102 protein-coding genes are annotated in these 106972 nt (G+C 62.6%); 36 read left to right on the top strand and 66 right to left on the bottom strand.

Features of this window, described 5'->3' with window-relative positions; all coding sequences use genetic code 11:
* A partial coding sequence (locus PG883_RS04290; RefSeq protein ID WP_201872345.1) for a transposase occupies nucleotides 1–107 on the top strand: 107 nt, incomplete at its 5' end.
* Here PG883_RS04290 and PG883_RS04295 read toward each other — a convergent pair.
* The 4 genes from PG883_RS04295 to PG883_RS04310 form a co-directional block, all read right to left on the bottom strand.
* On the bottom strand, nucleotides 76–903 hold the full coding sequence (locus PG883_RS04295) for a LysR substrate-binding domain-containing protein (protein WP_270806984.1): 828 nt from the start codon (nucleotides 901–903) through the stop codon (nucleotides 76–78). The two genes, PG883_RS04290 and PG883_RS04295, sit on opposite strands and share 32 nt — an antisense overlap.
* The gene (gene pdxH, locus PG883_RS04300; RefSeq protein ID WP_010673959.1) at nucleotides 903–1541 is read right to left on the bottom strand and encodes a pyridoxamine 5'-phosphate oxidase; all 639 of its coding nucleotides are present in this window, start codon (nucleotides 1539–1541) and stop codon (nucleotides 903–905) included. The genes PG883_RS04295 and pdxH overlap by 1 nt, the downstream gene beginning before the upstream one ends.
* 157 nt (nucleotides 1542–1698) lie before the next feature.
* The gene (locus PG883_RS04305) at nucleotides 1699–2022 is read right to left on the bottom strand and encodes a hypothetical protein (RefSeq protein ID WP_113979099.1); all 324 of its coding nucleotides are present in this window, start codon (nucleotides 2020–2022) and stop codon (nucleotides 1699–1701) included.
* On the bottom strand, nucleotides 2019–3986 hold the full coding sequence (locus PG883_RS04310; RefSeq protein ID WP_113979101.1) for a reprolysin-like metallopeptidase: 1968 nt from the start codon (nucleotides 3984–3986) through the stop codon (nucleotides 2019–2021). The genes PG883_RS04305 and PG883_RS04310 overlap by 4 nt, the downstream gene beginning before the upstream one ends.
* Nucleotides 3987–4197: 211 nt before the next feature.
* Here PG883_RS04310 and PG883_RS04315 point away from each other — a divergent pair, with 211 nt between their 5' ends.
* Nucleotides 4198–5409, top strand: coding sequence for an RsmB/NOP family class I SAM-dependent RNA methyltransferase (locus PG883_RS04315; protein ID WP_010673956.1), 1212 nt, complete (start codon nucleotides 4198–4200; stop codon nucleotides 5407–5409).
* 72 nt (nucleotides 5410–5481) lie between these two features.
* On the opposite strand, the gene PG883_RS04320 is transcribed toward PG883_RS04315, so the two are convergent.
* A complete protein-coding gene (locus PG883_RS04320; RefSeq protein ID WP_010673955.1) occupies nucleotides 5482–5826 on the bottom strand; it encodes a Grx4 family monothiol glutaredoxin in 345 nt (114 codons plus the stop codon).
* Nucleotides 5827–6113: 287 nt separating this feature from the next.
* Here PG883_RS04320 and sodB point away from each other — a divergent pair, with 287 nt between their 5' ends.
* Nucleotides 6114–6698 carry a superoxide dismutase [Fe] gene (sodB, locus tag PG883_RS04325; RefSeq protein WP_010673954.1) on the top strand — a complete coding sequence of 195 codons (585 nt, stop codon included), beginning with the start codon at nucleotides 6114–6116 and terminating at the stop codon, nucleotides 6696–6698.
* Nucleotides 6699–6808: 110 nt separating this feature from the next.
* Here sodB and PG883_RS04330 read toward each other — a convergent pair whose 3' ends face one another.
* The 45 genes from PG883_RS04330 to PG883_RS04550 form a co-directional block, all read right to left on the bottom strand.
* Nucleotides 6809–7621 (bottom strand): MlaA family lipoprotein, encoded by an 813-nt coding sequence (locus PG883_RS04330; protein ID WP_029314176.1) that lies wholly within the window; start codon nucleotides 7619–7621, stop codon nucleotides 6809–6811.
* Nucleotides 7622–7699: 78 nt separating this feature from the next.
* Nucleotides 7700–8962 (bottom strand): c-type cytochrome biogenesis protein CcmI, encoded by a 1263-nt coding sequence (gene ccmI, locus PG883_RS04335; protein WP_052815848.1) that lies wholly within the window; start codon nucleotides 8960–8962, stop codon nucleotides 7700–7702.
* Entirely contained in the window at nucleotides 8959–9441 is a 483-nt protein-coding gene (locus PG883_RS04340) for a cytochrome c-type biogenesis protein (protein WP_113979059.1), read from the bottom strand. Before PG883_RS04340 ends, ccmI begins: the two co-directional genes overlap by 4 nt.
* Before the next feature lie 10 nt (nucleotides 9442–9451).
* Complete coding sequence (locus PG883_RS04345; RefSeq protein WP_041215578.1) at nucleotides 9452–9982, bottom strand: DsbE family thiol:disulfide interchange protein; 531 nt, start codon at nucleotides 9980–9982, stop codon at nucleotides 9452–9454.
* Nucleotides 9979–11934: a heme lyase CcmF/NrfE family subunit gene (locus PG883_RS04350; RefSeq protein WP_113979058.1), complete on the bottom strand. Its 1956-nt coding sequence runs from the start codon at nucleotides 11932–11934 to the stop codon at nucleotides 9979–9981. Before PG883_RS04350 ends, PG883_RS04345 begins: the two co-directional genes overlap by 4 nt.
* Nucleotides 11935–12013: 79 nt before the next feature.
* Nucleotides 12014–12505: a cytochrome c maturation protein CcmE gene (gene ccmE, locus PG883_RS04355; RefSeq protein ID WP_052815847.1), complete on the bottom strand. Its 492-nt coding sequence runs from the start codon at nucleotides 12503–12505 to the stop codon at nucleotides 12014–12016.
* Nucleotides 12502–12708: a heme exporter protein CcmD gene (ccmD, locus tag PG883_RS04360; RefSeq protein ID WP_039039901.1), complete on the bottom strand. Its 207-nt coding sequence runs from the start codon at nucleotides 12706–12708 to the stop codon at nucleotides 12502–12504. Before ccmD ends, ccmE begins: the two co-directional genes overlap by 4 nt.
* 2 nt (nucleotides 12709–12710) lie before the next feature.
* Nucleotides 12711–13451, bottom strand: a complete 741-nt coding sequence (locus tag PG883_RS04365; RefSeq protein WP_010673946.1) for a heme ABC transporter permease — start codon at nucleotides 13449–13451, stop codon at nucleotides 12711–12713.
* A gap of 166 nt (nucleotides 13452–13617) precedes the next feature.
* Nucleotides 13618–14286 (bottom strand): heme exporter protein CcmB, encoded by a 669-nt coding sequence (gene ccmB, locus PG883_RS04370; protein ID WP_010673945.1) that lies wholly within the window; start codon nucleotides 14284–14286, stop codon nucleotides 13618–13620.
* Between the two features lie 3 nt (nucleotides 14287–14289).
* Nucleotides 14290–14925, bottom strand: a complete 636-nt coding sequence (gene ccmA, locus PG883_RS04375) for a cytochrome c biogenesis heme-transporting ATPase CcmA (protein ID WP_039039903.1) — start codon at nucleotides 14923–14925, stop codon at nucleotides 14290–14292.
* A 219-nt stretch (nucleotides 14926–15144) separates the two neighbouring features.
* The gene (locus PG883_RS04380; protein WP_010673943.1) at nucleotides 15145–15531 is read right to left on the bottom strand and encodes a DUF2802 domain-containing protein; all 387 of its coding nucleotides are present in this window, start codon (nucleotides 15529–15531) and stop codon (nucleotides 15145–15147) included.
* Nucleotides 15532–15602: 71 nt separating this feature from the next.
* Nucleotides 15603–16091 (bottom strand): chemotaxis protein CheW, encoded by a 489-nt coding sequence (locus PG883_RS04385; RefSeq protein WP_010673942.1) that lies wholly within the window; start codon nucleotides 16089–16091, stop codon nucleotides 15603–15605.
* A 69-nt stretch (nucleotides 16092–16160) separates the two neighbouring features.
* The gene (locus PG883_RS04390; protein ID WP_113979056.1) at nucleotides 16161–17027 is read right to left on the bottom strand and encodes a chemotaxis protein CheW; all 867 of its coding nucleotides are present in this window, start codon (nucleotides 17025–17027) and stop codon (nucleotides 16161–16163) included.
* Nucleotides 17024–17818, bottom strand: a complete 795-nt coding sequence (locus PG883_RS04395) for a ParA family protein (RefSeq protein WP_010673940.1) — start codon at nucleotides 17816–17818, stop codon at nucleotides 17024–17026. Before PG883_RS04395 ends, PG883_RS04390 begins: the two co-directional genes overlap by 4 nt.
* Nucleotides 17819–17822: 4 nt before the next feature.
* Entirely contained in the window at nucleotides 17823–18731 is a 909-nt protein-coding gene (locus PG883_RS04400; protein WP_043154490.1) for an OmpA family protein, read from the bottom strand.
* A 2-nt stretch (nucleotides 18732–18733) separates the two neighbouring features.
* On the bottom strand, nucleotides 18734–19471 hold the full coding sequence (locus PG883_RS04405; protein WP_042016381.1) for a flagellar motor protein: 738 nt from the start codon (nucleotides 19469–19471) through the stop codon (nucleotides 18734–18736).
* 2 nt (nucleotides 19472–19473) lie between these two features.
* Nucleotides 19474–20589, bottom strand: a complete 1116-nt coding sequence (locus PG883_RS04410) for a protein-glutamate methylesterase/protein-glutamine glutaminase (protein ID WP_202015493.1) — start codon at nucleotides 20587–20589, stop codon at nucleotides 19474–19476.
* Nucleotides 20590–20620: 31 nt separating this feature from the next.
* Nucleotides 20621–22777: a chemotaxis protein CheA gene (locus PG883_RS04415; protein ID WP_045525211.1), complete on the bottom strand. Its 2157-nt coding sequence runs from the start codon at nucleotides 22775–22777 to the stop codon at nucleotides 20621–20623.
* Nucleotides 22778–22788: 11 nt separating this feature from the next.
* Nucleotides 22789–23529, bottom strand: a complete 741-nt coding sequence (locus tag PG883_RS04420; RefSeq protein WP_041212633.1) for a protein phosphatase CheZ — start codon at nucleotides 23527–23529, stop codon at nucleotides 22789–22791.
* 12 nt (nucleotides 23530–23541) lie between these two features.
* Complete coding sequence (gene cheY, locus PG883_RS04425) at nucleotides 23542–23913, bottom strand: chemotaxis response regulator CheY (protein ID WP_425278782.1); 372 nt, start codon at nucleotides 23911–23913, stop codon at nucleotides 23542–23544.
* A gap of 122 nt (nucleotides 23914–24035) precedes the next feature.
* Nucleotides 24036–24755, bottom strand: a complete 720-nt coding sequence (locus tag PG883_RS04430) for an RNA polymerase sigma factor FliA (RefSeq protein ID WP_041212632.1) — start codon at nucleotides 24753–24755, stop codon at nucleotides 24036–24038.
* The gene (locus PG883_RS04435; protein ID WP_041212631.1) at nucleotides 24748–25623 is read right to left on the bottom strand and encodes a MinD/ParA family protein; all 876 of its coding nucleotides are present in this window, start codon (nucleotides 25621–25623) and stop codon (nucleotides 24748–24750) included. The genes PG883_RS04430 and PG883_RS04435 overlap by 8 nt, the downstream gene beginning before the upstream one ends.
* 1 nt (nucleotide 25624) lies before the next feature.
* The gene (gene flhF / locus PG883_RS04440; protein WP_270806985.1) at nucleotides 25625–27121 is read right to left on the bottom strand and encodes a flagellar biosynthesis protein FlhF; all 1497 of its coding nucleotides are present in this window, start codon (nucleotides 27119–27121) and stop codon (nucleotides 25625–25627) included.
* 16 nt (nucleotides 27122–27137) lie between these two features.
* Nucleotides 27138–29240 (bottom strand): flagellar biosynthesis protein FlhA, encoded by a 2103-nt coding sequence (flhA, locus tag PG883_RS04445; protein WP_200164652.1) that lies wholly within the window; start codon nucleotides 29238–29240, stop codon nucleotides 27138–27140.
* 328 nt (nucleotides 29241–29568) lie between these two features.
* On the bottom strand, nucleotides 29569–30699 hold the full coding sequence (flhB, locus tag PG883_RS04450) for a flagellar biosynthesis protein FlhB (RefSeq protein WP_041212629.1): 1131 nt from the start codon (nucleotides 30697–30699) through the stop codon (nucleotides 29569–29571).
* Between the two features lie 74 nt (nucleotides 30700–30773).
* The gene (gene fliR / locus PG883_RS04455; protein ID WP_010673928.1) at nucleotides 30774–31571 is read right to left on the bottom strand and encodes a flagellar biosynthetic protein FliR; all 798 of its coding nucleotides are present in this window, start codon (nucleotides 31569–31571) and stop codon (nucleotides 30774–30776) included.
* Between the two features lie 91 nt (nucleotides 31572–31662).
* Nucleotides 31663–31932: a flagellar biosynthesis protein FliQ gene (gene fliQ, locus PG883_RS04460; protein ID WP_010673927.1), complete on the bottom strand. Its 270-nt coding sequence runs from the start codon at nucleotides 31930–31932 to the stop codon at nucleotides 31663–31665.
* A 126-nt stretch (nucleotides 31933–32058) separates the two neighbouring features.
* Entirely contained in the window at nucleotides 32059–32817 is a 759-nt protein-coding gene (gene fliP / locus PG883_RS04465; RefSeq protein ID WP_010673926.1) for a flagellar type III secretion system pore protein FliP, read from the bottom strand.
* Nucleotides 32804–33187, bottom strand: a complete 384-nt coding sequence (fliO, locus tag PG883_RS04470; RefSeq protein WP_010673925.1) for a flagellar biosynthetic protein FliO — start codon at nucleotides 33185–33187, stop codon at nucleotides 32804–32806. Before fliO ends, fliP begins: the two co-directional genes overlap by 14 nt.
* Nucleotides 33184–33579 (bottom strand): flagellar motor switch protein FliN, encoded by a 396-nt coding sequence (fliN, locus tag PG883_RS04475; RefSeq protein ID WP_010673924.1) that lies wholly within the window; start codon nucleotides 33577–33579, stop codon nucleotides 33184–33186. The genes fliO and fliN overlap by 4 nt, the downstream gene beginning before the upstream one ends.
* A 41-nt stretch (nucleotides 33580–33620) precedes the next feature.
* Complete coding sequence (gene fliM, locus PG883_RS04480) at nucleotides 33621–34694, bottom strand: flagellar motor switch protein FliM (RefSeq protein WP_041212627.1); 1074 nt, start codon at nucleotides 34692–34694, stop codon at nucleotides 33621–33623.
* Nucleotides 34695–34704: 10 nt separating this feature from the next.
* The gene (gene fliL / locus PG883_RS04485; RefSeq protein ID WP_010673922.1) at nucleotides 34705–35211 is read right to left on the bottom strand and encodes a flagellar basal body-associated protein FliL; all 507 of its coding nucleotides are present in this window, start codon (nucleotides 35209–35211) and stop codon (nucleotides 34705–34707) included.
* Between the two features lie 57 nt (nucleotides 35212–35268).
* Nucleotides 35269–37188 (bottom strand): flagellar hook-length control protein FliK, encoded by a 1920-nt coding sequence (locus PG883_RS04490; RefSeq protein WP_270806986.1) that lies wholly within the window; start codon nucleotides 37186–37188, stop codon nucleotides 35269–35271.
* An 87-nt stretch (nucleotides 37189–37275) separates the two neighbouring features.
* Entirely contained in the window at nucleotides 37276–37716 is a 441-nt protein-coding gene (fliJ, locus tag PG883_RS04495; protein ID WP_039039911.1) for a flagellar export protein FliJ, read from the bottom strand.
* 16 nt (nucleotides 37717–37732) lie between these two features.
* Nucleotides 37733–39064, bottom strand: coding sequence for a flagellar protein export ATPase FliI (gene fliI / locus PG883_RS04500; RefSeq protein WP_029314163.1), 1332 nt, complete (start codon nucleotides 39062–39064; stop codon nucleotides 37733–37735).
* Between the two features lie 74 nt (nucleotides 39065–39138).
* A complete protein-coding gene (gene fliH, locus PG883_RS04505; RefSeq protein WP_270806987.1) occupies nucleotides 39139–39942 on the bottom strand; it encodes a flagellar assembly protein FliH in 804 nt (267 codons plus the stop codon).
* Nucleotides 39943–40012: 70 nt separating this feature from the next.
* Nucleotides 40013–41074, bottom strand: coding sequence for a flagellar motor switch protein FliG (fliG, locus tag PG883_RS04510; protein ID WP_010673917.1), 1062 nt, complete (start codon nucleotides 41072–41074; stop codon nucleotides 40013–40015).
* Nucleotides 41067–42767, bottom strand: a complete 1701-nt coding sequence (gene fliF / locus PG883_RS04515) for a flagellar basal-body MS-ring/collar protein FliF (protein ID WP_041212623.1) — start codon at nucleotides 42765–42767, stop codon at nucleotides 41067–41069. The genes fliG and fliF overlap by 8 nt, the downstream gene beginning before the upstream one ends.
* Nucleotides 42768–42822: 55 nt before the next feature.
* The gene (fliE, locus tag PG883_RS04520) at nucleotides 42823–43140 is read right to left on the bottom strand and encodes a flagellar hook-basal body complex protein FliE (protein WP_029314161.1); all 318 of its coding nucleotides are present in this window, start codon (nucleotides 43138–43140) and stop codon (nucleotides 42823–42825) included.
* 129 nt (nucleotides 43141–43269) lie between these two features.
* Nucleotides 43270–43656, bottom strand: a complete 387-nt coding sequence (locus PG883_RS04525; RefSeq protein WP_270806988.1) for a hypothetical protein — start codon at nucleotides 43654–43656, stop codon at nucleotides 43270–43272.
* Between the two features lie 139 nt (nucleotides 43657–43795).
* Nucleotides 43796–44572 (bottom strand): beta cell expansion factor BefA, encoded by a 777-nt coding sequence (gene befA, locus PG883_RS04530; RefSeq protein WP_109112489.1) that lies wholly within the window; start codon nucleotides 44570–44572, stop codon nucleotides 43796–43798.
* 103 nt (nucleotides 44573–44675) lie between these two features.
* Entirely contained in the window at nucleotides 44676–45101 is a 426-nt protein-coding gene (arsC, locus tag PG883_RS04535) for a glutaredoxin-dependent arsenate reductase (protein ID WP_089503660.1), read from the bottom strand.
* A gap of 51 nt (nucleotides 45102–45152) precedes the next feature.
* Nucleotides 45153–46217, bottom strand: coding sequence for an ACR3 family arsenite efflux transporter (gene arsB / locus PG883_RS04540; RefSeq protein ID WP_109112490.1), 1065 nt, complete (start codon nucleotides 46215–46217; stop codon nucleotides 45153–45155).
* Nucleotides 46218–46305: 88 nt separating this feature from the next.
* Nucleotides 46306–46674 carry an ArsR/SmtB family transcription factor gene (locus PG883_RS04545; RefSeq protein ID WP_039039917.1) on the bottom strand — a complete coding sequence of 123 codons (369 nt, stop codon included), beginning with the start codon at nucleotides 46672–46674 and terminating at the stop codon, nucleotides 46306–46308.
* A 398-nt stretch (nucleotides 46675–47072) separates the two neighbouring features.
* Entirely contained in the window at nucleotides 47073–48164 is a 1092-nt protein-coding gene (locus tag PG883_RS04550; RefSeq protein ID WP_109113209.1) for an HD-GYP domain-containing protein, read from the bottom strand.
* Nucleotides 48165–48430: 266 nt separating this feature from the next.
* Here PG883_RS04550 and rimO point away from each other — a divergent pair, with 266 nt between their 5' ends.
* The 11 genes from rimO (at nucleotide 48431) to PG883_RS04605 (ending at nucleotide 62923) form a co-directional block, all read left to right on the top strand.
* Nucleotides 48431–49759, top strand: a complete 1329-nt coding sequence (rimO, locus tag PG883_RS04555; RefSeq protein ID WP_041215595.1) for a 30S ribosomal protein S12 methylthiotransferase RimO — start codon at nucleotides 48431–48433, stop codon at nucleotides 49757–49759.
* Nucleotides 49760–50304: 545 nt separating this feature from the next.
* The gene (locus PG883_RS04560) at nucleotides 50305–51987 is read left to right on the top strand and encodes an ABC transporter substrate-binding protein (protein WP_270806989.1); all 1683 of its coding nucleotides are present in this window, start codon (nucleotides 50305–50307) and stop codon (nucleotides 51985–51987) included.
* A 117-nt stretch (nucleotides 51988–52104) separates the two neighbouring features.
* Nucleotides 52105–53088: an ABC transporter permease gene (locus PG883_RS04565; RefSeq protein WP_010673905.1), complete on the top strand. Its 984-nt coding sequence runs from the start codon at nucleotides 52105–52107 to the stop codon at nucleotides 53086–53088.
* A gap of 1 nt (nucleotide 53089) precedes the next feature.
* On the top strand, nucleotides 53090–53995 hold the full coding sequence (locus PG883_RS04570) for an ABC transporter permease (protein WP_202015442.1): 906 nt from the start codon (nucleotides 53090–53092) through the stop codon (nucleotides 53993–53995).
* The gene (locus PG883_RS04575) at nucleotides 53992–55014 is read left to right on the top strand and encodes an ABC transporter ATP-binding protein (RefSeq protein ID WP_270806990.1); all 1023 of its coding nucleotides are present in this window, start codon (nucleotides 53992–53994) and stop codon (nucleotides 55012–55014) included. The genes PG883_RS04570 and PG883_RS04575 overlap by 4 nt, the downstream gene beginning before the upstream one ends.
* A gap of 11 nt (nucleotides 55015–55025) precedes the next feature.
* Nucleotides 55026–56024 carry an ABC transporter ATP-binding protein gene (locus PG883_RS04580; RefSeq protein WP_039040529.1) on the top strand — a complete coding sequence of 333 codons (999 nt, stop codon included), beginning with the start codon at nucleotides 55026–55028 and terminating at the stop codon, nucleotides 56022–56024.
* A gap of 107 nt (nucleotides 56025–56131) precedes the next feature.
* The gene (locus tag PG883_RS04585) at nucleotides 56132–57859 is read left to right on the top strand and encodes a glycoside hydrolase family 9 protein (RefSeq protein ID WP_270806991.1); all 1728 of its coding nucleotides are present in this window, start codon (nucleotides 56132–56134) and stop codon (nucleotides 57857–57859) included.
* Nucleotides 57860–57963: 104 nt separating this feature from the next.
* Nucleotides 57964–58836: a BadF/BadG/BcrA/BcrD ATPase family protein gene (locus tag PG883_RS04590; protein WP_161653611.1), complete on the top strand. Its 873-nt coding sequence runs from the start codon at nucleotides 57964–57966 to the stop codon at nucleotides 58834–58836.
* Nucleotides 58837–58903: 67 nt separating this feature from the next.
* Nucleotides 58904–60760: a beta-N-acetylhexosaminidase gene (locus tag PG883_RS04595; RefSeq protein WP_203762722.1), complete on the top strand. Its 1857-nt coding sequence runs from the start codon at nucleotides 58904–58906 to the stop codon at nucleotides 60758–60760.
* A 192-nt stretch (nucleotides 60761–60952) separates the two neighbouring features.
* Nucleotides 60953–62506 (top strand): methyl-accepting chemotaxis protein, encoded by a 1554-nt coding sequence (locus tag PG883_RS04600; protein ID WP_041212609.1) that lies wholly within the window; start codon nucleotides 60953–60955, stop codon nucleotides 62504–62506.
* Nucleotides 62507–62572: 66 nt separating this feature from the next.
* The gene (locus PG883_RS04605; RefSeq protein ID WP_039040524.1) at nucleotides 62573–62923 is read left to right on the top strand and encodes an MGMT family protein; all 351 of its coding nucleotides are present in this window, start codon (nucleotides 62573–62575) and stop codon (nucleotides 62921–62923) included.
* Between the two features lie 82 nt (nucleotides 62924–63005).
* On the opposite strand, the gene PG883_RS04610 is transcribed toward PG883_RS04605, so the two are convergent.
* Both PG883_RS04610 and topA read right to left on the bottom strand, forming a co-directional pair.
* Nucleotides 63006–63176, bottom strand: coding sequence for a hypothetical protein (locus tag PG883_RS04610; protein ID WP_164882955.1), 171 nt, complete (start codon nucleotides 63174–63176; stop codon nucleotides 63006–63008).
* Nucleotides 63177–63291: 115 nt separating this feature from the next.
* Nucleotides 63292–65913 (bottom strand): type I DNA topoisomerase, encoded by a 2622-nt coding sequence (topA, locus tag PG883_RS04615; protein ID WP_010673895.1) that lies wholly within the window; start codon nucleotides 65911–65913, stop codon nucleotides 63292–63294.
* A gap of 360 nt (nucleotides 65914–66273) precedes the next feature.
* Here topA and astB point away from each other — a divergent pair, with 360 nt between their 5' ends.
* Nucleotides 66274–67611: an N-succinylarginine dihydrolase gene (gene astB, locus PG883_RS04620; protein ID WP_270806992.1), complete on the top strand. Its 1338-nt coding sequence runs from the start codon at nucleotides 66274–66276 to the stop codon at nucleotides 67609–67611.
* Nucleotides 67612–67841: 230 nt separating this feature from the next.
* Here astB and sohB read toward each other — a convergent pair whose 3' ends face one another.
* Nucleotides 67842–68849, bottom strand: a complete 1008-nt coding sequence (gene sohB / locus PG883_RS04625; protein ID WP_042880316.1) for a protease SohB — start codon at nucleotides 68847–68849, stop codon at nucleotides 67842–67844.
* A gap of 224 nt (nucleotides 68850–69073) precedes the next feature.
* Between sohB and PG883_RS04630 the strand changes: the two genes are divergently transcribed.
* Nucleotides 69074–69829 (top strand): YciK family oxidoreductase, encoded by a 756-nt coding sequence (locus PG883_RS04630; protein WP_270806993.1) that lies wholly within the window; start codon nucleotides 69074–69076, stop codon nucleotides 69827–69829.
* An 89-nt stretch (nucleotides 69830–69918) separates the two neighbouring features.
* The gene (locus PG883_RS04635; RefSeq protein WP_042015608.1) at nucleotides 69919–70803 is read left to right on the top strand and encodes a LysR family transcriptional regulator; all 885 of its coding nucleotides are present in this window, start codon (nucleotides 69919–69921) and stop codon (nucleotides 70801–70803) included.
* A 71-nt stretch (nucleotides 70804–70874) separates the two neighbouring features.
* Here PG883_RS04635 and PG883_RS04640 read toward each other — a convergent pair whose 3' ends face one another.
* Nucleotides 70875–72047: an MFS transporter gene (locus PG883_RS04640; RefSeq protein WP_069652864.1), complete on the bottom strand. Its 1173-nt coding sequence runs from the start codon at nucleotides 72045–72047 to the stop codon at nucleotides 70875–70877.
* A gap of 164 nt (nucleotides 72048–72211) precedes the next feature.
* Here PG883_RS04640 and PG883_RS04645 point away from each other — a divergent pair, with 164 nt between their 5' ends.
* Complete coding sequence (locus PG883_RS04645) at nucleotides 72212–73351, top strand: MalY/PatB family protein (protein WP_010673889.1); 1140 nt, start codon at nucleotides 72212–72214, stop codon at nucleotides 73349–73351.
* Nucleotides 73352–73499: 148 nt separating this feature from the next.
* Nucleotides 73500–74855, top strand: coding sequence for a TAXI family TRAP transporter solute-binding subunit (locus tag PG883_RS04650; protein WP_104452508.1), 1356 nt, complete (start codon nucleotides 73500–73502; stop codon nucleotides 74853–74855).
* Between the two features lie 63 nt (nucleotides 74856–74918).
* On the opposite strand, the gene PG883_RS04655 is transcribed toward PG883_RS04650, so the two are convergent.
* Nucleotides 74919–75821: a LysR family transcriptional regulator gene (locus PG883_RS04655; RefSeq protein ID WP_041212603.1), complete on the bottom strand. Its 903-nt coding sequence runs from the start codon at nucleotides 75819–75821 to the stop codon at nucleotides 74919–74921.
* A gap of 190 nt (nucleotides 75822–76011) precedes the next feature.
* On the opposite strand from PG883_RS04655, the gene PG883_RS04660 reads away from it, so the two are divergent.
* The 3 genes from PG883_RS04660 to PG883_RS04670 all read left to right on the top strand — a co-directional run bounded on the left by PG883_RS04660 (nucleotide 76012) and on the right by PG883_RS04670 (nucleotide 78794).
* A complete protein-coding gene (locus tag PG883_RS04660; RefSeq protein ID WP_010673886.1) occupies nucleotides 76012–77268 on the top strand; it encodes an adenylosuccinate synthetase in 1257 nt (418 codons plus the stop codon).
* Nucleotides 77269–77445: 177 nt separating this feature from the next.
* The gene (locus PG883_RS04665) at nucleotides 77446–77979 is read left to right on the top strand and encodes a YbhB/YbcL family Raf kinase inhibitor-like protein (RefSeq protein WP_104452507.1); all 534 of its coding nucleotides are present in this window, start codon (nucleotides 77446–77448) and stop codon (nucleotides 77977–77979) included.
* 11 nt (nucleotides 77980–77990) lie between these two features.
* Entirely contained in the window at nucleotides 77991–78794 is an 804-nt protein-coding gene (locus PG883_RS04670) for a helix-turn-helix transcriptional regulator (protein WP_270806994.1), read from the top strand.
* Between the two features lie 103 nt (nucleotides 78795–78897).
* On the opposite strand, the gene tyrS is transcribed toward PG883_RS04670, so the two are convergent.
* Nucleotides 78898–80097, bottom strand: a complete 1200-nt coding sequence (gene tyrS / locus PG883_RS04675; protein WP_045525179.1) for a tyrosine--tRNA ligase — start codon at nucleotides 80095–80097, stop codon at nucleotides 78898–78900.
* A gap of 114 nt (nucleotides 80098–80211) precedes the next feature.
* On the opposite strand from tyrS, the gene PG883_RS04680 reads away from it, so the two are divergent.
* Both PG883_RS04680 and PG883_RS04685 read left to right on the top strand, forming a co-directional pair.
* The gene (locus tag PG883_RS04680; protein WP_041212599.1) at nucleotides 80212–81522 is read left to right on the top strand and encodes a peptidoglycan DD-metalloendopeptidase family protein; all 1311 of its coding nucleotides are present in this window, start codon (nucleotides 80212–80214) and stop codon (nucleotides 81520–81522) included.
* 64 nt (nucleotides 81523–81586) lie between these two features.
* A complete protein-coding gene (locus PG883_RS04685; protein WP_270806995.1) occupies nucleotides 81587–82711 on the top strand; it encodes an anhydro-N-acetylmuramic acid kinase in 1125 nt (374 codons plus the stop codon).
* Between the two features lie 113 nt (nucleotides 82712–82824).
* Here the strand turns inward: PG883_RS04685 and PG883_RS04690 are convergent, their stop codons facing one another.
* Together PG883_RS04690 and PG883_RS04695 are read right to left on the bottom strand one after the other, a co-directional pair.
* On the bottom strand, nucleotides 82825–83226 hold the full coding sequence (locus tag PG883_RS04690; RefSeq protein WP_270806996.1) for a hypothetical protein: 402 nt from the start codon (nucleotides 83224–83226) through the stop codon (nucleotides 82825–82827).
* A 378-nt stretch (nucleotides 83227–83604) separates the two neighbouring features.
* Nucleotides 83605–84477, bottom strand: coding sequence for a hypothetical protein (locus tag PG883_RS04695; protein WP_270806997.1), 873 nt, complete (start codon nucleotides 84475–84477; stop codon nucleotides 83605–83607).
* A gap of 1070 nt (nucleotides 84478–85547) precedes the next feature.
* Here PG883_RS04695 and PG883_RS04700 point away from each other — a divergent pair.
* Entirely contained in the window at nucleotides 85548–86813 is a 1266-nt protein-coding gene (locus PG883_RS04700) for a RidA family protein (protein WP_270806998.1), read from the top strand.
* A 234-nt stretch (nucleotides 86814–87047) separates the two neighbouring features.
* Nucleotides 87048–88037, top strand: coding sequence for a DUF4062 domain-containing protein (locus PG883_RS04705; RefSeq protein WP_270806999.1), 990 nt, complete (start codon nucleotides 87048–87050; stop codon nucleotides 88035–88037).
* Between the two features lie 113 nt (nucleotides 88038–88150).
* Here the strand turns inward: PG883_RS04705 and tkt are convergent, their stop codons facing one another.
* Nucleotides 88151–90142, bottom strand: a complete 1992-nt coding sequence (tkt, locus tag PG883_RS04710; RefSeq protein ID WP_151027453.1) for a transketolase — start codon at nucleotides 90140–90142, stop codon at nucleotides 88151–88153.
* A 340-nt stretch (nucleotides 90143–90482) separates the two neighbouring features.
* Between tkt and metK the strand changes: the two genes are divergently transcribed.
* The 7 genes from metK to ruvX all read left to right on the top strand — a co-directional run bounded on the left by metK (nucleotide 90483) and on the right by ruvX (nucleotide 96184).
* Nucleotides 90483–91634 (top strand): methionine adenosyltransferase, encoded by a 1152-nt coding sequence (gene metK, locus PG883_RS04715; protein ID WP_010673869.1) that lies wholly within the window; start codon nucleotides 90483–90485, stop codon nucleotides 91632–91634.
* Between the two features lie 67 nt (nucleotides 91635–91701).
* Entirely contained in the window at nucleotides 91702–92241 is a 540-nt protein-coding gene (locus PG883_RS04720) for a SprT family zinc-dependent metalloprotease (RefSeq protein ID WP_041212594.1), read from the top strand.
* A 73-nt stretch (nucleotides 92242–92314) separates the two neighbouring features.
* Nucleotides 92315–93007 carry an endonuclease gene (locus PG883_RS04725; RefSeq protein WP_270807000.1) on the top strand — a complete coding sequence of 231 codons (693 nt, stop codon included), beginning with the start codon at nucleotides 92315–92317 and terminating at the stop codon, nucleotides 93005–93007.
* 129 nt (nucleotides 93008–93136) lie between these two features.
* Nucleotides 93137–93868 carry a 16S rRNA (uracil(1498)-N(3))-methyltransferase gene (gene rsmE, locus PG883_RS04730; protein WP_270807001.1) on the top strand — a complete coding sequence of 244 codons (732 nt, stop codon included), beginning with the start codon at nucleotides 93137–93139 and terminating at the stop codon, nucleotides 93866–93868.
* Nucleotides 93869–93990: 122 nt separating this feature from the next.
* The gene (gshB, locus tag PG883_RS04735) at nucleotides 93991–94941 is read left to right on the top strand and encodes a glutathione synthase (RefSeq protein ID WP_069651516.1); all 951 of its coding nucleotides are present in this window, start codon (nucleotides 93991–93993) and stop codon (nucleotides 94939–94941) included.
* A gap of 154 nt (nucleotides 94942–95095) precedes the next feature.
* Complete coding sequence (locus tag PG883_RS04740; protein ID WP_010673864.1) at nucleotides 95096–95650, top strand: YqgE/AlgH family protein; 555 nt, start codon at nucleotides 95096–95098, stop codon at nucleotides 95648–95650.
* A 111-nt stretch (nucleotides 95651–95761) separates the two neighbouring features.
* Nucleotides 95762–96184, top strand: coding sequence for a Holliday junction resolvase RuvX (ruvX, locus tag PG883_RS04745; RefSeq protein WP_010673863.1), 423 nt, complete (start codon nucleotides 95762–95764; stop codon nucleotides 96182–96184).
* Here ruvX and yidZ read toward each other — a convergent pair.
* The 4 genes from yidZ to PG883_RS04765 form a co-directional block, all read right to left on the bottom strand.
* Complete coding sequence (gene yidZ / locus PG883_RS04750) at nucleotides 96181–97221, bottom strand: HTH-type transcriptional regulator YidZ (protein WP_042015587.1); 1041 nt, start codon at nucleotides 97219–97221, stop codon at nucleotides 96181–96183. The genes ruvX and yidZ overlap by 4 nt on opposite strands.
* Nucleotides 97222–97231: 10 nt before the next feature.
* Nucleotides 97232–98398 carry an MdtL family multidrug efflux MFS transporter gene (locus PG883_RS04755; protein WP_270807002.1) on the bottom strand — a complete coding sequence of 389 codons (1167 nt, stop codon included), beginning with the start codon at nucleotides 98396–98398 and terminating at the stop codon, nucleotides 97232–97234.
* 292 nt (nucleotides 98399–98690) lie between these two features.
* Complete coding sequence (locus PG883_RS04760) at nucleotides 98691–99839, bottom strand: CMY-1/MOX family class C beta-lactamase MOX-3 (RefSeq protein WP_063860846.1); 1149 nt, start codon at nucleotides 99837–99839, stop codon at nucleotides 98691–98693.
* 179 nt (nucleotides 99840–100018) lie between these two features.
* Nucleotides 100019–101449, bottom strand: coding sequence for an alanine/glycine:cation symporter family protein (locus PG883_RS04765; RefSeq protein WP_010673860.1), 1431 nt, complete (start codon nucleotides 101447–101449; stop codon nucleotides 100019–100021).
* Between the two features lie 725 nt (nucleotides 101450–102174).
* Between PG883_RS04765 and tal the strand changes: the two genes are divergently transcribed.
* Both tal and PG883_RS04775 read left to right on the top strand, forming a co-directional pair.
* Nucleotides 102175–103125: a transaldolase gene (tal, locus tag PG883_RS04770; protein ID WP_039040155.1), complete on the top strand. Its 951-nt coding sequence runs from the start codon at nucleotides 102175–102177 to the stop codon at nucleotides 103123–103125.
* A gap of 180 nt (nucleotides 103126–103305) precedes the next feature.
* The gene (locus PG883_RS04775) at nucleotides 103306–103485 is read left to right on the top strand and encodes a DUF3545 family protein (protein WP_010673858.1); all 180 of its coding nucleotides are present in this window, start codon (nucleotides 103306–103308) and stop codon (nucleotides 103483–103485) included.
* 96 nt (nucleotides 103486–103581) lie between these two features.
* Here the strand turns inward: PG883_RS04775 and PG883_RS04780 are convergent, their stop codons facing one another.
* Complete coding sequence (locus PG883_RS04780; protein ID WP_041212588.1) at nucleotides 103582–104127, bottom strand: hemerythrin domain-containing protein; 546 nt, start codon at nucleotides 104125–104127, stop codon at nucleotides 103582–103584.
* 160 nt (nucleotides 104128–104287) lie between these two features.
* Nucleotides 104288–104968 carry a uracil-DNA glycosylase gene (gene ung / locus PG883_RS04785; RefSeq protein ID WP_167825169.1) on the bottom strand — a complete coding sequence of 227 codons (681 nt, stop codon included), beginning with the start codon at nucleotides 104966–104968 and terminating at the stop codon, nucleotides 104288–104290.
* Nucleotides 104969–105576: 608 nt separating this feature from the next.
* On the opposite strand from ung, the gene grcA reads away from it, so the two are divergent.
* Entirely contained in the window at nucleotides 105577–105957 is a 381-nt protein-coding gene (gene grcA / locus PG883_RS04790) for an autonomous glycyl radical cofactor GrcA (protein WP_010673855.1), read from the top strand.
* A 79-nt stretch (nucleotides 105958–106036) separates the two neighbouring features.
* Here the strand turns inward: grcA and PG883_RS04795 are convergent.
* A partial coding sequence (locus tag PG883_RS04795; protein ID WP_270807003.1) for a cation:dicarboxylate symporter family transporter occupies nucleotides 106037–106972 on the bottom strand: 936 nt, incomplete at its 5' end.

Here is a 106972-nt window from a genome sequence, read left to right on the forward strand (position 1 = left end):
GGGTGAACAACAAGATCAAAGTGATAAAGCGCATGGCATATGGATTTAGGGACTCAGAATACTTTTTTCTGAAAATCAAGGCGGCCTTCCCCGGAAAGCCGCGATGAACCTCATATGATCGATGTTGAGGCAGACCAGGCTCTCCCTGTCCCCTTCGTCGAACGCCGAGGTGGCGATCACCCCGACTCCCATCCCCAGGCGCACATAGTGCTTGATGATGTCGCTGTCGGTGGCCGTCAGCACGATGCGGGGGCTGAGGCCATGGCGTCCGAACGCCTTGTCCATCTTGGAGCGGCCGGTGAAACCGAACACATAGGTGATGAGGGGATACCGGGCCAGATCCGCCATGGCCAGCGGCTGGCAGTCCAGCAGCGGATGGCCGTGGGGCACCACCACTCTGCGCCCCCAGCGATAGCAGGGCACGGTCGCCAGCTCGTCGAACAGGTGCATGGACTCGGTGGCGATGGCCATCTCCACATCCCCGTTTTGCGCCATCTGCGCCAGTTGGGCAGGGGCTCCCTGATGCAGCTGGATGCTCACCTCGGGGTAGCGGCGGGAGAATTCGGTAATGACCGCCGGCAGCTTGTAGCGGGTCATGGTGTGGGTGGTGGCGATGCGCAGCACCCCGCTGGTGGCCAGCTGATCCCCGAGGGAAAGCTGACCAATCTGCTCCACCTGGGCCACCACTCCCCTGGCCAGCTCCATCACCTGCTCCCCCATGGGGGTCAGGCCCGCCAGGTTCTTGCCCTTGCGGGTAAACAGCGCCAGCCCCAGCTCCTCTTCCAGCATCTTCATCTGCTTGCTGAGGGTCGGCTGGGAGGTATAGAGCTTCTCCGCCGTCGCCGAGATGTTGAAGTTGTTCTTCACTATCTCGGTGAAGTTCTTGAGCCGGGCGATGTTCATCAGGGCGCCAGGCGCTCGATGTGCCAGCCGTCCCCCTCGCGGGTGTAATAGAAGCGATCGTGCAGACGATGCTCCCCGCCCTGCCAGAACTCGACGGTGTCGATGCGTACCCGGAAACCACCCCAGAAGCTCGGCAGCGGCACCTCGCCATTGGCAAACTTCTGCTTGAGTTCGAGGAACTTGGCCTCCAGCACGCCACGGGCCGAGATGCGGGTCGACTGTTTGGAGACCCAGGCGGCGATCTGGCTATCCTTGGGACGGCTGTGGAAATACTTCATCACCTCGAAGGTGCTCATCTTCTCCACCCGACCGGTCACGTGTACCTGTCTGTCCAGGGTGTGCCAGGGGAAGAGCAGGCTGATGCGGGGGTTGCCCTCCAGCTGATGCGCCTTGCGGCTGCCCATGTTGGTGTAGAACACCATGCCTTCGGCATCGTAGTGCTTGAGCAGCACGGTGCGCTGCCAGGGCTGGCCATCGGCATCCACGGTGCCCACCACCATGGCGGTGGGATCGGTCAGTTTGGCCTCGCACGCCTGGGCCAGCCACTTCTCGAACAGGGCGAGGGGCTCGGCCGGCAGATCGGCCCGGTGCAGTCCACCCCTGGTGTATTCGCGACGCAGATCAGCCACATCCATCATCTTGATTTTCCTTCTCTCTTTCTCTGCCGCCCGTGCGGCGATCGGTGCAGGCATTGTGCGACGAGCGCGCCATGGGTACAAGCCTCGGGGCGGCCAAATGGCGGAGCAAAAAAAGAGGGAGGCTCATGCCTCCCTCTTTATGCCGATGACCGTCAGCCTACTGCTTGCCGTCAACCGGCGGGCAATGGGCCAGCATGCGCCGGTTGTAGTCCGCCGCATAGGCGCTCAGCCTGGCGTGGGCCTCCTTCTGATCCGGCTTGATGACATCCCCGAATCCATCGAGATAGCGCACGCCGCAGCGCGCCTTGGCCGCCGCCTGCTGATCCGCCGCGATCCCGGGCGCCACCTCGCCGCGCCCTGCCCGCACGATCAGCCGGTAATCCTGCCTGGCGAGGCTGGCGCTGACCGCCTGCTCCAGGGTGTCTGCATCGACCTGACAACCGCCGAGCAGGGTGAGCAGCAGCACCCCGGCCAGTCTCATGCCCGCCTCCGCTGCCAGCCCAGCAACGCCAGGGCCAGGGTCCAGAAGCCGAGGGCACCGCCGCCACCGCTTCCCCCCTCTTCACCGCGCTGGGTGACCGAGAGCTTGAGGGGACTGATGGCGAAGAAGATGTTGTCGCTGCACGCCACCTTCAAGCGGGCAGTGCCATCCTGGCCCGCCGGGATGGTGACGCTCGCCGAGCCCGAGTTGGGTTTGCCGCTGGCAAGGGGAGTCCAGTTTGCCCCCTCGTCCCGGGTCATGAAGAGATCCACCTTGCTGCAGTTGATGGGGGCGGCATTGGTGCCGGCCACTTCCCAACTGATGGTCTGCGTCTTGCCCGCCCCCAGGGGGGTCACCACCGGGCTGGTCAGGGCGAAGGCCTTGCCGGTGTTGACCACCTGGATCTTCATGTCATCGCTGGCGACACCGCCCTTGCCGTCCCGCGCCGTGAGGCGGAAGTTCAGGTCCCGGTTGGTGGCAGGCCAGGCCTCCCCTATCGCCAGGGTGTTGGTGAGCAGGGAGGTGAGACTCGGCAGGGTGCGCTCCGGCACGCTGGTCGGCGCCACGAAACGGAACAGCGGGCGGCTGCCGTCGTCCACCATGGTGGCCGGGCTGCTCGACTCCGTCCCCAGATCGATCTGCTCCCAGGTGTAATTCAGCGGATCGCTGTCAAGATCGGCCCCCGCCCCCTTGAGCACGAAGGGGGTGTTGGCAGGGATGACGTAGTCATTGCCTGCCGCCACCTGGGGCGCATTGTTGACCAGCGCCAACGGGGTGCCGCAATTTGGCTCCGTGGCCATGTGGGCCCGCATCTGCTCGATGGACTTGCTGTGGAAATAGGGCTCGCTGTGGGGCTGCAGATCTTCGTCTCCGCAGATCCCCGCATAGGCCATGATGGAGCTGCCGCTGCCCGGCTCCCAGGCTTGGCTTGCCTCCCGGTTGCCGCCGCCACAACTGCCTGTGGTGCCGTTGAAGGTGTGGTCTGCCCCGAACTGGTGACCAATCTCGTGGGCCACGTAGTCGATGAAGAAGGCATCCCCCACCGGCTCGGAGGAGCCCGTCATCCCCGCCGATTTGTCAGGGGTGCAGAGTACGCCCAGTCCCGCCAGGCCGCCGCCACCGGTGTTGACCACATGGCCGATGTCGAAGGCCCCCAGACCCTTGGTCAGGGCATCGGCCTGCACCTGCATGTTGGCATCGACATCGCCGTCATCATTGTTGAAGGGATCGTTCGCCACGTCGGTGAAGATGATGGTGTCGTTGCCGCTGGCCAGCTGGAATTCGGCCGCCACGTCACGCTGGTAGACCTCGTTGACCCGGTTGAGCAGGGTGGTGATGGCGCCAAGACCCGCCTCCACGGTACCGCCGTGATACTGGGTATACTCCCCCGCCGCCGAGATGGCGATGACATAACGCTTGCGCTCGTTGCCATCCACCAGCACCTGGCGGGCCAGCTTTTTGGCCTCGCCCCCAATCACCTTGTCCGCCTCTTCTTCCAGCCGGCTGTGGGCATCCTGCTGGTAATAGACGGCATAGCCTTCCCCGTTGCGAAGGGGATCGACGAACACCATCTTCCCTTCATGGCTGAACATGGCGTGGAATCCCTGGGGACCGAGATCGAAGCGCCCGGTCTCGCCCGGCGCCGCTTCGTTGTACCCCTTGAAGGCCAGGATATCGGGATATTTGGCGGCCAGATCCGCCGGCAGCAGATCATAGGGTTGCAGGCTGAAGGTCACCTCCTTGCCATCCGGCAGGGGCAGAGTCAGGCGGCGCTCGCCCCCCTTCAGGGCAGCCAGGTAATCGGTGGAGACGGTGACGATACGATACTGGCTGGCCCTCACCTCGTACCCATCGGCGGCGGTGGCCCGCGCCGTGACCGTATGCCACTCGCCGGCCATCAGATTGCCGGACGTCATCAGACCCGCCACCAGCACCGCCAGCGGAGAATATTTCATCAACTGCATCTTTTTAATTCCTTTTTAAACGGATTCACCTGAACTGCCACGGCATCATTTGCCCGCTGGTCCGATTAGTCCAGCAACATCCTCTGTACATTCCCCGAATGGGGAAGGTTGCACCAATGCAGACTAGCCCCTATCATGGCGCGGATTTGTCCGTTCCAGAACCCCTCTTCGACGGGGCCGGTTCACTCTTTCTTTGGCCAAGGTTAATCTCATGCTCAAGTCCCCACTGTTGCCCCGTTTCGGGGATCTGGTCGTTGCCATCGTTGACGATGTGCTGGGTCAGGGTCTTACCCTCGACCGCGCCTATGCACGTCACTTCTCCGGCATCGAACTCAAACCGCAAGAACAGGCAAGGATTGCCCTGGTCACCGGCGATCTGCTGCGCCGCCTCAGCCTCTACTGCTTCCTCACCGGCATCCAGGTCCGTCAGGCGGAGAAGAATGTCTGGCCGCTGCTGCACAGCTGGCACGCCTTCCACAAGATAGATCAGCCCAACCACCCGACCCTGGATCGCTTCAACGAGGAGGCGTTCCGCCGCCGCCTGACCGAGGCCAAGAAGAACCCCGTGCTGATGGACGGCTGCCCTGCCTGGCTGGAAAAACTCGGCAGCGAGCAACTGGGCGACGCCTGGCCGGCCGAGCGTGCCGCCCTGGCCTGGATGCCCAAGCGTTACCTGCGGGTCAACACCCTCAAGTGCACCCGGGACGAGCTGCAAGCCATGCTGGCCAAAGAGCATGTCACCACAGTGCCCGTCGACGGAGTGGAGACCGCCCTGCAAGTGACCTCGGACGCCGCCCTGTTCCGTACCCAGGCCTTTGCCGACGGCTGCTTCGAGCAGCAGGATGCCGGCTCCCAGCTGGTGGCCGCGGCCCTCGACGTCAAGCCCGGCATGCGGGTCATCGACGCCTGTGCCGGTGCCGGCGGCAAGACCCTGCACCTGGCCGCCATGATGCAGGGCAAGGGCCGTCTGCTGGCCATGGACGTGGAAGAGTGGAAACTGGAGAACCTCAAGCAGCGCGCCCGCCGCGCCGGTGCCCACAACGTGGAGACCCGGGTCATCACCAGCAGCAAGACCGTCAAGCGCCTTAAAGAAAGCGCCGATCGCGTGCTGCTGGACGTCCCCTGCTCCGGCCTTGGCGTGCTCAAGCGCAACCCGGATGCCAAGTGGCGCGACACCGCCGAGCGCCTGCCGGTGCTGGTCGCCCTGCAAGAGGAGATCCTGCAGCGCTACAGCCAGATGGTGAAGGTGGGCGGCCTGCTGGTCTACGCCACCTGCTCCATCCTGCCCGAGGAGAACCGCCAGCAGGTGGACAAGTTCCTCGCTGCCAACGAGCACTTCCGCCTGATCGGCGATCACAACGTCAGCCCGGCCGAGACCGGCTTCGACGGCTTCTACATGGCGCGCCTCGAACGCATCGCCTGATGTCTGTCGTGGGCACAAAGAAAAGGGGAGCCAGTGGCTCCCCTTTTTGCATTGCATGGTATGGATGCGGCGTTACTCGGCAGCAGCGTCATCCTGCTTGTGCTTGGCGGCAGTTTCCTTGATCAGGGTCTGCAGCTCGCCGGCCTGGAACATCTCGATCATGATGTCGCAACCACCGACCAGCTCGCCCTCGACCCACAGTTGCGGGAAGGTGGGCCAGTTGGCGAATTTCGGCAGCTCGGCGCGGATGTCCGGGTTCTGCAGGATGTCGACATAGGCGAAAGGCTCGCCGCAGGACATCAGGGCCTGGGAGGCCTGGGCAGAGAAACCGCAGCTGGGCAGCTTGGGGGATCCCTTCATGTAGAGGATGATGGGATTCTCAGCCAACTGCTGTTTGATCTTTTCAATAGTTTCCATAAATGCCTCACTGGAGCGATTTCGGCGGCCATTCTACTGCAATCCGGGCAGACCACAAACTGGCAAACCGTTGCGAATGAAAGAAGTCATGCATCAATACGCCGCAGCTTGATCCGGATCATGGCAAGAATCAAGGGTTGTTCGCTCATCTTTGATACTGCTACAATCGACGGGCTTTGGGCCGTCTGGCCCCCTCATTTCAAGAACAATTCTTTTCAAGATAGAAAAGAGTACGCAATGTCTTGCAACCGTCGCCTTCGCACGGACCAGCCAATGGAGAGTAGAAAATGGCTTTCGAACTTCCCGCTCTGCCCTATGCAATCAATGCTCTGGAACCGCACATCTCCCAGGAAACCCTGGAATACCACCATGGCAAGCACCACAACACCTACGTGGTCAACCTGAACAACCTGGTGCCGGGTACCGAGTTTGAAGGCAAGTCTCTGGAAGAGATCATCAAGACCTCCACTGGTGGCGTCTTCAACAACGCTGCCCAGATCTGGAACCACACCTTCTACTGGCACTGCCTCTCCCCGAACGGCGGTGGCGAGCCCACTGGCGCCCTGGCCGATGCCATCACCAAGGCCTTCGGCTCCTTCGCCGAGTTCAAGGATGCGTTCACCAAGTCTGCCATCGGCAACTTCGGCTCCAGCTGGACCTGGCTGGTGAAAAAGGCTGACGGCTCCCTGGCCATCGTCAACACCTCCAACGCCGGTTGCCCGCTGACCGAAGCCGGTACCACCCCGCTGCTGACCGTCGACCTGTGGGAACACGCCTACTACATCGATTTCCGCAACCTGCGTCCGAAGTACATGGAAACCTTCTGGGCCCTGGTCAACTGGGAATTTGTGGCCAAGAACCTGGCTGCCTGATAAGCCTTTCTTGCCAAAACGCCCCGCACTTGCGGGGCGTTTTTTTATGGTCGAATACCTGCCATCGACAACAAAGGCGCCCGCAGGCGCCTTGTGGAAGATGACCGTGCTTACTGGTCTATCTCGTCCATGTAATCGTCGAGGTTGCCATCATCCGCCGCCTCTGGCTTCTGCTCCTGGAGCTCGGGTTTACGGCCCGTCACCTTGCCATCGTTGTACTGCAAGTAGAAGTCCTTGGTCAGGGCGTAAGGATCCAGTGCGTTGTCGATGATGCGCTCCTGATCGATCAGCTTGGAGCGGGTACCGAGGCCATCCAGCGCCCAGTGCACCACCTTCAGCGGGAAGGTCAGCAGGGCATAGGGGAAGTAGATGGTATCGATGGTATCCCCCACCAGTTGCCGGGTGGTAGTGGGACCGTAGACCGGCACCATCAGATAGGCGCCATCCCCGATGTCGGCCTTGCCGAGCACGGTGTCCATCTCCAGCGTGTTGCGAGCCAGGCCCGCATGCTTGGCCACGTCGAACAGACCGAGCAGGCCCACAGTGGTGTTGAGGGTGAAGCGGCCCAGGTTGGTACCGGCCCCTTTCAGATCACCCACCAGCAGGTGGTTTACCATGCTGCTCGGCTCGTCGAAGTTGTCCACGAAATTCTCGATGCTGTCCCTCACTCCTTGCGGGACATAGCGGGCATAGCCGTGTACCACGGGGCGCGCCACATAGGGCTCCAGCACGTCATAGTTGACGGCCCACATGGCACGGTTGGGCCCCTGGAAGGGGTCGCGAGGATCGCTGGCCGTGCTGGATGCCCCGGGGCGGCTCGGGGTCTCGCCGAGATCCAGGCTCTCCGGGCCCGGCTTGGGAGGGCCGCCCGCACAGCCCGCGAGCAGCAATGCCACCGCCAATGCTCCTGAACGCAGATACATATGAAAGTCCTAAGATTTTTTTGGGTATTGATATGAATTATACAGGGGGCCCACCCCAAGGGGTGGGCCAAAAGCGTATTAGAGGGCGTGATCGATGCGGATGTCAATCGGCGCTGTGGGGATGGTGCTGGTCGGCACGGTGACAGAAACCCCTTCAAAGGCGCCTTCCTTGTTCATGACGTTGCCGCCCCGGGAGAGTCGCGCCTTGAACTGTAGCTCGGCATGGGCCGCCAGCTTGCTCCCCTCCATCATGGCATCCCCGTCCCCCAGGGAGAGGGTGAGCGGGAGATGCGGGCCAGCAATGCGCTTGACCGCGATGGGCATGGGCGGACCGTTGGGGATCACCGCAAAGACGAACAGATGGGCATCTTCCGGCATCTTTATACCCGGCGCCAGGGTGATGTGCAGGGGGAACTCCCCCTCTTTCACCGCCAGCACCTCGGCTTGTGCCTGGCCTTCGGCAGACGGGGTGGTCACGGCGATGCCACGCTGGCCAAGCTGCTGCCTGGCGTACTCCATGGAGCGCTCCACCATGGTGTAGCGGGCCGAGCCCGGCTCCAGCAGCGGCAACATCCCCTGCCAGCGGTCGAGGGCGGTCTGGAAATCCTCTTTTTGCAGGGCCATGAAGGCGTGGACGGAGCGGGCCTCGATGTTGGCCGGGTCCTCGGCAATGACCGCCTGCAACAGCTGATCCGCACGGGCTTCCTCCCCCGTCATCATCAGGGCCTGGGCATAGGGCACCGCCACCATGGCCTTCTGGGGCGCGAGGGCGTAAGCACGCTCCAGCGCCTCGCGGGCCATCTCGGGATCATTGCCATCCAGGGTCAGGCGCCCCAGCAGCAGCCAGCCGCGATAGTCGTTCGGTTCTTCTTTCAGCCGGGTTCGCAGGGCCAGGGTGAAGTCCAGCAGATCCTGCTCGGTCACCCGGGCGTCGCGCTCCACCAGGATGCGGTTGCTGAGCTCCCCCAACCGGCTGCTGGCATCCTGCCAGCGGCTCACCTCCTGCCAGGCGCCGAGCTTGGCGTAGAGGCCGATGCTCACCACCGCCAGCACCAGCACACCGGGGATCCAGATCAGGCTCTTGCCGCCACGGGCGGTCTGCTCCACGTCGGGAATGTCGTCCAGGAGGCTGCGCTGCAGCTCCACCAGGGATTCCGGCTCCTCCGCCAGTATCCCCTGCTCCCGCTCTTCCCCTATCTCCAGCAGGCGCTGGCGATAGAGCTGCTTGTTGAGGGCCGAGCGACTGATGCTCTGCCGGCCCTCGCCGCGCCAGAGCGGCACGATCAGCGCCAGGCTCGCCAGCACCAGCAGGGCCGCACCCAGTATCCAGAATGGGGTCATGGTTTCTCTTCCTCTTTGAGCAGGGCGGACAGCCTGGCCTGCTCTTCTGCACTCAGGGTGCCTTCAGGCTGTTGAAAGGGAGCAGGGGCATGGCGGCGGCTTCGCACCACCACGGTGACGACGCCAATCACGATGACCAACAAGGGGCCAAGCCAGAGGATCAGGGTCGAGGCCATCAGGGGGGGATCATAGAGAATGAAGTTGCCGTAGCGGGCCACCATGTAGTCCACCACTTCCTGCTTCTCCTTGCCCTCGCGCACCATCTGGTAGGTCTTGTCCCGCAGATCCTTGGCAAGCCCGGCGTTGGAGTCCGCAATGTCCTGGTTCTGGCACTTGGGGCAGCGCAGCTCCTTAGTCAGCTCGCGAAAGGTCTGCTCCTGGGCGTCGCTCTCGAAGGTGTAGACATCGATGGCGGCGCGGGCCTGTCCGGCACAGACGAGACCGGCCAGCAGCAACAGGGATGCAATCAGTGTTTTCATCGGGGAGGCCTCACTTCATGGCATCGAAGATGGGTTTGAGGGTACTGGCCCAGACGTCTGGGTTGATGTCCCCCACGTGGCGATAGCGGATGATGCCCTGGCTGTCGATGAAGAAGGTCTCGGGCGCGCCATAGACACCGAGATCCAGCCCCAGCATGCCGTCCGGATCGTAGAGGTTGACCTGGTAGGGATTGCCAAGCTCCGCCAGCCACTTGATGGCCTTGTCACGCTCGTCCTTGTAGTTCATGCCGACGATGTAGATCCCCTGCCCCGCCAACTCCTTGAGGTAGGTGTGTTCCCCGTAACAGGTCGGGCACCAGGTGGCCCAGACGTTGAGCAGCATGGGGCGCCCCTTGAGGATACTCCTGTCGTGCTGCTTGCCCAGGTCATAGATGTCCTGCAGGGTGAACACGGGCACCTCCTTGTCCACCATCACGGATTCGAGCTTGGTGGGATCGGAGTAGAGCCCCTTGAACAGAAACACGGCCCCCATCAGGAAGATGATGAAGGGCAGCAGATAGAGCCAGGTCTTCTTGCTCATGCCTTGGCCTCCTCGTCACGACGTCCGAAGCGGTAGCGCTTGTCCAGCATGGCCAGCACGCCGCCGAGGGCCATGAAGACGCCGCCGAACCAGATCCAGCGCACGAAGGGCTTGTAGTAGATCCGTACCGCCCAGGCGCCGTTGTCGAGCTGCTCGCCGAGCGCCGCATAGAGATCCCGGGTAACCCCCGCATCGATGGCCGCCTCGGTCATCGGCATGCGGCTCACGGTGTACATCCGCTTCTCGGGCTTGAGGAGGGCAACCTGCTTGCCATCCCGGTGCACTTCCAGCACGCCCTTGAAACCGTCGTAGTTGGGGCCGTTCTTCTCCTTGATGCCGGTGAAGACGAACTCGTAATCGGCGAACTGGACGCGATCGCCGGCCTGCATCCGCAGGTCCTTCTCGATGCTGTAGTTCTGGGTGCAGGCGATGCCGATGATGCTGACCGCGAGCCCCACGTGCCCCAGGATCATGGCCCAGTGGCTGTTGCCAAGCTTGCGCACGCCGGTGGCAAAACCGTGTTTGTGGGTGGCCCGCGCCCAGGTCTCCTGCACGCTGGTGACGATGACCCAGACGCCAAGCCCGATACCGAGCGCAGCCCAGGGTTTGAACGCCTCGGCAAAGAGTTTGGGCAACAGCAGAGCCGCGGCCAGGCTCAGCACCAGGGCGAGCATCACCTTGCCCTTGAGCTCACCGAGATCCTGGCGGCGCCAGCGGAACAGGGGGCCCACCCCCAGCAGCAGGGCGAAGGGGATGATGAGCCAGCTGTAGATGTGGTTGAAGAAGGGGGTGCCGATGGAGATGCTGCCAAGCCCCAGCTCCTTGTGCACCAGGGGCAACAGGGTGCCGAGCAGCACGGTGAGCAGGCCCGCCACCAGCAGGATGTTGTTGCCAAGGAGCAGGGTCTCGCGGCTCCACAGCTCATGCTTGCCGTGGCTCTTCACCTGGGAGCCCTTGAAGGCGAACAGCAGCAGGGAGCTGCCTATCACCGCCAGCAGGAAGCCCAGGATGAACAGACCCCGGGTCGGGTCCGAGGCAAACGCATGGACCGACACCAGCACGCCGGAACGCACCAGGAAGGTGCCGAGCAGACTCAGGGAGAAGGCCGAGAGCGCCAGCAGCACGGTCCAGGCCTTGAAGGTGGCGCGCTTCTCGCTCACCGCGAGGGAGTGGAGCAGGGCCGTGCCCGCCAGCCAGGGCATGAAGGAGGCGTTTTCCACCGGGTCCCAGAACCACCAGCCGCCCCAGCCGAGTTCATAATAGGCCCACCAGGAACCGAGCACGATGCCCAGCGTCAGGAAGACCCAGGCCGCCATGGTCCAGGGACGGGACCAGCGCGCCCAGGTGGCGTCCAGACGCCCCGTCATCAGGGAGGCGATGGCGAAGGCGAAGGCCACCGAGAAGCCCACGTAGCCCATGTAGAGCATGGGGGGGTGGAAGATGAGACCGGGATCCTGCAGCAGCGGATTGAGATCCCGCCCGTCCACCGGGAAATACGGCAGGGTGCGGGTGAAAGGATCCGAGGTGAACAGCACGAAGGCGGTGAAGCCCACCGAGATAAGGCCGAGCACCCCGAGTACCCGCGCCACTGCATCGAGCGGCAGGCGGCGGCTGAAGAGGGCTACCGCCGCCGTCCAGCCTCCCAGGGTCAGCACCCAGAGCAGCAGCGAGCCTTCATGGGCTCCCCACACCGCCGAGATGCGGTATTGCAGGGGCAGCAGGCTGTTGGAGTTGGTGGCCACGTACTGCACGGTGAAGTCGTTGTCGATAAAGGCCCAGGTGAGGCAGAGAAACGACAGCAGCAGCAGCAGGAACTGGCTGTAGGCGAGCGGGCGGGCCGCCGACATCATGCCAAGACGACCGAGATGGGCCCCGATCAGCGGGTAACTGCCCAGCAGCAGGGCGGTGGCGAAGGCCAGGATCAGTGAGAACTGCCCTAATTCCGGGATCATTGACTATTCCCTCTCGATTGCACGGAGAAACCTGCCGATTTGGCGGTATAAAGAAGTGAATTCTTGGCGCATACCGGCATCATTGCTTGGCTCCCTGCAACTGCGCCTCTGTGTATTCGGGCTTGAAGTGCATGCCGTTGGTGGCGTCGGCCACTTCCGGCGGCATGTAGTTCTCGTCGTGCTTGGCCAGCACCTCGAAGGCGGCGACCGTGGTGGCATCCTTGAGGGTGCCCTGGGCGACGATCCCCTGCCCTTCCCGGAAGAGATCCGGCAGGATGCCGTCAAACTCCACCGTCACCAGATGGCCGCCGTTGTCCACCAGCTTGAAGGCTACCTTGAGGCTCTGGGGATCCCGCACCACAGACCCCGGCACCACCAGGCCACCGATGCGCAGGCGCTGCCCCTCCTCGGGCTTGATCTTCTCCGGCCCCTTCCCTTCCACCAGCTCGCTCGGGGTGTAGAAGAGGTCGATGTTCTGGCTCAGGGCATAGAGCACCAGGCCAGTCACGCTGACAAGGCCCAGGCTGATGGCCAGGATGATGGTGAGGCGTTTCTTGCGGCGCGGGTTCATAGGGTGTTCTCCATCTGCTGGGCCGCCTTGCGGCGTGCCTCCCGAGCCTGCTTGTTGCGCAGTTCGCCGAGCAGGCTGCGGGTCTTCAATCGGGTGGAAATGACGATGCCGACCAGGCAGAGCAGGGTCAGACCGAAGGAGAGCCAGACGTAGAAGGCATAGCCTCCCATGGCCATGAAATCACTGAACGAGGCAAAGTGCATGCTTACTTCTCCTGCCTGGCGATGTCGGCGACCCAGGGGCGGTGCCACTCCCGCATCAGCAGCTCATTGCGAAAACGCATCAGGGTCAGGGCACCGAGAAACGCGGCGAACGCCAGGATCATGATGAGCAGCGGCCACAGCATCTCGGGGGAGATGGAGGGTTTGTCAAACTTGGTGATGGTGGCCCCCTGGTGCAGGGTGTTCCACCACTCCACCGAGTAGTGGATGATGGGCAGGTTGATCACCCCGACCAGCGCCAGGATGCCGGCGGCGCGGCCCGCCACCACCTTGTCGCTGAAGGCGTTGTAGAGGGCGATGACACCCAGATAGAGGAACAGCAGGATGAGCTCGGAGGTGAGCCGGGCATCCCACACCCACCAGGTGCCCCACATGGGTTTGCCCCAGGCGGCGCCGGTAAAGAGGGCAATGAAGGTGAAGACGGCCCCCACCGGGGCGATGGCCGCCACCGTCATGTCTGCCATGCGCAGTTGCCACACCAGGCCAATGAAGGCGGCCACCGCCATGGTGGAGTAGGCGCCCATGGAGAGGATGGCGGAAGGCACATGGATATAGATGATCCTGAAAGAGTCGCCCTGCTGGTAATCGGCGGGTGCGAAAGCCAGCCCCCAGACGGTGCCGATGATGAAGGCGAGCAGGCTTGTCACGGCAAACCAGGGCAGCAGGGTGCCGGCCAGCCCATAGGCGCGCTCGGGTTTGGCATAAGGGTGCAACCATTTCCACATAGCTCACGAAACCTTTCAGTTATTAATTTTTAAGTGGCGAGGGCTACCATACCCATGGGGGAAAAACATCATATCCCCCGAAAGCAATAAGCAGCCATCCCCTTGATCTATCTCAACTATCTCGCCCCTAACAAGGCTTCAAACGAAAATCTTTTCACCAAATCAATCAGTTGACACTCACCCGCAACGCCGCCGAGATGGCCAGGGGCGTCAGGGTCAATGCCCCCACCAGCATGGCCCCCAGGATGGCGAGCTGACCGGCATAGGGCAGTCCCATGCTCGCCGCGTCGATGGCGGACGTGGCGAAGATAAGCACCGGAATATAGAGCGGCAGCAGCAACAGGCTGAGCAGCACGCCCCCCTTGCGCAGCCCTGCGGTCAGCGCCACTCCGACCGCCCCGAGCAGGCTCAGCACCGGCGTACCGAGCGCCAGGGTGGCCACCACGGCCAGATAGGTCTTCAGCTCCAGGGAGAGCAGGATGGCGAGCAAGGGGGAGACCAGCAACAGCGGCAGACCGGTCAGCAACCAGTGAGCGATTACTTTGGCCAGGGCCAGCAACCCCAGGGGATGAGGCATCAGCATCATCTGCTCCAGGGCGCCGTCACTGAAGTCGTCACGAAACAGCCGCTCCAGGGAGAGCATGGCCGCCAGCAGGGCCGCCACCCAGATGATGCCGGGAGCGATGCGGGCCAGCAACTGGGGCTCGGGCCCGATCCCCAATGGAAACAGGGTGATGACGATGAGGAAGAACCAGAGCGGGTTGAAGATGTCGGCGCGCTGGCGCAGGGCCATCAGCAACTCGCGGTGAATAAGGTGTATGACGGCGCGCAGCATGGGCTACTCCTGCAACAGCGAGGTCAGGGAGAGGGTCTTGAGCCGCCCCTGCATCAGGGTCAGATCCTGGTGGGTCGTAAGGACCACCATGCCCCCCCTGTCCGCGTGGGCGAGGAACAACTGCTCCAGCACCCTGACCCCCTGCTTGTCGATGGCGGTGAAGGGCTCGTCCAGGATCCAGAGCGCCGGTCGCTCGCTCAGCCACAGCCTGGCCAACGCCACCCGTCGCTGCTGCCCGGCGGAGAGCTGTCCCGCGGGATAGTCTTCGAAACCGGCGAGGCCGACCTGGGCCAGCACCCGCCAGAGATCCACGCCGTCCCCGGCAGGGCCATGAAGCTTCTGGTAGAAGGAGAGATTCTCAAGGGGGGTCAGGGTCGCCTTGACGCCGGGCTGATGGCCCAGGTAAAGCAGGCTGGCGTGGTATTCATCCCGGCAATGGCGGATATTCTCCCCATTCCAGCACACCTCGCCAGCAAAGGGCTGGGAGAGGCCGGTGAGCAGGCGCAACAGGCTGGTCTTGCCCACCCCGTTGGGACCCTCAATCTGCATCAAATCCCCGGCACGCACCGCGAAGGAGAGATGTTCAAACAGGGTGCGATCTTCACGCACGCAGCTCAGATTGTTCGCTTGAAGCAGCATGGGGATGTAATCGTTGAAAATGAGGCGGCCTGCATCTTAACACAGGATCCGGAGGCGTCTTTTCAAAGATGCCAATAATCAACAGGATTTGTGGGGAAGATCGCGCCCCCACCAAAGAGATTGATGCCAAAGGATTATCCACTGTCCCGGCATCGAGAAAGAGGTGGCCACGGGTCGAACAGAAAGCGGGGAGGCACCGGCCTCCCCGCGACACATCCGTCAGCTGCGTCCCTTTCGCAAGGAAATAAGCAGCTCCGCTTCCGCCTGGGGCAACTCGCACTCGCTCATCACCTCGTCCAGATCGGCACCAAGCTCCACCATCTTGGCGGCGCGGCTGTAGAGGCGGCGCTCCGGATCCTGCAACGTCAGCTCCTGCTGGCTGTCGTGGATCTTCTGCATGGCCCCTTCTGCGGCTTGCAGACGCTGACCCATGCCGATGGCGCCCGTGTGCAGCTCCATCATCTGCTTGCGCAGACTCTCGAGCTGCCCCTGCAGCGCTTCCACCCTGGCCTCGGACTCTCGCTGGCGACGACGGTGCCCCAGGATCCCGTAAAGGGCCAGCACCAGTGCGAGCAAGGACAACCCCAAGGCTGCAAATTCAATCATCAAACCATCACCTTACCGTCACAGGGAGGCGGACAGGTGCCATCGCCCCCGTCCGCACGTTCCCGTCCCTGTTACAGGGAACCAATGTCTTCCCACTCTTCGTCGGAGAGCAGCTTGTTGAGATCCACCAGGATCAGCAGTTGGCCGTCACGGTTGCTGACGCCCTGGATGAACTTGGCGCTCTCCTCGGTGCCCACCGCCGGGGCGGCATCGATCTCGGAGGAGCGCAGATAGACCACCTCGGCCACGCTGTCCACCATGATGCCGATCACCTGCTTCTCCGCCTCGATGATGACGATGCGGGAGTTCTCGCTCACGTCCCCGGCCGGCAGGCCGAAACGGGAGCGGGTATCGATGACGGTCACCACGTTGCCACGCAGGTTGATGATACCCAGCACGTAGTCAGGTGCACCCGGGACCGGAGCGATCTCGGTGTAGCGCAACACTTCCTGAACCTGCATCACGTTGATGCCATAGGTCTCGTTTTCCAACTGGAAGGTCACCCACTGCAGCACTTCGTCTTCGGCCAGATTCTGTGCAATATTGCGCTTCTCTGTCATCTTCTTGATCCTTGTATGAACCCGTCAACGGGTAAAATTAGCAATAAAACCATGGCGATGCCGATGTTGTCAGCGGCCTTCGATGTTCACGCCCCGGCCAAGCAGCAGCAAGAGCTCCCTGACGTGCAGCAGGGCACACATCTTCTCCTTGACCATGCCGGCCAACCAGGGGCGCTTGCCCTCCTGATGGCGCCACTTCACCTGGTCCCGGTGCAGCAGTTCTGTGCCCTTCAACTGGTGACAGGCCAATCCCCAGGGTGATTCTCCCAGCATAATCAGATATTTGTAATCGTCCATCTCCAGATGCTGGCCCGGCATGACCCACTGGGCCGTGTCCACCACGTTCATCTTCTGCTCGCGGGAGGTCATGATCCCCTTGTACCAGCCCGGCTGGCCGAAGAGAGAGGTCACCTCCCCCAGTTGATGGATGCCCCCCAACTCGGTCAGAGGCACCGCAAACGTCACCCCGGCCACGTCGAAGAAGAGCGCCTGAAACTCGTTGCCGGTATCCAGGTTCTCCCAGGTCGACGGTGCGGGCGCCGCCTCGAGGACGGGCGCGGGTTCTGCCACCACGAGGGCGACGGGCTCGACCTCCTCCACCACGGCTTCCACCACCGGCTCTGCCAGAGCGACCAGAGGCTCACTGTCAACCACCTCCGCCTCGAGCTGGAATGGCTCGACATGCACCTCTTCGTGGCTCAGGGCATCCATCTCGAACTGGACCTGTCCCACCTGGGCAAGCAGCTCGCTCAGCTGGGCCAGTCGGGTATCGGCTTCAAGATAGGGGGTGCCAGCCACCTCCGGCACGGCGACGGTCTGACGTTGCAACGCAGGGGTCGGTGCTTCGTCTTCGGGATCTTCCCGCAGCAGGGCATCGTCCAGCAGCAGGGAGTGGAAATAGTCGTCCATGGCCCGAACCTGGGTGGTCTCTCTCACGGCATCACCTCCTGGGTCCGTTGACGCTCCAGCGCGTCGAGATGGTTGAGCAGGGTCTCATAGGCATAGGTGCCCCGGCTGCCCGGTGCATAGATGGAGGGAGGAATGTGCACCAGACTGGCATCCCTGAATTTGGTGTCGATGGGAATGACCGCATTCCACACCGCCTCCCCATACTGCTCCTTGATGGACTGCAATGTCATCAGGGAGGCGCGGGTACGCTTGTCAAACATGGTCGGAATGATGGTGTAGCGGAACTTCTCCCGCTTGGAGCGCTGCATGATCTCGAAGGTCTTCATCATCCGCTCCAGCCCCTTGAGGGCCAGGAATTCGGTCTGTACCGGCACCAGGATGCGATCGCAGGCCGCCAGCGCGTTCACCATCATGACCCCCAGCACCGGCGGGCAGTCGATGAGCACGTAGTCGAACTGATCCTGCACCCGCAGCAGAGCGCGCTTGAGCACCAGCCCCATTCCTTCCCGGTTGCCCATCACCCGATCCAGCGTGGCCAGGGTAATCGAGGCGGGCAGCAGGCTGATGTTCTCGAATCGGGTCTTGAGGGTCATCCGGTTGACCAGCTCGGCGCTGGGTTTGGCCGCCTGGAACAACTCGTACAGGGTGCCTTCCAGCCTGTCCGAGTCGAAATCGAGATAGGAGGTCAGGGAGGCGTGGGGGTCGGTGTCGATCAGCAGTACCCGCTGGCCACGCTGGGCCAGAATGCCCGCCAGGGAGACGACCGTGGTGGTTTTACCGACTCCACCTTTCTGATTGGCAACCGTCCAAACAATCACTGTATCAATCCTGCCTTGTTGTTATGCGTATGCCCCCACCGGGCAGCGCGATCACCCTGATCTTTTCACTGTCGACACTCTGCGGTGCGTCCTGCACCGGTGCCACCGTCAGCGGTTTGACGGGGGCTGGCGGCACCCAGGCGAACCTGGATATGGCGACCACCACCTTGCGATTCTGTAATCGTCCCTGCTCGGTGCCATTGTCGACGAAGGGGGAAAACTCTCCGTACGCCTCGTAGGCGAGCCGACCGGGAGCCACCCCCTTGCCCACCAGGGCATTGAGCACTGCCTCGGCACGGGCCGCTGACAATGTCCAGTTGGAGCGGAAAATTTCGTTGTTTATCGGTTGGTTATCCGTGTAGCCCCGCACCCTGACATAGTTATCGACCGGTTTGAGAATACCTGAAAGCGTATCGAGCACGGGTGCGGCATTGCTCCCCAGAAAAGCGCTGCCACTGTTGAACAGGAGACCTGAACTCAGCTCCACCGTCAGCCAGTTGTCATCCTGCGCAAGCTTCACCACCCCTGCATCGACCAGGGCGCCCATGGACTCCTGGATCTGCATGTCGATCTGCGCAAGAGCCGTGCCATCTTGCGAGACGGGCGTGCCCGTGATGGGTGCCCGCGAGGGGGACGCAGAGGCCTGGCTCTCCAGCAGGCTGGGGGCGGCCGAGACCGGGTTGTCCAACAAGGAATTGCCCCGCCCTTCCAGCAGACCATCGCTGCGCGGCGCCTGGTTGAAGGCCTGAGTCATGCCCTCGATGACGGCGCGGTACTCCTCCTTGTTGACGATGGCAACGGAGTAGAGCACCACGAAAAGGGCGAAGATGAGCGTCATGTAATCGGCATAGGAGACCAGCCAGCGATCGAGATGCTCTCGCCCTTGCAGGTGCAAACGATAGCGCTTGCGCATGGCTACTCCCCTTTCAGATAAGCCCGTAACCGCCTTTCAACCTGCGGGCCGTTCTCCCCGTGGGCGATGGCCAGAAGCCCCTCCAGGGTCATCTCCTGATAGAGGCCGTAATGGTAGTGGAAGGCGCGCAACCGATTCGCAATTGGAAGATAGAGCAAGTTGGCAAAGCCCACCCCGTAGATGGTGGCGACGAAGGCCACGGCAATGCCCGCCCCCAGGGTGCCTGGCTCCTCCAGATGAAACATGGCCTGGATGAGGCCAATCACGGCCCCGATGATGCCGATGGTGGGGCTGTACCCCCCCATGGACTCGAACACCCTGGCCGAGTGCTCGTTGCGCTCCTGCTCGATGTCGATATCCGCCTCCAACAGGCTGCGAATATCCTCGATGGAGACGCCATCCACAATCATGGAAAGCCCCTGGCGGGTGAAGGGATCGGGCTCGGCCTCGGCCTGGTTTTCCAGCGCCAGCAAGCCTTGCTGGCGGGCGAACTGAGCCCACGCCTTCAGGCGCTCGGCCTGCTCCGCAAGATCCAGCTGCGGCGGAAACAGCATCCAGGTAGCCTGCCTCAGGGCACTGAGCAGGTACCTGCGGGGAGTCTGCAAGATCACCGCCCCCCAGGTTCCCCCGACGACGATGACAAAGGCCGGGCCATCCAGCAGGGTCAGCAGGCTCCCGCCATGCCACCACTGGGCGATGGCGACGGCCCCCAGCGCCAGCACCAGGCCGAGCATGCCCATGGTCAGCGGCCCAACTCGACCAGAATGCGCTGGGCCACCCGATCCAGCGGCAGGGATTCGCTTGCTATGCCCGCCTTGGCAACGGCCTGGGGCATGCCATAGACCACACAGGAGGCTTCATCCTGCGCCCAGATGGTCGCCCCCTGCTCCTTGAGCAGACGGGCACCGTCGCGGCCATCCGCGCCCATGCCGGTCAGGACGATGGCCAGCACCTTGTCGCCATAGGTCTTGGCGGCGGAGGCGAAGGTGATGTCCACACAGGGTTTGTAGTTGACCTTGTCATTGCCATCGATGATGCGAAGACGGGCACCGGGCCCGCGCCCTTCCAGCAGCATCTGCTTGCCACCGGGGGCAAGATAGGCCTGACCCGGCTTGAGCACGTCGCCATCCTGCGCCTCCTTGACCCCTATCTGGCACAGCCCGTTGAGGCGGGCGGCAAAGGCAGCGGTGAAGGTGGCCGGCATGTGCTGGATCAGCAGAATGGGATGAGGGAAATCCCCCGGCAGCTTGGTCAGCACGTTCTGCAGTGCCACAGGCCCGCCGGTGGAGGTACCGATGGCAACCAGCTGGTAACTCTTGCCACTGCGCTTGAACGCGGCGGGAGCCGCCGCTGCTCGCGCAGGCTCGGGCTGGCGTTCGGCCAAGGGACGATTCAGGGCCCCCGTGACGGCGGACCGTACGGCAGGCTCGGGGGCACGGGGCCGGGTCGCCATCAGGAAGCGTTTGCGAGCGATCTCCTTGACCCGCTGCTGCAGCAGGTTGACGGCTTCGTCCTTGTCCCGGGCGATGTCTTCAAACTTCTTGGGCAGAAAATCGAGGGCGCCCGCATCCAGCGCATCCAGGGTTGCCTTGGCTCCCTCGTGGGTCAGGGAGGAGAACATCAGGATGGGGGTCGGACACTTGGCCATGATCTCGCGCACAGCGCTGATGCCGTCGAGCACCGGCATTTCAATGTCCATGGTAATGACGTCGGGCCGCAACTGCTGCGCCTTGTCTACCGCCTCCCGCCCGTTCTGGGCCGTGTCGATCACCGTCATCAGGGGATCCTGATTGATGATTTCGCTGACCCGGCGGCGGAAGAAACTCGAATCGTCGACCACTAATACCTTGACTGCCATTGTTATTCTTTTAACTCCTTGAGCCTGGCGCTCAGTGGCGACGGGCATAGGCCTTGAGCAGGCTGGGTACATCCAGAATGAGGGCGATGCCGCCGTCGCTGGTAATGGTAGCGCCGGCCATGCCGGGGGTACCTTGCAGCAGGTTGTCCAGGGGCTTTATCACCACCTCTTCCTGACCGATGAGGTTGTCTACCACGAAGCCAACCTGCTGGGTGCCGATCTGGACGATGACCACGTGGCCCTGGTCCTGGCGGGCCGTCTTGCCGGCACCGCGTACCAGCCACTTGTGCAGGTAGAACAGCGGAATCGCCTTGTCACGGACGATGATGGTGAGCTGGCCATCCACCACGTTGGCCTTTTTCAGATCCAGGTGGAAAATCTCATTCACGCAACCGAGGGGCAGGGCGAAGGTCTGTTGACCCACCTCCACCATCAGGGTCGGCAGAATGGCCAGGGTCAGGGGAACCTTGATCTCGAGACGGGTGCCCTTGCCCCAGGTGGAATCGATGTGCACCGAGCCATTGAGGCTGACGATGCTGGTCTTCACCACGTCCATGCCCACTCCACGGCCGGAGATGTCGGAGATCTCCGACTTGGTGGAGAAGCCGGGGGCGAAGATCAGGTTGTAAGCATCGTTGTCGCTCATGCGCGCCGCGCTGTCAGCATCGAGCACGCCACGGCTGATGGCGATGGACTTGAGCTTCTCCGGGTCCATCCCTGCGCCGTCATCCTCGATGCAGAGCAGAATGTGGTCCCCTTGCTGGGAGGCGCTCAGGGTGATGGTGCCCTGACGGGGCTTGCCCGCCTTCTCGCGCACGTCCGGCATCTCGACGCCATGGTCGCAAGAGTTGCGCACCAGGTGAACCAGGGGGTCGGCCAGGGCCTCCACCAGGTTCTTGTCCAGATCCGTGTCCTCACCCACCATCACCAGCTCGATCTCCTTCTTGAGGGTACGAGCCAGATCGCGCACCACGCGCGGGAAGCGGCCGAATACTTTCTTGATAGGCTGCATGCGGGTCTTCATGACCGCGCCCTGCAGATCGGCGGTCACGACGTCGAGGTTCGCGACAGCCTTGGACATCTCTTCGTCATTGCTGGCGATGCCGAGGCTCACCAGGCGGTTTCTCACCAGCACCAGTTCGCCCACCATGTTCATGATGACGTCCAGGGTCTTGGTATCCACCCGCACCGTGGTATCGCTCTGTACCGCGCTGCTCTCGGCGGGAGCGGCCTGCTTGGCAGGGGCGGCCTTGGCTGGCGCTGGGGGCTCTGCCGGCGCGGGTTTGGCGGCCACCGGCGCCTTGGGCGGCGTCACCGGGGCTGCGGGGGCAGCGGGTGCCGGGGCCTTGGGTTCGGGAGCGGGCGCTGGAGCAGACGCCAGACTGTGCTGCGGCGCCTGGCCACGGCCGTGCAGTTCATCCAGCAGGCGCTCGAACTCATCGTCGTCGATGAGCTCGTCCACCTCTTTCTGGACCGACTGCAGGGGGGCCAGATCGGGGGCACCACCGTGCTGGCCCTGACCATGGAGCTGGTCGAGCAGGGCTTCGAATTCGTCGTCTGTGATGTCACCTGAACCGCTCAGCACGGGGGCGGCAGAGACCGTCGGCGCTTTGCCGACACCGTGCAGCTCATCGAGCAGGCGTTCAAATTCGTCGGCGGAGATCTCGTCGATGGAGCCACCGCCATTGACGGCGACAGGCGCCACCTCGGCGATGACCTCGGGTTCTGGTGCGGGTTCGGGCTCAGGCTCGGGTGCTGGCTGGGCCGCCACGCTGGCGGTACGCAGCTGCTCCTGCCCTTCCGGCTTGCACAGCTCGTGCAGATCGTGCAGCAGATCGGGAGAAGCGGGGCTTATCTCTTCGCGGTTCTGGACCTGGGCAAACATGACGTTGATGGCATCCAGCGCCTGCAAGATGACATCCATCAGCTCGGCACTGAGGGTCCGCTTGCCGTTGCGCAGCATGTCGAACAGGTTCTCGGCACCGTGACAGACATCCACCAGTTCGGTGAGGGAGAGGAAGCCCGCTCCCCCCTTGACGGTGTGGAAGCCGCGGAAGATGGCGTTCAACAGGTTCTTGTCATCGGGCCGCTTTTCCAAGTCGACCAGTTGTTCAGACAACTGTTCCAATATTTCTGATGCTTCGACCAAAAAGTCTTGCAGTATGTCTTCATCAACTTCGAAGGCCATGCGTCACTCCATTAGAATCCCAGGCTAGACAGCAGATCGTCCACATCATCTTGACCATTGACCACATCTGAGCGGGTCTGCGGGTTCATGATGGGGCCTTCCGCCTCGATGCCGCTCACTGGCAGGCTACGTGCCGAATTGTCGCTAACGCCCTCACCGAACATGGTCAGCATCTCTATCAACTTCGTTTCAACTTCCTGCACCAGTTTGATCACCTTGCGGATCATCTGACCGGTCAGGTCCTGGAAATCCTGAGCCATCAGAATTTCCGTCAGCAGTTGTCGTAACTTATCGGCATCCGTCTCAGAAGCCTTAATAAAATCATTCAGTTGATGGCACAGCGCCTTGAATTGACCCAGCTCGAGATCCCGGCTCATCAGGGCATTCCAGTTGGGCATGACCAGCTGAATGTTGTCGTTGAGTCGATCGGCGATGGGCAGACTGGCCTCGACCGCATCCATGGTGCGATTGGCCGCCTTGTCCGTCATGTCGATGACATAGCTCAGACGCTCCCGGGCATCCGGGATCTCATGGGTGGCCAGGTCGGGGATCCTGGGATCCAGGCGAAAATCCTGCAATGAATTGTGCAATTGGCGGGTCAGCTGCCCCACCTTGTCAAACAGGGCCGCCGCGTTGGGGGCGCACACATCGGCGAGGATGGTATCGGCCTGTTCAAACTCTTCCCGCTCCAGGTGGGCAACCAGCATCCTTGCCTGGTCAAGCGAGATCATGGCACTCGTTTTGGCCTTCATCCCTGCCGCTCCTTAGCCGATACGTTCAAAGATTTTGTCGAGCTTCTCTTTGAGGGTGGCAGCGGTGAACGGCTTGACGATATAGCCATTGACCCCGGCCTGGGCGGCTTCGATGATCTGCTCGCGTTTGGCTTCGGCAGTCACCATCAGAACCGGCAGGTGCTTGAGCTTGTCGTCGAGGCGAATCGCCTTGAGCAGGTCGATGCCCTGCATGCCGGGCATGTTCCAGTCGGTGACCACGAACTGGAAGTCGCCATTTTTCAGCATCGGCAACGCCGTGTTGCCATCGTCTGCTTCATGGGTATTGTTGTATCCCAGGTCACGCAGCAAGTTCTTGATAATCCGGCGCATCGTTGAAAAGTCATCGACGATGAGGATTTTCATGTTCTTGTCCAAAGTTCCTCCTAAATAGCCGCCAAGACGGCTCACTTACATGATGCAGATCGCAGGTTTTATGGTGCGGATTATGCCTTAGAGTTGTGCTCCAGTGTAGCCAGTACAACCACTTATAAATTCCAATCTCGCAAACGGGCGCGCAGCCTGTGCATGGCCTGACTATGAATCTGGCTCACCCGAGATTCACTCACACTCAATACTTCACCGATCTCGCGCAGATTCAGCTCTTCATCGTAATAAAGGGACAGCACCAGCGCCTCCCGCTCCGGCAGGCGGGCGATGTGCTCGGCCAGGGCCCCCTGGAAGCGCTCGGCCGCCAGATCGTCGAATCCTCCCTGACCGTTGCCGTCATCGGGATGACCGATGACATCTTCGCTGACACCCAGATCCTCGATGCCGATGATCTTGCCGCAGGAAACATCCTGCAGCATGGCATGGTACTCCCCGAGGGACACCCCCATATTGGCGGCCACCTCGGTGTCTCTGGCATCCCGGCCATGGGCCTGCTCCACGTTCTCGATCGCTTCTGCGATGGCACGGCTGTTGCGGTGCACCGAGCGGGGCACCCAGTCTCCGCGGCGGATCTCGTCGAGCATGGCACCACGGATGCGGATGCCGGCATAGGTTTCAAAGCTGGCGCCCTTGCTGCCGTCAAAGTTGCGGGAAGCTTCGAGCAGCCCAATCATACCTGCCTGGATCAGGTCATCCAGCAAGACACTGCTTGGCAGGCGAGCCAATAAATGCTGGGCAATCCGCTTGACCAGCGGAGCGTGTCGCTCGACCAGCACGTAGGAATCCTGATGACGCAAGTATGCTTGGGCTTTATTCACGGGAGTCTTCCTGTGTTATGACCGGCTTTTGCAACAAGTTTTCCAGGAAAAATTCGAGGTGGCCCCCCGGCTGATTCGGGATGGGCCAGCTCGCCGCCTTGTTCGCCAGGGCACGAAATGCCAGGGCGGCAGGGGATTTTGGAAACGCCTCAACTATCAGTTTCTGCTTGCGCACCGCGGCCCGCAGGTTGGTGTCGTAAGGCACGCAGGCCACCAGCTCCAGGGAGGTATCCAGGAAGCGGTCGGTGACCCGGGTCAGCTTGGCGAACAGCTCCTGTCCCTCGCGCAGGGAGCGGACCATGTTGGCCACCACCTTGAAGCGGAACACACCGTGATCCTTGGAGAGGATCTTGATGAGCGCGTAGGCATCCGTGATGGAGGTAGGTTCATCGCACACCACCACCATGATGTCCTGGGCGGCACGGGTGAAACTCAGCACCATGTCGGAAATCCCCGCCGCCGTGTCCACCAGCAACACGTCCACCTGGGTCTTCATCTCGCTGAAGGCGCGGATGAGCTCGGCATGTTGTACCGGGGAGAGCTCGACCATGGACTGAGTGCCCGAGGTGGCCGGCACTATCATCATGCCGTAGGGCCCCTCGACGATGATGTCGTCTATGGTGCACTCCCCGGCCAGCACATGGGAGAGGTTGCGATGCACCCTCAGCCCCAGCATGACGTCGACGTTGGCCAGACCAAGGTCGGCGTCCAGCACCAACACCCGCTTGCCCTGGGCGGCCATGGCTCCCGCCACGTTCAGGGTCACGTTGGTCTTGCCGACGCCCCCCTTGCCTCCGGACACGGCGATCACTTTCACTCGATTGTTTTGACGCATTTTGCGCAGACCACTCGCCTGATCCATATACATGTTACTCATAAAACTCCGAATCTTCGGATTCGCCAAAACCCGATCCCCAGAAATAGGGATCTTCTGCTTCCCGTTCCAGCGACCCCATGGCGGCACCGACCAGCAGCGCCGCGTTGGCAACTTGAATATCTTCCGGCACCCGTTGCCCGTCGGTGATGTAACTGATGGGCAGGGCGTTTTGAATGCACACGTTGATCACTTCACCCAGATTCAGGCTCTCGTCGAGCTTGGTCAGAATGCAGCCAGAGAGCGGAATGCGCCGGAAGTGATCCACCGCCTCCTGCATCACCCGTCGCTGGGAGGTGGCCGACATGACCAGATAACTGCGGATGCGCACCTTGGCATTCTTCACCAGGGTGTCGAGCTGTTCGGTCAGGCGGATATCCCGCTGACCCACCCCGGCGGTGTCGATGAGCACCAGCCGGCGATGGCGGAACTGATAGAGGGCACTGGCCAGCTCTTCGGCGTCCCGCACCTGACGCACCGGGCAACCCATGATGCGACCATAGGTCTGTAGCTGTTCGTGGGCCCCGATCCGGTAGTTGTCCGTGGTAATGAGCGCCACCTGCTCGGCGCCATACTTCATGGCAAAGCGGGCCGCCAGCTTGGCGATGGTGGTAGTCTTGCCCACCCCGGTCGGTCCGAGCAAGGCCACCGCCCCCCCCTGGCGCAGGATCTCGTCCTCGCTGATCTTGAGCTGGGCCGCCAGCACCTCGGCCAGCTGGGCCATGGCCTGATGGATCGGCATGTCTTCGGGGATGAGGCCCGCCAGCTGATCGGCGAAGGCATCGTCGAACCCCATCTTCTTGAGTTCCTTGATGAGCAGGGCGCGCATGGGTTCGCGGCGCTCCACCTCCTGCCACATCAGGCCGGAGATCTGGTGCTCCAGCAGCTTGCGGATGCTGGCCATCTCCTTGCGCATCCCCTCCATCTCCTGATCCCGCTGGGCGGACTGGGCCTGGCGCGGGGCGGCCGCAGGACGGGCCTTGGGCTTGGCGGGCTCGGGAGCGGCGCCCCACTGGCCCTGTTCGGCCAGGGTTCTGGGAGCACTGGCCGCGCCCGCCAGTCCGGCGGACTGGGTGCCGGCAGCGCCATTGGCGGGCCAGGAGGCCGAGGCTGGCTGACCGTTACCTCCGTTGCCAGACCATGATCCCGGGGCGCCATTGCCACCCGCCGGGTTGGCCGGATTGAGCTTCTGCTGGCGTGCCAGCAGGGCCGCCAGGGTATCGGCGTAGTATTCGTTCTGTTCCTTGGGTGGCGCCGACCTCGTCATCTGTTTGCCCGCAGACGAGATATTGACGCTCTCTTCATTCAACTGACGGCGAACCGGCGCGTCTTTGGGCCCCGGTACCTGGGATTGATAATCGACGGCCGCGACTATCTCCACCCCACCGGTGACCTTTTTGTTGGACATGATGACGGCATCGGGTCCGAGAGTCTCCTTGACCTCGGCCAGCGCCGTGCGCATGTCTTTGGCAAAAAACCGCTTAATCTTCACCCGTCATCTCCGCTAACTAGCCCTGTCCCACCGCACTGACGATGCGGATCTGCTTGTCGTCAGGCACTTCCTGATAGGACAGCACGCGTAATCCAGGAATGGCATTCTTGACAAATTTCGCCAGGGTATTGCGCAATATCCCCGATGTCAGAAGCACGGCCGGCTGGCCTTCCAGTTCTTGTCGTTGAGTGGCTTCCACCAGGGAGCGTTGCATCCGCTCCGCCAGTCCCGGTTCGATACCGGCGCCATCTCCCCCACCTGCTTGCAGGGATTGATGCAATATACGTTCCAGTTCTGGTGACAAGGTGATCACCGGCAGCTCGGGTTCGGGGCCGGCAATCTCCTGCACAATCAATCTGCGCAGGGCGATCCGGCAGGCTGCGGTCAGCACTTCCGGGTCCGGGCTGCGGGGCGCATATTCCACGAGGGTCTGCAGGATAGTGCGCATATCGCGAATTGGCACGCCTTCATTGAGCAAATTCTGCAATACCTTCACCAGGTTGCCCATGCTGATCACCTCGGGAACCAGTCCTTCCACCAGCTTGCTCTGATGCTTCCCTATCATGTCGAGCAGTTGTTGCACCTCGTCATGACCCAGCAGCAGCGCCGCATGGTTGGAGAGGATCTGGCTCAGGTGGGTAGCCACCACGGTGGCCGCATCGACCACGGTGTAGCCAAGGGTCTGGGCCTGGGAGACCTGCTCCTTGGCGACCCAGACCGCCTCCAGCCCGAACGCCGGGTCCTGGGTGGCGATACCGTGGATCTGGCCGAACACCTGCCCCGGGTTGATGGCCATCTCCTTGTCGTGATAGACGGTGGCTTCCCCCGTGCTCACCCCCATCAGGGTGATGCGGTACTGGTTGGGGGCAAGATCCAGGTTGTCGCGAATGTGGACGGCAGGCACCAGAAAGCCCAGCTCCTGGGAGAGCTTCTTGCGCACCCCCTTGATCCGGTTCAGCAGCTCGCCCCCCTGATTCTTGTCCACCAGAGGTATCAGCTGATAACCCACCTCCAGGCCGATGATGTCCACCGGCATGACGTCGTCCCAGCTGAGATCCTTCTGCTCCACCGGGGCATCCCCCTGGGCCGGCATGAGTTCGCCGCTCGCCGCCTTCGCCTTGTTCTGCTTCTCGCGGCGCAGCAGCCACCAGGCGCCCGCCGCCGCCACCGCCCCCAGGCTCAGGAAAGCCAAGTGCGGCATGCCGGGTACGCTGCCCATCATCAGCAGGATGCCGGCGGAGATCACCAGCGCCTTGGGATTTTCGAACAGTTGGCCGAGTACCGCTGTCCCCATGTCCTGGTCGGTATTCTGACGGGTGACGATGATGGCCGCGGCAATGGAGAGCAGGAGCGAGGGGATCTGGGCGACCAGACCGTCACCGATGGCGAGCAGGGTATAGACCTGGGCCGCTTCGCCGAAGGTGAGCTGGTGCTGCATCATGCCGATGATGAAGCCGCCGATGATGTTGATGAAGAGGATCATGATGCCGGCGATGGCATCCCCCTTCACGAATTTGGAGGCACCGTCCATGGAGCCGTAGAAGTCCGCTTCCTGAGTCACGTCCTGACGGCGCTTCTTGGCCTCTTCCTGGTTGATGAGACCGGCGTTCAGGTCCGCATCGATGGCCATCTGCTTGCCGGGCATGGCGTCAAGGGTGAAGCGGGCGCTCACCTCGGAGATCCGGCCCGCCCCCTTGGTGACCACCACGAAGTTGATGATCACCAGGATCATGAAGACGATGATGCCCACGGCATAGTTGCCGCCGATCACCACGTTGCCGAACGCCTCGATCACATGGCCTGCCGCCGCGGTGCCGTTGTGGCCTTCCAGCAACACCACCCGGGTGGAGGCGACGTTGAGGGCGAGCCGCAGCAGGGTGGCGATCAGCAAGACGGTGGGGAAGGCGGCAAATTCCAGGGGGCGGCGGGTATAGACCGCCACCAGCAGCACCACGATGGAGAGGGCGATGTTGAAGGAGAAGAGGATATCCAGCATCAGGGGCGGAATGGGGAGTACCACCATCCCCAGAGAGGCCAATACCAGCAGCGGCGTCCCTACCCCTCTGCTGAGCAGCCACTTGTACTCTTTGAAACGGCCCAGTCCCGCTTTGAATCCCATCGTGCTTCTCAATGATAAACTGCCAATGACGGATTAAAGCAAATATCAAGCCAAGGATTCAATGCATTGATCTATTTGGTTTTTATTTTAACGCTGTCAGAAGTCCGTCGTTGGCGTCACGGGGAATGGTGACAGGGGGAAGCTGCCTTCACCAAGCCGGCCAAAGGCCAGCCCAGGCCATGGGGCGAGGCGCCGCGCCTCGACAGGGAGATTGCGGCCTTGTTTGCGACACAGGGGAGAGATCGGATGGTGGGGCCATCCCACCGCTTTATTTGCGAAACGCGGGGGCGCAAGGGAGAGCACCCGGGATCAGGCTGCCTCCACTGCGTTATTTGCGAAACTCGGGTGGAATGGGCAGATCCTTGGCGATGGGGGTCGGGCGCCGGCCGCGGCCACGGCGAAACTTCTTGAGCTGATAGACATAGGCCAGGACCTGGGCGACGGCGGCGAAGAGCCCCTCCGGGATCTCCTGGCCAATCTCGGTGGCGTGGTAAAGAGCCCGGGTGAGCGGCGGGGAGGACATGACGGGGATGTCGTATTCGCGCCCGATCTCCCGGATCTTCATCGCCACCTCGTCGACCCCCTTGGCCAGTACCTTGGGCGCCGCCCCCGGCTTGCCCGCATCGTATTTGAGCGCCACCGAGTAGTGGGTCGGGTTGGTGATGATCACATCGGCCTTGGGGACATCCCCCATCATGCGGCGCATGGCCATCTGCATCTGCAACTGGCGTATCCGCCCCTTGACCTCGGGCTTGCCTTCGCTGTCCTTGAACTCGTCCTTGATCTCCTGCTTGGTCATCTTGAGCTGGCGATTGTGGTTCCAGCTCTGGAACGGCACATCGATGGCGACAATGGGGATCAGGGCGCAGCAGAGGATGATCAGCATCCAGAGCAGCAGGTCCAGGGCATCGACGATGCCGCCGGGAAAGCCCTCAAGAGAGAGATTCAGCAGATGGTTGAACTGGCTCGACAGCATCCACCAGGCGAACAGACTGATAAACACCACTTTCGCGATGGATTTGACAAGTTCCACCAGGGATTGCACCCCGAACATCCTTTTGATGCCGCTCAGGGGGCTCAGCTTGCTCCACTTGGGCAGCATGGCTTCGGAGGAGAAGTTCATCCCGCCGAGCAGGGTGTTGCCGACGAAGGCGGCGATGATCACCAGCATGAACAGCAGCCCCAGAGGCTGGATCAGCTCCCCCAGCAGGGCGGGCACCATGGCTCCCATGGCATTGGGGTCGAACGCCTGGTCCCGGTCCAGGGTAAAGCCCATGGTGAGCACCTTGATCATGGCCCCTGCCAGACTCTCCTTGATCATCAGGAGGCCGAACACGGTCGCCAGCAGGACGCTGGCGGTACCCAGCTCCTTGGAACGTGCAATCTGCCCTTTTTCCCGGGCTTGTTGCAGTCGTTTGCCCGTGGGTTGTTCTGTGCGTTCCTGATCGGTATCAGCCATGCTGGCCTCCTACCGGCATCAGCCGACTGGCGGCCCGCCAGAGTGGCGGCAAAAGGGCCGCAACCGGGAGGGCCTCAGTCATGCTGGCCCCCGAAGCACTGGACGTTGATGAGCTCGCAGCTGGTCTCCTGCACCCGCTCCCAGAGCGCGTCGAAGTGCCCCATGAAGCCACCTATGGTGAGCCAGAGGATGAACAGGCCCGACATCATGCTGACCGCAAAGCCGATGCTGAAGATGTTGAGCTGGGGGGCCGCACGGGTCATCACCCCGAACGCGAAGTTGATCAGCAGCAGGGCGATGATGGCCGAAAGCGCCATCACCAGAGAAGCCTGATACATGACCCCGAGAAAGCTCACCAGGCTGCGGATGGCAGGCAGGGTGAGCCCGCTGTCAGATACCGGCAGGGTTTCGAAACTCAGCACCACCATGCGCAGCATCAGCAGGTGGCCGTCCACCGCGAGAAACACCAGGGTCGCCAGCATCAGATAGAACTGGCCCACCACGGGAGCCGACTGGCCGTTCATGGGATCCACCAGGGTGGCAAAGCCCAGGCTGGTCTGCATGGCGATGACCTGACCCGCCATCACGAAGGTCTCCAGCAGGAACTGGGTCATGAGGCCGAGCGCGATGCCGATGAGCAGTTGCTGCCCCAGCACCAGGAAGCTGCCGAGAGAGAAGAGCTCGATCTTCGGCATCGGGGGCAGCAGGGGGGCGATGATGAGGGTGATCGCCAGCGCCAGGCCGATACGGATATGGGCGGGGGCGAGCCGGCTGCCGAAGACCGCCATCACCATCAGGAGACTGCTCACCCGGGCCAGGGGCCAGAGGATGGAGGAGAGCCACTCCATGATAAGCGCAGTGGTGTAGGTCATGACAGCGGCACTCCCGGCAGGGGCAAGCCAACGGGAGGACGCAGGCCCCGTTCTGCCTCGGCCAGAGCGAAAGGGTGGCCCTTGGCTGGCATCAGCCCACCACCTCGGGGATCTGGCTCACCATCAGCTGGAAGAAGTCCATCAGACTCTGCAATCCCCAGTGAGCACCCGCTCCCAGGGCCAGAAGGGTGACCACCAGACGGGGCAGGAAGCTCAAGGTCTGTTCGTTGATGGAGGTAGCGGCCTGGAAGATGGCGACCACCAACCCCACCATCAGGCTCGGCAGGATCACGGCGCACACCATGATGGTCACCAGCCAAAGCGCCTCACGAAAGACGTCGACGAAGGTTTCAGGACTCATTGCTCGCTCCTTGTGATGGGTTTGCCCAGGGCCGCATCCTCCTGGCCTCCTCCTTCGAAAGAAAGAGAGGCCTCTTCGCTTCCTCCCCGAGTGAAGGGGAGAGCCAGGGGGAGGGTCTGCCCTCCCCTAACCACCCGAGCCCAGCCCGAAGCTGGTGGCCAGGGAACCCAGAATGAGGTTCCAGCCATCCACCATGACGAACAGCATCAGCTTGAACGGCAGGGAGACCAGCATGGGGGAGAGCATCATCATCCCCATGGCCATCAAAATACTGGCGACCACCAGATCGATGACCAGGAAGGGCAGAAACAGCATGAAGCCTATCTGGAAGGCGGTCTTGAGCTCGCTGGTGACAAAGGCCGGGATCAGCACCCGTAGCGGCACGTCCGCAGGCTCGGCCACCTGCACGTTCGCTATCTCCATGAAAGTATTGAGATCCTTGACCCGGGTCTGGGCCAGCATGAACTGGTGAATGGGCAGCTCCGCCTTCTCCAGGGCCTCCTTGGCCCCGATGGTCTCGGCCAGATAGGGCTGCAACGCCTCGTTGTTGATGCGATCCAGCACTGGCGACATGATGAAAAACGACATGAAGAGGGCGATGCCGATCAGCACCTGGTTGGAGGGGCTCTGCTGCAGACCGATGGCCTGGCGCAGGATGCCGAGCACCACGATGATCCGGGTGAAGGAGGTCATCATGATCACCATGGCCGGCAGGAAGGAGAGCGCGGTCATCAGCGCCAGCACCTGCAGGGTCAGGCTGTACTCCTGACTGCCATCCGCCATGGTCTTGACGGTGAGTGCCGACATGCCGTCCTGGGCCATCGCCAGGGGCGAGAGCACCAGGGAGAGCAGTGCCAGCCACCGGGTCCAGTTAACGTTTTTCATGCTTGCCCATCAGTTTGCCCAGTTGCTCGGAGAACGCCTGGGGCTGGCTCTCGTCCAGCGGCTCCTCCAGGCGATAGAGGAAGTTGACCTGCTGCGGCGTCACCCCGACCAGCAGCTGCTGGCCGCCCACCTTGACCACCATCAGCTTCTCCTTGTAGCCAAGGGGCAGGGTGGCGATGACCTTCATCTGGCCCCCTCCCATCACCTGGGAAAGCTTGCTCTTCTTGAGCAGGAAGCCGAGCACCAGAATGAGGCCGATCACCATCAGGCTGGAGAGCAGCCAGGAGGTGAGGCTGGGGGGATTCGCCCCTACCCCCGGGTTGGCCAGGGCAGGCAGGGAAAACAGCCACAACGGGAGCACACGGATCATTTGAGCTTCTTGATCCTTTCAATCTGGCTGATGACGTCGGTGAGGCGGATACCGAACTTGTCGTTCACCACCACCACCTCGCCGTGGGCGATCAGGGTGCCGTTGACCAGCACGTCCAGGGGTTCACCCGCCACCCGATCCAGCTCCACCACCGAGCCCTGGTTCAGTTGCAGCAGGTTGCGAATGCTGATCTGGCTGCGGCCCACTTCCATGGCGATGGTCACCGGGATGTCCAGAATGGTGTCCAGCTTGCGCCGCTCTTCGGCGCTGATGGGGGCTTCGTCCTTCAACTCCTCCAGGGGGGCAGGCTTGGCTTCGGCCGTGACCTGCTCCTCCAGTGCGGCCGCCCAGGCGTCAGCCATCAAATCCTGCTCGTCATCGGTTCCGCTCATCTTCAATTCCTCAGTGTTGCAACACCTCCCCTGGGGGAGGATCAATCAGGGTGTTTGTCAGAGATGCTTCGCTCGAGCTCTTCCAGCTCGGCTTCGCCATCAATGCGCACGCCCCCGCGGGTCACCAGATGCATCTCTGTCTTGACCCCGTCAGGGCGCTTGATTTTGTCGGTGATCTTGAGCGCCACGTTCTCCTTGGTGCGCCCCATCTTGGCGTGGAAGGTGGGCAAGTCCTCCACGAACACCAGCAGGTTCTCCGGCATCTCCACCGGGATGATGTCCCCGGGTCTGAGCTCCATCAGCTCACGCAAGGAGAGCTCTGTCTCCAGCAGCTTGGCCTTGAGCTCCACCTTGACGTCCATGATCTCGTCGCGCAGGGCCTTGCTCCAGCGCACGTCGGTATCCCCCTTGTCGCTCTGCACCCCCGCATCCAGCAGTTCGCGGATGGGTTCCAGCATGGAGTAGGGCATGGCCACGTGGAAGTCGCCGCCACCGCCGTCCAGCTCGATGTGGAAGGAGCTCACCACGATCACCTCGGTGGGGCTGACGATGTTCGCCATGGCCGGGTTCACTTCGGAGTCGAGGTATTCAAAGCCCACGTCCATCACCGGCGCCCAGGCATCCTTGTAGTCCTCGAACACCAGCTTGAGCAGCATCTGGATGATGCGCCGCTCGGTGGGGGTGAATTCCCGCCCCTCGATCTTGGCGTGGTAGCGGCCATCACCGCCAAAGAAGTTCTCCACCAGGATGAAGACGAGCCGCGCCTCCATGGTGATGAGCGCCGTCCCCTTGAGGGGGCGGAAACGCACCATGTTCAGACTGGTGGGCACGAACAGGGTGTGGACATATTCGCCGAACTTGAGCATCTGCACGCCGTTGATGGAGACCTCGGCGGTGCGCCGCATCATGTTGAACAGGCTGATGCGCATGTGGCGGGCAAACCGTTCGTTCACCAGCTCCAGGGTCGGCATGCGGCCGCGGACGATGCGGTCCTGGGAGGAGAAGTCGAACTGGGCGATACCGGGATCCCCGGCTGATCCCAGCTCCTCCTCCTCGACATCGTCGACGCCATGCAGCAGGGCATCAATCTCGTCCTGACTTAACAGATCGCTCACGCTTCACCTTTCATTGCATGACAAAGCCGGTAAACAGCACTTGTTCGATTACGGGAGAAGAGACCAGGTCGTTCAGCACCCGGCGGCACTCTTCCAGCGAATCCTGACGCAGCTTCTCCTTGCCCTCGAAGGTCATCAGCTGTTCAGCGGTCGCCGAGCTGAAGACCCGCAGCAAGGTGCCTTCGATCAGGGGAATGTTCTGTTTGGCCAGGGTTTCGTCGGCGGTGCCGCGCACCATCAGCTGGATCTTGATCTGCACCAGCCGATCCCGCTGGCCTCCCGCCACGTTGAACACGAAGGGACGGGGCATGCCCACATAGAGCGAGGGCTGGGGCGTGTTCGCCTCCGGCTTGGCCTCGCTCTTTTCGGCCGCGGGCTCATCCCCACCGGCGAGCATGAACCAGGCGCCGGCGCCCCCCCCGCCAAGGAGCACGACGGCCAGGGCGACTATCATGATCAGCTTCTTTTTCTTTCCTGCCGCCGGATCCTTCAGCGTCAGTTCGTTATCGTCTGCCATCCCTTGTCCACCCTAGTCTCAAACTTGTTCGGTATCATAAACTTACTTAAGAATGCATCAAGCATAGAAATCGATTCCGGCATCGTTTGCCGATTCCACCAGCAGCGTGAGGTTGCGAGCGCTCCCCTCGGCCTCTCTGCCATCGCTGCCGCCACCATTACCCCCCTGTCGCCCCTGGTCACCGAAACCGGACTGGCCCTGGGAGGATGACTGCCCCTGCTGCTGGAAGGCTTGCTGCTGCGCCTGTTGTTGCACCACGGTCTGGCCGAGCTGGATCCCCTGCCCTGCCAGCATGTCGCGCAGGCGCGGCATGGCTTGCTCCAGCATCTCACGGGTCTGGCCATGCTGCACCACGAAGTGCACGCTGGCCTGGCTGGAGGCATCCATCTGGATTTGGATCTTCATCTTGCCAAGCCCCAGGGGGTCTAGCTGGATCTCCGCCTGTTGGAGCTTGTCCGCCAGCATCAGGTTCACCTTGTGGTGCAGCTGCTCGGGGGCCTCAGGGGTCGCCAGCTTGAGGTGGGGCAGACTCTGGGGCTCCCGTCTGACGGTCGCCTCGGCCAGCGGTCGGTTCTCGCCGACCTGGCTCTGGGCCTGATGCAAAGGCTGGCTCCCCTCGGCGGGTTCACTGCCCTTGACCTCCATCCCCGACTGTTTGCCCAGCTCATCGAGCCGGGACTTGTCCACCGCGGGCTTAACCGACACGGCCGCGCCGGCGGCCACCACGGGGGCGCTCTCCATCTGGTCCAGGCCCGCCGAGAGGGCCGTCAGGGGGGCCTGTGCCCCCTGGGATTCGTGACGGGCCAGGATCTGCGGCGCCGCCTGGACTGGGGCCGGGTCCTCCGTCGTCACGGGCTGGCTGCTCCCTGCATTCGCTACAGGCTCGGCCCCTGCACGGGCTCCCTGCCCGCTCGCGGCCTCGGCCTGTCTGGCCTCACCGGCGACAGGGGCGTCCTTCTCTGCCCCTGCTGCCGTCGCGGGCGGGGCGGACTCCGGTGTGGCCGCAGGGGCCGGCCCCTGCGCCACCGTCCGGATCACGCCATCGCCATAGGCGCTGGCGGCACGGGAAGCGGTTGCCCCCCGTCCGGCCGACGCCAGGGGATCGGTCACCCGTGCCTCTTGCGATGAGTCAGCCCGGGTGACAGTGGGAGCCTGGGCATTTTCTCCTGCCACTACTTTGGCGAGCAGGGCAACACGCGCCTGACCCGAGAGAGGGGGCTCGACCCCCTTGGCATCCGGCTCCGCTCCCTTGCCTGCCATGGGCTGGCGGGTCGCCCCGCCCTGGTCTGCCACGGCGGTGTCATCGGCCAAGGGGGGCTCTTCCGCCCCCAGCGGCAGAGCCCCCTGACCGCTCGGCACGGCGCTGGCGCCTTGGGCCGCACCGGGGTTGGCTTTCGTTTTGTTCCCTTCATGCTGACGCTCTGGCGCCATCTGCGGCAGGAAGGCGCTCCCCTCTGCCCCCTCCACGCCCTCTGCCAACCCCACGTCCTCTGCCATTCCGACCCCCTCTGCCATCCCAGGCGCAGCGGCGCCAGGCGGCAAGGGGTTGCCGTCCACAGGCGCCGCTGCCTCACCGGCCAGGGCGGGCGATGTCGGGGGCACCATCAGGCTGACATCCTGGCGCAGGGAGGCTTGCAACTGTTGCAGGAAGTCGTCGGGAGGCAGCTCCCCCTCGTCGTCCGCCCCCTTCGAGGAAGACGCGGACTCGGTGGCGGGCTCGTCAGACGCCAAAGATTTGGCAGCCGGGGCAAGCCCCTCCCGGGCGCCCTCGGCGGGCCCCTGGAGCGCTGGATTTCCCTGGCTGACTGGCGCCTTGCCCATCAGCTGGGCCATGGCCATGGCTTGCGAGAAGGCGGCCTTGCCCTCGCCTGACGGCTGCACGCCCCCTTCGCCCCCGACGGTGGAAGCCAGCAGGGTGGCGCTGCCATCGGCAGAAGGCGCCTGGGGGAGAGTGCTAATCAAGGGGGTCTGTATCATGCTGGGATCCCTGACGACGATTCGGTGACGGCCGCACATGCGGTCATGGCTTGGCCCATCGGCCTCGCATGACCGGAAGAAAGCAAATTACAGGCCAGATTGGTGATAACGACGCAGGATGGCGTAGTCATCCAGCATCTTCTGCTCCTGGCGCTGGGCCTTCTGGCGCACCTTGTCCGCCTTCTTCTCCAGCAGCAGCTCGACCGCCTTGCGCCGCTGCTGGGCTTCGAGCCACTGGGTGCGGCACTCGGCCAGCGCCTCGCGCACTTGCAACACCCCTTGGTACTGCTGGGTCGCCGCGTTTTCGAGCTTGTTGATGAAGGCGTGATACTGGCTGTTCTGCTGGGGGCTGATCCCCTGCAGACCGCGCTCCGTCCACTGCTGGTGGTAGATCTGGCGGTACTGGTTGAGGGCGTTTTGCTGATCCATGAACAGCTTGAGATCCTGCTGGGCCTTGGCCAGCGCCATGGCGGCCTGCTGTTCGGCCTCCTCCAGCCGACTCGCCAGCAACGTCAATCCTTTACTCATAAGGGCTCTCCACCGGTCAACGCATCAGGGGCATGGCCACCAGTTGCAGGGATTGCAGGCCTTCATCGTAGTGAATGACCTCGCGCATTTTCTGCTGCAAGAACTGATCCAGATAGGGTTTCTGGATGATGGCCCGGTCGATGCGCGGATCCGAGCCCTGGCTGTAGGCGCCGATGGTGATGAGGTCCCGGTTCTGCTGGTAGAGGGAGTAGAACTGCTTGAAGGTGCGCGCCAGCTCCATGTGCTCCGGTGAGGTCACCATGGGCATGACCCGGCTGATGGATTTTTCGATGTCGATGGCCGGATAGTGGCCCGCATCCGCCAGCTCCCGCGCCAGCACGATGTGGCCATCGAGGATGGCCCGGGCCGCGTCGGCGATGGGATCCTGCAGATCGTCCCCCTCCGTCAGCACGGTGAAGAAGGCGGTGATGGAGCCCTGGCCGTCGCTGCCGTTGCCGGCCCGCTCCACCAGCGCCGGCAATTTGGCAAACACCGAGGGGGGATAGCCCTTGGTGGCCGGCGGCTCCCCCACCGCCAGTGCAATTTCCCGCTGTGCCTGGGCGTAGCGGGTGAGGGAGTCCATCAGCAGCAGCACGTTGAGCCCCTGCTCGCGGAAATACTCGGCGATGGCGAGCGCCGTCTCGCACCCCTTGAGGCGCATCAGCGGCGAGGCATCGGCAGGGGCGGCCACCACCACGGCGCGCTCGCGCCCCTCGGCGCCGAGGATCTCCTCGATGAACTCCTTCACCTCCCGGCCCCGCTCGCCGATGAGGCCCACCACGACAACATCCGCCACCGAGCCCCGGGTCATCATGCCAAGCAGCACGGATTTGCCGACACCGGATCCGGCGAACAGCCCCATACGCTGACCCCGGCCCACAGTGAGCACGGCATTGATGGCCCGTACCCCCACGTCCATGGGTTGATGGATGGGGCGACGGGCCAGGGGATTGATGCGGTGCTGGGCGAACTGCACCGTCTGGGACGAGAGGATGGGGCCGAGCCCGTCCAGGGGCTGGCCGATGCCATCGATGACCCGGCCAAGCAGACTCATGCCCACCGGAATGCCGTGATCTTCGGTGACGGGCACCACCCGGGCGCCGGGAATAACCCCCTTGAGCTGCTCGCTCGGCATCAAGAACAGGCGATCCCCGGCAAACCCCACCACCTCGGCCTCCAGGGCCCCATCCTGGGTATCGATGCGGCACAGGGAGCCGATGGCGGCGCGGCAGCCAATGGCTTCCAGGGTCAACCCCACCACCCGGGTGAGCTTGCCCGCCACCGGCGGTATGGGGGCCTGCTCGCGAACCCGGTAGCCTTTAAGCCGATCAAGAAGGGGTGCCGTCATGTCGCCTCCGACGATGAGTGCCTGATGATGCCGTCAGCAGGGCGCTGCACGACGGGTTCGAACCGGGCCATGGCTCAGCTCGCGTTGTCACGCAGGAAGTTGCGCAGCAGTTGATCGATGCGCCCACAGAGGGTGAGATCAATGCTGGAAAGCTCGGTGGCCAATTGCAGATCGCCGGGGGAGAAGGTGGGCTCGCTTTGCAGCCGCCAGTGGCGCCTGGCGCACTCCTCGGCGCCAAAGGCGGCCTCTACCCGGATCACATCCTCCGGGTGCAGCATCAGGGTGACCCCCTGCTCGGCGGCAGGGAGCAGGGCCAACCCCTGCTTGAGAGCCTCCAGCAGCAGCGTGGGGGAGGTTTGCGCCTCATGGCGGATGAGGGCGCGGGCGAGCTGTTGTACCAGGGCGATGAGCTGCTGCTCCACCGCCTCGTCCATCTCGCCAAGGGGAGTGGCCAGACGTGAGACCAGGGCTTGCCAGCGGGCTATCTCCAGCTCCACCTGCTCCCGTCCCATGGCGAGTCCCTCTTCCCTGCCCTGCTCCAGCCCGGCCTGGTGGCCCTGCTGCAAGCCTTCGAGCTTGCCCTCTTCCAGCCCCTTGGCAAAACCGGCCTCGCGCCCATCGCGCATCCCCTCTTCCCAGGCGGCCTGACGAATCGCCTCCACCTCTTCGGCGGTGATGCTGGGGGCGGGCTCTTCGGGTTGTTCTTCCGGCAGGGCCGCATCGGCCTGCTCCTGACGATACCAGTCAGGAGCCAGCCCCAGGGCATTGGTCTCGACCTCGGCTTCGGTCTCCATCTCTGGCCAGCCCCAGGTCTCAATCTGCGCCGTGTCGGACTCGGGCCTCAGATAGCCGCGCAGTTTGCTGTTCTTGTCATTCATGTGCCGAAGAGACTCCTATCGAGGGCCGGGTACAGGGGCCGACATCATCGCACATTCCATGGCCCATGGCTTAGAGGAACTCTTCGCCACCACCCGCCCCCAGCATGATCTCGCCCGCATCCGCCAGGCGGCGCGCCGTGGAGAGGATCTCTTTCTGGGCGGCCTCCACCTCGGAGACCCGGATCGGCCCCATGGCCTCGAGGTCGTCCGCCAGCATCTCGGCGGCCCGCTTGGACATGTTCTTGAATACTTTTTCCCGCATCTGGTCGTCCGACCCCTTGAGGGCCCGTTGCAGCAGATCCCCGGGCACTTCCCGCAGCAGGGTCTGGATGCCCCGATCGTCCACGTCGATGAGGTTTTCGAACACGAACATCAGATCCTGGATCTGCTGGCTCATCTCCTCGTCCGACTCGCGGATGGAGTCCATCAGCTGCCCTTCGATGTTGGTGTCCAGGTAGTTCATGATGTTGGCCGCCGCCTTCAGGCCGCCCATCTTGGCCGCCTGGGCACCGGCCGCACCGGCGAACTGTTTCTCCATGATGTCGTTGAGCTCCTGCAGCGCCGCCGGTTGCACCTCTTCGAGATTGGCGATGCGCATCACCAGATCCAGGCGCACCTGCTCCGGGAACTGGCTCAGGATCTCGGCGGACTGCTCCGGCTCCAGATAGGAGAGGACGATGGTCTGGATCTGCGGGTGCTCGTTCTGGATGATGCTGGCCACCTGGCGGGCATCCATCCACTTGAGGGAGTCGAGGCCGCGGGCACCTGATCCCAGGATGATCTGATCCACCAGGTTGCTGGCCTTGTCCTCCCCGAGCGCCGCCACCAGGGCCTTGCGCACGAAGTCTTCACTGCCGATGCCGATGTTGGTGTACTTCTGGATGTCGTCGATAAATTGACGATGCACCGCCGCCACCCGATCGTGGCTGAAATCCGACATGGAGGCCATGGACATGCCGAGCCGCTGCACCTGCTTGGGCTCGAGGTGACGGAAGATCTGGGCCGCGTCCTCCTCGTTGAGGCTCAGCATCAGCACCGCCGCCATCTCCATGCCCCCCATCTGATCCAGGATCAGGCGCTGGCTTTCGGTGATGTCGTTGCCGGTGACCTGGCTTTTATTCTCTTCAGGCATCTTTGGTTACCCATTCTTTGATGACCTGGGCGGCCAGGTCAGGTTCGTTCGCTACCAGGGCGCGCACGGCCTTGAGCAGATCCTCGTCACGGTGCAGGTCAGGCAGCTTGAGCTGACCATCCCGCAGACCGAATACCGGTTCTGCCTCGGCCTGGGCGGCCAGCAGGCTCAGTTCGTCGTCGCCACCCAGCACGGTGTGGTTGTCGAAGTCCAGCTCCCCTTCCGGCTTGGCGTCCGGGTAGAGCAGGCGCTTGAGCATGGGCCGCACCACGGTGACGATGAGCACTATGATGACCAGCACGGAGGCGGCGATGCGCACCGCGCGCCAGAACCAGGGCTGCTCGTAGAGGGGGATGTCGGCCACGGTCTCGAGTTCCGGGCGGTTGAACGGAATGGCGACCACCTCCAGGGTATCCCCCCGGGTCACGTCAAAGCCCAGACCGCCGCTCAGCAGACGGCGCAGGGTATCGAGTTCGGCCTGGCTGCGGGCTTCCCGGGTCACGGCACCGTCGGCGCCGGGGATGGCCTTGTAATCTACCGCCACCGACACCGTCATGCGGCGAATGCCGCCCTGCTGGCGCCGGATGTGGCTGACGGTGGTGTCCAGTTCGAAGTTGCGGGTCGCTTCCTTGCGGGAACGGCCGGAAGAGGCGGTTCCTTCCCCGCCGGCAGCCTGCTCGGGAATGTTGGACGCGGCGGGCGGCTGGTTGGAGAGGGCGCCGGGTACCCCGCCGTTGCTGCCGCTGGCGCTGTTCTCTTCCATGGTCATTTCGGAGCGCACCGCCGGCAGGTCCGGGTTGTAGGTCTTGCGGGTCTGCTCCTGCTGGGAGAAGTCGAGGGAGAGATCCACCTCCGCCGTATAGTTGTCGGCCCCCAGCACCGGGATCAGGATGGCGTCAATTTTTTGTTTGTATTCGAGCTCCTGCTTCTGCTGCATCGCAAACTCCTTGCGGGTCTGGGCAGAGAGGGGATCCTGGGAGCCGGAGTTGAGCAGGCGACCGTTCTGGTCGGTCACGGTGACGCGGGTCGGCTCCAGACCGTGAACGGCGGAGGCGACCATGTCGACGATGGAGTCCACCTCACCCTGGCCCAGGGCGTTGCCCTTGAGGCTCAGGACCACGGTGGCGCTGGGCTTGCGTTCGTTGCGGGCGAACACGTTGTCTTTCGGGATGGCCAGCAGCACCTGGGCCTTGGCGACGTTCTGGAACTGCTCGATGGCGCTCGCCAGCTGACGCTCGCGGCTCAGTTTCAGGCGCTCGCTCTCCATGCGCTGGCTGACGCCGAAGCTGGAGTCCTTGAGCAGGATGGCTTCGCCGTCGTTGCTGGCGTCGCTGTTGTTGGCCAGACCGGCGCGGGTCAGGCGCAACCGGATGTCCGCATAGTTTTCGGCACTGACCAGCACGCTCTTGCCATCCACCTGATAGGGGATCTTCTGCTGATCCAGGTAATCCAGGGTGGAGACCAGCTCCTGGGTGGTGAAGGTGCCGAGGGGACGCATCTCCGGCTCCTTGCCCCACAAGAGGATGAAGACGGCGATGGCCAGACAGATGGTCAGCCCCAGGATCAGGGTGATCTGGCGCAACACATCGGTGTTGGACAGGAAGCCCAGCGCCGAGCTCTTCTGCTCGTGCTCGTCGAGGGCGGCCGCCCCCTCGTTGTTGATCAGCAGATCGCCGTTTTGATCAGTTGCCACGGTTTATGTCCTTGTTGCTGACATCTTCATGATGCTCGGTCGCCATGGGCCCGAGTTACACCGGCATGTTCATGATGGTCTTGTAGGCATCGACCATCTTGTTGCGCACCTGCACCGTCGCCTCGAAGGCGATGGAGGATTTCTGGCCGGCGATCATCACCTGGGAGAGATCCACCGACTTGTCGCCGAGATCGAAGCGGGTACGCAGATCGTTGGCGGTGCCCTGCAACTCGTTGACGTTGTCCAGGGCCTGTTGCAGCATCTGGCCGAAATCCGAACTGACCGGACGACCGGGCTGGGTCAACGGCGTGGCACCGGCTTCCACCTTGAGGGCCTGCATCTCTTGCATCAGGCTGCTTGCGCTAATTTCCATCTTCCCTTCCCAGACAAATCATTGACACTGACTGGCTTAAAGCAATAAAGGTGCCAACCAGAGCGAGATCTCGAGATCAGGGATAAAAGCGGGGCGCGATCAGGCCGGCGGGCACCGGCCATCCGGGGATCAGGTTGCCGATCCGGGGGGATCGCCCAGCAGCAGCCGCAGGTAACTCAGGTGCAGATCGTAGTGCTCGCCTGCAGGCAGCTTGGCCAGCACCTCGTCGCGCAGGTAGCAGGCCTTCTCCCCCGCCTGCTCGGGGGCCACCAGCCCCACGCTCACCAGCCTGGCGATGATGGCATGGGAAAGCGCCAGGCTGGCCTCGTCGGCCTCCCCCCAACCGAAGGATGCCCCCTGATCACTCTGTGTCAGGCAGGGTTCGAGCGGTGCCACCAGATCCCCCCAGACCCAGAACGCGGCCGGGATCCCCTCCTGCAGGCGCAGATAGATGCTCTGCTTGTCCCACTCCCGGCGGTGGGCAGCCATCCGCTCCTGTTCGGCCTCATGGGTCATCTTGCTCTCCTTGTCGCTGGACTCTGTGCGGCGCCCATGAAAAAGAGGGCCCAAGGCCCTCTTTTTACTGCAAGTCCCGACAATTAAACAGAGTGCACCTCGATCTCCTCCAAGAAAAAACGAGTCAGATCGGCAGGGATCACTTGTTCAGGTCATCATCCAGCCAGTACTTGGAGCCCGAGATGTTGGCGTCCAGCAACAGCCCCTTCTCGCCAATCTGGTAGATGGCCATGCCCCCATTGTACTTAGCGGTGAGCTCGGCGCTCTCCTTGCCCGCCACGGCGCCCACCTCGGAGGTGGCTTCCCACCCCTTGCTGACGAAGGCATCGAACCTCGCCTTGTCCTCGAACAGGATCACCTGCTGGTAGAACTTGCCGCCGATCCCGGCCGCGAGACCGGCACCGAACATCTTCATGTAGGTGTGCTTGCCACTGGTGCGATTGACGGCGACCCCGGCCCCCTGATTGGTGTGGATCATCAGGGAGAACTTGCGCGAGTCGAACACCGCATAGCCATAAGCCTTGTCAAACAGCAACTTGGCCGAAGGCTGCTCGTTGAACAGCCGCACCAGGGCGGTATCGGCCATGGTATCGAGGGCGGTTCTCGCCTCCTCCGGGGTCTTGGGCTCGAGCATGGTGTCGAGCTTCTTGTCGGCGGCGGTCAGCCACTCCTTGCCGGTGGCCGCACTCTCTGCCGTCCAGGCCCCCGCCTTGTTGTAGGCCTCGGCCCCCCAGCTGGACACCGACTCCCAGGTCTCCTTGGAAAAATCGGTGATCCCTTTCCACGCCTCCTTGCTGGTATCGCTCACCGCGGTACCGAGTTCGGAGGCGGCCTCCTTCAGCTTTGCCCAGTCGGCCAGACTGGGGGTCGAGGCCAGCGCCAGTGCCGTGGCTATCACCAGGAATCGAATCTTCATTGTTTCCACCCTCTGTGATGAGTCGAAGGTCACAGTAGCAGATCTGGCGCCTGCCCGTTAAGGGCATCCCCCCGGCGCGGGTCAGACGCTGACGCGCAGGGGCTCAACGAAGCCGTTTGCCCTGACCGTCCACCACCTGCTCGCCATCCTCCTTGGCAAAGGCCCCTTGCTGCGGGTCGGGCAGGATATCGAGCACCACCTCCGACGGGCGGCACAGCCGGGTGCCGAGGGGGGTGACCACGATGGGCCGGTTGATGAGGATGGGGTGGGCCAGCATGGCATCGATCAGTTCGTCATCGCTGAAGCGATCTTCCGCCAGCCCCAGCGCCTCGTAGGGGGGCACGTTCTTACGCAGCAGATCGCGCACCGGCATGCCCATGGCGGCGATCAGGGCAACCAGCTCGTCGCGGGAGGGGGGCGTCTCCAGATAATGAATGATGGTGGGCTCCACGCCGCTGTTGCGAATCAGCGCGAGGGTGTTGCGGGAGGTGCCGCACTCCGGGTTGTGATAGAGGGTGATTGCACTCATTTGCCTGTCTCTCATGACTCAAGTGAATAGAAATGGGTTAGCCGCCATCCGTTAGCGGCTTAGCCCCGCCTCGTACCAGGGTTTGCTGGCGTTGACCACGCGCACCACCAGCAGCATGACCGGCACCTCGATGAGCACCCCGACCACGGTGGCGAGCGCCGCACCGGAATGAAAGCCGAACAGGCTGATGGCGGCGGCCACCGCCAGCTCGAAGAAGTTGGAGGCCCCGATCAGGGCGGAAGGGCAAGCCACCGAGTGCTTCTCCCCCACCTTGCGGTTGAGCCAGTAGGCGAGCCCGGAGTTGAACAGCACCTGGATCAGGATGGGCACCGCCAGGAGGGCGATGACCAGCGGCTGCTCGATGATGGCGTTGCCCTGAAAGGCGAACAGCAGCACCAGGGTGAGCAGCAGGGCCGCCACCGACCAGGGCTGGATGCGGGTCATGACGCCGTCAAAATGGGCCTGCCCCTTTCTCAGCAAGACCTTGCGCAGCAGCTGGGCGAGGATGACAGGGATGACGATGTAGAGCACCACCGAGGTGAGCAGGGTATCCCAGGGCACGACTATGCTGGAGACCCCGAGCAGCAGCGCCACCAGCGGGGCAAAGGCAAACACCATGATGAGGTCGTTCACCGCCACCTGCGACAGGGTGAAGTAGGGATCGCCGTTGGTGAGGCGACTCCAGACAAACACCATGGCGGTGCAGGGGGCCGCTGCCAGCAGGATCAGCCCAGCCACGTAGCTGTCCAGCTGATCCGCTGGCAGCCAGTCGGCAAACAGCACGCGGATGAAGAGCCAGCCGAGGAAGGCCATGGAGAAGGGCTTGACCAGCCAGTTGATGAAGAGGGTGACCCCGATTCCCTTGAGGTGCCCCTTCACCTGGTGCAGGGCGCCAAAGTCGATCTTGAGCAGCATGGGGATGATCATCACCCAGATAAGCAGCCCCACCGGCAGGTTGACCCTGGCCACCTCCATGGCGCCGATGGCCTTGAAGAGGCTCGGTAACCCCTGCCCCAGACCAATGCCCACCAGGATGCAGAGGGCGACCCAGGCGGTCAGATAACGTTCAAAAAAGCCGATGGCAGGGGCTGCCTTGGCCTCACAGCTTGCAGACATGATGACTCCCGGTGCGATCCACGCTCGCACCCCAGGTTGGATAGATGAATGACACGGCGCATGGGCATCGACAGCCCGCCCTGGCCCGTTACGACTCGCCGCAGCAGGGCGACGACCCCTCGGCGCGGGAAGCGCTGCCGGGCCCGGCGGGCAGCAGGCCGCACGCCTCGGGATGACCAGCGCAACACTCCTCGGTGAGGTAGGCGATCACCCCCAGCATCAGGGGGATGTTGGCGCGGTAGCGCAGAAAGCGCCCCTCCTGCTCCACCGACAGCAACCCGGCGTTGAGCATCCCCTTGAGGTGAAACGAGAGGGTATTGGGGGCGATGTCGAGCTCGCCGGCCAGCTCCCCCGCGACCCGCCCCTCCAGCCCGGCCTTGACCAGCAGCCGCCACACCTCGAGCCGGATCCCGGAAGCCAGTGATTCAAAGACCTTGGTGGCCGTCTCTTTGTTCATGGGTCTCCCCCCTTGGATGCTTCATTTCAACTATACAAGAATTATTGAAATGATCAAAGTGTCACCACCGAGCCGACATCGCGGCGGAACAGGCCGCCAGAGGCGCCGCCCCGGCCATGTCGTGCCCACTAGCGGCCTCATGCCAGTCATATGGCTAATATCTGGCCTCTTTTTATAAGGCACTCTTATGACCTTACCCCGGACAATCCTCCCGTTGGCCGCCCCGCTCACCGTGGCGCCCTGCCTCGCCGCAAAGCCGCAATGCCGCAATGCCGCAGAACAACCCCGGCGCCGGATGCACCTAAAGGCGATGAAACGAGAGAGGGCCCCAGGGCCCCGCCGTCAGATGACGGGGCCTGGGGAATCCGGGAGAAACCGGGGAGGAGAGAGGGGCGCAATCAGGTGATCACGGGATCCCGATATTGCCGATGGATGGCACAAAACGCCTCCCGGCTTTGCAGCGCCGCCGCGACGCAGACAGGGTCGAACTGACTGCCGGCATGGGTCTTGAGGTATTCAAAGGCCGTTTCGAGGGGCCAGGCCTGCTTGTAGGGTCGCTCGCTGGTGAGGGCGTCAAACACATCCGCCACCGCGACGATGCGGGCTTCCAGGGGGATCGCCTCCCCCGCCAGTCCTTCCGGGTAACCCTGACCGTCGAAACGCTCGTGGTGGTAGGCGATGATGTTCTTCAGCATGTCGGTGTGATGGATGCCGTCGAGGCCGAACTCGCGGATCATCAGGGCGATCATCTCCCGTCCCTTGAAGGGGTGGGTCTTCATCACCCCGTACTCCTCGGCCGTGAGCTTGCCCGGCTTGAGCAGGATGGCGTCGGGCACCGCAATCTTGCCGATATCGTGCAGCTCGGAGAAGAGGTGAATGAACTCCACCTCCTCGTCACTCAAGGGGTAATGGGCTGCCACCTCCCGGGCGATGAACCGCGAATAGGCCGACATCCGGTGCAGGTGATTGGCGGTCTCCTCGTCCCGGTAGCGGCTGAACTCCCGCACCGTGGTCAGGGCCCCGTTCAGGGTCTGGATGGAAAAGAACTCCACCGCGATGATGGCCGCCAGGATCTGGGCATAGGCCGCCAGCTCACCGCAAATGGCGCCATCGAAGTAACCGAGCTCTTTGGCATCGCAAAACAGAAAGCCGAACAAGCGACTGTTGAGCAGCAGCGGCTCGGTATAGCTCGACGCGTACCCGGCCGCCAGCACTTTGCGGCTGTGCTCGGAGGGGGAGCCCAGCAGGGAATCCAGGGTATCGAGCACCCTGGGCTGCTGGTGCTCGGCCAGGTAGCGCAGGGAAGGCACCTCGCTCAGCCTGACCTCGTACTGCAACAGCGGCGAGCCCCCGTCCGTGCTGTGGGCAAAGGTCTTGAGCTGGTCCGTCTGCGGGTCGTAGATGGCGATCGCCACCCGGCTCAACTTGTCAAACCGCTGCCTGAGGGTGGCGTGCACATTCTGCACTTTCTCACCAAATGAACTCTCCATCCCGCACATCCTTCTGTAGGCCTGTTGGGAGTATAGTGACACCCGTTTTGCCCCTCCTGCCAAATGGTGACGGCGCACAGGGATCGTGATCCCGCCCGCACTGGCGACGGCTCCCTCCCTGCCCGTGGTCATGTCACGCCCGCCCCACACCGCGTCCCCGGGCAAAGAGATTGTTCGCTTCCGACGTGTCGGCTGTATAGTTTTTGGTTAGCCATTCCGGTAAAATCCGCGCCCTTGAATAAGAGCCACCTAAGAGTGATTGAGCGATGTCCAACACAAAACAGGCCCCCAAAGTAGGATTCGTCTCCTTGGGTTGCCCCAAAAACCTGGTCGATTCCGAACGCATCCTGACCCAGCTGCGTACCGAAGGGTACGACGTGGTGCCCAGCTATGACGATGCGGAGCTGGTGGTGGTCAACACCTGCGGCTTCATCGACAGCGCGGTGCAGGAGTCCCTGGAAGCCATCGGTGAAGCCCTGGCCGAGAACGGCAAGGTGATCGTCACCGGCTGCCTGGGTGCCAAAGAGAACCAGATCCGCGAGATCCACCCCAAGGTGCTCGAGATCACAGGTCCCCACGCCTATGAAGAGGTGCTGGGCCACGTCCACAAATACGTGGAAAAACCCACCCACAACCCCTTCACCAGCCTGGTGCCGGCCCACGGCGTCAAGCTGACCCCGCGCCACTACGCCTATCTCAAGATTTCCGAAGGCTGCAACCACCGCTGCACCTTCTGCATCATCCCCTCCATGCGCGGGGATCTGGTGAGCCGTCCCATCGGCGAAGTGCTGGCCGAGGCCAAGCGCCTGAAAGAGGCTGGCGTGAAGGAGATCCTGGTGATCTCCCAGGACACCTCCGCCTACGGCGTGGACGTCAAGCACCGCACCGGTTTCTACGACGGCATGCCGGTCAAGACCAGCATGGTGGCCCTGTGCGAAGAGCTGGCCAAGCTCGGCATGTGGGTGCGCCTGCACTACGTCTACCCGTACCCGCACGTGGATGACGTCATCCCCCTGATGCGCGACGGCAAGATCCTCCCCTACCTCGACATCCCGCTGCAGCACGCCAGCCCGCGCATCCTCAAATTGATGAAGCGCCCCGGCTCCGTCGAGCGCACCCTGGAGCGGATCCAGAAGTGGCGCGAGATCTGCCCCGAGATCACCCTGCGCTCCACCTTCATCGTCGGCTTCCCCGGCGAGACCGAGGAAGAGTTCCAGATGCTGCTGGACTTCATCGACAAGGCGGAACTGGACAGAGTTGGCTGCTTCAAATACAGCCCGGTCGAGGGTGCCAAGGCCAACGAGCTGCCGGATCCGGTGCCGGCCGAGGTGCAGGAAGAACGCTTCCAGCGCTTCATGGAGCTGCAACAGCAGGTCTCCATCCGCAAGCTGGCCCGTAAAGTGGGCAAAGAGATGCTGGTGCTGATCGACGAGGTGGACGAAGAGGGCGCCACCGGCCGCTCCGCCGCCGATGCCCCCGAGATCGACGGCCTGGTCTACCTGAACGGTGAAACCGGCCTCAAGCCCGGCGACATGGTCAAGGTCCGCATCGACGAAGCGGACGAGTACGACCTCTGGGCCAGCCTGGTGGAATAATCACGCCACTCCCCCTCAAAGCCAGTCGGTCTCACCGACTGGCTTTTTTAATGTCCGCCGCCCGTCAGGCTCTTGCATGCCCCCCTGTCATCCCCTGTCCCGCCCCTCATCACCGATCTCCCTCCCCTCCCTCTTTTCGCACGCGCCCGTGAACCAGCGCACACTTCTCTCCTGCCACATGAGCCGCTTGTTTCCTGCGCAAAAATAAGCCGTGTCAACGGGGAAAAAACGAGCACGATCCAGCTCACATTATCGTTGTAACAGGGAGTGGCAAGGTGACTTTTTACTTTGTGAGAATTAATGCAACTTTATAATTTAAAAGGATTTAAAATGCATTTTGACGATAATGACGTGCGCCGTGCAATTTTTACGATATCGACGAAATGAAGAGTTGTTGTTTTCCTGTTAATTCTGCTTTTCTAAGGGCGTTGGACGACACAACTACAAGGGTGCAAAACCTGACCAACAGCGAGGGCCGGTATCCAAGCATGCGATGTCGGTGCTCCATTCCAAAACCATGGAAGACCAATAAGAAAGGAAAAAATATGCTTGCCAAAGTATCCAAAATCGCAACCTCAGTCATGCTGGGAACTCTGCTTGCCGGTGCCACCGGTACAGCCATGGCCGCCGACAACAAGACGGTGCTGACCCTGGTTGCCCAGCAGGAAACCGCATGGGTCAAGAACTTCAACCCCTTCCTGCAAGCGGGTCTGCTCCACACCACCCGTCACTTCATCTATGAGCCGCTGGTGATCTTCAACGATATGCAGGGTGGCAAACCCGTCTATCGTCTGGCCACCCACTACGCCTTCAGCGATGATCTGAAATCCGTCACCTTCGACCTGCGCGAAGGGGTCAAGTGGTCCGATGGTGAAGCCTTCACCGCCGACGACATCCTCTTCTCCTTCAACCTGGTCAAGGCCAACAAGGCGCTGGACGAGCGCTCCATCTGGACCCAGATCAAGGGTGTCGAGAAGCTGGGTGACCACAAGGTCAAATTCGACCTGGCCGAGATCAACACCAACGTGGTGAACGACCTGGTGCTGGTGCCCATCGTGCCGGAGCATCAGTGGAAGTCGGTGAAAGACCCGGTGGCCTTCACCAACGACAAGCCGGTCGGGACCGGTCCCTTCACCGAAGTGGACAACTTCTCCGCCCAGCTTTACACCCAGTGCCGCAACCCGCACTACTGGGACAACGCCAGCCTCTCCATCGACTGCCTGCGCATGCCGCAAATGGCCACCAACGACCAGGTACTGGCCGCCGTGATGAAGGGTGACGTGGATTGGTTCGGCTCCTTCGTGCCGGACATCGAGCGCCTCTACGTCGGCAACGATCCCAAGAACAACAAGTACTGGTTCCCCGCCTCCGGCACAGTGGCGTTCAACGTCAACTTCCAGAGCAAGAACCCGGGCAACCACGAAGCCTTCAACGACATCAACTTCCGCCGCGCCTTCTCCATGGCCATGGACCGCCAGTCCATGGTGGACATCGCGGGCTACGGCTACCCCACCGTCAACGAGTACCCGTCAGGGCTTGGCAAGGCATTCGCCTCCTGGGACAACCCGGACGTCGAGAAGAAGTACGGCAAGTACAACAAGTTCGACCTGGAAGGGGCCAAGGCCCTGCTGAAACAGGCGGGCTACAAGGACTGTGACGGCGACAAGTTCCTCGACACCCCGAGCTGCAAGAAGATCGAGTTCAAGGTGCTGGTACCGAACGGCTGGACCGACTGGGTCAACACCGTCCAGATCGGGGTCGAAAGCCTGCAGGCCCTGGGCCTGAACGCCAAGACCGCCACCCCGGAAGCCACCGTCTGGACCGAGTCCCTGATCACCGGTGACTTCGACGTCGCCCTGCAGGGTTACTTTGCCGGTGCCAACCCGCACAAGTACTTCGAGACCGCTTTCCACTCCCGCAACATGGGTGAGCGCGGCAACCGCTTCGCGGCGCCCCGCTACAAGGATCCCGAGCTCGACAAGCTGATTGACGACTTCACCCAGACCGCCGATGCGGCCAAGCAGAAGGAGATCATGTTCGCCATCCAGGAGCGTGTCGGGGCCAACCAGACCATCATCCCGGTGTTCAACAACCCGACCTGGTACGAATACAGCACCAAGCGCTTCAATGGCTGGTTCAGTGCCGACAACCCGGTCGCCAAGCCGCAGGTTCACCCGGACACTCCGGAGCGTCTGCTGCACGTGCTGTCACTCAAGCCAAACAGCTAATCACCCCGGCCCCCTGCGGGGGGCCCTCTTCCCCGCCATGTCTTCCATCCCCCGCACCTGCCGGGGTTGGGGGAGCTTTGCCCGGCGCGGGGCAGGCTTGCAGTAAAAGGTATCACCATGGGATTTATACTTAGACGCTTCTCCTTCTATCTGGTCGCCTTCCTGGTGGCCGCCACCATCAACTTCCTGCTACCCAGAGCCATGCCGGGGGACCCCGTCTCCGTCATGTTTGCCCGGGCCGGCGCCATGATGGAACCCGCCGCGCTGGAAGCCCTCAAAGCCACCTTCGGTTTCGTGGACGGCCCCATCGGCACCCAGTTTCTCACCTATGTGAAGAGCGTCTTCACCTGGGATCTCGGCACCTCGGTGCGCTACTACCCCCAACCGGTTGCCGACGTCCTCGGCCGCGCCATCGGCTGGACCCTGTTCCTGGTGGGCACCTCCACCATTCTGAGCTTCTCCATCGGCTCCATCGTCGGCATCTTCGCCGCCTGGTACCGGGGCGGACGCATGGACAGCATCCTCTCCCCGCTCACCCTGGTGATGCAGGCCATCCCCCCCGTGGTGGTCTCTCTGCTCGCCCTCTTCCTGTTCGGAGTGAGCCTCGGCTGGCTGCCCATCGGCTACGCCTACAGCCCCGAGATCCCCGCCGATTTTGGCTGGGAACACATCAAGAGCATCCTGCTGCACGCCATCATGCCGGTGGGCACCCTGGCCGCGGTGCAGGTAGGGGGCTTTCTCATCACCATGCGCAACAACATGATCAACCTCCTGGGCGAGGACTACATCACCATGGCCAAGGCCAAGGGGCTCTCCAGCAACCGGGTGATCTTCAACTACGGCGCCCGCAACGCCGTGCTGCCCAGCGTCACAGCCCTCTCCATGGCACTCGGTTTCGTCATCGGCGGATCCCTCATCACCGAGGTGATCTTCAACTACCCCGGCCTGGGACTGACCCTCTATCAGGGCATCCTGGCCCGTGACTACCCCCTCATCCAGGGGCAACTGCTCATCATGACCATCACCATGCTCAGCTTCAATTTCCTGGCGGACGTGCTCTACGTCTTCCTGGATCCCCGTCTGCGTACAGGAGGCAAATAAGATGCGTATGCCGACTATCTTGAAAATCCTGCTGGGTAACAAGAAGGCCGCCTTCGGCCTCGCCATCGTGGTCACCTTCGTGCTGATGGCCCTGTTCGCCCCGCTGCTCGCCAGCAACGAACCCACCAAGCGGGTCGCCCGCCCCCACCAGCCCCCCAGCATGGAGCTGGTGATGGGTTCCAACCGCATGGGCCACGATCTCTGGGCCCAGTTCACCAACGGCGCCCGCATCTCCCTGATGGTGGGCTTCGGGGCAGGCCTGCTGGTGTGCGCCCTGGCCATCACGGTGGGCATCACCGCCGGCTACTTCGGCGGCGTGGTGGACGAGTGCCTCACCTTCCTGATGAACGTGGTGCTGGTGATCCCGAACCTCCCCCTGTTGCTGGTGCTGGCAAGCTTCATCGGAGAGGCCTCCCCCATGGTGATCGCCCTCATCATAGGGTTGACCTCCTGGGCCTATGGTGCCCGGGTCATCCGCGCCCAGACCCTGGCCCTGCGGGAGAAAGAGTTCGTCATCGCCGCCGAGGTGCTGGGTGAACCGGCCTGGCGCATCATCCTGGTGGAGATACTGCCGAACCTCATCTCCATCATCGGGGTGAGCTTCATCGGATCCATCATCTACGCCATTGTCACCGAGGCGACCCTGGAGTTCCTGGGCCTTGGCGACCCCACCGTCGTGAGCTGGGGCATCATGCTCTACAACGCCCAGACCTCGAGCGCCATCCTGGTGGGTGCCTGGTGGGAGATCCTGGCCCCCTGCTTTGCCATCGCCGCCCTGGGGGCGGGTCTCGCCATGCTCAACTTCGCCATCGACGAAATCGCCAACCCGCAACTTCGTTCCCACAAGGGCCTGCGTCGCTGGAAGCAGCTTGCCACTCCCATCACTGCTCAGGAGAAGACAGCATGAAGCCGCAACAACCCCTGCTGTCGGTGTGCCAGCTCTGTGTCGACTACATCACCGAGAGCGGCGACGTGCGCGTCGTCAATTCGGTCAGTTTTGACATCATGCCGGGTGAGGTGTTCGGCCTCGCCGGCGAGTCCGGTTGCGGCAAGTCCACGGTCGCCTTCTCGGTGGCTAGGCTGCACAAGCCGCCCGCCTACATCAGCGGCGGCGAGATCCTGTTCAAGGGAGAGAACATCCTCGCCTTCGACGACGAGCGGTTGCGCAGCTACCGCTGGCGCCAGGCGAGCGTGGTGTTCCAGTCCGCCATGAATGCGCTCAACCCCGTGCTGCGCATGGAGGAGCAGTTCTGCGACGTGCTCTTGGCCCACAACCCCGGCATGACCCGCTATGAGGCGATCAAGCGCGCCCAGGAGCTGCTGGAGATCGTCGACATCCACCCGAGCCGGCTCAAGGACTACCCGCACCAGTTCTCCGGCGGCATGCGCCAGCGGCTGGTGATCGCCATCGCCATGGCCCTCAACCCCGAGCTCTTGATCATGGACGAGCCCACCACGGCGCTCGACGTGGTGGTGCAGCGGGAGATTTTGCAGAAGGTCTATGCGCTCAAGGCGAAGTTCAACTTCTCCATCCTGTTCATCACCCACGACCTCTCGCTCATGGTCGAGTTCTGCGATCGCATCGGCATCATGTACGCGGGGGAACTGGTGGAGGTGGCGCCGGCCAAGGCGATCCTGACCGCGCCCCTGCACCCCTACACCCGGGGCCTTGGCAACTCCTTCCCCCCCCTGCATGGGCCCAAGACCGTGCTGGAGGGGATCCCTGGCAGCCCACTCAATCTGCTGGAGGTGCCGGTGGGCTGCCGCTTCCAGGCACGCTGCGCCAAGGTGCACGAGCGCTGCCGCCAGGAATACACCCGGCTGGCCGAGATCCGGCCCGGCCAACAGGCTGCCTGCCACCTTCATGAGGCAGCAGAGGAACAACCGGATCTTCCGATCCATCTGGACAAGGCCGCTGGCTGTTAAGGATGTCTGTCATGCAAATCGCCCAAACCGACGCGCCCATCATCGAGGTCCAGCACCTCTACAAGGACTTCGCCGTCAACTCCAACGCCATCAAGAGCGGCAAGATGCGGGCACTGTCCGACATCACCTTCAACCTGCACCGGGGCCGCGCCCTGGCAGTGGTGGGGGAATCCGGCTCCGGCAAGAGCACCATCGCCAAGATCATCGCCAAGATGTACAAGCTCTCCAACGGCCGCATCCTCTACCGTGGCCGCGACCTGGAGGAGTTCAACAAGGGCACCGCCCTGCTGGACTATCGCCAGAGCGTGCAGATGGTGTGGCAGGATCCGTTCGGTTCACTGAATCCGACCCACACCATCTACCACCACATCGCCCGTCCCCTGCTGCTGCACAGCAAGGTGAGCGACAAGCGGGATCTGCCCGACATGGTCTATGGCCTCCTTGAAAAGGTGGGGCTGACCCCCGCCAAGGCGACCGCGGCCAAGTACCCGCACCAGCTCTCCGGCGGCCAGCGCCAGCGGGTCAACATCGCCCGCAACCTGGCGGTGGAGGCGGAAGTGGTGCTGGCGGACGAACCCACCTCCATGCTCGACGTCTCCATTCGCATCGGCATCCTCAACCTGATGGAGCAGATGAAGAACGAGCTCGGCGTCTCCATGCTCTACATCACCCACGACATCGCCACCGCCCGCTACGTGGCGGAAGATCTGGCGGTGATGTACGTGGGTCACATGGTGGAGTGGGGAGAGGTGGACGAGATCCTGCACCACCCCCAGCACCCCTACACCCAGTTGCTCATTTCGGCGGTGCCGGATCCCGAGAAGAGCATCCACGCCGAGCTGGAGGGAGGCCGCAAGGGGGAAATCCCGCTCTGGACCCCGGAATCCCGTGGCTGTCCCTTTGCCGGGCGCTGCCATCAGGCCATGCCCCGCTGCAAGGAGAGCCTGCCCCCGGTGACCCGGCTCGCCGACAACCACTTCGTGCGCTGCTACCTCCACGAACAGGGGTAAGCAGGCCCGCGGCCGGGCGCCGTCGCCCGGCCATGCCTCGCGTCGGGGCCGCAAGGCCCCGCAATGAGCCTCGCCCGTCAGGGGCGAGCCTTCGGAGTAAGACCTTGATGGAACTTTTGATCAACCAGGTGGGTTACGAATGTCACGGGGAGAAGAGCGCCCTGCTGCAGTGCGGCGCCGACCTCGATATCCGCGGCCACGTCAGGTTGCTGCGCCAGCAGGACGACCACCTTTTGCTGGAGACGCCGCTGGTGGCAGCGGGATGCGTCCCCGGCTGGCAGGGGCGCCACTACTGGCGGGCCGATTTCTCCGCCTTCACCGAGCCCGACCACTACCGGCTGGAGGCCGTCGTGACCACGGGAGCGCAGGAGCGTCTGGTGCGATCCCCCCCCTTTGCCATCGACCGAGGGCTGCTGGCGCGCCGCTGCCTCTCCGATGTTATCCACTACTTCAAGGGACAACGCGCCAGCGGCACCTTCGACCGGGCGGACCGCAGGGCACGCCTCTTTGGCACCGATCAGCGCCGGGACGTACATGGCGGCTGGTTCGACGCCAGCGGCGACATGAGCAAGTACCTGAGTCACCTATCCTACGCCAACTACCTCAATCCCCAGCAGACCCCCATGGTGGTCTGGTCCCTGCTCAAGTGCAGGGAACTCCTGGCGACACGTCGCGATATCGACGGGATGAACCTGTGTAAACGGCTCAATGACGAGGGGCTGCACGGGGCGGATTTTCTCTGCCGAATGCAGGACGAGCGCGGCTTCTTCTACATGACCCTGTTCGACAAGTGGAGCAAGGATCCCGAGCAGCGGGAGCTGTGCGCCTATGCGACCCAGCAGGGGATCAAGTCCGCCCGCTGGCAGGCGGGTTTTCGCCAGGGGGGCGGCATGGCCATCGCCGCCCTGGCCCGCGCCGCCCGGGAACCGATTGGCGGCGACCTTGACACAAGCCAGTACGCCGAGGCGGCAAGACGCGGCTACCTGCACCTGCGCGAGCACAACCTCGCCTACCTGGATGACGGGGTCGAGAACATCATCGACGACTATTGCTCCCTGCTGGCGGCGGTCGAGCTCACCAGAACGCTGGGCGCCGAGTGGCTCGCCGAGGCGCGGGATCGGGCCGGCCGGCTGTGCGCCCGCCAGCGCGCCCACCCCGATCTCTGCCACCATTGGGCCGCCAACGACGATGGCTCTCGCCCCTACTACCACGCCGCCGAGGCGGGCCTGCCGGTGCTGGCGCTGCTGGAGTATCTCGCCATCGAGCCGGATCCGGCGCGCCAGTGGGCGGCCAGGACCGTCGCCGAGCAGGCCCTGGCGGCCGAGCTGGCCCTCGCGGCCCGGGCAGGCAATCCCTTCGCTCTCGCCCGCCAGTATGTGAAAGGGGTCGATGAGGCGCCCCGGGTGAGCTTTTTCATGCCCCACCACAACGAATCCGGTTACTGGTGGCAGGGGGAGAACGCCCGGCTGGCATCGCTGGCCACCATGGCGTTTGCTGCCGCACAGCACCTGCCCGGGCAGTGCGCACTGCTGCGCACCTTCGGCCAGCAGCAGCTCGACTGGATCCTGGGGAGAAACCCCTTCAACGCCTGCATGCTGGCGGGTCAGGGCATCAACAACCCGGAATACACCGCCGGCTACCCCAATGCACAGGGGGGGATCTGCAACGGCATCACCGCCGGCTTCGATGACGAAAATGACGTGGCCTTTATTCCAGAGGCGTACAAGGATCGGCTGGATCAGAACTGGCGCTGGGGGGAGCAATGGATCCCGCACGCCGCCTGGTTCGCCCTGGCCATCACCTGGCAGAGCGCACAAGGAGGCCACCATGATTGAGAGCGGTTCACACATCACTGGCACCGGGGAGAGTCCTGGATCCTCCATACCGCCAGCCAGGTTTACCCTGGCCATCACCTGGCAAAGCGCGCAGGGAGGCCCCCATGATTGAGTTCTGGGTCGGGGTGGATGGCGGCGGCACCCACACCCGGGCCCGCATTCGCAACAACGCAGGCAAGCTGCTCGGCGAGGGGCGCGCCGCCGGCTCCAATCTGGAGCTGGGCATCGCCCTCGCCCACGGCCATGTGCTGGCTGCCATCGATCAGGCCCGCATCGACGCGGGTCTGCCCAGAGAGAGCGAACAGCGGATGGGAGTCGGGCTCGCACTCGCCTCCGCCGAGCTCGCCGACTGCTACCACGCCATGCTGACCATGCCCTTCCCGTTTGCGCGGGTGAAGCTCACCTCCGATGCCTTTGGTGCCTGCCTCGGCGCCTTCGACGGCCAGGAGGGGGCCATCCTGATCGCGGGCACCGGCTCGGCGGGGCTCATCTACCGGGAGGGACGTCTTCGCACCTGCTCGGGTCGCGGCTTCCCCGTCTCAGATCTCGGCAGCGGCGCCTGGCTCGGGCTGCGTGCCATCCAGCAGTCCCTGCTCTGCCACGACGGCATCCTGCCCCCCAGCACCCTGGCGGTGCGTCTGATGGATCACTTCAAGCGGGATCAGGCCGAGGTAGTGCGCTGGGCTGCACGCGCCATCCCGGCCGACTATGGCAGCTTCGCCCCCTGGGTATTCGATGCCGCGAGCGACGGGGACGAGCTCGCCACCGCCCTGCTGGATGAGACCTGTGCCCAGCTCGGCATGCTGCTGGAGGGCATGACCCAGCTCGGGGCAGACCGGATCGCCCTGCTGGGCGGCATCGGCACGCGCCTCGCCCCCCGTCTGGGCCACTTCCATCTGGTCGCCCCCAAGCGCGACGCGCTGGAGGGGGCCATCCTGTTTGCCAGGACGGAGGCGCTGCCATGTCTGCATCCCTGAGCCTGGTCGGGCCGACAACACCTGCGGGACAGGTTCCCGTTTCCTTCACCCCATCAGAGGAATTCCCATGTCCGCACCCCTGATCCACACCCGGGTCGATCACCGTGACGGTGACGATGTCTGGTTTCGCTTCACCCTGAGCCAACTGCCAGCAGCCCCCTGGAAACTCCATTTCTGCCTCGCCCGCCAGATCGATCCCCACTCGATCGAAGGGGGCGCTCTGGAGCGCCAGAGCGGCAGTTACAAGGTCATGGTGCCCCACGAGGGGGTGAGCGAGCTGCGCTTCTGCTGTCGCAACACCCCGCTCAAGCATGACTCCGATATGCCCAAGGGTTTCTTCCTGAGCCTGGAGAGCAAGGGACAGCTGCAACCCCTGGTGCTGGAGGGGGAAGACCTTGGCCTGACCAACCCGCCCTCCCCGGGCCCCGACCTGCCACAGGTGGAGGCCGTCAACGGCCTCGTGCCCCAGCCCGCCCACCTGATTTATACAGAAGGCAACTTCCGGCTGGCCGAGCGGGCCCACGTCGACGGCCCCGTTCCCCTCGCCTCCCTGCTAGCCCATTTCAACGAGCTGACAGGCCTGGCCCTGACCCAGGATCATGATGCGGAGATCCACCTCGTCGAGGCGACACTTCCCCCCGAGGGGTATGAGCTCACCATCACCCCTGAGGAGATCGTCATCCGGGCCGCCGGCGAGGCGGGCTGGCGCCACGGGCTGGTGAGCCTGACCCAGTGGGCGCTGCAACACGGAGAGAGCCTGCCCTGCCTGACGGTGCGGGATGCACCGCGCTTCGGTTTTCGCGGCATCTTCCTCGACTGTGCCCGCCACTTCCACTCCATCGCCACCCTCAAGCGCCTGCTCAAGCAGATGAGCCTCTACAAGTTCAACCGCTTCCACTGGCACCTCACCGATGACGAGGGGTGGCGCCTTGAGATCAAGGCCTTCCCCCAGCTGACCGCCGTGGGTGCCTGGCGCGGCCATGGCCTGGCGGTGGGGCCCCAGCTGAGCGGCGGCCCCGACCCTTATGGCGGTTACTACACCCAGAGCGAGGTGCGCGAGCTGGTCGCCTACGCCGCCGGGCTTGGCATCACCATCATTCCGGAAATAGACATCCCGGGGCACTGTCACGCCGCCATCAAGGCGCTGCCCGAGCTGCTGGTGGAAGAGGCAGACCGCTCCCGCTACCTCTCGGTGCAATATTTCGACGACAACGTGCTTAACCCGGCCCTGCCCGGCACCTATCGATTCCTGGACGCCGTGATGGACGAGGTGTGCGATCTCTTCCCAGGGAGTCAGGTTCACATGGGGGGGGACGAAGTGCCCACCGGCGTCTGGACCGACAGTCCCGCCTGCCAGCAGCTGATGGCCGAGCAGGGGTATCAGGATTGCCGCGAGCTGCAGGGGCACCTGCTGCGCCACTGCCAGCACTACCTGGCTGGCAAGGGCAAACAGATGCTGGGGTGGGAAGAGATACTGCACGGTGACAAGGTGAGCCGGGAGGCCACCGTCTTCGCCTGGACCAGCTTCCAGGCCGGCCTGGATGCCGCCGCATCCGGTTACCCCGTGGTGATGGCGCCTGCCCAGCACCTCTATCTGGATCTTGCCTGGAGTCAGGACATCCACGAGCCGGGACTCTACTGGGCGGGTACCCTCAACCTGGCGCAGGTGCATGCATGCGATCCTGCCCCGGCCGATTTCCATGCCAACGATAACATCCTGGGGGTGCTGAGCCCCTTGTGGTCGGAACTGATCACCTCTCGCGATCGTCTCGACTACATGTTGTTCCCGCGCATGCTGGCCACGGCAGAGGTGGCCTGGAGCACTCCCGCCCGCAAGGTGTGGGAGCACTTCGTCGCCCGTCTGCCCGGCCAGCTGCACATCCTCGACCAGTTGCAAGTGCGTTACCGGGTGCCACAGAGGTAGTGTTATCTTTTTCTTTTCGGCGACCTTTTGGTCGCCGTTTTTTTACCCATCAACAACAAAAACCCAACCTAGCCCCTACTTTTCATCTGCCTTTGTTGGCAAAATAAGGCCCCCGATGAAACCAGACAGGGGATGCATCTCCCTGCGGTTCCGCCACAATAACAATCAGCAAACAGATCGGAGCTTACCCTTATGGCCCGCAAACACGCCCAGGTCGTGGACAGTGAAGTGGAATTTCCCGCCGACGTGCAACTCGTCTCCACCACGGATCTGCGCGGCGTCATTACCTACGCCAACCCCGCCTTCTGCCGCATCGCCGGTTACCAGGTCGATGAACTGGTCGGCCACAACCACAACCTGGTTCGCCACCCCGACATGCCCAAGGCCGCCTTCGCCGATCTCTGGGATCGCCTCAAGGAGGGCAACCCCTGGCGGGGAGTGGTGAAAAACCGCTGCAAGGATGGCCGCTATTACTGGGTCGACGCCTACGTCACCCCCATCTACGAGCACGGCAAGATAAGCGGCTACCAGTCGGTGCGCTGCAAGCCCGACCCCCAGCTCAAGCAGGCTGCCGCCCAGGCCTATCGGGCCCTGCTTTCGGCCGAGCAACGGGGCACCCCGGCCCGCCCCTCGCTGCGCCGTTTCAGGCCGCTGATGCTCGGCCTGCCGCTGCTGGCGCTGCTGGTCTGGGCCGCCCTCACCCAGGGCCCCCTCACCGCGCTGCTGATGCTGCTCCCCCCCCTCGCCATCGCGGGCGCCTACTGGCGCGAGCTCATCGCCCTGCCCCGCTATCTCAGGCAGCTCGGTCAGCAATATGACAGCCTGACCCGGCTGGTCTATTCGGGGGATGCCCCGGGGGCCATCGCCGATTTTCACCTGAAGATGCTGCAAGCCCGGATCCGCACCGTGCTGGGGCGGGTCGACGATGCCACCCATCCGCTTCAGGCCCTGGCAACCGATCTGCAGGACTCCTCACACCGCGCCTTCCTCGACATCAACGAGCAGGATGCCCAGACCCAGCAGATGGCGGCCGCCATGACCCAGATGGCCAGCACCGCACACGAGATTGCCCGCAACATCCAGGACACCAACGGCCAGGTGACCGAGGCTCGCAGCAGTTGCCAGAGCACGGTGGAACAGCTGGACCAGACCCAGCAGCAGATGACCAGGCTGGCCAGCCAGGCGGAGCAGGCCTTCCACTCCGCGGTGGAGCTCGCCAGCGAGTCGGAGCGCATTGGCAGCGTGATGGGTGAAATCCAGGGCATCGCCGAGCAGACCAACCTGCTGGCCCTCAACGCCGCCATCGAGGCCGCCCGTGCCGGCGAGCAGGGGCGCGGCTTTGCGGTGGTGGCGGACGAGGTGCGCACCCTGTCGACCCGTACCCACAAGGCGACCGAGCAGATCCAGGGCAGCATCAGCCAGATCCAGCACACCCTGGAGCGCTGGCAGGGCATGATGCAGGACAACCTGGCCCAGACCCGGGAATGCGTCGAGATGACCCGCCAGGGATCAGGCAACCTGCACCTGGTGCTGGGGGAAATCGATCAGGTGACCGAATTCTCCACCCAGATCGCCGCCGCCGCGGAGCAGCAGCAGGTGGTGGTGGAGGAGATCAGCCGCAACATCCACCAGATCTCCGAATACTCCCGCGCCAACAGCCAGAAGATCCAGGCGGTGGACGACTCCAGCCAGGAGCTGCTCAGGCGGGCCCGCGAGCTCAGGGGACTGAGCCAGACCTTCGGCTGACAGATTGCAAGCCCCATGACAGAAGCGCCACAATGGCGCTTCTGCTGTTTTTGACGAGCCATCATCATGAGAACAAACGCGCCCCCCCTGGACAAGACGGCCCGCATCGAGGCGATCCTCGCCCTGATCCCCCCCGGCCGCGTGGTGAGCTACGGCCAGGTGGCGGATCTCGCGGGCCTGCCCGGACGGGCACGACTGGTGGGAAAAGTCTTGCGGGAGACCGACAAGGTGCTGCCCTGGCACCGGGTGCTGGGGGCGGCAGGCACCATTTCGCTGCCAAAAGGATCCGCAGGCTTTGACAAGCAAGCGGGGCTGCTGCAGGAGGAGGGGGTGCCCGTGATTGGCGGGCGGGTCAGGATGCGGGAGTGGCAGTGGCAGCCCGACCTGGCCGAGCTGCTCTTTCTGGTTCCCTTCTGACGAGGCTGACACGTCCCGAAGGGATGGGCGTTCTTGCAACAAAGGGAGGGCCTCTGTGGTCGCCCTCCGTCACGTTCCTTCCCTAGTCGCCGGCAATGGGCCCCAGAATGTCATCGCTGCGCACCTGTACCGGGATGGTCTCATCCTCCCGTTGCAAGAGCACCAGCAGACTCTGTCTGTCCACCTCCAGCACATAGGCTGTCCCTTCACGGGTCAGGCAGGTCATGCCCGGCCGTATTTCATGTATCTCCATCACAACTCCCTGTCTTGCGCTGCCATCCATGCAGCCATTCCAGTATATCGCCATCCACCAACAAAGAAGCCCCTCGCAAGGGGCCTCTTTCATCATGCTGTGAGCGGCGTCGCCATCAGGCTTTCTTCGCCTTGGGCAGGCTCTCCTGCCATTTTCCGTTGTCGTAATGGGCTGTCCAGCCGGTCGCCTTGCCGTTGACCTCGGTCATCACGTACTGCTCCTTGGTCTTGCGGCTGAAGCGCACCACGGAGGCGTTTCCGTCAGGATCTGACGCCGGGGCGTCCGCCAGGTACTGGTGCTTGGGGGAGAGGCGATCGCGGAAGCGCTTGAGCTCCTCCACCAGGGGCGCACGGGTCTCGCGGGATTTGGGGAAGTTGCTGGCGGCCAAGAAGAGGCCGGCGGCGCCGTCCCGCAGCACGAAGTGGGCGTCGGACTGGGTACATTTCAGCTCGGGCAGGGGTACCGGATCCTCTTTCGGCGGCGCAATGTCGCCATTTTTCAGGATCTTGCGGGTGTTCTTGCAGCTCTCGTTGGTGCAACCCATGTATTTGCCGAAACGGCCGTTCTTGAGCTGCATCTCGGAGCCGCAGCGATCGCACTCGATGCTCGGCCCTTCGTAGCCCTTGAGCTTGAACTGCCCCTGTTCCACCTCGTAGCCATCGCAATCCGGGTTGCGACCGCAGACGTGCAACTTGCGGCTATCGTCGATGATGTAGGCGTCCATCGCGGTGCCGCAGATCCCGCAGCGATGCTTGGCACGCAGGGCATCGGTTTCCGCCTCGTCCCCGTCGGTGGCGGAGACGAACTCGTCCGCACTGACCAGGTTGATGGTCTTCTTGCAGCGCTCCTTGGGCGGCAGGGCATAGCCGGAGCAGCCGAGGAAGACGCCGGTGGTGGCGGTACGGATACCCATCTTGCGGCCACAATCCGGGCAGTCGATGTCGGTCAGCACCATCTGGTTGGCACGCATGCCCCCCTCTTCATGGGGCTTGTCGGCCTGCTCCAGCTCCTGGGTGAACTCGGCGTAGAAGGCGTCGAGCACCTTCTTCCACTCCAGGCTCCCCTCGGCGATGCCGTCGAGCTTGTCTTCCATCTTGGCGGTGAACTCGTAGTTCATCAGCTCGACGAAGTTTTCCACCAGGCGGTCGGTGACGATCTCCCCCATCTTCTCGGCGAAGAAGCGGCGGCTCTCGACCCGCACATACCCACGGTCGACGATGGTGGAGATGATGGAGGCGTAAGTGGACGGACGGCCGATGCCGCGCTTTTCCAGCTCGCGTACCAGGGCCGCTTCGGTGAAGCGGGCGGGCGGCTTGGTGAAGTGCTGGCGCGGATCCAGCTTGACCAGTTTCAGCACCTCGCCGACGGTCACCGCCGGCAGCTGGCTGTCTTCACCCTTGCGGCCCATGGGCGGCAGGGCCTTGGTCCAGCCGGCGAAGCGCAGGGTGCGACCGCGCGCCTTGAGCTCGAACTCCCCTGCCTTGACGGTCAGGGTGGAGGAGTCGTACTGGGCCGGGGTCATCTGGCAGGCGACAAACTGGCGCCAGATGAGGTCATAGAGCCGCATGGCATCGGGCTCCATCCCTTCCAGCATCTCGGCAGTCACCTGGACGCTGGAGGGGCGGATCGCCTCGTGGGCCTCCTGGGCATTGGCCTTGGCGCCGTAGAGGTTCGGCTCGCTCGGCAGGTAGGCGGCACCATACTGCTCGCCGATGTATTCCCGCACCGCGTCCACCGCCTCTTTGCTGAGGTTGGTGGAGTCGGTACGCATATAAGTGATGTAACCCGCTTCATAGAGACGCTGGGCCATCATCATGGTCTTCTTGACCCCGAAGCTCAGACGGGTAGAAGCCGCCTGCTGCAGGGTGGACGTGATAAAGGGAGCGGACGGCTTGGAGCCGGTCGGCTTGTCTTCCCGGTTCACCACCTTGTAGTCGACCCCTTCCAGGGCCGCCACGGCGGCGAAGGTCTCGGCCTGGGTCACCGGCTTGAAGTCGGCTCCGTTGCGGCTGACCACCTCCATGCGCAGCTCGCTCTTCTCGGCGGTCAGCAGGTCGGCGTTGAGATCCCAGAACTCCACCGGCACGAACGCCTTGATCTCGCGCTCCTTGTCGACGATGAGGCGCACCGCGACGGATTGCACCCGACCGGCGGAGAGGCCGCGGGCCAGCTTCTTCCACAAGAGCGGGGAGACCATGTAACCCACCACCCGGTCGAGGAAACGACGGGCCTGCTGGGCGTTGACGCGATGAATGTTCAACTCGGACGGCTGGGCGAACGCCTCCTGGATGGCGCTCTTGGTGATCTCGTTGAACACCACGCGCTTGTAGCGGCTGTCGTCGCCACCGATGATCTCGCGCAGGTGCCAGGCGATCGCTTCCCCCTCTCTATCCAAGTCGGTTGCGAGATAGATGGTGTCAGCCTTGGCGGCCAGACTTTGCAACTCGCTGACCACTTTTTCCTTGCCGGGCAAAATCTGGTAGTTGGCCTGCCAGCCTGCGGTCGGGTTGATGCCCATCCTTGAGAACAGGGCGTTGCGATCCTTGGCCGCCTTCTCGGATTCGCTGAGCTTGATGCCGCGAATGACAGGTTTTTTGGGCTCGGTGCTGGCGCTGCCGCTGGTCGGCAGATCGCGCACGTGGCCTACGCTGGATTTCACCACGTAGTCCTTGCCCAAATATTTGTTGATGGTCTTGGCCTTGGCCGGAGACTCCACGATGACCAGTGATTTGCCCATGCTGTAACTATTATCCTCATTGCACCCGACGGGGTTGGCGTGCGGTTTTGTGGGGCTGTATAAGAGATTTGACGGGAAAAAGCAATCTTGCGGGTCAATTTGCCCGACAGCCCGAACCGCCCTGCTTCTTTATTTATTAATGCGAAGCCGGGGCGCGGGAAGCAACCGCTTTTTTGTTTTTATGCTATATCCCCCCCTTTTTTAGATTGGAAATGACATATCCAGCCACCCTTGTGACATAAAAACCCATTCTGGTTATCAGCTTGTTACAAAGGATGAAATCTCTTTATAATGGCCGCACACCGCAGCTTTGTGCGCGGAAGGAACCGCTCCCCATATAAAAATCGAAAGGATGTGATCATGAAGCACTTCGAGGTCAACTTCGACGGCCTGGTCGGCCCCACCCACAACTATGCCGGCCTCTCCTATGGCAACGTCGCCTCCCAGAGCAACGCCAAAGAGGCCTCCAACCCCAAGGAAGCGGCCAAGCAGGGGCTGCGCAAGATGAAGGCGCTGACCGACCTCGGCATGGTGCAGGGCGTGCTGGCTCCTCAGGAGAGACCGGATCTCGCGACCCTGCGCCGCCTGGGCTTCACCGGCAACGACGCCAGCGTCCTGGCCCAGGCCGCCAGACAGGCCCCCGCCGTGCTGGCCGCCTGCTATTCGGCCTCCAGCATGTGGACCGCCAACGCCGCCACCGTCTCCCCGAGCGCCGACACCCAGGATGGCCGCATTCACTTCACCCCCGCCAACCTGACCAACAAGTTCCACCGCTCCCTGGAGCCCGAGGTGACCGGGCGCATCCTGCGGGCCGTGTTCAACAACGATCGCCACTTCTATCACCACCAACATCTGCCGGAGAACGACCACTTCGGTGACGAAGGCGCCGCCAACCACACCCGGCTGTGCCGCGCCTATGGCGAAGCGGGGGTCGAGCTGTTCGTCTATGGCCGCAGCGCCTTCGACGTCTCCCAGCCCGCGCCCAAACGCTATCCGGCCCGCCAGACCCTGGAGGCGAGCCAGGCCATCGCCCGCCTGCATGGCCTGGGGGATGAGAGTGCGGTCTTCATTCAACAGAACCCGGACGTGATCGATCAGGGGGTGTTCCACAACGATGTCATCGCGGTGGGCAACCAGAACGTGCTCTTCTTCCACCAGCAGGCGTTCCTCAATACCGAGGCTGCTCTGGCCGAGGTGCGTACCAAGTTCGGCGAGGGGGATCTGCACTTCATCGAAGTGCCGACCAGCGAAGTGTCGGTGCAGGATGCGGTGAAGTCCTACCTGTTCAACACCCAGATCCTCACCCTGCCATCCGGCGAGATGGCGATCATCGCCCCCACCGAATGCCGCGACAACCCGGCGGTGTCCGCCTATCTGGCCAGGCTGGTGACCCTGGGCACCCCCATCAAGGACGTCCACTACATGGACGTGAAGCAGAGCATGAGAAACGGCGGCGGCCCCGCCTGTCTGCGCCTGCGGGTTGCCATGAACGACACCGAGCTCGCCGCGGTCAACCCGGCCTGCCTCATCACCGACAACCAGTTTGCCCGCCTGGATCAGTGGGTCGAGAAGCACTATCGCGACAGCCTGGCGCTGGACGATCTGCGGGACCCCTCCCTGGTGCTGGAGACCCGCACCGCCCTGGACGAGCTGACCCAGATCCTGAAACTGGGTTCCGTCTACCCCTTCCAGCGCTGAGGTGCGCCATCGGCCTGCAGAGCCGACGCAATAAAAAAAGAGAGCCGGGCAATGCCCGGCTCTCTTTTTAGTCCTTTGCACTGAGCTATAAAACCTGTTCATGAGCTGTAGCGAGAGATCGTCAGCAAGGTGAAGAGCAGCGCAGGAACCGGAGTGTGTAGATACACATGAGGATTCCGAGCAGCACATGAGCCTTGATCACGACCTCGCAGTAAGCTCGAAACAGGTTCTCAGCGCCAGGGGCTCTGCTGCCACAGGCGGCCGAGGGCCCCCTCCAGCCCCAGTGCCGCCTGCTTGCCAAGCTTCTGGGTCAGGCTCCTTGGTTTGCTGTAGCGGATGCCGACCACCTTGTGATGGCTGGCCTGGGCCAGCAGGTAGTCATCGCTGGTGCAAAGCGCATCCACCAGACCGAGCTGCTTGGCCTGGCTCGCCAGCCAATGCTCGCCGGTGGTCACCTTGTCGATGTCGAGACCGGGTCTGTGCTCGGCCACGAAGGCCTTGAACTGCTCGTGGATGGCCCCCAGCTCCTCGCGAAACTTCTCCCGCCCCAGATCGTCGTTCTCGCCGAACATGGTGATGGTGCGCTTGTACTGGCCTGCGGTGTGCATCTCGAATTCGATGTCGTGCTTCTTGAGCAGCTTGTTGAAGTTCGGCATCTGGGCAATGACACCGATGGATCCGACGATGGCGAACGGCGCCGCCAGGATCTTGTCCGCGACGCAGGCCATCATGTAGCCACCGCTCGCCGCCACCTTGTCGATGGCCACGGTCAGCGTGATGTCCTTGTCCCGCAGCCGCTGCAACTGGGAGGCGGCCAGGCCGTAGCCGTGCACCACGCCGCCGCCGGATTCGAGGCGCAGCAGCACCTCGTCCCCGGGGCGGGCCACGCCTATCACGGCGCTCACCTCTTCCCGCAGGGAGGCCACCTCCTTGGCATCCATACTGCCGTTGAAGTCGATGACGAACAGCCGGCTGCGCTCATCCTCCCCCTTGGCTTTGGCCTTGTGCTCCGCCTTGCGGGTCTTCTCCATCTGCTTGCGCTCGGCCTTGCCCGCCAGGGCTGCCTGCAGTTGATGGCGCCCCTGCTCCAGCTCGCCGGAGAGATCGGTCACCACCAGCTCCCCCTTGCGGGATTTGGGCTGGCGGCTGCTCGCCACCATCAGGATGACGGCGCCGATGGCCAGCAGGAAGGTGAGGGTCTTGGCCAGAAACAGGCCGTATTCGGTCAAAAATGCCACTTGATGCTCCGCGCTATGTCCGGTTTTTTCACATAGTAAGGAGTTTGCCCCCCTCGCGCAAAAACTCTGCCATCTCCCGAGCCAAGGACGGAGGGATCGACGCTATCGCCCTGTTTTATTCACATTTTTGCCGTCTCATACTGGTCAACTGCCGGGCCGGGTCAGTACACTTGCCCACTCGATTCGTTGCGCCAAGCCGCCAGGCATTGTTAACAGGAGTCCACATGCTCGACTATCAGGCCCCCCGTGATCTGCTCAAGGACAAGGTCATTCTGGTGACGGGTGCCGGTGACGGCATCGGCCGCGAAGCGGCCCTCACCTATGCGGCCCACGGCGCCACCGTGATCCTGCTCGGGCGTACCAGTGCCAAGCTGGAGGCGGTCTACGACCAGATTGAAACGGCCGGTCACCCCCTGCCCGCCATCGTGCCGGTGGACTTGAAAGGGGCTACTGCCGCCCACTACCGCGGCATGGCGGAGACCTTCGCTCAGCAGTTCGGCCGCCTCGACGGCGTGCTGTTCAACGCCGGGCTGCTCGGCACCCTGTCGCCGTTCGAACACATTCAGGAGCAGGAGTGGGACGAGGTGATGCAGGTCAACGTCAAATCCGAATTCCTGCTGACCCAGGCGCTGCTGCCCCTCCTTCGCCAGACCGCCAAGGAGCACGGCGAGGCGTCCATCGTCTACACCTCCTCCAGCGTGGGCCGCAAGGGGCGCGCCTACTGGGGCACCTATGCCATTTCCAAGTTCGCCGTCGAAGGCATGATGGAGGTGCTGGCGGACGAGCTGGAGAACACCAGGGTGCGGGTCAACACCCTGAACCCGGGCGGCACCCGCACCAGGATGCGGGCCAGCGCCTTCCCGGCGGAAGATCCGCAAACCCTCAAGACCCCGGCCGATCTGATGCCCCTCTATCTCTACCTGATGGGGCGTGACAGTCAGGGCCAGAGCGGCAAGACCTTCGTGGCCCAGCCCAAATAAATCAACAAATCAACCGGATGGGATTACAGTGAAGAGGGGGTGCCAAGGCGCGCCCTGTTGAATCCCATCGGCCCCAGACAGGTTGCACTATGTTTCGTCCCAAGAGCACGTTTGAGCAATGGCGGATCTTTCAGGCGGTGGTGGACTGCGGCGGTTATGCCCAGGCTGCCGAGGCGCTGAACAAGAGCCAATCCTCCCTCAATCATGCGGTTGCCAAGCTGCAACAGAGTCTGGGGGTGGCCCTGCTGGAGGTGCGGGGGCGCAAGGCGGTGCTGACGCCGGCGGGGGAGATCTTCCTCAAGCGGGCGCGCCAGCTCAGCCAGCAGGTGGAAGAGCTGGAGAACCTGGCCAACAACCTGGAGCGGCAGTGGGAGCCGCAGATCAACCTCTATGTGTCCGTGGTCCAGCCGCGGGAGCGCCTCTACCGGGCGCTGGCCCACTTCTATCCCCGCAGCCGCGGTTGCCGCATCAACCTGCACGAGCGGATCCACTGCCACTTCAATGCGCTGCAGGCGGGAGATCTGATGCTCTCCGAGCACCTGCCCCAGGATCGCACCGGCCTGCCGCTGGACGAAGTCTGTCTGCTTCCTCTGTGCGCAGCGGGCCACCCCCTTGCGGAGCAGGGAGAGCCCATCACCGCCGAGGTGCTGGCCAGCCACAACCAGATAAGCCTGCATCCCCCCATCCACCGCTCGGTGGACTGGAACGATGCGGACGACACCGGCTGGAAGGCGACCCACTATCATGAGGTGCTCAACATGGTGCGCCTTGGCATGGGTTACGCCTGGGTGCCCCGCCACCTGGTGCAGGAGGAGCTCGCCGAGGGCTCGCTGGTGCAGCTCGATCTCACCGGCGGCAACGAACGCTATCTCTACACCTACCTGCTCACCCCCTCGGTGGAGGCGCTGGGGCCGGCGGCCGAGCTGTTGCTGCGCTGCCTGCGCATCGAATACCAGGGAGACAACCCCAGGTAAGGCCGATTCTTCCCCGCACGACCGGGGCACTGGTGCCGGCACAGCCGGGCATCGGCTCCCTTTTGCATCCCCTATACGTTGGGGACCCGCCAGCAGGCGGCCAGCGCCATCAGCGCCAGGGCCGCCGCCACCATGAAGACCCCGTGGAAGCTCCAGAGCTCCGCCACCGTCCCCGCGATGGCCCCCGCCATGATGGAACCGGTGCGGATGCTGTTGGAAAAGAGCGTGGTCGCCACCCCGGCGCGCCCCGGCATCAAGTCCTGGAAATAGGACATGCCGATGCCGGCCACGATGCCGATGAAGATGGCATTGAGCAGTTGCAGCGCAATGAGGGCATGTTGGCTCGACAGGGTCACGAGACCGCCATAGAAACCGACCCCGGCCAGCACCGCCAGCAGCATCATGGGCCGCTTGCCAAAGCGCCGGGTGTAGTAGCCCGCCAGCAGCATGAAGGGGATCTCCAGGGCCGCCGCCGTGCCCATCAGCAAACCGGCCAGTTTTTCCTCCAGCCCCAGCTCGCGGGTGATGTAGAGGGGCATGTTGATGAGGTACATGCTGTTGCAGGTCCACATCAGGGTGGAGGCGATGAAGAGCGCCCGCACCGACGGATCCCGCCAGCTGCTCACCCGCTCCACCTCGCTGTCCATCACCGGCAGCGGCAGGGAGGGAAGCCAGCGCCACACCACGAAGGCGCAGATGACATAGGCCAGCGCCGAGGCCAGATACATCACCTTGAAGCCGTAGCCGATGGCGAGCGCGAAGGCGATGGGCGGCCCTATCACCCAGGCCAGGGAGAACTGGGCCCGCAGCACCGAGCTAAACATGTCGGCCTGTTTGTTGCGGCTGTCGGCGTATTCCCGCGCCAGGGCGAACAGCTGCGGGCTGGCGGTGGCGGTCAGGCTCGCCAGCAGCACCCCCAGGCTCACCAGCAACCAGTACTGCCGGTTCCAGGCAAACAGCAGGGAGAGCACGATGCCGGCAAAGCAGCAGCGCAGGATCAGCTGCTTGCGATCCCCCTTGTTGTCGGAGCGGTGGCCGAGCCACTGGCTGATGAGGATGCCGATCACCGCGTTCACCGTGTAGAAGAGCCCCACCAGGAAGGGGCGCACCTGCACCTCCTCGGCCAGAAACAGGCTCAAGGTCGGCACCTGCAGCGCCACCGCCACCCCGGTCATGAAGGTCACGGCGAGAAACGAGAGAGAGACGGGATCCGGCCTCTTGCGGGCAACAGACAGCAAACTCATAGAGATACCATTGATATGGAAGAAAAAAAGGAGCCAGATGCGGGCGGGCTTGGCGTATGGCGGCGGCTATTTTATGTCATTATCAACAGCCACCTCAAGGGTTGCGGGGGGGCGTCCAAGTCCGTACATTGGAAGCCCATCCAGCGCCAGTACAAGGATTTAACATGTTTGATTTTGACCGGGAAATAGATCGCAGCGGTACCATGAGCCTGAAATGGGACAAATACAAGGGTCAGGATGTCCTGCCCATGTGGGTCGCAGACACCGACTTCGTCTCTCCCCCCGCCGTACTGGAGGCCCTTACCAAACGGGTCGCCCACGGCATCTTCGGCTATTCGCGCCCCTCTCCCCGGCTCATCGAACTGATCGTATCGCGTCTGGCCAGCCGCTATGGCTGGACCATCCAGCCCGAATGGCTCGTCTTCCTGCCCGGGGTGGTGCCGGGCCTCAATCTCGCCTGCAAGGCCTGGAGCCAGCACGGGCGCGGCATCATCACCCCCAAGCCGGTCTACTACCCCTTCCTGCAGGCACCGGGCTTCAATGACCGCCCCCTGCTCACCGTCCCCGTGGTGGAGGAAGAAGGCCGCTGGGTGCTGGATCTCGAAGAGCTTGAGCGTCAGGCCCCCTCGGCGGATCTGCTGCTGCTGTGCAACCCCCACAACCCGGGTGGCACCGTCTTCACCCGGGAAGAGCTGCTGGCCATCGACGCCATCGCCGAGCGCCACAACCTGGTGATCTGCTCCGACGAAATCCACTGCGACCTGCTGCTGGACAAAGATGCCCGCCACATCCCCTATGGTGCCCTGAGCCCGGAGGCGGCCGAACGCTCCGCCGTCATGATGGCGCCGAGCAAGACCTTCAACATCGCGGGGCTGTGCTGCTCCTTCGCCGTGATCCCCAATGCCCGCCTGCGACTCAAGCTGCAACAGGCGATGCGCGGCATCAGCGCCGACGTCAATCTGCTGGGGTTCGTGGCGGCCGAGGCGGCCTATGAGGGGGGCGAGCAGTGGCTGAATGAACAGCTCGACTACCTGGCCGGCAACCTGGCCCTGATCGAGCAGGCCGTGGCCCGCTGGCCCGGCGTCAAGCTGGCCCGCAACCAGGCCACCTACCTCGCCTGGATCGACATGAGCGCCCTGGGCCTGGACGATCCCGTCGCCTTCTTCGAACAGGCGGGCGTGGGTCTCTCCCCCGGTGCCCAGTTCGGCAACGGCCAGTTCGTGCGGCTCAACTTTGGCTGCACCCGGGCCCGTCTCACCGAGGCCCTGGCCCGCATGGAGAAAGCCATTCTCCAGACCCGCTAGCGAACCGTCCCGGGCGGCGGCCCCAGGCCGCCCGGTGTGCGCAAAAGCGGTAAAATCCGTTCAGCTTCCCGTCTGATACGGATAAGATGAGGCTCATCACCGGATGAGCCCGCCTCCTCCTTATGTTCAGCCACGGTTTCGGTCCACTATGCGCCCATTCGCCTTCTCTGCCCTGTTGCGTCTGCCACGTACCGCCCTGCCCTGGCTTGCGGCCGTGCTGGCGCCCTCCCTCTTCGCCTCCCCCGCCTATGTCACCATCGGTACGGGAGCCCTCAACGGCGTCTACTACCCCACAGGGGGGGCCATCTGCCGCCTGCTCAACGAGGAGAGTGCCCGCCACGGCCTGCACTGCACGGTGCAGAGTACCTCGGGCTCCATCGCCAATCTGGCGGCGCTCGCCAAGGGAGAGGTACAGCTCGCCCTGATGCAGTCGGATGTGCTCTACCATGCGGTGCACGGCAGCGGCCCCTTCGCGGGCCAGGCCCCGGACGATCAGCTGCGCAGCCTCTTGCGGCTCCACAAGGAGTCCCTGACCCTGATTGCCAGCGCCACCAGCAACATCACCACCCTGGCCGACATCAAGGGCAAGCGGGTCGATGTCGGCGCCCCCAACTCCGGGGACAGGGTCACCAGCCGGGCCCTGCTCGATGCCATGGGGTGGCGGATCGCCGACTTCAGCCGCCCGCCCGTGATCTCCGCGGGCAACCGGCTGGAGGGGCTCTGTGACGGCACCCTGGATGCCGCCTTCGTGGTCGCCGGTCACCCCAATCAGGCCATCGGCGATCTCACCGGCCGCTGTCAGGCCCGCCTCATTCCCATCGAGGGGGAACAGGTGGACAAGCTGCTCAAGCAGCACCCCTACTATGATCGCAGCCGCATTGGCGCCAACCTCTATCCGGGGCAGACAAGCGGCGTCAATACCTTCGCCGTCACCGCCGAACTGGTGGCGCTGGCCAGTCTGCCCGAGAGCGAGGTGCACACCCTGCGGGACGTGCTGAACGAGCGGCTCAAGCAGTTCACCCGGCTGCATCCGGCACTGACCACCCTCACCTGGGAAGGCATGCAGGCGGGTAGCATCGCCCTGCTCCATCCCGGCATGCTGGATGCCGTGCCCACCCTCCCGGCGGACACCCTCACGGCATCCGGTGCCGGGGCGACATCGGGTGCCTTGCCGACCTTGTCCCCGGCGAGCAGCGCGGCCACACCGACCGATGGGACAGGCCCCCTGGAAGGCACCGCGCCACTGGAGGGGTCCGACACCTTGCCGGAGCAGCCGGCCGCCGCGACCCTCTCAACCAGTTCGGGGGCGGCCTCCACCAACCAGGCCCCGGCACTGACCGAGCCGCCCACACCGGGCAGCGCAACCCTGGCACCAGGCCATCCCCTGACCCCGCCTGAGGCGCCCGCCTCGTCGGCAACGCCGCTGGAGGCGCCATCACCGGAGGCCATGCCGGCCAGCCCGCCCAGCCACGCGGTGGAGACCACAGCCCCCGCCGGGCAATGAACACCAACCAAGAGGCCACCCCAGGGGTGGCCTCTTGGTTATCGGGAACGGGCGCCTGGCCTGTCACGGCGCCAGCAGCAGCGCCGGATTCTGGATCTCCTCCTCCACCCAGTGCAGCAGCTGCTTGATGGCCCGGGACAGCACCTGGTTCTGGCGCACCACGTACCCCAGGCTGGTACCGGGAAAATCGGTGAGCCGGGTCACCGGGGCGGTCAGCTTGAGCCTGGGGTGAAGGGAGAAATCCGGCACGATGGCGACGCCAAAGCCCGCCTCGGCCCAGTCGAGCTGGGCATCCACGCTCCCCACCTCCATGATGCGGCAGCTCGGCAGGCCGAGCAGGGGCAGGGAGGGGTCGATCAATGCCCGGGTCCGGGTGTCGTGCCCCAGCAGGATCAGGGTCGGCTCGTCCAGAGGATCGCTCTCCCCCGAGCTGGCCCGCGCCTGCCAGCGGGCCAGGCCGTGCCCCAGGGCACACCAGGTCACCTGCTGCAACTCGGTGTAGAAGAGCGGCTCGCTGCGCTTTTGTGCCATCACGAAGCCCAGATCCGCCTTGCCCGCCCGCACCAGATCCGCCGCCTGATCCGAGGTGGTGTTGAACAGGGTGAGGTCGATGCCGGGGAAGGCCTGCTTGAAGCGCTGGAACGGCTGGATGAGCAGCAGGCGCGAGATGATGTCGCTGGCGGCGATGGCGAGCGTCCCCTGGCTCAACTGGCTCAGGGCATTGAGATCGGACTGGCAGAGCTGCAACTCGTTGATGGCGCGCTCGGCGCTTTGCAGCAGCCGCTCCCCCGCCTGGGTCAGGCGAAACGGGCTGCGCTCCACCAGCTTGACCCGGGTCGCCTGCTCCAGGTTCTTGAGGTGCAGGCTCACATTGGGTTGCGTCATGTGCAGTTCGGTGGCCGTCTGGCCGAAGTGCTGCAACCGGGCCAGGGTGACGAAGGTGTGCAGCCAGTGAATGTCCAGCATGGGGTTCCTCTTCTCCCGGGTCGGTGGCAGGGCCAGCGCCGCCAGGGCACGGTCACCACAAAAGGGAGCGCGGTGTCGATAATTGCACCGGAATTATATGGCTTCCTTATCGGAATTATAAAGATAATTAATTTTTCTAATCCTCACGGGGCTCCTAGGATGGACGCCTAACGTCTTAGGAGAAAGAGTCATGTCGTCTATCGTAGTCGTAGGTGCTAACTGGGGTGATGAAGGCAAAGGCCGCATCGTCGATTATCTGGCAGGCCAGGCTGGCGCCAGTATTCGTTTCCAGGGCGGCAACAACGCCGGCCACACCGTGGTCAACGATCTGGGCACCTTCAAGCTGCACCAGGTGCCGAGCGGCGTCTTCAACCCGGATTGCCTGGTCGTGCTGGGCCCCGGCATGGTGATCAGCCCCGAGAAGCTCACCGTCGAGCTGGAAGAGGTCAAGGCCTCCGGCGTCATTCCCAAGCTCGCCATCTCTGACCGTGCCACCCTCTGCCTGCCGCTGCATGCGCTGGAAGACACCCTGGAAGAGCAACGCCTGGGTGACGGCGCCTACGGCTCCACCCGTCAGGGCATCGCCCCGGCTTACGGTGATCGGGTCATGAAAAAGGCGATCCTGGTGGGCTGGCTGAAACAGCCGGACGTGCTGGTCGAGCGCATCCAGTTCATGCTGGACTGGAAACTGCCGCAGATGAAGGCTCTCTATCCGGACTTCGAATTCACCCAGACCGCCCAGGAGATGGCCGACTGGCTGCTGGAAGTGTCCGCTCCCTGGCTGGACGCCGTCTGCAACGTCAGCATGCCCCTCAAGGCACTGCAAGCCGAAGGCAAGACCCTGCTGTTCGAAGCCCAGCTGGGTGCCGGCCGTGATCTCATCTACGGCGAATACCCCTGGGTCACCTCCTCCCACGTTTCCGGCGCCTACGCCGGCATCGGTGGCGGTCTGCCGGGCCTGCGCCCGGAGCGCGTCATCGCCGTGGCCAAGGCCTTCAGCTCCTCCGTCGGTACCGGCACCCTGCTGACCGCCATGGAAAACCAGGACGAGTTCCGCAAGATCACCAACGAGTTCGGCGCCACCACCGGCCGTCCCCGTGACGTGGGTTACTTCGATGCCGTCGCCACCAAGAACGGCGTCGAGCTGCAGGCTGCCACCGAAGTGGCCCTGACCAAGCTGGACTGCCTGACCGGTCTGCCGGATCTGAAGATCTGCGTGGCCTACGAAGGTGCCCACACCGAGAACCCGATCTGGCCGCAGACCGCCGCCCTCACCCCCGTCTACGAGAAGATGGAGAGCTGGAGCGAAGACATCAGCGGCTGCCGCACCTTCGCCGAGCTGCCCAAGGCTGCCCAGGACTATGTGCTGCGCATCGAAGCCCTGCTGGGCGTGCCGGTGCCCATGGTCTCCGTCGGCCCGGGCCGTGACGAGATGATCCTGCGCTAAGGCCCCTCGCCTCTCCCAAAAACCGGCATCCCAGGATGCCGGTTTTTTTATGCCCCTCAAAAGCCCCGAACAGCTCACAAAAGCCACCTCTATGGCATAATTTGAGCCATACGGGCACTCTGTTTTGAGCCAGCCCCCTTAGAGTGAATGCCATATTCACACAAAGGAGTGCCCATCATGAGATCCCCCATTATCCCGCTGCTGCCCCTGTTCTGCCTCGCGGCCCTGCCCGCCAGCGCCATGACCCTCAAGAGTACCGACATCCGCGAGGGTGAACCCATGGACAAGGTCTTCAGCTTCAACGGCTTTGGTTGCAGCGGCGAGAACCGCTCCCCCCAGTTGAGCTGGCAGAGCCTGCCCGCCGGCACCCAGAGCGTCGCCATCACCGCCTATGACCCGGACGCCCCCACCGGCAGCGGCTGGTGGCACTGGCTGGTGGTGAACCTGCCGGCCAGCCAGAGCGAGCTGCCGAGCAATGCCTCCGGCAAGCTCAAGCAGGGGCTGGAGCTTGGCACCGACTACGGTACCCAGGGTTATGGCGGCCCCTGCCCGCCCGCCGGTCACGGCATGCACCGCTACCAGTTCACCGTCTGGGCCCTGCCCAAGGCACTGGAGGTGAAGGCCAACACCCCGCCCGCCATGGTAGGCTACATGCTCAACAGCCTGGCCCTTGGCAAGGCCACCCTGACCGCCACCTTCACCACCCCCTAGGAGCCCGCCCGATGAGCACGCCCCTGCTGCAACTGAATCACTACTTCGGGATCCGCCAGCAGCCCCTGCGCCGGGTGCTCATCTACGCGCCGACCCTCATCTGGGTGCAGCAGGGCCGCAAGCAGCTGTGGTGGCGGGAGCAGCGCCTCTCCTTTGACAAGGAGAGCTGGCTGCTGATCCCGGCGGGTCACCGGCTCACCTTCGTCAACCAGCCGGAGCAGGGCACGTTTCGCTCCCAGGCGCTCACCCTGCTGGCCCCGCCACCAGCCGAGTGGCTGGCAGAGAGCCCCCTCGATCTCCTCAAGCCACCGGCCATCAGGGTGACGCCGGCCCTCGCCTTCTGCTTCGATCTCGTCACCACCATGGCGCAGCGGCAGCTCTGCGAGACGGCCCAGACCCAGCTGCTGCAAGGGTTTTATGGCGAGCTCAGGGAAGCGGGGGGCCTTGGCCTGCTCTTTCCTGCCACCACCATGACCCTGGGGGAGCGGCTGGCCCGTTACCTCAGCGTGGAGCCTGGTCTTGATCACCGGCTGGAGACGGTAGCGACCCACTTCGCCATGAGCCGCGCCTCCCTGGTCCGCAAACTGGCCGCCGAAGGGCGCAGCTTTCGCCAGGTGCTGACCCAGGTACGCCTGGGGCACGCCCTCACCCTGCTGCAACAGGGGCTCACTCCGCTTCAGACCGCCCTCGCCTGTGGCTACGACTCCCCCGGCCGCTTTGCCGCGCGCTTCAAGGAGGAGTTCGGCCTGACCCCCCACCAATACCTGCGTACCTGCCCCGGGAGCCATGCCGCTCGCCAGGTAGGAGAACGCTGATCGCCCCTCTCCTTTGCATGGCATCGAACGCCATGCTGCACCCAAAAAACAAAAAGGCCTCCGCAAGGGAGGCCTTTCTTATGGCAGCGCCAGAGGTGGCGACTTACTTCACGGTCACCCGGGCAAACTTGCGCTTGCCAACCTGGTAGACGGCGGTACCGGCACCGATGAGGGCCTTGCCATCGTCCAGCTTCTCGCCATCCACCTTGACCGCGCCCTGCTTGATCATGCGCAGCGCTTCGGAGGTGGTGGCCACCAGATCGGCGTCTTTGAGCAGGTTGGCGATGGCCAGCCCTTCCCCTTCCAGTGCCAGCTCGACTTCCGGCATGTCGTCCGGAATGGCGTTCTTGGAGAAACGCTGGGTGAAATCTTCGTGGGCCGCTTCGGCCGCCGCCTCGTCGTGATAACGGGCGATGATCTCTTTGGCCAGCCAGATCTTCACGTCGCGCGGGTTGAGGGTGCCGGCAGCAATGCCTGCCTTGAACTCTTCGATTTCAGCCAGCGGACGGAAGGAGAGCAGTTCGTAGTAGTTCCACATCAGATCGTCGGTGATGGACATGATCTTGCCGAACATCTCCCCCGGGGCATCGTGCACGCCGATGTAGTTGGCAGCGGACTTGGACATCTTCTTGACGCCATCGAGGCCTACCAGCAGCGGCATCATCAGCACGCACTGGGTCGCCATGCCCGCATCTTTTTGCAGCTCGCGACCCATCAGCAGGTTGAACTTCTGATCGGTACCGCCGAGCTCGACGTCCGCCTTCAGCGCGACCGAGTCATAGCCTTGCAGCAGCGGATAGAGGAATTCGTGAATGGCGATGGACTGGCCGCCCGAGTAGCGCTTCTTGAAGTCGTCACGCTCCATCATGCGGGCCACTGTCTGCTTGGCCGCCAGCTTGATCATGCCGGTCGCGCCCAGCTCGCTCAGCCAGGTGGAGTTGTACTCGATGCGGGTCTTGGCCGGGTCGAGGATCTTGAACGCCTGCTCGGCATAGGTGAGGGCGTTGTGCTTGATGGCCTCTTCGGAGAGCGGCGGACGGGTGGCGTTCTTGCCGGAGGGGTCACCCACCATGGCGGTGAAGTCACCGATCAGCAGGATCACTTCATGGCCCAGATCCTGGAAGGTCTTCAGCTTGTTGAGGATCACGGTATGACCCAGGTGGATGTCCGGCGCGGTCGGGTCCATCCCCAGCTTGATGCGCAGGGGGCGCCCTTCCTTCAACTTGGCGATCAGTTCTTCTTCAACCAGAATTTCTTCCGCTCCGCGCTTGATCTCGGCTAGCGCCACCTCGAGCTGGGACATTTTTTGACTCTCCAATCACGATTCCACAGGGCCAGACATATTACTGGAATGGCGGGCCAATTGGAAAGGCGGTAAACTCCGACCTTCTTCCGGGTTCAACTTTGTCTGCTTCTCATGGTCCTTTGGCACGCCTTCAACTCTCTCCCTCACTGGCACCGCAAGATGGTGCTTATTCTGAGCATCATGGTGATGATGCTGGCGGCCTGGCCGAGCGAACAGGCAGTCGCCACCCGGGTCGATGACAACGACAACGAACTGGCCGTCGAGCAGCAGGTCGACGAGGAGGCGCAACTGGCACGGGCCGAGCCCGTCACCCCGCCCAAACCGCGCTATGTCACCAGACAGGTGAAGGTGCGCAGCGGCGACAACATGGGGGTCATCTTCCAGCGCCTGGGCCTCAGCACCACGGATCTGCACCTCATCGACCAGCTCGAGGGCACGGATACCCTGCGCCTGCTCAAACCCGGTCAGGAGCTCACCTTCAAGCTCACCAAGGGCGGCGAGCTGCACAGCCTCTATTACCCCCACAGCCTGGAGCAGGCGCTCAAGGTGAACCGCCGGGATGACGGCTTCGTGGCCAGGCCGGTGAAGATCGAGCTCGACACCCGCGAACAGGTGGCCCAGGGGGAGATCCGCTCCAGCTTCTGGGGCGCCGCCGTCGAAGCGGGCATGACGGAAGACCAGATCATGGATCTCGCCGCCATCTTCGGCTGGGACATCGACTTTGCCCAGGACCTGCAACCGGGGGACAGCTTCCGGGTGGTCTACCAGGACAAATACCAGGATGACGAGCGGGTTGCCTCCGGCGACATCCTGGCCGCCGAGTTCGTCAACCAGGGGGCCATCTACCGTGCCGTGCTGAACACGGATGGCAACTACTACACCCCGGACGGCAAGGCGATGCGCAAGAGCTTCCTGCGCGCACCGGTCAACTTCAAATACATCAGCTCCAACTTCAATCCGCGCCGCCTTCACCCGGTCACCGGCAAGGTGCGCCCCCACAACGGCATCGACTACGTGGCGCCGGTGGGCACCCCCATCATGGCGGCGGGCGGCGGCAGCGTGGTGGCCGCCGGCTATAACCAGTTCAACGGCAACTACGTCTTCATCAAGCACGCGGGCAACTACGTGACCAAGTACCTGCACCTCTCCAAGCGCACCGTCAACAAGGGGCAGCGAGTGAAGCAGGGGCAGACCATCGGCCTGCTCGGCGGCACCGGCCGGGTCACAGGCCCGCACCTGCACTATGAATTCGTGGTGGGCGGCGTGCACAAGAACCCGCGCACCCTCAACCTGCCCCAGGCGGAGTCTCTCAGCGGGCGGGCGCTGGCCAGCTTCAAGGCCCAGGCCATGCCCCAACTGGCCAAGCTGGACAGCCCCGAGTTGCAACTGGCCAGAAACAAGGGCAACGGCGACGACAGCTGACCGCTGTCGACCAAGGCGGAACACGGCATCGGACGGTTCCCCCGCATCATTGAAAGGGGTTGTCATGACGGAACGCTATATAGGCTTGATGTCCGGTACCAGCATGGATGGTATCGACGCCGTGCTGGTGACGATGGATAGGGAAGCGCTTCGAGTAGAGGCGGCGCTGTGCCATCCCTGGCCAGCGGAGACCGCCCACGAGCTGCACGCCCTCTGCACCCCGGGGGAGAACGAAATCGACCGCATGGGGGTGGCCGACAACCTGGTGGCCCGCGAATTTGCCGCCGCCACCCAGGCCCTGCTCGCCAAGGCGGCGCTGACTCCCAAGGAGATTCGCGCCATCGGCAGTCACGGCCAGACCATACGCCACCGCCCCCAGCTCGGCTTTACCCTGCAGATCGGCAACGCGGCCTTGCTGGCGGCCCTGACCGGCATCGACGTGGTGGCCGATTTTCGCACCATGGACATGGCCCTCGGCGGTCAGGGGGCACCCCTGGTGCCCGCCTTCCATCAGGCGCTCTTTGCCCGCCCCGGCGCCCTGCGGGTCGTGCTGAACCTCGGCGGCATTGCCAATATCTCGGTGCTGCCCGGCCAGACCGACGGGGGGGCTGGTTCAGGGGTATATGGCTTCGATACCGGCCCCGCCAACACCCTGCTCGACGGCTGGTATCGCCGCCACCAGCCCCACGGTGGCAGCTATGACGACGGTGGCCAGTGGGCCGCCAGCGGCAAGCTTATCCCTGCGCTGCTGGAGCAGTTGCTGGCTCACCCCTACTTCGCCGCCCCCGCCCCCAAGAGCACGGGGCGTGAGATGTTCACCCTCGACTGGCTCGATGGCGAGCTGGACGGCTGCGCATACGCCCCCGCAGATGTGCAGCGTACCCTGCAATCCCTCACCTGCCACAGCATCGCCCGCCAGTTGCCCACCCACCGTGATGCGCCAACCCGGCCCGAGCTGTTTGTCTGCGGCGGCGGTGCCCACAACGCCCCGCTGCTGGCGGAGCTTGCTACCCTGCTGCCCGACTGGCATCTGACCAGTACCGCCCAGCTCGGCCTTGCACCGGACTGGGTGGAAGGGGCTGCCTTTGCCTGGCTGGCACAACGCTTTATCCAGCGAAAGCCAGGCAACCTGCCTGCGGTGACCGGCGCTAGCCGCCCGGCGGTACTGGGCGCCCTCTATCCCGCCTGAGCCGCTCCCCGAGCGCCATCCGCCCCTAATGAAACAAGCCCGAACAGGTGCACCTGTTCGGGCTTGTTGTTATGCCTGGCGCCAGATGGCGCAGACCCGTCACTCTGTGCACCCTACCCGAGCCGCTCTTTCAACCTGGCCGCCTGCGCCTTGAAGGCCTCATAATCGGCGACATGCCGACTCCTGGCGGCGGTGATCCACTGCACGTCCGTCTCGTCGGCGTGGGAAAATTCGATGCAAAACTCATATTTCGCGCTGGAGAGCAGCCCCATCAGGGCGCCAGACAGAAAACCCACCAGGGGCAGGAAGAGCACGATGAGCCAGTTGCCCGCCTGCTCGTAGGAAGGGGTGAAGTAAAAGAGCACACTGGAGGTGACCACCCCCAGCAACAAGCTCTTCTTGAGCCGATCCATCCAGCCGAGAGCTTTTACCTGCACGCCGACGATGCGGCCCAGATCGTAGCGATCCTTGTTGACCCTCAGTGTGTTGTCCGACTGTTCAATGGCAATGGCCATCCTGATACTCCGTCCTGTTGGCTATGGCGATAAGGGGTTGCCGTGGCGGCCCCGGATTGTGCATCCCGAGGGCATGACAGGACCAGCGGCCAGCCACGGGGCGATGGGCGGCGCCTCCCCCCCAACAGGAACACACGCTGCGAATGGTATCGTATGGCGCCAAACATCAAAAGACGTTCACATCAAAAGGCGAGGTGGATCACCTTCTACCCACCCCTTGTCGCCCGTGCAGCCGTTGGCTTTTCTGGCCATCCCCTCTTGGGCAAGGTAGCCGGGGGATCAGGGGTCAGTGAGATAACAGCCCCGTGATGACCCTCAGGAGGGGCGGGCCGATAGGATGGCACCATGGGCCCGCACCTCGAGAGCACTCCCATGGCCCTAGAAGGCCCACTTCAGGAAGCGGTGTACCTGGCGCTTGACCGGTGCACAGAGCGGCGGTTTGGGAGGCTCCAGGTTGATCTGTCTGCGGCCCACCCTGGCTTCGCCCCGCAGCAGGATCTGGAGATAGTGGGGGTGCTGGCGCTGGATGAAACGGGAGATCTCATGGGCCCAGGGTTTGGGCACTCCCCACAGGGTCGAGGCCAGGGCGCCGACGATACAGAAGAAGGCGGGATCGCGCATGCCCATCCTGACGCCATTCTCCAGCGCCTCCTTGAAGGAGCCCGAATGGGCGATGCAGGTCATCACATTGACCATGAAGGCGGCATAGTCATCTTCCCCGCCGTGGCCCACCCTGGCCACCAACCCGGCCTGCGGTCTGTAGCCGAACTGGTGGCCGATGTGCTCAAGCACCGCATTGCGCTGGCGAATGACCTTGGCATAGAACATCAGCATGGCGGTACAGTCGAGCGCCTGGCTCAAGGCCTCCTGATGAGGATGGGTCTGGGTGGGACGGGGGGTGGTCAGCAGCGCGATCTCCTCCGAGATGGCGAGCAGACCGATGGGCACCGCCGTGCTGATAAAGGCGAGGTCAATGGCGATCGCCAGGTCCTGGCCCTCCTCCATCCGGCCAATGACCACCTGCTCGGCAAAGAGGCGACGCTGGCGCTCGATAAAGGCGCCATAGATCAGGGCCCTGAACTTCTTCTGGGGATAGGGGGTATCGAGCAGGGTCTCCATGGTCAGGATGGCGGCGCCGGTGTGACCGCGCAGTTGATAGTCGGGGGCGAGGGGGAAGTGCTTGCCTAGGCGGGGGGGTGGCCGAAACCCGCTGGTGCGGCTGTACATGTCACCCAGAATGAATCCAAGCATAAAACCTCCGAAGTCAGATGACGGGGATCGCGATGCGATCGCATGTGCCACTCCCGGGCAGATGAGTGCCGATCCGTACTGCTCGTCGGCAGAGTCCCTGATTTCGTTATTAATCATACAGTTAATAATCCACCCAAACCCCGACCCAGGTCGCAATAACGGCAGTTGATGACAAAAAACACAAATAAGGGTGGTGCGGGGAAGATGAGCCGGCTGCATCGCAAGGAGTGCGGGATACGCCAGGGCGGCAAAGCAGGGCGGACTCCGAGGCCCCCTCACAGGGAGGGTCATGACAGGAGTGATATGCATCGGGGGGCGGCAAGTCGGGCCAGGCAAGGGGAAGGCCCCCTCCCCTTGCGTATGAGCCTTGTTGGCGGGCTGCGTTCGCGCCGCTGAAAAGATATGGCATAGGCGGCGCGGTGACCCGCCCATGTCAGCCTCCGCTGCAGGGGCTAAAAAGCGCCCTCTCTTTCTCCCGTATTTATGTCATGACCTGTGGCCATGCAAAGAGGGTGAATGTTATTTCAGTGTGCTCGCCGCAGCATATTTTGGCGGCGCTGAACAGAGCGTCGAGAGAGCGATAAATAGATAGCTATGCAAAACCGGGAGAATAAGCTGCAATTTCGCCAAAAGTATTAACGGAGGATTCACAGGCTGTAACCCTGATGCGCGACAATATGGCGCTATCTGGTTCCACTTTCATGGTAAAGCGGGATCATCATCACCTTTATTTGCCATGTCCGTCATGAATTGAATCGCAAAATGAATATATTTCACTCTGTTGAGCCACTTCATAGAAACAGGATCCCGGTTTGCACCCCGGGATAACCGCCCCCTAGAATTCTCCCGTCTGAATCACCAGGCCAACTTCTCTCCCTTGTCTGTTGCACGCGCTGTCTGCATCGAAACAGGGCTCGACACTGTGATGATCGTTCTCCTTTTCTCCGTCGCCCTGCGGCGGGAACGGGCAACTGTTGCCGCAATATCACGAGTCATCAGCGTGCCGTATTCGGCCAGGGAAGAACAATGCGGCCCGGACCCTACATCAAAAACGAAAAAGGAGTATCGCCATGAGTGGTACCATCATCAAGTCAGCCAGAAATACCCCCAATGCGCCTCAGGATCTGGGGCCCTATACCCAGAGCGTGGCCTTCTCCCACTACAACAATATTGCCGCCCAGCTCCCGGTCGATCCGAAAACGGGCGCGCTGGTCGCAGGGGATATCCAGGCGCAGGCCAGACAGTGTCTCACCAATATCCAGGCCATCGTCCAGAGCGTTGGCCACGGCATGGAGGACATGGTGAAGGTGACCCTGTTCCTCGCGGACATCGCCGACCTCGATGCCGTCAACGCCGTCTATCGGGAATTCTTCCCCCACTCGCTGCCGACCCGCACAGTGCTCGCCGTCGCCGGTCTGCCGCTCGACGCCAGGGTGCAGATGGACGCCCTGCTCTCCAACGGGGAAGGCACCTTCCCCCAGGCCCCCTGCCCGCTGCTCAAGATCTCCCGCAATAGCGACCACGCCCCGCAGGATCCGCTCTCCAGCCAGAGCGTCGCCTTCTCCCATTACAACAATATCGGTGCCCAGCTGCCCCTCGACCCCGTCTCCGGCGCTCTGGTTGACGGTGGCATTCGCGAACAGGCGGCCCAGTGCCTGCGCAATATCAAAACCGTGCTGGAGAGCATCGACGTGCCCTTCGACGATATCGTCAAGGTGACTGTCTATCTGACCAATCTGGCGGATCTCGATGCCGTCAACGAGGTCTACACCACCTTCTTCCCCGATTCGGCCATTGCCCGTGCCGTCGCCTATCTGCCGGCCCGCAGCGTGATCGCGGCCTCTGCCCTGCCGCTGGATGCCCGGGTGCAGATGGATGCGGTCATCTCCCACGGTGACGGCACCCCGCCCCAGCGGGTGGAAGACAGACACAATCTGGTGATCCGTGCCCGCAATACCGACAAGGCACCGAGAAGCCCGCTGCATAGCCAGAGCGTCGCCTTCTCCCACTACAACCATATCGCCGGCCAGTTGCCGCTCGACATGACCACCGGCAAGGTGCTGACCGGTTGCGTCAAGGAGCAGACCGCCCAGTGCCTCGGCCATATCAAGACTATTGTGGAGAGCATCGGCCACGTGATGGACGATATCGTCAAGGTCAATATCCAGCTTGCCAATATCGCGGATCTGGCGGAGGTGGATGTCATCTACACCAAGTACTTCCCGGCCTATCTGCCTGCCCGCACCGTGATTGGCGTGAGCGAGCTGCCCGCCGGCGCCCTGGTGCAGATGGATGCGGTGATGTCCAATGCGGAAAGCACCCCGCCGCAGATGTAAGACATGCCCTGAGTAATAAAAAGAGACCGGCTATATGCCGGTCTCTTTTTTGGTAACAGGGAGGACATTATTTTTATGGCATCGTCTTAAAAATGCGAACGTCCGATGACGCTTCGCTCATCGAACCTACTCGCAAGCCATAATCTATGTTCTACTTTGTCGAAGTTTACAATATCAATAAGTTACCTTATGATGAAAAAAATTCATGCCCTACATTTTATTATTAGGTGACCAATGGCCAACTTAAGAATATTCATTAGTTCAACATATTATGACTTAAAACATGTCCGTTCATATGTCGCTAGTTTCATCACAAAAATGGGATACGATGCAACTTTATCAGAAAAAGGTAAAATAGCTTATGATCCCTCACTCCCTTTAGATGAGTCTTGCTATCAAGATACTATCTCATCAAATATTCTCGTTCTAATAGTTGGTGGAAGATATGGTTCCGCAACAAGTGAAACAGACACTAAAAGTAATAACAGCGAGTTCTATCAACGATATGAAAGTGTAACAAGAAAAGAGTTTGAAACCGCATCAGCACATAACATTCCAACATATATTTTGGTTGAAAAAGCTGTCATGCTGGAATACGAAACGTTCAAGAAAAATAGAGGTAATGATACAGTAACATATGCACATGTTGATTCTGTAAATATTTTCAACTTTCTAGATGATATCTTAAGCAAAGGTAGAAATAATCCTTTATTCCATTTTGAACAGCCTCAAGAAATTGAAGGTTGGCTAAAAAACCAATGGTCTGGTTACTTCCGTTCCCTACTAGAGAAAAAACATCAGAATCAACAACTCACCTCTTTATCAAATCAAGTATCAGAATTAAGTAGTATTAACAGTTCATTGCAGCGATATTTAGAAAACATTATTCAACGTGTTGCCGGCGATACAGCCAATGAAATAATTGAGAAAGAACATAACACGATAGAAAATGAGAAACTAAAATTTAAATTAATGAGCGACCCCCTATTTAGCACATTAGTAGATGATTACAAAATTTCATATAACGATACTAAGTCAGCTTATGAAAGTCACGATACAATATCCGAAACCATCTTACATCTTGCACGTCTCTCAAATGAATTAGATGCCCAAAAAATTAAAGAGCATTGGGAAAATAACGATAATATAATTGATAGATTGAATTCCATAAGAAAAATATTAGGCAAGTCACCTTTCATTTTAGATTGGGATACCATGTTATAATTATATAATATCAATATTCACTTAAATTACTGCCATGAAAAACGCCCCCCATCTTGCGATGGAGGGCGTTTTATTTTCCAGCTATTGAGCCCAAGAGGCTCAATGGTCAGCTATTACAGGGACTCAGCGGTCGCCACCACATTTTCCACGGTAAAGCCGAATTCCTTGAACAGCAGCTCGGCCGGGGCGGATTCACCGAAGGTGCGCATGCCGATGATCTTGCCGCCAAAGCCCACGTACTTGTACCAGTAGTCGGCGATGCCGGCTTCGATGGCCACGCGCTTGGTGACGGCGGCCGGCAGGACGGACTCCTTGTATTCGGCGGACTGGGCATCGAACACGTCGGTAGACGGGATGGAGACCACGCGCACGGCACGGCCCTTGGCAGTCAGCTGCTCATAGGCAGCCACGGCCAGCTCCACTTCGGAACCGGTGGCGATCAGGATCAGCTCCGGGGTACCGGCGCAATCCTTCAGCACGTAACCACCCTTGGCGGCATCGGCCAGTTGCTGGGCGGTGCGGTCCATCTGGGCCAGGTTCTGACGGGAGAAGATCAGGGAGGTCGGGCCGTCGGTACGCTCGATGGCGTGTTTCCAGGCGATGGCGGACTCTACCTGGTCACACGGGCGCCAGGTGCTCATGTTCGGGGTCAGACGCAGGGAGGCGATCTGCTCGACCGGCTGGTGAGTCGGACCATCTTCACCCAGACCGATGGAGTCGTGGGTGTAGACGAAGATGGCGCGCTGCTTCATCAGGGCGGCCATGCGCAGGGCGTTGCGGGCGTACTCCATGAACATCAGGAAGGTGGCGCCGTAGGGGATGAAACCACCGTGCAGGGCGATGCCGTTCATGATGGCGGACATGCCGAACTCGCGCACGCCGTAGTGGATGTAGTTGCCTGCGGCGCTCTCGGGAGTCAGGGACTTGGAGCCGGACCACATGGTCAGGTTGGACGGCGCGAGATCCGCGGAGCCGCCCATGAATTCCGGCAGCAGCTTGCCGAAGGCTTCCAGAGAGTTCTGGGACGCTTTACGGGTCGCGATCTTGGCCGGGTTGGCCTGCAGGGTTTCGATGATCTTGGCGGATTCAGCAGCCCAGTTGGCCGGCAGCTCGCCAGTGGTGCGGCGCTTGAACTCGGCAGCCAGGGCCGGGTGAGCGGCTTCATAGGCGGCGAACTTGGCAGCCCAGTCGGATTCGAGCTTGGCGCCCTTTTCCTGACCGTTCCACTCGGCGGCGATGTCGGACGGGATGACGAAGGGCGCGTGATCCCACTTCAGGAAGGCACGGGCGGCGGCGATCTCGTCATTGCCCAGCGGTGCGCCGTGGCAGTCGTGGGAGCCGGACTTGTTCGGGGAACCGTAGCCGATGATGGTGCGGCAGCAGATTAAGGAAGGCTTGCCGGTCTCGGCCTTGGCGGCTTCGATGGCAGCGTTGATGGCTTCCGGGTTGTGACCGTCAACGGCCGGGATGACGTGCCAGCCGTAGGCTTCGAAGCGCTTGGGAGTGTCGTCGGTGAACCAGCCTTCTACGTGACCGTCGATGGAGATGCCGTTGTCATCCCAGAACGCGATCAGCTTGCCCAGACCCAGGGTGCCGGCCAGGGAGCAGGCTTCGTGGGAGATACCTTCCATCAGGCAGCCATCGCCCATGAAGGCGTAGGTGTAGTGGTCGACGATGTCGTGACCCGGCTGGTTGAACTGCTCGGCCATGGCCTTCTCGGCGATCGCCATGCCCACGGCGTTGGTGATGCCCTGACCCAGCGGGCCGGTGGTGGTTTCAACGCCCGGCGCATAACCGTACTCCGGGTGACCCGGGGTGCGAGAGTGCAGTTGGCGGAAGTTTTTCAGATCGTCGATGGAGAGGTCATAACCGGAGAGGTGCAGCAGGGAGTACAGCAGCATGGAGCCGTGGCCGTTGGAGAGAATGAAACGGTCGCGGTCGGCCCACTTGGGGTTGTTCGGGTTGTGTTTGAGGTGGCTGCGCCACAGCACTTCAGCGATATCCGCCATTCCCATGGGGGCGCCCGGGTGACCGGAGTTGGCTTTTTGAACGGCATCCATACTCAATGCACGAATGGCATTGGCAAGCTCTTTACGAGAAGGCATCTGTATCTCCTGCGATTGCTTCATTTGATGGCCAAGATTAAGGCGCGTTATTGTCCCAGCAGGGGGCGCGGCGTGCAAATATTATCTGGGCGAATAAAGTGGCTTTGGGAGCACAATCGCTTTTCTGGGCGGGGAAAACGATTCAATCCGCCCCCTGCCTTACCTCCATGGAGGTGGATCCCTTCCCCATCCCGCCCCGGGCGGCTCCCCCCCCAAATAGTGCTGGCAATCACCGGATGACCTATTTAAAATAGACGTCCAGATGTAGATACCTCTACAGTCATCCTGTCATTATCCGGTTATGGCCAAGGCGATAACCCTTACGAATCGAGAACCAAACATGGCAAAGCTGTTTACTTCCGAGTCGGTCTCCGAAGGCCATCCCGATAAAATCGCCGACCAGATCTCCGATGCGGTGCTGGACGCCATCCTGCAGCAGGACACCAAGGCGCGCGTCGCCTGCGAAACCCTGGTCAAGACCGGCATGGTGATGGTAGCCGGCGAAGTGACCACCTCTGCCTGGGTCGACATCGAACAGATCGTGCGCGACACCGTGCGCGAGATTGGTTACACCCACTCCGACATGGGCTTCGACGCCGACTCCTGCGCCGTGCTGAACGCCATCGGCAAACAGTCTCCGGACATCAACCAGGGCGTCGACCGTACCGACCCGCTGGAGCAAGGTGCCGGTGACCAGGGCCTGATGTTCGGCTACGCCACCAACGAAACCGACGTGCTGATGCCCGCCCCCATCACCTATTCCCATCTGCTGGTGAAGCGTCAGGCAGAAGTGCGCAAGAACGGCACCCTGCCGTGGCTGCGTCCGGACGCCAAGAGCCAGCTGACCTTCGCCTACGACGACGCAGGCAAGATCCTGGGTGTCGATGCCGTGGTGCTCTCCACCCAGCATTGCGACTCCATCAGCCACAGCGATCTGGTGGAAGCGGTGCGCGAAGAGATCATCAAGCCGGTGCTGCCGGCCGAGTGGATCAACAAGGACACCAAGTACTTCATCAACCCGACCGGCCGTTTCGTCATCGGCGGCCCCATGGGTGACTGCGGTCTGACCGGTCGCAAGATCATCGTCGACACCTACGGCGGCATGGCCCGTCACGGTGGTGGCGCCTTCTCCGGCAAGGATCCGTCCAAGGTGGACCGCTCCGCCGCCTACGCCGCCCGCTACGTGGCCAAGAACATCGTGGCCGCAGGTCTCGCGGATCGCTGTGAAGTGCAGGTCTCCTACGCCATCGGCGTGGCCGAGCCCACCTCCATCAGCGTCGAAACCTTCGGCACCGGCAAGGTGGCCGAAGCCCTGCTGGTCAAGCTGGTGCGCGAGTTCTTCGAGCTGCGCCCCTATGGTCTCATCGAGATGCTGGATCTGAAGCGCCCGATCTACCAGGCAACCGCCGCTTACGGCCACTTCGGCCGCGACGAGTTCCCCTGGGAGAAGACCGACAAGGCCGAGCTGCTGCGCGCTGCCGCCGGCCTGTAAGGCTCGAGGTTGTGATAAAAGGGGAGCCTGGCTCCCCTTTTGCTTTTGTGTCCGTCCCGAGGATCCCATGCCTGCCACTGCCACCCGGCTTGACCCCGCCCTCATCGAGACGCTGCTCGCGCGCGTCGAGGCCTGCTTTGTACAGGCCGAAACGCGCCTTGGCCGCACCTTTCCCCGCCCGCAAGTCCATTGCAACATGCGGGGCCGGGCGGCAGGGTCGGCGCGGCTGCAAACCTGGGAGCTGCGTTTCAATCCGGCGCTCTATCAGGCCAATCAGCAGGCGTTTCTCAGGGAAGTGGTGCCCCACGAGGTGGCGCACCTGCTGGTCTATGCGCTCTGGGGAGAGGGGCGTGGCAAGAGCCGGGTACTGCCTCACGGCCGCCAGTGGCAGTCGGTGATGCGGGAGCTGTTCGGTCTCGAACCCAGCACCACCCACAGCTTCGATCTGGGGGTGCTGGCCCAGCGCACCTTCGTGTATGCCTGCGCCTGCCAGCAGCATCCCCTCTCCGTGCGCCGCCACAACAAGGTGATGCGCGGCGAGGCCCGCTATCACTGCCGCCGCTGTCGCCAGCCCCTGGTGTGGCAGCGCGACACGACGGCGGATTGAGTCACCCCGTGTCGCGCTCCTGTGATAGGGTGCGCGCTTACTTCATTCAACTGTCTCATTGCCAAGGATATTCATGTTTCGCCCTCTGCTCTCCCTCTGCCTGGCCCTGCTGGTCAGCGCCCCGGCCCATGCCGACAACATCCAGACCTTTCGCGCCGCCAAGCAGGATCTGAACAAGCTCTACCAGAGCCACCCCGTCACCTTCTACTGCGGCTGCAACATCAAGTTCAGCGGCAAGAAGATGGCCCCCGACTGGGAGAGCTGCGGCTACCTGCCACGCAAGCAGGCCGAGCGGGCCTCCCGCATCGAATGGGAGCACGTGGTGCCCGCCTGGGAGTTCGGCCACCAGCTCCAGTGCTGGCAGGACGGGGGTCGCAAGAATTGCGGCAAGAGCGACGAGTTCAACAGGATGGAGGGAGACATGCACAACCTCTTCCCCGCCATCGGCGAGGTGAACGGTGATCGGGCGAACTTCCGCTTCAGCGACTGGAACGGCAAACCGGACCAGTACGGCAAGTGCCAGATGCTGGTGGACTTCAAGGAGCGCCAGGTGCAGCCGCCCAAGGGGCCGGTGCGTGGCCAGATCGCCCGCGCCTACCTCTACATGAGCCAGCAGTACGGACTGCGTCTGGCTGCCCAGCAGCGCAAGCTTTACGAAGCCTGGGACAGGCAGTATCCGGCTGATCGCTGGGAGTGCGAGCGCAACCGCCGTATCGGCAAGCTGCAGGGCAATACCAATCCCTTCATTGAAAAGCAGTGCCAATAACCCCATTTGACCAGGGAGGGGGAGCGTCCCCCTCCTCCTGAATCCCTTCACTCTCTGTCTCGCGAGCCTTGCTCGCCGCCGTGCAGTAGGGTATTGAAGGGTTTCCAAGCAAGAGACTGACTATCAGCCATGCGCATTCCACGTATCTATGAACCGGCCAGCCTGCAGGTGGGCCAGACCCTCGCCCTGTCGGAAGACGGTGCCAATCACATCGGCCGCGTGCTGCGCATGCAGCCGGGCCAGCAGCTCGAGCTGTTCAACGGCGACGGCCACCAGTACCCCGCCACCATCACCAGTGTGGGCAAGAAGTCCGTTGAGGTGACCATCGACAGTTGCGAGACCCGCTCGGTGGAGTCCCCGCTCGCCATCCACCTGGGTCAGGTGATCAGCCGCGGCGACAAGATGGACTTCACCATCCAGAAATCCGTGGAGCTCGGCGTCACCTGCATCACTCCCCTCTTCTCCGAGCGCTGCGGCGTCAAGCTGCCGGCCGATCGGCTGGAGAAAAAACGCGAGCAGTGGCAGAAGGTGGTGATCAGCGCCTGCGAGCAGTGCGGCCGCAATACCGTGCCCGAGGTGCGCATGCCGATGGAGCTGGACGTCTGGCTGGCGGAAGAGACCCAGGAGCTCAAGCTCAACCTGCACCCGCGCGCCCCTTACAGCATCAACACCCTGCCGATCCCCGAGCACGGCGTGCGCCTGCTGATCGGCCCGGAAGGGGGCTTGTCCGGCGACGAGATCGCCCGTACCGTGCAGGAAGATTTCAAGGAGATGCTGCTGGGGCCGCGGGTGCTGCGTACCGAAACCGCCGCCCTGACGGCGATTACTGCGCTTCAGTGCCGCTTTGGCGATCTGGCCTGACAGCCGACCCCACCCCGACCCTCCCCTTCGCAGGGGAGGGAGCAACAGGCCCCTCCCCCTTGTGAAGGGGGAGGCAGGGAGGGGGTCATCACATCCAATCGAGCCACAAGAAGGATATTCGGATGACCATTAAACTCGGCATCGTGATGGACCCCATCTCGGCCATCAACATCAAGAAGGACTCCAGCTTCGCCATGCTCGAAGAGGCGCAAAAGCGCGGCTACGAGCTGTTCTATCTGGAGATGAAGGATCTCTACATGGAGGCCGGTCGTGCCTTCGGTACCATGCGCCCGCTCACCGTCAAATATGACTATGCCGACTGGTACACGCTGGGCGAGGTGGTGGATCAGCCGCTCTCCAGCCTGGACGTGATCCTGATGCGCAAGGATCCCCCCTTCGACACCGAGTTCATCTACGCCACCTACATGCTGGAGCGAGCCGAGGATGAGGGTTGCCTCATCGTCAACAAGCCCCAGAGCCTGCGCGACGCCAACGAAAAGCTCTACACCGCCTGGTTTGCCGAGCACACCCCGACCACGCTCGTCACTCGCAGAGCAGACAAGCTGCGGGCTTTCCACGCCAAACACAAGGACGTCATCCTCAAGCCGCTCGACGGCATGGGAGGCGCCTCCATCTTCCGCATGAAGGAAGATGACGCCAACGTCGGCGTCATCATCGAGACATTAACCTCTCACGGCAGCCAGTACTGCATGGCGCAGACCTATCTGCCCGCCATCAAGGATGGCGACAAGCGGGTGCTGGTGGTGGACGGTGAACCGGTACCTTACTGCCTGGCCCGCATTCCGGCCCAGGGTGAGACCCGTGGCAACCTGGCGGCCGGCGGCCGTGGTGAGGCGCGCCCCTTGAGTGACGCGGACTGGGCCATCGCCCGCGCGGTAGGCCCGACCCTGAAAGAGAAGGGGCTCATCTTCGTCGGCCTCGACATCATCGGCGATCGCCTGACCGAGATTAACGTCACCAGCCCTACCTGCATCCGCGAGATTGAGGCGGCCTTCGACGTCTCCATTACCGGCATGCTGATGGACGCCATCGAGCGCCGACTGGGCCGCTGACCCCTTCGTTGCCACGACGAGGAAACACACACAAGGGGCCGTGAGGGCCCCTTTGACTGCCGCCCTCCTGCCGGCAAAAAGCGGTTTTGCCCGCCGCCATCAACTGCCATAATCACCCCAAATACCTTTGCACGCTAAGAGATACATACGCTCCATGCAAACACTGCAAAATCACTTTCTGCTCGCCATGCCGAGCCTCACGGACGCCTATTTCCAGCGCTCCCTGGTCTATCTGTGCGAACACAGCAGCGAAGGCGCCATGGGACTGGTGGTCAACATTCCGGTCGACATGTCCCTGGACGCCATGCTGACCAAGCTCAACCTCAATCCCCCCGCCACCGCCGAGATGAAACAGCCGGTGTTGCAGGGGGGGCCGGTGCACGGGGATCGCGGCTTCGTGCTGCACAGCTTCCGCCCGGGCTTCAACTCCACCCTGCAGGTGAGCGACGAGATGATGGTCACCACCTCTAAGGACATCCTGGAGACCCTGGGCACCGACGAGGCGCCGGACCACTGGCTGGTGGCGCTCGGTTACGCCGGCTGGAGTGCAGGCCAGCTCGAGCAGGAGCTGGTGGATGGCGCCTGGCTGGTGATCCCCCCCAATCCCAAGCTGGTCTTCGATACCCCCATCCACCTGCGCTGGCAGCAAGCCGCCGCGAGCATTGGGGTCAACCCCCTGCACCTCTCCAGCCAGGTGGGCCATAGCTGACACCCCGGCCCTCCCCTCCGGGGGAGGCGGCACGCTCACCTCCCCAACGAGCAGGGGGAGGCAGGGAGGGGGCTTCCCCCTTCATTTATCCATCCATTTCGAGGAGACCCCATGTCATCACGCAGCATCATGGGCTTTGACTACGGCACCAAGAGCATCGGTGTCGCCATCGGCCAGGAGCTCACGGGCAGCGCCCGCCCCCTCCGCTCCCTCAAGGCCAACGACGGCATCCCCAACTGGGACGAGATAGAGAAGTTGATCAAGGAGTGGCAACCGGATCTGCTGATCGTCGGTCTGCCTCTCAACATGGATGGCACGGACCAGGAGATCACGGTGCGGGCCCGCAAGTTCGGCAATCGCCTGCACGGTCGCTTCGGCAAGCCGGTGGAGTTCAAGGACGAGCGGCTCACCACCACGGATGCCCGCGCCCGCCTGTTTGAACGTGGCGGCTACAAGGCGCTGGACAAGGGGAGCGTGGACGGCGTCTCCGCCCAGCTCATCGTCGAAGCCTGGATGGAAGAGCAGTACGACTAAACCGGGGTGCCTCCTCCCCCTTGCTTCTCTTTCGCCGCCCCGCTCTCCATGGGCCCGCCCCAGGCAAAACGCGTCCTCCCCGCCGCGGCCAGTCCATAGAGCCGCCGGATCTCCCCCCGCAACCACATCACCTTGGCATCCTGATTGTGGCGCTTGTGCCACAGCAGGATGAAGGCGATCTCCAGCTGGGCATAGAGGGACTCTTCCAGCGGCAACGGCATGGGGATGAGGTCGGGGTGGTGTCTGGCGGCATAGTCCGCGCAATATGAAGGCACCACGGCGATCAGCTCGTGGCTCTTTTGGGCGGCGATATGCAGCGCCTGCTCGAAGCTCGCCACCATGATGGGCACCTGCCGCCTGTGGCCTTCGTCCTCCAGCAGATCATCCAGTGCCCAGCTGTCGCTGGCCTCCCACACCACGCTCACCTGGGGGCAGGCCAGAAAGCGGGTCAGCGACCACGTCTGCCCGAGCAAGGGGTGATCCTTGCGCAGGAACACCACGGGACGATCGCAGAACAGCACCTCATGATCGATGTAATAGGGCAGCCGGTTGACCCTGGCATGGGAGCGGCCGTGAGTCTCCCGGGCACAGAAGCCGAGATCCGCCTCCCCGTTGACGATGTCGTTGAGAGAGTGGTGATCCCAGCCCAGCATCCTGACCACGGAGTGGGGGTACTTCTGGTAGATGGTCGTGGGCAGCTCGCTCAGGAAGCTGATGCCAAAGGGGGACTCCATCACCAGACTGAAGCGGGCCCCCTCGGGGATCGCCTCGCTGTTGAGGGTGCTGATGCTCTCGGTGAGCTGGAACCAGGTCTTGAGCTCCTCTGCCAGGGTCAGGGAGAGATTGGTCGGCTGCAAGCCCTGGCGCACGCGCACGAAGAGGGGGTCCCCGAACCAGTCCCGCAGCTTGCCGAGCGCCTTGCTCACCGCCGACGGGGTGACACACAGCTTCTTGGCCGCCCCCGCCACGCTGCGCTCCTGCATCAGGTGCCTGAAGACCACCAGCAGGTTCAAATCGAGTTCACCCAGATTGCGCATCGCTTCTCTCCTATCCCCGAGCCCGGACTCGTCGGATCGCACGCCATGGTAGCAGCACCTTGACCACCAGGTAACCGAGCAGCGCCAGCAGGAGTGCCAGGATCAGCATCCAGAGCGCAGGCATCCCCAGATGGCCCATCCCCCAGATGAAGAGCCCGGACAACCCTATCTGCATGATGCAGAGCAGGGCGCTGGCCGATGCCACCTGATCCCCGCACACATCCAGCGCCTCCCCCATCGCCACCCCGAACCCGCAGGAAAACCCGATGCAGACCAGGGCACATCCCGCCAGCAGCCAGGACAGGCCGCCTTCGGGCCCGCAGCTGCACAGCAGGGCGAGCAAGGCCAGCAGGTAGGCGAGGTGGGAGAGCGCCAGCACCCTTGCCTTGCCGAGCCAGCGCAGCAGCAAGGGGGTCAGGAAGGAAGCGGACATGCTCACCCCGGCCATCGCCATCATCAGCCGGGTGTACTGCTCGGGAGGCAGACCGAACGTGGTCATCAGGACGAGGGGCGAGACGCTCACATAGACCAGGATGGCGGTCACGCTGGCGCTGGTCAGCAAGGCGCGCAGCATGAAGGGGGCCGTGCCCAGCAGGGCCAGCGGCGATGCCCCCGCAGGCTGGCGGGCGGGGCGGGTCTCCTTGAGCAGTCGCAGGTTGACCAGGGCACTGATGACAGCCACCAGCGCCATGCCCACGAAGATGCCGCGCCACTCGAAGTGCGACAGGATGAGATAACCGAGTACGGGAGCCAGCACCGGAATGACGCAGATCACGCCGTTGATGAGGGAGAGAGCCATCGCGAGGCGCGCCTGGCTCAGCACATCCCGCAGCACGGTGAAGGTCATGATGTAGAGCGCTCCAGCGCCCACCCCTTGCCAGAAACGCCCCAGATAAAACTGGGCGATGCCGGTTGCCTCCGCCGCCACCAGGGAGGCGACCACGAAGATGAGGGCGCCCCCCAGCACCACGGGGCGCCTGCCATGGCGATCCGCCAGCATGCCCCCCGGCAGCACGGTAGCCGCCATGCCCAGCAGATAGATGGAAAAAGCGGTGTGGATCTGCGCCTCGCTCCCCTGCAGGGTTTGCGCAATGCGGGGCACGGCCACCAGATAGAGATCGATCCCGAGGGGATAGAGGATGATCATCAGAAAAGTACACAGCAGAAACATACCCATGAAGGCTCCATTGCAGCAGGTTTCACCATCACAGGTGCGCTGTCAGCGAGATTGACAACTCAATCCTGCAAAAGCAGGGGAAGATTCCAGGCACTATAGAGCGGGCGGCCTGCCGGGGCCTAGTGACGAGATGGCACTCGGTGGATGCCAATCCGGACATCTCCCGCAGGAGAGGCCCGGACTGGCATGTTCATCGACCCGCCCCCTGCCAGGTCGCCATTGAGGGGTCGGGTCCGAGGTAACGGGCACGCCGCGATGCGACGTGCCCTCAAGGCTCAGCGACGGCGCACCATTACCTGGCCAGTTGCGTCAGGATGGCGTGGGCCGCTTTCACCCTGGCCGGGATAGGATAGTTGCGGTTGGCCAGCATGACGATGCCGATCCCTTTGGCCGGCACGAAGGCCACATAGGCGCCGAAGCCGCTGGTCGAGCCGGTCTTGTTGAAGAGCATCTGGCTCCCCGACTCCCGGGGCGCCGCCGTCGGATTGGCTTCGAGGATCACCTTGGCCGAATTGCCCGCCAGCAATGTCTGCTCGCTGACGGGATAGGCGTAACGCTCCCAACCCAGTCCCTGGGTCATCCCGCCTACCGAGTAGTGCCCTTTGTGGGTCAGGGAGATGGCCTGCTGCAACGCCTTGTCATCAACCCCGCTGATGTTGGCCTTCACAAAGCGCAGCAGATCCGCCGAGCTGGTTTTGATGCCGTAGGCCTCGTCCGCCAGCATGCCGGGGCTGACCCTGATGGGCTTGTCCTCTTTCGAATAGCCATAGGCATAACTCGCCATGGCCTGCTTCGGCACATTGACATAGGTGTGGTGCAGGCCAAGCCCCGGCAGGAGCGTCTGCTCCATCAACTGGGCAAACGGCTGCTTCAGGCTGCTCGCCGCCAGGTGGCCGAACAGCCCTATGCTGGGGTTAGAGTACTGGCGATGGGAACCCGGCGAGTAGGCTGGGGTCCACTGGCGGTAGTAGGCCTGCATCTTCTCGAGCGAATCCACCTCCTCGGGGAATTGCAGCGGCAAGCCGCCCGCGCTGTAGGTAGCCAGCTCCCCCATGGTGATGCTGTCAAAGGCGGATCCCTTGAGCCAGGGGGCGTGCCGGCTCGCCTTGTCATCCAGTTGCATCGCTCCCTTGACCACCGCATAGGCTCCTAGGGTCGCGGTCAGGGGCTTGCTCACGGAGCCTATCTCGAACAGGGTCTGCTCGCTGACACCGACTGCGCGCTCCCGATCGGCCACACCGTAGTTGAAATAGTGGGCCTTGCCATCCTTGAGCACGGCCACCGCCATGCCCGGGATCCTGTGCTCCTTGAGCAGCGGCTGGATGCTGGCATCCACCACGGGGCGCAGGGGATCGACCGGTGAAGTCTCACCTGCATGGGCCAGACCGGCCCACATCAGGGTGGCCACGGCCCCCCACAGGATGGATTGTCGTTGTTGCATTGCATGTCTCCTGACTGTCGTTAGCAAGGTATCGCCATGGCGGCGACTGATGAGCCCAGCATAGTCCCGCAAGGTGTGCTGCCGATGAGGCTCTGTGAAGTCTGTGTGAAGCCGCTCCCTCTTTTTACCCATGAAAAAGGGGAGCCATGGCTCCCCTTCAATCACCTTGCAACGCGGGCTTATTTCTTGCCCGGGTTGTCCCAGATCCCCTCTTCCAGCTGGCTGCGCAGCTCCGGGTATTTGTTGGCATCGAAGGTGGGGACGCGCCCCAGCTTGAGCTGGTCGTTGTAGTCCTTGGCCAGCTTGATGGCGACGCCGGAGAGCAGCAGAATGGCCACCAGGTTGACGATGGCCATCAGCCCCATGGAGACATCCGCCAGAGCCCACACGGTCGGCAGCTCGCCCACGGAGCCGAACATCACCATGCCCAGCACGAACATCCGGAACAGCATCAGGCCGCCCTTGTGGTTGTGCTCGAGGAACACCAGGTTGGTCTCCGCATAGGAGTAGTTCGCCACGATGGAGGTGAAGGCGAAGAAGAAGATGGCCGCTGCGATGAAGATGTTGCCACCGCCGCCCACCTGGGAGGAGAGCGCGCGCTGGGTCAGCTCGACACCGGTCACGCCGGAACCCGGCTCGAACTGGCCGGACATCAGGATGATGGCGGCAGTACAGGTACAGATGACGATGGTATCGAGGAAGACACCCAGCATCTGCACATAACCCTGGGAGGCCGGGTGCGGCGGATAGGGGGTGGCGGTGGCGGCAGCATTGGGGGCAGAGCCCATGCCCGCCTCGTTGGAGAAGAGGCCGCGCTTGATGCCGTTGATCATCGCCTGGGAGATGGCATAGCCCATGGCGCCGGAACCCGCCTGCTCGATGCCGAACGCAGACTTGATGATCAGGGCCAGCACGCCGGGCAGCTCGCTGATGTTCATGGCCACCACGAACAGCGCCATCAGGATGTAGGCGAGCGCCATGAAGGGCACCACCAGCTCGGCGAAACGGGCGATGCCGCGGATGCCGCCGAAGATGATGAGGCCGGAGAGCACCACCAGGGCCAGACCGCTCACCCAGTCAGGGATGCCGAAGGCGACGTTCATGGCCAGGCTGATGGAGTTGGCCTGCACCGCGTTGAACACCAGACCGAAGGCCAGCAGCAGGCAGAGGGAGAAGACCACCCCCATCCAGCGCATGCCGAGGCCGCGTTCCATGTAGTAGGCGGGACCGCCCCGGTAGTTGCCATCCTCATCCTTGACCTTGTAGAGCTGGGCCAGGGTGCTTTCCACGAAGGCGGTGGCCATGCCGATGAAGGCAATCAGCCACATCCAGAAGACGGCGCCAGGGCCACCCAGATAGATGGCGACGGCCACACCGGCCAGATTGCCCGTCCCGACACGGGCCGCCAGGCTGGTACACAGAGCCTGGAAGGAGGAGATGCCGGCGCTGTCGGATTTGCGACTGTTGCGCAGGACCGAGAACATGTGGCCGAAGTGGCGGATCTGGATAAAGCCCAGGCGGAAGGTAAAGAAGATACCGACCCCGATCAGCAGGTAAATGAGCACGGCTCCCCACATCAGGTCGTTAATCATTGCAATCAAGGTGTCCATAATTCTCTCGTTGTTATCACATCCATGGCCAGTCTGCGCTGACCGCTCTCTGTCAATTTCCGAACCAGCATTGCGCCGAAGGGGCGGAATCTAGCATAGGGAGGGAATTCAGAATAGTGACAGGGCTCACTGGGGAGACAAAAAACGAGCAATTTGATGCAAAAAAGCTTCATTTAGCACGCAATAAATCAACAAAAATTGATGCGCTACCCAGCGCCCTTACAAATTAGAGCCAATAGAGAACCATTTTACAACTCATCCCATGGGGGTAAAAACCGTTGAGTGAAACGAAACCAGGGAGACAAGCGTTTGCCTCTCATGCCTCATCGGCAAGGGGTTGTAACGCAAAACGTTTTACACGTAATTAAATTTCAAGTAGCTGACAGAACTATTTATGTGACCTCCCGCACAAATTCATGAATCCACCAAAATAATTGCGCTTTTCCATGTCGGAGCCAGCCGCCACACCATGAATAAAACTCGTTTTTTATCAAACACTTTCACCCGACAGCCGGTACCGCTTTCACCACCTGGCTGATTCGCATACAAGCCCCCCTATTGCAGGATGCGCCACATCCGTATTAATTAGGCAGGCAATGACGATGGGGCCTGCCCATCGCCCCTTTCTGAGCCTGAGCCGCCGGGATCTTGTAATTTAATTTCAGAACTGCCGTCTCATGCCCGCCACCCTGGGATTGCTCCCTCATAAAGAGATGATATTTGCCATGGCCGATAAATTGACTCAGCTGAAAGCCCTGACCACAGTGGTTGCCGATACCGGCGACATCGAAGCCATCAAGCGCTACCAGCCCATCGATGCCACCACCAACCCCTCTCTGGTACTCAAGGCCTCCGAGATCCCCGAGTACGCAGCCCTGATCCAGGACGCCATTGCCTGGGCCAAATCCCAGAGCCAGGACAAGGCACAGCAAATCATCGACGCGGGCGACAAGCTGGCGGTCAACATCGGCCTCGAAGTGCTGAAAATCGTTCCGGGCCGCATCTCCACCGAAGTGGACGCCCGCCTCTCCTTCGACACCGACGCCAGCATCGCCAAGGCCCGCAAGCTGATCCGCCTCTACAACGAAGCCGGTATCAGCAATGATCGCATCCTGATCAAGCTGGCCTCCACCTGGGAAGGGATCCGTGCCGCCGAGGTGCTGGAGAAAGAGGGTATCCAGTGCAACCTGACCCTGCTGTTCTCCTTCGCCCAGGCTCGTGCCTGTGCCGAAGCCGGCGCCTTCCTCATCTCCCCCTTCGTGGGCCGCATCCTCGACTGGTACAAGGCCAAGAACGGCCGTGACTACACCGCCAGTGAAGATCCGGGCGTGGTCTCCGTCACCGCCATCTACAACTACTACAAGCAGCACGACTACCCGACCGTGGTCATGGGCGCGAGCTTCCGCAACACCGGCGAAATCCTGGAACTGGCCGGCTGCGACCGACTGACCATTGGCCCCGCTTTGCTGGAAGAGCTGAGCAAGGCCGAAGGCACCGTGGTGCGCAAGCTGGACTACACCGGCGAGCGCACAGCCAAACCGGCCCCGATGACCGAAGCGCAGTTCCGCTGGGAGCTGAACCAGGACGCCATGGCAGTCGAGAAACTGGGGGAAGGCATCCGCCTGTTCGCCATCGACCAGGGCAAGCTGGAAACCATGCTGGCAAGCCACCTGTAAGGCCGCTCGCCACACTGCGCTCACAGAGCGAAGTGGCGCCGCAAAAACCGGGCTCCCGAAAGGGCAGCCCGGTTTTTTTGTGCCTGTTTCCGGTTGTCACAACTTCGTCATAAAAACGTTTTATTTTCAAAGGCGTCGTGTTATACGGATGGTGAAAACCATAAAACCAAGGAGGGAGCCATGGACATGTTCAACTTCGATTTTGACGAGGTCGTTGAGCTGGGTTCACGTAGCCGCGGGACAACGGGAAAAAAACGCAAATGGCGTGAGATTGAGGCGCTTAAAGACAAGCACCGCCTGCAAAAGGAGCTGCAGGCCATCGACATCGCCTATGAAGGATCGGACGACCTGGAGCTCTGATACGCCCACGTCGCCCATGTTTCACTCCAGCGAGTGGAGCCATAAAAACAGCGCCCCGGATTGACCGGGGCGCTGTTTTTATGGGTGAACCTCCTTTCAGGCTGCAGGCAGCGAAAGCTGTTTGGCCAGCGCCTGGAAGTGCTGGCTTACCTCCGCCCCGAACAGGGGATCATTGATGGCCCGGTTCTGCCAGAGCTGTTCGAGATGACGCCAGTCATCCTCGGTCAGGGAGTCGCGCAGATGGGGGAAGATGACCCCTTCCTCATAGTTCATGTGCGCCTCCTGCTGCTCGATGAACTGCTCCAGACGGGCCACGAACTGATCCAGCGGGATGACCGCATCCATCAGGATCATCTCCACCATCTCCTTGAGCTCGGTCCCTGCATCCAGCAGACGGGCGTGCTCCTCGTGCAGCCGGTTGGCCACTTCCCCCTCCACCACCCTGTATTTCAGGTAGTAGTCATAAATCATGTCTTCCTTCGGGTGGTGGTACTTGTCGGATACCTCGCGCAGATAATCCACCACATCCCGCAGCAGGAAGTAGCTCACCGGCTGCTCATTGCGAATGGCCGCCAGCTTTTGCTTGAGCAGCGTCAGCAACCGGGTGATGTTGAGGTGGTCCTTATGCAGACTGGATAACATGGGCACTCCTTGCACTGAAATGAGAAAACGTCTGTCTCGAGTATACGGTCATTTATTGCCTGAACTTTGCACTCAATCAAGTCGGATGCAGACAGCGGCTGCACCAGCCTCTCACCACAGAGGGCACAGGGGAGACCATTTCCCCTGTGCATTTACGGCGTCAGGCCGCCGGATCGGCGCAGACCGAGAGCCAGTCGATGGGACTGCGTCCTTGCTGGACCAACAGGCGATTGGCCTCGGAGAAGTGGCCGCAACCGATGAAACCGCGATGGGCAGAGAGCGGGCTGGGATGGGGGGCGCTCAGCACATGGTGGCGCGACCGGTCGATGAAGCGCCCTTTCTTCTGGGCATGAGCGCCCCACAGCAGGAAGACGACTCCCTGGCAATGGGCATTGATCCGCTCGATGACACGATCGGTAAAGGTCTCCCACCCCAGGTGGGCATGGGAGTGGGCCTGGCCCGCCTGGACCGTCAGCACCGTATTGAGCAGCAGCACCCCCTGTTTGGCCCAGGACTCCAGAAAGCCGTGATGGGGTGTGACAAAACCCGGCAGATCCCGTTGCATCTCCTTGTAGATGTTGACGAGGGACGGCGGCGTGCGCACTCCGGGCAAGACGGAGAAGCAGAGGCCGTGCGCCTGGTCCGGGCCGTGATAGGGATCCTGCCCCAGGATCACCACCTTGACGTCATCCAGCTCGGTCAGTTTGAAGGCATTGAATACCTCGGTCGCCGGGGGATAGATCACCTTGCCCGCCTCCCGCTCGGCCCTGACGGTGGCCAGGGTATCCATGAAATACGCCTGCTCTTTCTCCGAACCAATCACATCTTTCCAGGTCAGCACACCCGTCTCCTCTCGTTGCGAATCCACTCCTTCCATCCTGGCTGGCATGCCAGCCTCTCCCCACTCCCCGCCTTCTGTCCAGCTTGGCACCGCTATCTCCTCGGTCAATAGAGCAAGGGGCTCAGGATAGGGTCCTCGCCCCCAAGACGCAACCGCATGGAGGTCAGGCTCAGCCTGGCCAGCCTGGGAAGTGGCGGCGGCGTTCACGGGCCATGACCGAGGCTGCGTCGACACAAGAATAACAGGACGTTCTTCGGACAGGCCTCATGGGCAGGCCGGTTTTCGCTGACGCCAGCAATAAACCCTAAAGGTGTAGTTAAATTACTAGATTTGAATAATAAAAAATGCATAATTTATATATCTTACAAAAACAGAAAAATGATCTGTTTTTGATTCAACTCAATGATTTAATCCCTTTCAATGCACGCAAAATGGGATTTTATTGATTTGGATCAATTTTCGTAATATTACCGTCGTGGTATATATGGCCCCAACGAAGTAAAGGTGTAAGGCAAGGCCCCGTTAAATCATTCCTTCCAAGAGGTGGTTTAAAAACATCAGGGTAATGTGCTTACCGTTGAATCCGCTTTCCTATGAGGAGTCATACCATGATCAAGGGCATCCAAATCACCCAGTCCGCCAACGCCGCTCTGCTGAACTCTTTCTGGCTGCTGGACGAAGAGAAACAACAGGCTCGCTGCATCTGCGCCAAGGGCGACAGCTTTGCCGCCGATCAGGAAGTCAGCCTCTCCGACCTGGGTCAATTCGAATACCGTGAACTGCCGGTTCAGCAAGAGCCTGTGGTCGAAGGGGGTCAGCACCTGAACGTCAACGTACTGCGCCGCGAAACCCTGGAAGACGCCATCGCCAACCCGGAAAAATACCCGCAGCTCACCATCCGCGTCTCCGGTTACGCCGTGCGTTTCAACGCCCTGACCCCGGAGCAGCAGCGTGACGTGGTCACCCGCACCTTCACCCAGAGCCTGTAAGGCGCCCTGCGTAAAGAGATAAAAAAACGGCCCCCTCGGGCCGTTTTTTCATGGGTGATGATCGCCGCCGGAACCTGGGTCAGCTTCGCAGGTCCACCGGCCTTGCCACCACGGGTTTCGCCAGGGCGTCCTGCATGGTGGCCTCGTCGAGCTGATCGCAGTAACGGGCCACCACCAGGGTCGCCACCCCGTTGCCGATGAGGTTGGTCAGGGCGCGCGCCTCCGACATGAAGCGATCAATCCCGAGGATCAGCGCCAGCCCGGCCAGCGGCAGATGCCCTACCGCCGAGATGGTGGCTGCCAGCACGATGAAGCCACTCCCCGTGACTCCAGCCGCCCCCTTGGAGGAGATAAGCAGCACCACCAGCAGGGTGAGCTGATGGAACAGGTCCAGCGGGGTGTTGGTCGCCTGGGCGATGAAGACGGCTGCCATGGTCAGATAGATGGAGGTGCCGTCCAGGTTGAAGGAGTAACCGGTCGGGATCACCAGACCCACCACCGATTTCTTGCAGCCCAGTGCCTCCATTTTCACCAGCATGCGCGGCAATACGGATTCCGACGAGGATGTTCCGAGCACGATCAACAGCTCTTCCCGGATATAGGCAATAAAGCGCACAATGCTGAAGCCATTGGCTTTGGCGATACTGCCGAGCACCAGAAAAATAAACAGCAGGCAGGTCAGATAGAAGCTAGCAATTAATTGCCCCAGCTGCACCAAAGAACCAATACCGTATTTCCCTATGGTGAATGCCATGGCACCAAATGCCCCGATCGGCGCCAGTTTCATGATCATGTTGATGATGCCGAAAATAACCTGAGAGAAACCATCGATGATATTGAAGATGGGTTTTCCCTTCTCCCCGATATGATGCAGGGAAAATCCGAACAGGACGGCAAACAGCAACGCGAATTCAGATAATAACTGCAACACCCATGGTGCATAGGAGAGAAGAGGCCAACTGCCGGTTCTGGTACGCTTCTTCTCGCCAAAGAAACAAAGCGGAACACCATGAGA

This window comes from Aeromonas sp. QDB25 (assembly GCF_027707725.1).
Taxonomy (GTDB): Bacteria; Pseudomonadota; Gammaproteobacteria; order Enterobacterales; family Aeromonadaceae; genus Aeromonas; species Aeromonas caviae.

Bases quoted from the DNA above. Each gene is read 5' to 3' on its own strand.
- PG883_RS04610 (WP_164882955.1), bottom strand. From the start codon at position 63,176: ATGGAGATACATGAAATACGGCCGGGCATGACCTGCCTGACCCGTGAA.
- grcA (WP_010673855.1), top strand. From the start codon at position 105,577: ATGATCAAGGGCATCCAAATCACCCAGTCCGCCAACGCCGCTCTGCTG.
- PG883_RS04340 (WP_113979059.1), bottom strand. From the start codon at position 9,441: ATGAAAACACTGATTGCATCCCTGTTGCTGCTGGCCGGTCTCGTCTGT.
- tal (WP_039040155.1), top strand. From the start codon at position 102,175: ATGGCCGATAAATTGACTCAGCTGAAAGCCCTGACCACAGTGGTTGCC.
- PG883_RS04720 (WP_041212594.1), top strand. From the start codon at position 91,702: ATGCCTGCCACTGCCACCCGGCTTGACCCCGCCCTCATCGAGACGCTG.
- PG883_RS04585 (WP_270806991.1), top strand. From the start codon at position 56,132: ATGGAACTTTTGATCAACCAGGTGGGTTACGAATGTCACGGGGAGAAG.
- PG883_RS04630 (WP_270806993.1), top strand. From the start codon at position 69,074: ATGCTCGACTATCAGGCCCCCCGTGATCTGCTCAAGGACAAGGTCATT.
- fliG (WP_010673917.1), bottom strand. From the start codon at position 41,074: ATGCCTGAAGAGAATAAAAGCCAGGTCACCGGCAACGACATCACCGAA.
- astB (WP_270806992.1), top strand. From the start codon at position 66,274: ATGAAGCACTTCGAGGTCAACTTCGACGGCCTGGTCGGCCCCACCCAC.
- PG883_RS04575 (WP_270806990.1), top strand. From the start codon at position 53,992: ATGAAGCCGCAACAACCCCTGCTGTCGGTGTGCCAGCTCTGTGTCGAC.
- fliP (WP_010673926.1), bottom strand. From the start codon at position 32,817: ATGAAAAACGTTAACTGGACCCGGTGGCTGGCACTGCTCTCCCTGGTG.
- PG883_RS04320 (WP_010673955.1), bottom strand. From the start codon at position 5,826: ATGGAAACTATTGAAAAGATCAAACAGCAGTTGGCTGAGAATCCCATC.
- PG883_RS04295 (WP_270806984.1), bottom strand. From the start codon at position 903: ATGAACATCGCCCGGCTCAAGAACTTCACCGAGATAGTGAAGAACAAC.
- PG883_RS04650 (WP_104452508.1), top strand. From the start codon at position 73,500: ATGCGCCCATTCGCCTTCTCTGCCCTGTTGCGTCTGCCACGTACCGCC.
- PG883_RS04665 (WP_104452507.1), top strand. From the start codon at position 77,446: ATGAGATCCCCCATTATCCCGCTGCTGCCCCTGTTCTGCCTCGCGGCC.
- PG883_RS04640 (WP_069652864.1), bottom strand. From the start codon at position 72,047: ATGAGTTTGCTGTCTGTTGCCCGCAAGAGGCCGGATCCCGTCTCTCTC.
- yidZ (WP_042015587.1), bottom strand. From the start codon at position 97,221: ATGCGCAATCTGGGTGAACTCGATTTGAACCTGCTGGTGGTCTTCAGG.
- PG883_RS04655 (WP_041212603.1), bottom strand. From the start codon at position 75,821: ATGCTGGACATTCACTGGCTGCACACCTTCGTCACCCTGGCCCGGTTG.
- PG883_RS04565 (WP_010673905.1), top strand. From the start codon at position 52,105: ATGGGATTTATACTTAGACGCTTCTCCTTCTATCTGGTCGCCTTCCTG.
- PG883_RS04560 (WP_270806989.1), top strand. From the start codon at position 50,305: ATGCTTGCCAAAGTATCCAAAATCGCAACCTCAGTCATGCTGGGAACT.
- PG883_RS04310 (WP_113979101.1), bottom strand. From the start codon at position 3,986: ATGCAGTTGATGAAATATTCTCCGCTGGCGGTGCTGGTGGCGGGTCTG.
- PG883_RS04525 (WP_270806988.1), bottom strand. From the start codon at position 43,656: ATGACCCATGAGGCCGAACAGGAGCGGATGGCTGCCCACCGCCGGGAG.
- PG883_RS04580 (WP_039040529.1), top strand. From the start codon at position 55,026: ATGCAAATCGCCCAAACCGACGCGCCCATCATCGAGGTCCAGCACCTC.
- PG883_RS04680 (WP_041212599.1), top strand. From the start codon at position 80,212: ATGGTCCTTTGGCACGCCTTCAACTCTCTCCCTCACTGGCACCGCAAG.
- PG883_RS04740 (WP_010673864.1), top strand. From the start codon at position 95,096: ATGCAAACACTGCAAAATCACTTTCTGCTCGCCATGCCGAGCCTCACG.
- fliE (WP_029314161.1), bottom strand. From the start codon at position 43,140: ATGGAAATTAGCGCAAGCAGCCTGATGCAAGAGATGCAGGCCCTCAAG.
- PG883_RS04570 (WP_202015442.1), top strand. From the start codon at position 53,090: ATGCGTATGCCGACTATCTTGAAAATCCTGCTGGGTAACAAGAAGGCC.
- PG883_RS04365 (WP_010673946.1), bottom strand. From the start codon at position 13,451: ATGTGGAAATGGTTGCACCCTTATGCCAAACCCGAGCGCGCCTATGGG.
- tyrS (WP_045525179.1), bottom strand. From the start codon at position 80,097: ATGTCCCAGCTCGAGGTGGCGCTAGCCGAGATCAAGCGCGGAGCGGAA.
- arsC (WP_089503660.1), bottom strand. From the start codon at position 45,101: ATGAGTGCAATCACCCTCTATCACAACCCGGAGTGCGGCACCTCCCGC.
- ccmD (WP_039039901.1), bottom strand. From the start codon at position 12,708: ATGCACTTTGCCTCGTTCAGTGATTTCATGGCCATGGGAGGCTATGCC.
- fliR (WP_010673928.1), bottom strand. From the start codon at position 31,571: ATGACCTACACCACTGCGCTTATCATGGAGTGGCTCTCCTCCATCCTC.
- PG883_RS04760 (WP_063860846.1), bottom strand. From the start codon at position 99,839: ATGCAACAACGACAATCCATCCTGTGGGGGGCCGTGGCCACCCTGATG.
- PG883_RS04330 (WP_029314176.1), bottom strand. From the start codon at position 7,621: ATGTATCTGCGTTCAGGAGCATTGGCGGTGGCATTGCTGCTCGCGGGC.
- rsmE (WP_270807001.1), top strand. From the start codon at position 93,137: ATGCGCATTCCACGTATCTATGAACCGGCCAGCCTGCAGGTGGGCCAG.
- fliO (WP_010673925.1), bottom strand. From the start codon at position 33,187: ATGATCCGTGTGCTCCCGTTGTGGCTGTTTTCCCTGCCTGCCCTGGCC.
- PG883_RS04690 (WP_270806996.1), bottom strand. From the start codon at position 83,226: ATGGCCATTGCCATTGAACAGTCGGACAACACACTGAGGGTCAACAAG.
- arsB (WP_109112490.1), bottom strand. From the start codon at position 46,217: ATGTCTGCAAGCTGTGAGGCCAAGGCAGCCCCTGCCATCGGCTTTTTT.
- PG883_RS04590 (WP_161653611.1), top strand. From the start codon at position 57,964: ATGATTGAGTTCTGGGTCGGGGTGGATGGCGGCGGCACCCACACCCGG.
- PG883_RS04380 (WP_010673943.1), bottom strand. From the start codon at position 15,531: ATGATTGAATTTGCAGCCTTGGGGTTGTCCTTGCTCGCACTGGTGCTG.
- PG883_RS04700 (WP_270806998.1), top strand. From the start codon at position 85,548: ATGAGTGGTACCATCATCAAGTCAGCCAGAAATACCCCCAATGCGCCT.
- PG883_RS04660 (WP_010673886.1), top strand. From the start codon at position 76,012: ATGTCGTCTATCGTAGTCGTAGGTGCTAACTGGGGTGATGAAGGCAAA.
- ccmB (WP_010673945.1), bottom strand. From the start codon at position 14,286: ATGCTGCGCGCCGTCATACACCTTATTCACCGCGAGTTGCTGATGGCC.
- cheY (WP_425278782.1), bottom strand. From the start codon at position 23,913: ATGAAAATCCTCATCGTCGATGACTTTTCAACGATGCGCCGGATTATC.
- PG883_RS04695 (WP_270806997.1), bottom strand. From the start codon at position 84,477: ATGCTTGGATTCATTCTGGGTGACATGTACAGCCGCACCAGCGGGTTT.
- fliI (WP_029314163.1), bottom strand. From the start codon at position 39,064: ATGACGGCACCCCTTCTTGATCGGCTTAAAGGCTACCGGGTTCGCGAG.
- fliN (WP_010673924.1), bottom strand. From the start codon at position 33,579: ATGAGCGGAACCGATGACGAGCAGGATTTGATGGCTGACGCCTGGGCG.
- pdxH (WP_010673959.1), bottom strand. From the start codon at position 1,541: ATGATGGATGTGGCTGATCTGCGTCGCGAATACACCAGGGGTGGACTG.
- PG883_RS04550 (WP_109113209.1), bottom strand. From the start codon at position 48,164: ATGGAGAGTTCATTTGGTGAGAAAGTGCAGAATGTGCACGCCACCCTC.
- PG883_RS04305 (WP_113979099.1), bottom strand. From the start codon at position 2,022: ATGAGACTGGCCGGGGTGCTGCTGCTCACCCTGCTCGGCGGTTGTCAG.
- flhA (WP_200164652.1), bottom strand. From the start codon at position 29,240: ATGGGATTCAAAGCGGGACTGGGCCGTTTCAAAGAGTACAAGTGGCTG.
- ruvX (WP_010673863.1), top strand. From the start codon at position 95,762: ATGTCATCACGCAGCATCATGGGCTTTGACTACGGCACCAAGAGCATC.
- PG883_RS04400 (WP_043154490.1), bottom strand. From the start codon at position 18,731: ATGCGCAAGCGCTATCGTTTGCACCTGCAAGGGCGAGAGCATCTCGAT.
- PG883_RS04685 (WP_270806995.1), top strand. From the start codon at position 81,587: ATGACGGAACGCTATATAGGCTTGATGTCCGGTACCAGCATGGATGGT.
- sodB (WP_010673954.1), top strand. From the start codon at position 6,114: ATGGCTTTCGAACTTCCCGCTCTGCCCTATGCAATCAATGCTCTGGAA.
- gshB (WP_069651516.1), top strand. From the start codon at position 93,991: ATGACCATTAAACTCGGCATCGTGATGGACCCCATCTCGGCCATCAAC.
- PG883_RS04780 (WP_041212588.1), bottom strand. From the start codon at position 104,127: ATGTTATCCAGTCTGCATAAGGACCACCTCAACATCACCCGGTTGCTG.
- PG883_RS04350 (WP_113979058.1), bottom strand. From the start codon at position 11,934: ATGATCCCGGAATTAGGGCAGTTCTCACTGATCCTGGCCTTCGCCACC.
- PG883_RS04315 (WP_010673956.1), top strand. From the start codon at position 4,198: ATGCTCAAGTCCCCACTGTTGCCCCGTTTCGGGGATCTGGTCGTTGCC.
- befA (WP_109112489.1), bottom strand. From the start codon at position 44,572: ATGAAGATTCGATTCCTGGTGATAGCCACGGCACTGGCGCTGGCCTCG.
- ccmA (WP_039039903.1), bottom strand. From the start codon at position 14,925: ATGCTGCTTCAAGCGAACAATCTGAGCTGCGTGCGTGAAGATCGCACC.
- PG883_RS04415 (WP_045525211.1), bottom strand. From the start codon at position 22,777: ATGGCCTTCGAAGTTGATGAAGACATACTGCAAGACTTTTTGGTCGAA.
- rimO (WP_041215595.1), top strand. From the start codon at position 48,431: ATGTCCAACACAAAACAGGCCCCCAAAGTAGGATTCGTCTCCTTGGGT.
- ccmI (WP_052815848.1), bottom strand. From the start codon at position 8,962: ATGACCCCATTCTGGATACTGGGTGCGGCCCTGCTGGTGCTGGCGAGC.
- fliJ (WP_039039911.1), bottom strand. From the start codon at position 37,716: ATGAGTAAAGGATTGACGTTGCTGGCGAGTCGGCTGGAGGAGGCCGAA.
- flhB (WP_041212629.1), bottom strand. From the start codon at position 30,699: ATGGCTGATACCGATCAGGAACGCACAGAACAACCCACGGGCAAACGA.
- PG883_RS04755 (WP_270807002.1), bottom strand. From the start codon at position 98,398: ATGGGTATGTTTCTGCTGTGTACTTTTCTGATGATCATCCTCTATCCC.
- PG883_RS04645 (WP_010673889.1), top strand. From the start codon at position 72,212: ATGTTTGATTTTGACCGGGAAATAGATCGCAGCGGTACCATGAGCCTG.
- PG883_RS04600 (WP_041212609.1), top strand. From the start codon at position 60,953: ATGGCCCGCAAACACGCCCAGGTCGTGGACAGTGAAGTGGAATTTCCC.
- PG883_RS04420 (WP_041212633.1), bottom strand. From the start codon at position 23,529: ATGAAGGCCAAAACGAGTGCCATGATCTCGCTTGACCAGGCAAGGATG.
- PG883_RS04635 (WP_042015608.1), top strand. From the start codon at position 69,919: ATGTTTCGTCCCAAGAGCACGTTTGAGCAATGGCGGATCTTTCAGGCG.
- PG883_RS04410 (WP_202015493.1), bottom strand. From the start codon at position 20,589: ATGGCAGTCAAGGTATTAGTGGTCGACGATTCGAGTTTCTTCCGCCGC.
- PG883_RS04775 (WP_010673858.1), top strand. From the start codon at position 103,306: ATGGACATGTTCAACTTCGATTTTGACGAGGTCGTTGAGCTGGGTTCA.
- PG883_RS04725 (WP_270807000.1), top strand. From the start codon at position 92,315: ATGTTTCGCCCTCTGCTCTCCCTCTGCCTGGCCCTGCTGGTCAGCGCC.
- fliH (WP_270806987.1), bottom strand. From the start codon at position 39,942: ATGAATGACAAGAACAGCAAACTGCGCGGCTATCTGAGGCCCGAGTCC.
- PG883_RS04435 (WP_041212631.1), bottom strand. From the start codon at position 25,623: ATGTATATGGATCAGGCGAGTGGTCTGCGCAAAATGCGTCAAAACAAT.
- PG883_RS04595 (WP_203762722.1), top strand. From the start codon at position 58,904: ATGTCCGCACCCCTGATCCACACCCGGGTCGATCACCGTGACGGTGAC.
- PG883_RS04490 (WP_270806986.1), bottom strand. From the start codon at position 37,188: ATGATACAGACCCCCTTGATTAGCACTCTCCCCCAGGCGCCTTCTGCC.
- PG883_RS04705 (WP_270806999.1), top strand. From the start codon at position 87,048: ATGGCCAACTTAAGAATATTCATTAGTTCAACATATTATGACTTAAAA.
- tkt (WP_151027453.1), bottom strand. From the start codon at position 90,142: ATGCCTTCTCGTAAAGAGCTTGCCAATGCCATTCGTGCATTGAGTATG.
- fliQ (WP_010673927.1), bottom strand. From the start codon at position 31,932: ATGAGTCCTGAAACCTTCGTCGACGTCTTTCGTGAGGCGCTTTGGCTG.
- PG883_RS04545 (WP_039039917.1), bottom strand. From the start codon at position 46,674: ATGAACAAAGAGACGGCCACCAAGGTCTTTGAATCACTGGCTTCCGGG.
- fliL (WP_010673922.1), bottom strand. From the start codon at position 35,211: ATGGCAGACGATAACGAACTGACGCTGAAGGATCCGGCGGCAGGAAAG.
- topA (WP_010673895.1), bottom strand. From the start codon at position 65,913: ATGGGCAAATCACTGGTCATCGTGGAGTCTCCGGCCAAGGCCAAGACC.
- PG883_RS04765 (WP_010673860.1), bottom strand. From the start codon at position 101,449: ATGGACACCTTGATTGCAATGATTAACGACCTGATGTGGGGAGCCGTG.
- PG883_RS04670 (WP_270806994.1), top strand. From the start codon at position 77,991: ATGAGCACGCCCCTGCTGCAACTGAATCACTACTTCGGGATCCGCCAG.
- PG883_RS04605 (WP_039040524.1), top strand. From the start codon at position 62,573: ATGAGAACAAACGCGCCCCCCCTGGACAAGACGGCCCGCATCGAGGCG.
- metK (WP_010673869.1), top strand. From the start codon at position 90,483: ATGGCAAAGCTGTTTACTTCCGAGTCGGTCTCCGAAGGCCATCCCGAT.
- PG883_RS04385 (WP_010673942.1), bottom strand. From the start codon at position 16,091: ATGACAGAGAAGCGCAATATTGCACAGAATCTGGCCGAAGACGAAGTG.
- PG883_RS04345 (WP_041215578.1), bottom strand. From the start codon at position 9,982: ATGAGCAAGAAGACCTGGCTCTATCTGCTGCCCTTCATCATCTTCCTG.
- ccmE (WP_052815847.1), bottom strand. From the start codon at position 12,505: ATGAACCCGCGCCGCAAGAAACGCCTCACCATCATCCTGGCCATCAGC.
- PG883_RS04405 (WP_042016381.1), bottom strand. From the start codon at position 19,471: ATGGGCATGCTCGGCCTGGTGCTGGCGCTGGGGGCCGTCGCCATCGCC.